At 43.6% G+C, this 115,343-nt stretch carries 112 protein-coding genes (1 of these 112 only partly in view); 91 read left to right on the top strand and 21 right to left on the bottom strand.

Translation table 11 applies throughout. The features are described from left to right. Nucleotides 1-66: 66 nt before the first annotated feature. Nucleotides 67-945 carry an AraC family transcriptional regulator gene (locus AB4Z50_RS21515; protein WP_441881947.1) on the top strand — a complete coding sequence of 293 codons (879 nt, stop codon included), beginning with the start codon at nucleotides 67-69 and terminating at the stop codon, nucleotides 943-945. 105 nt (nucleotides 946-1,050) lie between these two features. Next, a complete protein-coding gene (locus AB4Z50_RS21520; protein WP_441881950.1) occupies nucleotides 1,051-1,359 on the top strand; it encodes a hypothetical protein in 309 nt (102 codons plus the stop codon). A 102-nt stretch (nucleotides 1,360-1,461) separates the two neighbouring features. On the opposite strand, the gene AB4Z50_RS21525 is transcribed toward AB4Z50_RS21520, so the two are convergent. After that, complete coding sequence (locus tag AB4Z50_RS21525; RefSeq protein ID WP_441881952.1) at nucleotides 1,462-4,500, bottom strand: family 43 glycosylhydrolase; 3,039 nt, start codon at nucleotides 4,498-4,500, stop codon at nucleotides 1,462-1,464. Nucleotides 4,501-4,731: 231 nt separating this feature from the next. Between AB4Z50_RS21525 and AB4Z50_RS21530 the strand changes: the two genes are divergently transcribed. Continuing rightward, nucleotides 4,732-5,100 (top strand): DUF4180 domain-containing protein, encoded by a 369-nt coding sequence (locus tag AB4Z50_RS21530; protein WP_441881955.1) that lies wholly within the window; start codon nucleotides 4,732-4,734, stop codon nucleotides 5,098-5,100. A gap of 44 nt (nucleotides 5,101-5,144) precedes the next feature. Here the strand turns inward: AB4Z50_RS21530 and AB4Z50_RS21535 are convergent, their stop codons facing one another. Next, on the bottom strand, nucleotides 5,145-6,023 hold the full coding sequence (locus AB4Z50_RS21535) for a DMT family transporter (protein WP_441881958.1): 879 nt from the start codon (nucleotides 6,021-6,023) through the stop codon (nucleotides 5,145-5,147). A gap of 148 nt (nucleotides 6,024-6,171) precedes the next feature. On the opposite strand from AB4Z50_RS21535, the gene AB4Z50_RS21540 reads away from it, so the two are divergent. The 4 genes from AB4Z50_RS21540 (at nucleotide 6,172) to AB4Z50_RS21555 (ending at nucleotide 8,849) form a co-directional block, all read left to right on the top strand. Continuing rightward, entirely contained in the window at nucleotides 6,172-7,050 is an 879-nt protein-coding gene (locus AB4Z50_RS21540) for a LysR family transcriptional regulator (RefSeq protein ID WP_339208447.1), read from the top strand. A 101-nt stretch (nucleotides 7,051-7,151) separates the two neighbouring features. Further along, nucleotides 7,152-7,679: a GNAT family N-acetyltransferase gene (locus AB4Z50_RS21545; protein ID WP_441881961.1), complete on the top strand. Its 528-nt coding sequence runs from the start codon at nucleotides 7,152-7,154 to the stop codon at nucleotides 7,677-7,679. A 35-nt stretch (nucleotides 7,680-7,714) separates the two neighbouring features. After that, nucleotides 7,715-8,098, top strand: a complete 384-nt coding sequence (locus AB4Z50_RS21550) for a nuclear transport factor 2 family protein (protein ID WP_441881964.1) — start codon at nucleotides 7,715-7,717, stop codon at nucleotides 8,096-8,098. 43 nt (nucleotides 8,099-8,141) lie between these two features. Then, nucleotides 8,142-8,849, top strand: coding sequence for an aspartate/glutamate racemase family protein (locus tag AB4Z50_RS21555; protein ID WP_441881967.1), 708 nt, complete (start codon nucleotides 8,142-8,144; stop codon nucleotides 8,847-8,849). 156 nt (nucleotides 8,850-9,005) lie between these two features. Here the strand turns inward: AB4Z50_RS21555 and AB4Z50_RS21560 are convergent, their stop codons facing one another. Then, the gene (locus tag AB4Z50_RS21560) at nucleotides 9,006-10,931 is read right to left on the bottom strand and encodes a glutaminase domain-containing protein (RefSeq protein ID WP_441881970.1); all 1,926 of its coding nucleotides are present in this window, start codon (nucleotides 10,929-10,931) and stop codon (nucleotides 9,006-9,008) included. 141 nt (nucleotides 10,932-11,072) lie between these two features. On the opposite strand from AB4Z50_RS21560, the gene AB4Z50_RS21565 reads away from it, so the two are divergent. From AB4Z50_RS21565 to AB4Z50_RS21575, 3 genes are read left to right on the top strand one after another with little or no spacing between them, the layout of a single operon-like run. Then, nucleotides 11,073-11,909 (top strand): AraC family transcriptional regulator, encoded by an 837-nt coding sequence (locus AB4Z50_RS21565; RefSeq protein WP_076270153.1) that lies wholly within the window; start codon nucleotides 11,073-11,075, stop codon nucleotides 11,907-11,909. Then, nucleotides 11,906-12,445: a histidine phosphatase family protein gene (locus AB4Z50_RS21570; RefSeq protein WP_441881973.1), complete on the top strand. Its 540-nt coding sequence runs from the start codon at nucleotides 11,906-11,908 to the stop codon at nucleotides 12,443-12,445. The genes AB4Z50_RS21565 and AB4Z50_RS21570 overlap by 4 nt, the downstream gene beginning before the upstream one ends. A 34-nt stretch (nucleotides 12,446-12,479) precedes the next feature. Continuing rightward, the gene (locus tag AB4Z50_RS21575; RefSeq protein ID WP_076270151.1) at nucleotides 12,480-12,680 is read left to right on the top strand and encodes a DUF4177 domain-containing protein; all 201 of its coding nucleotides are present in this window, start codon (nucleotides 12,480-12,482) and stop codon (nucleotides 12,678-12,680) included. A 50-nt stretch (nucleotides 12,681-12,730) separates the two neighbouring features. Here the strand turns inward: AB4Z50_RS21575 and msrA are convergent, their stop codons facing one another. Beyond that, nucleotides 12,731-13,246 (bottom strand): peptide-methionine (S)-S-oxide reductase MsrA, encoded by a 516-nt coding sequence (gene msrA / locus AB4Z50_RS21580; RefSeq protein WP_339209569.1) that lies wholly within the window; start codon nucleotides 13,244-13,246, stop codon nucleotides 12,731-12,733. Between the two features lie 213 nt (nucleotides 13,247-13,459). Between msrA and AB4Z50_RS21585 the strand changes: the two genes are divergently transcribed. Together AB4Z50_RS21585 and AB4Z50_RS21590 are read left to right on the top strand one after the other, a co-directional pair. Next, nucleotides 13,460-14,224, top strand: coding sequence for an HAD-IIB family hydrolase (locus AB4Z50_RS21585; RefSeq protein ID WP_441881976.1), 765 nt, complete (start codon nucleotides 13,460-13,462; stop codon nucleotides 14,222-14,224). 61 nt (nucleotides 14,225-14,285) lie between these two features. After that, nucleotides 14,286-14,831: a GrpB family protein gene (locus tag AB4Z50_RS21590; protein WP_441881979.1), complete on the top strand. Its 546-nt coding sequence runs from the start codon at nucleotides 14,286-14,288 to the stop codon at nucleotides 14,829-14,831. 81 nt (nucleotides 14,832-14,912) lie between these two features. Here AB4Z50_RS21590 and AB4Z50_RS21595 read toward each other — a convergent pair whose 3' ends face one another. Next, nucleotides 14,913-16,112 (bottom strand): serine hydrolase domain-containing protein, encoded by a 1,200-nt coding sequence (locus AB4Z50_RS21595; RefSeq protein ID WP_441881982.1) that lies wholly within the window; start codon nucleotides 16,110-16,112, stop codon nucleotides 14,913-14,915. 238 nt (nucleotides 16,113-16,350) lie between these two features. Here AB4Z50_RS21595 and AB4Z50_RS21600 point away from each other — a divergent pair, with 238 nt between their 5' ends. The 6 genes from AB4Z50_RS21600 (at nucleotide 16,351) to AB4Z50_RS21625 (ending at nucleotide 21,820) form a co-directional block, all read left to right on the top strand. Continuing rightward, nucleotides 16,351-16,689, top strand: coding sequence for a cupin domain-containing protein (locus AB4Z50_RS21600; RefSeq protein WP_441881985.1), 339 nt, complete (start codon nucleotides 16,351-16,353; stop codon nucleotides 16,687-16,689). A 243-nt stretch (nucleotides 16,690-16,932) separates the two neighbouring features. Beyond that, entirely contained in the window at nucleotides 16,933-17,505 is a 573-nt protein-coding gene (locus AB4Z50_RS21605) for a histidine phosphatase family protein (RefSeq protein WP_441881988.1), read from the top strand. Between the two features lie 226 nt (nucleotides 17,506-17,731). After that, nucleotides 17,732-18,829 (top strand): GerAB/ArcD/ProY family transporter, encoded by a 1,098-nt coding sequence (locus AB4Z50_RS21610; protein ID WP_076270145.1) that lies wholly within the window; start codon nucleotides 17,732-17,734, stop codon nucleotides 18,827-18,829. After that, nucleotides 18,826-20,298, top strand: a complete 1,473-nt coding sequence (locus tag AB4Z50_RS21615; protein WP_441881992.1) for a spore germination protein — start codon at nucleotides 18,826-18,828, stop codon at nucleotides 20,296-20,298. The genes AB4Z50_RS21610 and AB4Z50_RS21615 overlap by 4 nt, the downstream gene beginning before the upstream one ends. A 2-nt stretch (nucleotides 20,299-20,300) precedes the next feature. After that, nucleotides 20,301-21,446, top strand: a complete 1,146-nt coding sequence (locus AB4Z50_RS21620) for a Ger(x)C family spore germination protein (protein WP_441881995.1) — start codon at nucleotides 20,301-20,303, stop codon at nucleotides 21,444-21,446. 119 nt (nucleotides 21,447-21,565) lie between these two features. Beyond that, the gene (locus AB4Z50_RS21625; RefSeq protein ID WP_441881998.1) at nucleotides 21,566-21,820 is read left to right on the top strand and encodes a hypothetical protein; all 255 of its coding nucleotides are present in this window, start codon (nucleotides 21,566-21,568) and stop codon (nucleotides 21,818-21,820) included. An 82-nt stretch (nucleotides 21,821-21,902) separates the two neighbouring features. Here AB4Z50_RS21625 and AB4Z50_RS21630 read toward each other — a convergent pair whose 3' ends face one another. Further along, nucleotides 21,903-22,820, bottom strand: a complete 918-nt coding sequence (locus AB4Z50_RS21630; RefSeq protein ID WP_430061836.1) for an aldo/keto reductase — start codon at nucleotides 22,818-22,820, stop codon at nucleotides 21,903-21,905. 320 nt (nucleotides 22,821-23,140) lie between these two features. Here AB4Z50_RS21630 and csaA point away from each other — a divergent pair, with 320 nt between their 5' ends. Beyond that, the gene (gene csaA / locus AB4Z50_RS21635) at nucleotides 23,141-23,470 is read left to right on the top strand and encodes a chaperone CsaA (RefSeq protein WP_441882001.1); all 330 of its coding nucleotides are present in this window, start codon (nucleotides 23,141-23,143) and stop codon (nucleotides 23,468-23,470) included. 49 nt (nucleotides 23,471-23,519) lie between these two features. Here csaA and AB4Z50_RS21640 read toward each other — a convergent pair whose 3' ends face one another. After that, on the bottom strand, nucleotides 23,520-24,317 hold the full coding sequence (locus AB4Z50_RS21640; RefSeq protein WP_441882004.1) for a polysaccharide deacetylase family protein: 798 nt from the start codon (nucleotides 24,315-24,317) through the stop codon (nucleotides 23,520-23,522). A gap of 369 nt (nucleotides 24,318-24,686) precedes the next feature. Then, on the bottom strand, nucleotides 24,687-24,935 hold the full coding sequence (locus AB4Z50_RS21645) for a hypothetical protein (RefSeq protein ID WP_441882007.1): 249 nt from the start codon (nucleotides 24,933-24,935) through the stop codon (nucleotides 24,687-24,689). A gap of 366 nt (nucleotides 24,936-25,301) precedes the next feature. On the opposite strand from AB4Z50_RS21645, the gene AB4Z50_RS21650 reads away from it, so the two are divergent. The 7 genes from AB4Z50_RS21650 to AB4Z50_RS21680 all read left to right on the top strand — a co-directional run bounded on the left by AB4Z50_RS21650 (nucleotide 25,302) and on the right by AB4Z50_RS21680 (nucleotide 32,555). After that, nucleotides 25,302-26,207, top strand: a complete 906-nt coding sequence (locus AB4Z50_RS21650) for a cation diffusion facilitator family transporter (RefSeq protein WP_441882203.1) — start codon at nucleotides 25,302-25,304, stop codon at nucleotides 26,205-26,207. A 547-nt stretch (nucleotides 26,208-26,754) separates the two neighbouring features. After that, nucleotides 26,755-27,210 carry a GNAT family N-acetyltransferase gene (locus AB4Z50_RS21655; protein ID WP_339208471.1) on the top strand — a complete coding sequence of 152 codons (456 nt, stop codon included), beginning with the start codon at nucleotides 26,755-26,757 and terminating at the stop codon, nucleotides 27,208-27,210. Nucleotides 27,211-27,408: 198 nt separating this feature from the next. Then, nucleotides 27,409-28,107, top strand: a complete 699-nt coding sequence (locus AB4Z50_RS21660) for an NAD-dependent epimerase/dehydratase family protein (RefSeq protein ID WP_441882011.1) — start codon at nucleotides 27,409-27,411, stop codon at nucleotides 28,105-28,107. Between the two features lie 215 nt (nucleotides 28,108-28,322). Further along, nucleotides 28,323-29,993 (top strand): spore germination protein, encoded by a 1,671-nt coding sequence (locus AB4Z50_RS21665; RefSeq protein WP_441882014.1) that lies wholly within the window; start codon nucleotides 28,323-28,325, stop codon nucleotides 29,991-29,993. 2 nt (nucleotides 29,994-29,995) lie between these two features. After that, nucleotides 29,996-31,084, top strand: a complete 1,089-nt coding sequence (locus AB4Z50_RS21670; RefSeq protein WP_441882206.1) for a GerAB/ArcD/ProY family transporter — start codon at nucleotides 29,996-29,998, stop codon at nucleotides 31,082-31,084. Further along, the gene (locus AB4Z50_RS21675) at nucleotides 31,081-32,373 is read left to right on the top strand and encodes a Ger(x)C family spore germination protein (RefSeq protein ID WP_441882016.1); all 1,293 of its coding nucleotides are present in this window, start codon (nucleotides 31,081-31,083) and stop codon (nucleotides 32,371-32,373) included. The genes AB4Z50_RS21670 and AB4Z50_RS21675 overlap by 4 nt, the downstream gene beginning before the upstream one ends. Beyond that, on the top strand, nucleotides 32,370-32,555 hold the full coding sequence (locus AB4Z50_RS21680; RefSeq protein WP_441882019.1) for a hypothetical protein: 186 nt from the start codon (nucleotides 32,370-32,372) through the stop codon (nucleotides 32,553-32,555). The genes AB4Z50_RS21675 and AB4Z50_RS21680 overlap by 4 nt, the downstream gene beginning before the upstream one ends. Before the next feature lie 70 nt (nucleotides 32,556-32,625). Here the strand turns inward: AB4Z50_RS21680 and AB4Z50_RS21685 are convergent, their stop codons facing one another. Together AB4Z50_RS21685 and AB4Z50_RS21690 are read right to left on the bottom strand one after the other, a co-directional pair. Beyond that, nucleotides 32,626-32,814 carry a hypothetical protein gene (locus AB4Z50_RS21685; protein WP_339208474.1) on the bottom strand — a complete coding sequence of 63 codons (189 nt, stop codon included), beginning with the start codon at nucleotides 32,812-32,814 and terminating at the stop codon, nucleotides 32,626-32,628. A gap of 105 nt (nucleotides 32,815-32,919) precedes the next feature. Beyond that, entirely contained in the window at nucleotides 32,920-34,065 is a 1,146-nt protein-coding gene (locus tag AB4Z50_RS21690; RefSeq protein WP_441882022.1) for an MFS transporter, read from the bottom strand. A 118-nt stretch (nucleotides 34,066-34,183) separates the two neighbouring features. Here AB4Z50_RS21690 and AB4Z50_RS21695 point away from each other — a divergent pair, with 118 nt between their 5' ends. Both AB4Z50_RS21695 and AB4Z50_RS21700 read left to right on the top strand, forming a co-directional pair. Next, nucleotides 34,184-35,053, top strand: a complete 870-nt coding sequence (locus tag AB4Z50_RS21695) for a LysR substrate-binding domain-containing protein (RefSeq protein ID WP_441882025.1) — start codon at nucleotides 34,184-34,186, stop codon at nucleotides 35,051-35,053. Nucleotides 35,054-35,134: 81 nt separating this feature from the next. After that, the gene (locus AB4Z50_RS21700; protein WP_441882028.1) at nucleotides 35,135-35,653 is read left to right on the top strand and encodes a GyrI-like domain-containing protein; all 519 of its coding nucleotides are present in this window, start codon (nucleotides 35,135-35,137) and stop codon (nucleotides 35,651-35,653) included. An 11-nt stretch (nucleotides 35,654-35,664) separates the two neighbouring features. Here AB4Z50_RS21700 and AB4Z50_RS21705 read toward each other — a convergent pair whose 3' ends face one another. Genes AB4Z50_RS21705 through AB4Z50_RS21720 form a run of 4 tightly spaced genes read right to left on the bottom strand, consistent with a single transcriptional unit; the run spans nucleotide 35,665 to nucleotide 39,395 of the window. Further along, complete coding sequence (locus AB4Z50_RS21705) at nucleotides 35,665-36,717, bottom strand: Ger(x)C family spore germination protein (protein WP_441882031.1); 1,053 nt, start codon at nucleotides 36,715-36,717, stop codon at nucleotides 35,665-35,667. Continuing rightward, nucleotides 36,714-37,784 (bottom strand): GerAB/ArcD/ProY family transporter, encoded by a 1,071-nt coding sequence (locus AB4Z50_RS21710; protein WP_441882034.1) that lies wholly within the window; start codon nucleotides 37,782-37,784, stop codon nucleotides 36,714-36,716. The genes AB4Z50_RS21705 and AB4Z50_RS21710 overlap by 4 nt, the downstream gene beginning before the upstream one ends. Beyond that, nucleotides 37,777-39,123: a spore germination protein gene (locus AB4Z50_RS21715; protein ID WP_441882037.1), complete on the bottom strand. Its 1,347-nt coding sequence runs from the start codon at nucleotides 39,121-39,123 to the stop codon at nucleotides 37,777-37,779. Before AB4Z50_RS21715 ends, AB4Z50_RS21710 begins: the two co-directional genes overlap by 8 nt. A 56-nt stretch (nucleotides 39,124-39,179) precedes the next feature. Beyond that, a complete protein-coding gene (locus AB4Z50_RS21720) occupies nucleotides 39,180-39,395 on the bottom strand; it encodes an alpha/beta-type small acid-soluble spore protein (protein ID WP_339208485.1) in 216 nt (71 codons plus the stop codon). A 181-nt stretch (nucleotides 39,396-39,576) separates the two neighbouring features. Here AB4Z50_RS21720 and AB4Z50_RS21725 point away from each other — a divergent pair, with 181 nt between their 5' ends. From AB4Z50_RS21725 to AB4Z50_RS21770, 10 genes are all read left to right on the top strand, one after another. Beyond that, nucleotides 39,577-40,125 (top strand): GNAT family N-acetyltransferase, encoded by a 549-nt coding sequence (locus AB4Z50_RS21725; protein WP_441882040.1) that lies wholly within the window; start codon nucleotides 39,577-39,579, stop codon nucleotides 40,123-40,125. Nucleotides 40,126-40,272: 147 nt separating this feature from the next. Then, entirely contained in the window at nucleotides 40,273-40,992 is a 720-nt protein-coding gene (locus AB4Z50_RS21730; protein ID WP_441882043.1) for a hypothetical protein, read from the top strand. Nucleotides 40,993-41,172: 180 nt separating this feature from the next. Further along, entirely contained in the window at nucleotides 41,173-41,439 is a 267-nt protein-coding gene (locus tag AB4Z50_RS21735; RefSeq protein WP_441882046.1) for a hypothetical protein, read from the top strand. 190 nt (nucleotides 41,440-41,629) lie between these two features. Beyond that, a complete protein-coding gene (locus AB4Z50_RS21740) occupies nucleotides 41,630-42,247 on the top strand; it encodes a cyclase family protein (protein WP_441882049.1) in 618 nt (205 codons plus the stop codon). A 63-nt stretch (nucleotides 42,248-42,310) separates the two neighbouring features. Further along, nucleotides 42,311-43,000 carry a metal-dependent hydrolase gene (locus AB4Z50_RS21745; RefSeq protein ID WP_339208493.1) on the top strand — a complete coding sequence of 230 codons (690 nt, stop codon included), beginning with the start codon at nucleotides 42,311-42,313 and terminating at the stop codon, nucleotides 42,998-43,000. Nucleotides 43,001-43,044: 44 nt separating this feature from the next. After that, nucleotides 43,045-43,251 carry a hypothetical protein gene (locus AB4Z50_RS21750; RefSeq protein WP_441882052.1) on the top strand — a complete coding sequence of 69 codons (207 nt, stop codon included), beginning with the start codon at nucleotides 43,045-43,047 and terminating at the stop codon, nucleotides 43,249-43,251. Between the two features lie 221 nt (nucleotides 43,252-43,472). Beyond that, a complete protein-coding gene (locus AB4Z50_RS21755) occupies nucleotides 43,473-44,351 on the top strand; it encodes a TolB family protein (RefSeq protein ID WP_441882055.1) in 879 nt (292 codons plus the stop codon). A gap of 212 nt (nucleotides 44,352-44,563) precedes the next feature. Beyond that, complete coding sequence (locus AB4Z50_RS21760; protein ID WP_076270117.1) at nucleotides 44,564-44,824, top strand: hypothetical protein; 261 nt, start codon at nucleotides 44,564-44,566, stop codon at nucleotides 44,822-44,824. Between the two features lie 134 nt (nucleotides 44,825-44,958). Then, the gene (locus AB4Z50_RS21765) at nucleotides 44,959-45,159 is read left to right on the top strand and encodes a hypothetical protein (protein WP_441882058.1); all 201 of its coding nucleotides are present in this window, start codon (nucleotides 44,959-44,961) and stop codon (nucleotides 45,157-45,159) included. Between the two features lie 636 nt (nucleotides 45,160-45,795). Beyond that, nucleotides 45,796-46,215, top strand: a complete 420-nt coding sequence (locus AB4Z50_RS21770; RefSeq protein WP_076270114.1) for a GreA/GreB family elongation factor — start codon at nucleotides 45,796-45,798, stop codon at nucleotides 46,213-46,215. 71 nt (nucleotides 46,216-46,286) lie between these two features. On the opposite strand, the gene arfA is transcribed toward AB4Z50_RS21770, so the two are convergent. Continuing rightward, complete coding sequence (gene arfA, locus AB4Z50_RS21775) at nucleotides 46,287-47,798, bottom strand: arabinosylfuranosidase ArfA (protein WP_441882061.1); 1,512 nt, start codon at nucleotides 47,796-47,798, stop codon at nucleotides 46,287-46,289. A 159-nt stretch (nucleotides 47,799-47,957) separates the two neighbouring features. Here arfA and AB4Z50_RS21780 point away from each other — a divergent pair, with 159 nt between their 5' ends. The 7 genes from AB4Z50_RS21780 (at nucleotide 47,958) to AB4Z50_RS21810 (ending at nucleotide 58,697) form a co-directional block, all read left to right on the top strand. After that, nucleotides 47,958-48,860, top strand: coding sequence for an ArsR/SmtB family transcription factor (locus AB4Z50_RS21780; RefSeq protein WP_441882064.1), 903 nt, complete (start codon nucleotides 47,958-47,960; stop codon nucleotides 48,858-48,860). Between the two features lie 51 nt (nucleotides 48,861-48,911). Beyond that, the gene (locus tag AB4Z50_RS21785) at nucleotides 48,912-50,486 is read left to right on the top strand and encodes a response regulator transcription factor (protein ID WP_441882067.1); all 1,575 of its coding nucleotides are present in this window, start codon (nucleotides 48,912-48,914) and stop codon (nucleotides 50,484-50,486) included. A gap of 3 nt (nucleotides 50,487-50,489) precedes the next feature. Continuing rightward, nucleotides 50,490-52,265 carry a sensor histidine kinase gene (locus tag AB4Z50_RS21790; protein ID WP_441882070.1) on the top strand — a complete coding sequence of 592 codons (1,776 nt, stop codon included), beginning with the start codon at nucleotides 50,490-50,492 and terminating at the stop codon, nucleotides 52,263-52,265. A gap of 174 nt (nucleotides 52,266-52,439) precedes the next feature. Then, nucleotides 52,440-53,741: an ABC transporter substrate-binding protein gene (locus AB4Z50_RS21795; RefSeq protein WP_441882073.1), complete on the top strand. Its 1,302-nt coding sequence runs from the start codon at nucleotides 52,440-52,442 to the stop codon at nucleotides 53,739-53,741. A gap of 189 nt (nucleotides 53,742-53,930) precedes the next feature. Continuing rightward, nucleotides 53,931-54,770 carry a carbohydrate ABC transporter permease gene (locus AB4Z50_RS21800; protein ID WP_372239025.1) on the top strand — a complete coding sequence of 280 codons (840 nt, stop codon included), beginning with the start codon at nucleotides 53,931-53,933 and terminating at the stop codon, nucleotides 54,768-54,770. Next, the gene (locus tag AB4Z50_RS21805; protein WP_076270107.1) at nucleotides 54,763-55,587 is read left to right on the top strand and encodes a carbohydrate ABC transporter permease; all 825 of its coding nucleotides are present in this window, start codon (nucleotides 54,763-54,765) and stop codon (nucleotides 55,585-55,587) included. The genes AB4Z50_RS21800 and AB4Z50_RS21805 overlap by 8 nt, the downstream gene beginning before the upstream one ends. A 77-nt stretch (nucleotides 55,588-55,664) precedes the next feature. Then, nucleotides 55,665-58,697, top strand: a complete 3,033-nt coding sequence (locus tag AB4Z50_RS21810; RefSeq protein ID WP_441882076.1) for a glycoside hydrolase family 2 TIM barrel-domain containing protein — start codon at nucleotides 55,665-55,667, stop codon at nucleotides 58,695-58,697. An 82-nt stretch (nucleotides 58,698-58,779) separates the two neighbouring features. On the opposite strand, the gene AB4Z50_RS21815 is transcribed toward AB4Z50_RS21810, so the two are convergent. Beyond that, complete coding sequence (locus tag AB4Z50_RS21815) at nucleotides 58,780-59,649, bottom strand: helix-turn-helix domain-containing protein (RefSeq protein ID WP_441882079.1); 870 nt, start codon at nucleotides 59,647-59,649, stop codon at nucleotides 58,780-58,782. A 120-nt stretch (nucleotides 59,650-59,769) separates the two neighbouring features. Between AB4Z50_RS21815 and AB4Z50_RS21820 the strand changes: the two genes are divergently transcribed. The 8 genes from AB4Z50_RS21820 to AB4Z50_RS21855 all read left to right on the top strand — a co-directional run bounded on the left by AB4Z50_RS21820 (nucleotide 59,770) and on the right by AB4Z50_RS21855 (nucleotide 67,005). Then, nucleotides 59,770-60,873: a glycoside hydrolase family 172 protein gene (locus tag AB4Z50_RS21820; protein ID WP_441882082.1), complete on the top strand. Its 1,104-nt coding sequence runs from the start codon at nucleotides 59,770-59,772 to the stop codon at nucleotides 60,871-60,873. A 99-nt stretch (nucleotides 60,874-60,972) separates the two neighbouring features. Further along, on the top strand, nucleotides 60,973-61,290 hold the full coding sequence (locus AB4Z50_RS21825; protein WP_083682390.1) for a Dabb family protein: 318 nt from the start codon (nucleotides 60,973-60,975) through the stop codon (nucleotides 61,288-61,290). Nucleotides 61,291-61,321: 31 nt separating this feature from the next. Further along, entirely contained in the window at nucleotides 61,322-61,771 is a 450-nt protein-coding gene (gene nikR / locus AB4Z50_RS21830) for a nickel-responsive transcriptional regulator NikR (RefSeq protein WP_441882085.1), read from the top strand. Between the two features lie 254 nt (nucleotides 61,772-62,025). After that, complete coding sequence (locus AB4Z50_RS21835) at nucleotides 62,026-63,567, top strand: ABC transporter substrate-binding protein (RefSeq protein ID WP_441882209.1); 1,542 nt, start codon at nucleotides 62,026-62,028, stop codon at nucleotides 63,565-63,567. 21 nt (nucleotides 63,568-63,588) lie between these two features. Continuing rightward, on the top strand, nucleotides 63,589-64,584 hold the full coding sequence (locus AB4Z50_RS21840) for an ABC transporter permease (protein ID WP_441882088.1): 996 nt from the start codon (nucleotides 63,589-63,591) through the stop codon (nucleotides 64,582-64,584). Next, nucleotides 64,581-65,441: an ABC transporter permease gene (locus AB4Z50_RS21845; protein WP_441882091.1), complete on the top strand. Its 861-nt coding sequence runs from the start codon at nucleotides 64,581-64,583 to the stop codon at nucleotides 65,439-65,441. The genes AB4Z50_RS21840 and AB4Z50_RS21845 overlap by 4 nt, the downstream gene beginning before the upstream one ends. 45 nt (nucleotides 65,442-65,486) lie before the next feature. Further along, nucleotides 65,487-66,410 (top strand): oligopeptide/dipeptide ABC transporter ATP-binding protein, encoded by a 924-nt coding sequence (locus tag AB4Z50_RS21850; RefSeq protein ID WP_441882094.1) that lies wholly within the window; start codon nucleotides 65,487-65,489, stop codon nucleotides 66,408-66,410. Then, nucleotides 66,400-67,005, top strand: a complete 606-nt coding sequence (locus AB4Z50_RS21855; protein WP_441882097.1) for an ABC transporter ATP-binding protein — start codon at nucleotides 66,400-66,402, stop codon at nucleotides 67,003-67,005. Before AB4Z50_RS21850 ends, AB4Z50_RS21855 begins: the two co-directional genes overlap by 11 nt. Here AB4Z50_RS21855 and AB4Z50_RS21860 read toward each other — a convergent pair. Next, nucleotides 67,002-67,844: a helix-turn-helix transcriptional regulator gene (locus AB4Z50_RS21860; RefSeq protein WP_076270174.1), complete on the bottom strand. Its 843-nt coding sequence runs from the start codon at nucleotides 67,842-67,844 to the stop codon at nucleotides 67,002-67,004. The genes AB4Z50_RS21855 and AB4Z50_RS21860 overlap by 4 nt on opposite strands. 127 nt (nucleotides 67,845-67,971) lie before the next feature. Between AB4Z50_RS21860 and fabF the strand changes: the two genes are divergently transcribed. The 3 genes from fabF (at nucleotide 67,972) to AB4Z50_RS21875 (ending at nucleotide 71,448) form a co-directional block, all read left to right on the top strand. Continuing rightward, nucleotides 67,972-69,210, top strand: coding sequence for a beta-ketoacyl-ACP synthase II (gene fabF, locus AB4Z50_RS21865; protein ID WP_441882100.1), 1,239 nt, complete (start codon nucleotides 67,972-67,974; stop codon nucleotides 69,208-69,210). Between the two features lie 231 nt (nucleotides 69,211-69,441). After that, complete coding sequence (locus AB4Z50_RS21870; protein WP_441882103.1) at nucleotides 69,442-70,521, top strand: AI-2E family transporter; 1,080 nt, start codon at nucleotides 69,442-69,444, stop codon at nucleotides 70,519-70,521. A 96-nt stretch (nucleotides 70,522-70,617) separates the two neighbouring features. Beyond that, the gene (locus tag AB4Z50_RS21875; RefSeq protein ID WP_441882106.1) at nucleotides 70,618-71,448 is read left to right on the top strand and encodes a uroporphyrinogen-III synthase; all 831 of its coding nucleotides are present in this window, start codon (nucleotides 70,618-70,620) and stop codon (nucleotides 71,446-71,448) included. 55 nt (nucleotides 71,449-71,503) lie between these two features. On the opposite strand, the gene AB4Z50_RS21880 is transcribed toward AB4Z50_RS21875, so the two are convergent. Beyond that, the gene (locus AB4Z50_RS21880; protein WP_339208519.1) at nucleotides 71,504-72,394 is read right to left on the bottom strand and encodes an AraC family transcriptional regulator; all 891 of its coding nucleotides are present in this window, start codon (nucleotides 72,392-72,394) and stop codon (nucleotides 71,504-71,506) included. A gap of 162 nt (nucleotides 72,395-72,556) precedes the next feature. Here AB4Z50_RS21880 and AB4Z50_RS21885 point away from each other — a divergent pair, with 162 nt between their 5' ends. Then, complete coding sequence (locus tag AB4Z50_RS21885) at nucleotides 72,557-73,588, top strand: alcohol dehydrogenase catalytic domain-containing protein (RefSeq protein ID WP_441882109.1); 1,032 nt, start codon at nucleotides 72,557-72,559, stop codon at nucleotides 73,586-73,588. After that, on the top strand, nucleotides 73,585-74,568 hold the full coding sequence (locus tag AB4Z50_RS21890) for a Gfo/Idh/MocA family protein (protein WP_441882111.1): 984 nt from the start codon (nucleotides 73,585-73,587) through the stop codon (nucleotides 74,566-74,568). Before AB4Z50_RS21885 ends, AB4Z50_RS21890 begins: the two co-directional genes overlap by 4 nt. Before the next feature lie 102 nt (nucleotides 74,569-74,670). Here the strand turns inward: AB4Z50_RS21890 and AB4Z50_RS21895 are convergent, their stop codons facing one another. After that, the gene (locus AB4Z50_RS21895; RefSeq protein ID WP_430061766.1) at nucleotides 74,671-75,366 is read right to left on the bottom strand and encodes a GntR family transcriptional regulator; all 696 of its coding nucleotides are present in this window, start codon (nucleotides 75,364-75,366) and stop codon (nucleotides 74,671-74,673) included. 171 nt (nucleotides 75,367-75,537) lie between these two features. Here AB4Z50_RS21895 and AB4Z50_RS21900 point away from each other — a divergent pair, with 171 nt between their 5' ends. Further along, nucleotides 75,538-76,767, top strand: a complete 1,230-nt coding sequence (locus tag AB4Z50_RS21900; RefSeq protein ID WP_441882115.1) for an MFS transporter — start codon at nucleotides 75,538-75,540, stop codon at nucleotides 76,765-76,767. 265 nt (nucleotides 76,768-77,032) lie between these two features. On the opposite strand, the gene AB4Z50_RS21905 is transcribed toward AB4Z50_RS21900, so the two are convergent. Further along, nucleotides 77,033-77,914 carry a helix-turn-helix domain-containing protein gene (locus AB4Z50_RS21905; protein WP_441882118.1) on the bottom strand — a complete coding sequence of 294 codons (882 nt, stop codon included), beginning with the start codon at nucleotides 77,912-77,914 and terminating at the stop codon, nucleotides 77,033-77,035. Nucleotides 77,915-78,072: 158 nt separating this feature from the next. Here AB4Z50_RS21905 and AB4Z50_RS21910 point away from each other — a divergent pair, with 158 nt between their 5' ends. From AB4Z50_RS21910 to AB4Z50_RS22040, 27 genes are all read left to right on the top strand, one after another. Further along, nucleotides 78,073-79,152 (top strand): Gfo/Idh/MocA family protein, encoded by a 1,080-nt coding sequence (locus AB4Z50_RS21910; protein WP_441882121.1) that lies wholly within the window; start codon nucleotides 78,073-78,075, stop codon nucleotides 79,150-79,152. A 33-nt stretch (nucleotides 79,153-79,185) separates the two neighbouring features. Next, on the top strand, nucleotides 79,186-80,022 hold the full coding sequence (locus AB4Z50_RS21915; RefSeq protein WP_441882124.1) for a sugar phosphate isomerase/epimerase family protein: 837 nt from the start codon (nucleotides 79,186-79,188) through the stop codon (nucleotides 80,020-80,022). Nucleotides 80,023-80,246: 224 nt separating this feature from the next. Then, nucleotides 80,247-82,631: a glycoside hydrolase family 95 protein gene (locus AB4Z50_RS21920; protein WP_441882127.1), complete on the top strand. Its 2,385-nt coding sequence runs from the start codon at nucleotides 80,247-80,249 to the stop codon at nucleotides 82,629-82,631. A 5-nt stretch (nucleotides 82,632-82,636) separates the two neighbouring features. Further along, nucleotides 82,637-85,465, top strand: coding sequence for a glycoside hydrolase family 3 C-terminal domain-containing protein (locus tag AB4Z50_RS21925; protein WP_441882130.1), 2,829 nt, complete (start codon nucleotides 82,637-82,639; stop codon nucleotides 85,463-85,465). 142 nt (nucleotides 85,466-85,607) lie between these two features. Continuing rightward, entirely contained in the window at nucleotides 85,608-85,961 is a 354-nt protein-coding gene (locus AB4Z50_RS21930; RefSeq protein ID WP_441882133.1) for a hypothetical protein, read from the top strand. A 207-nt stretch (nucleotides 85,962-86,168) separates the two neighbouring features. After that, the gene (locus tag AB4Z50_RS21935; protein WP_441882136.1) at nucleotides 86,169-87,971 is read left to right on the top strand and encodes a cache domain-containing sensor histidine kinase; all 1,803 of its coding nucleotides are present in this window, start codon (nucleotides 86,169-86,171) and stop codon (nucleotides 87,969-87,971) included. Then, on the top strand, nucleotides 87,964-89,520 hold the full coding sequence (locus AB4Z50_RS21940) for a response regulator transcription factor (RefSeq protein WP_441882139.1): 1,557 nt from the start codon (nucleotides 87,964-87,966) through the stop codon (nucleotides 89,518-89,520). The genes AB4Z50_RS21935 and AB4Z50_RS21940 overlap by 8 nt, the downstream gene beginning before the upstream one ends. 285 nt (nucleotides 89,521-89,805) lie before the next feature. After that, a complete protein-coding gene (locus tag AB4Z50_RS21945) occupies nucleotides 89,806-90,765 on the top strand; it encodes an ABC transporter permease (protein ID WP_441882142.1) in 960 nt (319 codons plus the stop codon). Nucleotides 90,766-90,777: 12 nt separating this feature from the next. Then, entirely contained in the window at nucleotides 90,778-91,671 is an 894-nt protein-coding gene (locus AB4Z50_RS21950) for a carbohydrate ABC transporter permease (RefSeq protein ID WP_430061753.1), read from the top strand. 70 nt (nucleotides 91,672-91,741) lie between these two features. Next, nucleotides 91,742-93,466 (top strand): ABC transporter substrate-binding protein, encoded by a 1,725-nt coding sequence (locus tag AB4Z50_RS21955; protein ID WP_441882146.1) that lies wholly within the window; start codon nucleotides 91,742-91,744, stop codon nucleotides 93,464-93,466. Nucleotides 93,467-93,558: 92 nt separating this feature from the next. Further along, nucleotides 93,559-95,583, top strand: coding sequence for a beta-galactosidase (locus tag AB4Z50_RS21960; protein WP_441882149.1), 2,025 nt, complete (start codon nucleotides 93,559-93,561; stop codon nucleotides 95,581-95,583). Between the two features lie 67 nt (nucleotides 95,584-95,650). Further along, nucleotides 95,651-95,998, top strand: coding sequence for a hypothetical protein (locus AB4Z50_RS21965; protein ID WP_441882152.1), 348 nt, complete (start codon nucleotides 95,651-95,653; stop codon nucleotides 95,996-95,998). Between the two features lie 45 nt (nucleotides 95,999-96,043). Next, nucleotides 96,044-96,529, top strand: coding sequence for a stage V sporulation protein AC (spoVAC, locus tag AB4Z50_RS21970; protein WP_076270077.1), 486 nt, complete (start codon nucleotides 96,044-96,046; stop codon nucleotides 96,527-96,529). 1 nt (nucleotide 96,530) lies between these two features. After that, nucleotides 96,531-97,553: a stage V sporulation protein AD gene (spoVAD, locus tag AB4Z50_RS21975; protein ID WP_076270076.1), complete on the top strand. Its 1,023-nt coding sequence runs from the start codon at nucleotides 96,531-96,533 to the stop codon at nucleotides 97,551-97,553. Next, complete coding sequence (spoVAE, locus tag AB4Z50_RS21980) at nucleotides 97,550-97,900, top strand: stage V sporulation protein AE (protein WP_076270075.1); 351 nt, start codon at nucleotides 97,550-97,552, stop codon at nucleotides 97,898-97,900. Before spoVAD ends, spoVAE begins: the two co-directional genes overlap by 4 nt. 140 nt (nucleotides 97,901-98,040) lie before the next feature. Then, nucleotides 98,041-98,997 (top strand): AAA family ATPase, encoded by a 957-nt coding sequence (locus AB4Z50_RS21985; RefSeq protein ID WP_076270074.1) that lies wholly within the window; start codon nucleotides 98,041-98,043, stop codon nucleotides 98,995-98,997. A 4-nt stretch (nucleotides 98,998-99,001) separates the two neighbouring features. Next, nucleotides 99,002-100,249: a DUF58 domain-containing protein gene (locus tag AB4Z50_RS21990; RefSeq protein WP_339208542.1), complete on the top strand. Its 1,248-nt coding sequence runs from the start codon at nucleotides 99,002-99,004 to the stop codon at nucleotides 100,247-100,249. Further along, nucleotides 100,246-102,501 (top strand): DUF4129 domain-containing transglutaminase family protein, encoded by a 2,256-nt coding sequence (locus AB4Z50_RS21995; RefSeq protein ID WP_441882159.1) that lies wholly within the window; start codon nucleotides 100,246-100,248, stop codon nucleotides 102,499-102,501. The genes AB4Z50_RS21990 and AB4Z50_RS21995 overlap by 4 nt, the downstream gene beginning before the upstream one ends. 116 nt (nucleotides 102,502-102,617) lie before the next feature. Further along, nucleotides 102,618-103,142, top strand: a complete 525-nt coding sequence (locus AB4Z50_RS22000) for a YqeG family HAD IIIA-type phosphatase (RefSeq protein WP_076270071.1) — start codon at nucleotides 102,618-102,620, stop codon at nucleotides 103,140-103,142. Further along, nucleotides 103,142-104,266 carry a ribosome biogenesis GTPase YqeH gene (gene yqeH / locus AB4Z50_RS22005; RefSeq protein WP_076270070.1) on the top strand — a complete coding sequence of 375 codons (1,125 nt, stop codon included), beginning with the start codon at nucleotides 103,142-103,144 and terminating at the stop codon, nucleotides 104,264-104,266. The genes AB4Z50_RS22000 and yqeH overlap by 1 nt, the downstream gene beginning before the upstream one ends. Before the next feature lie 38 nt (nucleotides 104,267-104,304). Then, nucleotides 104,305-105,165, top strand: coding sequence for a shikimate dehydrogenase (gene aroE, locus AB4Z50_RS22010; protein WP_441882214.1), 861 nt, complete (start codon nucleotides 104,305-104,307; stop codon nucleotides 105,163-105,165). Between the two features lie 60 nt (nucleotides 105,166-105,225). Continuing rightward, entirely contained in the window at nucleotides 105,226-105,531 is a 306-nt protein-coding gene (gene yhbY / locus AB4Z50_RS22015) for a ribosome assembly RNA-binding protein YhbY (protein ID WP_076270069.1), read from the top strand. Between the two features lie 110 nt (nucleotides 105,532-105,641). Then, complete coding sequence (nadD, locus tag AB4Z50_RS22020) at nucleotides 105,642-106,232, top strand: nicotinate-nucleotide adenylyltransferase (protein WP_441882162.1); 591 nt, start codon at nucleotides 105,642-105,644, stop codon at nucleotides 106,230-106,232. Then, nucleotides 106,222-106,776, top strand: a complete 555-nt coding sequence (gene yqeK, locus AB4Z50_RS22025) for a bis(5'-nucleosyl)-tetraphosphatase (symmetrical) YqeK (protein WP_441882165.1) — start codon at nucleotides 106,222-106,224, stop codon at nucleotides 106,774-106,776. Before nadD ends, yqeK begins: the two co-directional genes overlap by 11 nt. 21 nt (nucleotides 106,777-106,797) lie before the next feature. After that, nucleotides 106,798-107,145, top strand: a complete 348-nt coding sequence (gene rsfS / locus AB4Z50_RS22030) for a ribosome silencing factor (protein WP_054027809.1) — start codon at nucleotides 106,798-106,800, stop codon at nucleotides 107,143-107,145. Beyond that, nucleotides 107,142-108,098 (top strand): CvfB family protein, encoded by a 957-nt coding sequence (locus AB4Z50_RS22035; protein WP_339208547.1) that lies wholly within the window; start codon nucleotides 107,142-107,144, stop codon nucleotides 108,096-108,098. The genes rsfS and AB4Z50_RS22035 overlap by 4 nt, the downstream gene beginning before the upstream one ends. Next, nucleotides 108,095-108,862 (top strand): class I SAM-dependent DNA methyltransferase, encoded by a 768-nt coding sequence (locus AB4Z50_RS22040; protein ID WP_076270065.1) that lies wholly within the window; start codon nucleotides 108,095-108,097, stop codon nucleotides 108,860-108,862. The genes AB4Z50_RS22035 and AB4Z50_RS22040 overlap by 4 nt, the downstream gene beginning before the upstream one ends. A 706-nt stretch (nucleotides 108,863-109,568) precedes the next feature. On the opposite strand, the gene AB4Z50_RS22045 is transcribed toward AB4Z50_RS22040, so the two are convergent. After that, nucleotides 109,569-109,802: a hypothetical protein gene (locus AB4Z50_RS22045; RefSeq protein ID WP_441882170.1), complete on the bottom strand. Its 234-nt coding sequence runs from the start codon at nucleotides 109,800-109,802 to the stop codon at nucleotides 109,569-109,571. 265 nt (nucleotides 109,803-110,067) lie between these two features. Between AB4Z50_RS22045 and nrdI the strand changes: the two genes are divergently transcribed. The 5 genes from nrdI to AB4Z50_RS22070 form a co-directional block, all read left to right on the top strand. Then, nucleotides 110,068-110,427, top strand: coding sequence for a class Ib ribonucleoside-diphosphate reductase assembly flavoprotein NrdI (nrdI, locus tag AB4Z50_RS22050; protein WP_076270063.1), 360 nt, complete (start codon nucleotides 110,068-110,070; stop codon nucleotides 110,425-110,427). Next, a complete protein-coding gene (gene nrdE, locus AB4Z50_RS22055) occupies nucleotides 110,414-112,498 on the top strand; it encodes a class 1b ribonucleoside-diphosphate reductase subunit alpha (RefSeq protein ID WP_441882173.1) in 2,085 nt (694 codons plus the stop codon). Before nrdI ends, nrdE begins: the two co-directional genes overlap by 14 nt. Before the next feature lie 142 nt (nucleotides 112,499-112,640). After that, nucleotides 112,641-113,597 carry a class 1b ribonucleoside-diphosphate reductase subunit beta gene (gene nrdF / locus AB4Z50_RS22060; RefSeq protein WP_076270061.1) on the top strand — a complete coding sequence of 319 codons (957 nt, stop codon included), beginning with the start codon at nucleotides 112,641-112,643 and terminating at the stop codon, nucleotides 113,595-113,597. Nucleotides 113,598-113,754: 157 nt separating this feature from the next. Continuing rightward, nucleotides 113,755-114,732, top strand: a complete 978-nt coding sequence (locus AB4Z50_RS22065; protein ID WP_441882176.1) for an ABC transporter ATP-binding protein — start codon at nucleotides 113,755-113,757, stop codon at nucleotides 114,730-114,732. Further along, nucleotides 114,732-115,343: the 5' portion of an ABC transporter permease gene (locus AB4Z50_RS22070; protein ID WP_339208552.1), read on the top strand. Its footprint extends 192 nt past the window's final position; the window shows 612 of its 804 coding nt (coding positions 1-612); its start codon is at nucleotides 114,732-114,734; its stop codon lies beyond the right edge, outside the window. Before AB4Z50_RS22065 ends, AB4Z50_RS22070 begins: the two co-directional genes overlap by 1 nt.

Genomic DNA, 115,343 nt, shown 5'->3' on the forward strand with positions numbered 1-115,343 from the left:
GCCGTTCGAATTCTTGGATGATCTACAAAAAAAGTAGGACGATCTGCTAAGGAGGATGGGCTTGAAATGTCTATTCTAAATGGAAATGCATTTTTCGAGGACAGAGAGTTTCCTTTTTTTATACAGCGCTATCAAATTAAAAAAGGTGAGGTCATTCCTGCGCATACACATGATTTTGTTGAGCTTGTGTATGTGGTTAAGGGCGGAGCGCTGCATGAAATGGCCGATCAACGATATCCGCTAGCAACCGGTGATGTATTCGTCATCGAGCCGCAAACCTATCATGGCTACTTTAATACCGATGGGGAAGAAACGATCGTATACAATCTGCTATTTGAGAAGCAACTGCTTCAGAAGGAATTGGGCGTCCTGCTGCAAATACCCGCCTTCATCAATTTCTTTTATCTCGCTCCTTTTCTAAGGAAAAACGCCTCTTTTGTACCGTATATTTCATTGAACGAGCATCAGCGGGGGCAATTGGAATTTCTTCTCCAAAAAATTCACAAGGAGTTTTATGAAAAGCCGGTAGGTTATCAGCTCGTCATAAAAACAAATTGGATCGAGTGTTTGGTATTGTTAAGTCGTTATCAGGATAACAACGAGAACAATACTAATAGTCCGCTGCCGAAAGAGGAATGGATGAGTTCTATTTTGCATTTCGTAGAACAAAATTATCGACAGCCGTTATCGTTGAATCAGCTATCCCAAACCTGCGGCATGAGCGTATCATCCTTCACCGCAAAATTTAAGAAAGCGACAGGCATGAGCCTCATGGACTACAAGCATTCCCTTCAAGTCAGGCATGCTTGCGAATTGTTGAAGGATCATCGCAACAAGGTTGTACATGTCGCATATAGTTCCGGATTTCAAGATGTCAGCTTCTTCAATCGGATTTTTCGCAAACACATGAGTATGACGCCAAGACAGTTCCGCAATGGATTGTAGCGTTATTATGGCGGAATTGGTTGAATATCTGGAAGCAAGAGTGTAAGGTTAATGTTGCTGGACTAACTGGCTGATCAGCATAAGAACAATAGTGGAGGTAACTTTATGAGTCAACGCTATAGAATTACAAGGACAATGCAAGAGCAGAACCATTTGGAGCAAAACATATCTTTGGAAGAGTGTAAAAGTTATTTTGCTGCCAAACCTGATTTTTCGTATACATCCGTTTTCACTGTAAAAGGGGAAACTACGATGTCTATTGATGGTGRTTTTTTTATGTGGAGCTATGGCGATATCACAATCCCGTTCAGGCATTATCAGGGAGATATATATGTGTCCGGAACGAATGAAGCCGTGATCCCTAAGATGATTGAGGTTGCGAGCGAATTGGGTGCGGACGTGGTGGAAGGGTAAGAAGCAATATTTTATGTAATATCGTGAAAAATAAAGCCTCCTATCCGTAAAGTGATTTTACTGGCAGGAGGCTTTTTTTAATTGATGATTGAATGGATAACTTTATTGTACAATCGTTTTTGCAATAAAGGCCAGATCAACAATATCGATAACGCCATCATGGTTGATATCTGCTTTTTTGATCGCATTCCAATCAGGGCTAGTTGAATTTTTGCCATAGCTGGCTGCTGCAATACCAAGATCACCAACGGTCACTTTTCCATCTGAATTCGTGTCTCCTGATGTTGGGACATGGACTGCGTTTTTAAATGCTTGGAGTGCTTGATTCAAGGCGGTAACCGCTTGATCAATTTCCGCTTGGTTTACAGCTTTATCGGCTGCTGCTTTGGCTGTATTAATCGCTGCTTGCAAAGCGGCTTTGGAACCAACAGGGTATTGTCCTGGCGAACTGCCTTCTACAGCTGCTTGAACGGCTGCCTCTGATTGTGTAATTAAGGCATTCAAAGCTTCTTTGTTCAGCTCATTCGTGCTCGTGACTTTAACATTATGCGTGACAGGAGCAAGTTTGGTCTCCACACCTGCTGAATTGGCAAGCTTCGCTTGCGAGAGTGTAATAGTCGTATTAGATGACTCTTTAATCGCTTTCCAGTTTAATTTAAGCAATTCTCCATCGGCGATGACAGCATGATCTGCACCTTGACTTGCAAGCAAAATCCGAATTTGTCCGGGAACGTCCGTTTTAGAATCAATAACGATAAGACCATTCTTTATGGACTCCGCCGAAACAAATGCGAGCTTGTCGGCATCATAATCAAATGTGAGATCCTGAGCATAAATGGCATCTTCCGATTTAGTTGACACATGCGTTAACCCGTAATTTACTTCGAAGCTTTTACCTAATGATATTTGAGAAGCACCTGTAAGTGTCCCCGTTAATTCGTCTTCAGCAGGGGGATTGAGGTTAGGAACATCGGCCTTATACATCGTCAAAAAGTCCAAATTCACATTGCCAATCGAACCATTATCAATACGATAGCTGATCACATTTTTGCCGGCCTTTAAGCGTAAACGCTCAGAAGCGGTAAACCATTCATCCCAGCTGATCGCCGTTTTATCTGGGCCAATTGTTTTTACCTGTATGCCATTTACATATACATTGATGTTTGCTCTTGCCGGCAACTGTTTCGTAGGATTATTTGTAGATTCACCATCGACCTGCACACCATAAGCGTATCTTACACCCACGATGTAATCACCATCTTCAGCCGCATTCACTACAAAACTGGCTTCTGCACCAGCTTTTTTGGGCAGGTTAATATAACCCGTTCCTTGATAATTTGCATGACTGATGTCTTTCGTAATATCACCATAAAGAATAGCATCTTCAGCTTGATACATATCTCCGAGTCCTAAATCACCAGAAGGCAAGTCCTGCCATTCATATGGCGATACAGGGATACCGAAATGAGGTGTTCCATCTGCATTCCAACCAAATTTTTGAATATTGACCTGCCGCCACCAGTTTCGCCCAGTATCTTGATATACGCGCGAATGATAAATCATCCAATCTTCCTTGCCATCTGCGGATTTGATAAAACCTGCCCTGGCAGGGCCGGAAACATCATCTGTAGCAACGAAAACATCATTTGTACGCGTCCAAGAATCCGGGTTCAAAAAATCGCCATCGGTATTCATAAAATAAGATAAACGATAGCCATTTGATGCATAATCACCTTCGGACATGGTAATAAATACTTTCCCATCCTTTTGCAATACACGAGGGCCTTCACCGCCGCCGCCTGGCAGGAAGGAGCGGTCTGCTGTAATTGTATAGGGGTTATCCATTGGCGCAATTGCCGGGCCAATAGGTTCGCCGGAGCCTAAAGTGCCCCAAACTGCATACAGTTGTCCTTTGTAGTCGAAGACCGTGAAATCATTGGCTTGTTTATAAACGCCGTTTTCACCTGCATAAATGGCACCTTTATCAACGTACGCTCCTTGCGGGTCGTCTGTCACAGATTCCAGAACCGTCGCCATATGCTTGTAATCAAACTCTTTTAAGTCAGCACAATAATAGATATACCATTTGCCATCAAAGAAGAAGAGTTCAGGTGCAAAAATCCGAGTTTGTGTTCCTTGGGAATCGAATACCATAATTTTTTCGCCTTGGTCTAACAGGGTACGAGACTTGGATACATAAACTTTATTGTTGGAGTCTAAATTGCTTGAAGAAACAAAGTAATAAAAACCATCTTTGTACGTGACAAAGGGGTCCTGTCCTTGATACAGAGGGTTGTTAAATTTATCAGATACGGAGGAGCTAGTAACTCCCATCTCTTTCATAAAGTCAGAACGGGCAATCGATACGCTCTTAATGGCATCATCAAGCAAACCAACCTTATCTAAATCACTAATTTCTTTGTCATCAATAGTGGCAAGCAGCTCTGCCGCAGTTATTTTTGCAGCGTTTAAGTTGTTTACTACGCTTTCTGCTACTTTGTCTGCAAAGTTTTCTGTTAAGTAATCTACCTTTTGAATTTCTGCGGTCAAATCAGCTTTCTTAGTCGTGAGTACACGATCTGTAGGCAAATAAAGTGCTGATTCAGGCACGACCTCTCTGCTTTGGCTAGCGCTTTCCCATTCCATCTTAAGCCAAGTGCCTCCCCAGCCTTGCAAGTATTCAACTTTAATATCGTAATGTTTGCCTGCTTCTAATGAAATGGAGGTGCTAACTTGTGGTTTATCCCATGCCTGCTGCCAGAAGTCAATGATCAATGCTCCATTAACCCATAGTCTGAAACCATCATCACCAACCATATGGAAGGTGTAGTCTTCTGAATATTTTGGAACAATTGTACCTGTAAAACGTGCTGTATTAAAATCGGGTGTTCCTGAGAGCTGATTGAATATGCTTGCAAAAGAATCACCGTTTAGATTGGAGACCGCTCTTTCTCCTCGAAAATCATTAAAATTAAAAATAGTAATATCTTCACGATTGTTAGGGTTCTTTTCACATTTAAAAAACTCGCCCAGCAATCCGTGACCGTCCACTACTGCATCAGCAGCACGAGCATTTGCGGGTATAACAATCGTGCCTGCAAACACAAACATGGCCAAAAGTATTCCTAGTACTCTTTTCATCGTTAAGCCTCCTGATTTCTCATTCTTATCATGCAAAGTAGGGAAGTATTGCTCCATAGCTGCTTCTCAAATTACCTCCTTTTCTCGTCCTATTGATTGCTTCAAACTTACCATTTTTTATCGATTATAGATTTGTAAAATACGGGCTTTTTTTGCGTTTTTCTGTCCTTTTATTTATCAGATGGAAGGTTTGTGTTAAAGTATGGAATATTAGCGAAAGGTGGAGTAATGATGGAAATAGAAATTGATCAGAAGGGGAATTCCAAAGTTGCGATTATAGAGAGCACAGAAATTGTAGTAAGCGATGTGCAAGGGGCACTGGACTTGATGGCAACGGTGAATTATACAGATGGCTGCCATAAACTATTGATCTATAAAGCGAATATAACAGAGGAATTTTTTGATTTAAAAACAAAGCTTGCCGGGGAGATTTTGCAAAAGTACACGAATTATCACGTTAAAATCGCAATCGTTGGAGATTTTGATGGTTATGAAAGCAAAAGCTTGAAGGATTTTATTTATGAATGCAATAAAGGCAAGCAGGTATTCTTTCTAAAAGATAAACAAGCTGCACTCGACGCACTGCACAATGTCAATTAATGCTATAAAGAAAAGGCAGCCAAGGGTAATTGGCTGCCTTTTTCTCATGAAACTGCTAACTGCTTCTGTTTCTTATTGCTACCGTGCCATCCGGATACGAGAACACCGAGTAATACAAGCGCTGCGCCGATATAACCTTTGAATGGCAAAATTTCATTGATGAACACAAACCCGAACAAAGCTGCAAACAGCGGTTCGAGCGAAAAAATAAGCCCGGTTCGGATAGGAGTCGTATATTTCTGAGCCAAAGGCTGAACCACATAGCCAAATGCACTGCACACGATACTTAATACGAGTACGGCTACCCATCCTTCTGATGTATGAGGAAGTTTGGGCGTTTCGAATAGAAAAGAGAAGAACAAACCATAAGCACCTGCGAATCCCAATTGTAAAATGCCTAAGTTCAACGTATTCGTTGTTTTCGCCGCAGAATCGGTAATCAGAATATGTATGGCATACAATAGGGCCCCCATCATACATAAGAAATCTCCCGGATATATTCTCAGCTCGCTGTTTAATGTAAGAAGTCCAATACCTATAATAGCAAGGCAAACCCCAATGACGAGGCTAAGCTTAAGTTTTTTCTTGAACACGGTGACATAAATTAAAGGGACAAATATAACGGTTAAGCTAATTAAAAATCCGGCGTTAGAAGTTGTGGTCGTTTTTAGACCAAACATAATGCCTGTAAATACACCAAATAATAATAATCCAAGCAATGCAGCATATTTTAACGTCTTCAGGTCGGTATGACGCAAGCTTTTGTGGAAGAGGGCGGCCGATAAAAGGAACGCAAACCCACAGCGGAGAGCAATCAAATTAAATTCTTCAATCGAATTCAGCCCCAGCTTCATAAAAATATAGGATGAACCCCAACATAATGTGATCATTAAAATAAGAAAATCGGCTTTCAGCGGCTTCAATCTGTACCATCCTTTGTTTAGCAAGTGTTAGTAATCGAACCGGGTGGATACCAAGTACTAACACAGTATACTAAGGAAGGATTAACAAGTATATTGAATGTTTGTTATGATATACATTAGTAAACCTCATGTTAAAGGCGGGCTATCGATGAGTATTAATAAATACGAAGTTTTCATGAAAGTAGTTGAACAAGGGAGTCTGACAAAAGCTGCTGATCTGCTAGGATTCACGCAATCGGGCGTAAGTCATATGATTAAAAGCTTGGAAATAGAATTGGGTTTTGCTCTCCTGCTCCGAGGACGGTCGGGGATAAAATTAACGGCAAATGGAGAGCAGATGCTAAAGCCAATTCGTGAAATATTAAACTGGAACGAACAATTGAAGCAGGTAGTGTCATCGATTCATGGTTTGGAGGCAGGTACAATCCGTATAGGCACCTTTACCAGCGTATCGGTTCATTGGCTTCCTGGCATGATTAAGCAGTTTCAGAAAGAGTATCCGACCATTGAGATTAAGCTGATGGAGGGCGACTATCAGGAAATAGAAAGCTGGATTGAAGAAGGTCAAATTGACTGTGGTTTCATATCTATTCCAACTCGCGGCACATTTGAGGTTATTCCTCTAAAGAAGGACCGAATGCTGGCTATTTTACCGCTGGATCATCCTCTAAGTGAGCTGTCCTATTTGCCATTAGCCAAACTCGAAAATGAACCGTTCATCATTTCGAGCGAAGGTTCTGATTATGATGTCAGGCGGGTTCTAGATCACGCATCGATTAAACCCAATATTAAGTTTTCGTTAGGGGATGATTTTGCGATTATTGCCATGGTGGAGAATGGGCTTGGCGTCAGTATCCTCCCTGAGCTTGTTCTTCAAGGGCGCGACCATAAGGTGTGCGTGATGGAACTAGAGGAGCGCAGCTACCGTTCACTCGGAATTGCCGTTCAATCCATGAAAAATGCATCACCTTCCGCAAGGCGATTCGTAAATTATGTCCAGCAATGGTTGGAGAATTGGGAGCAATAAGAATCAGGCTGATCGAACGAAAGAACAGGAAGATAGTAGAGTTTAAAGGAATTTCATAGTAAAATATACTAAAAATTAAATAACCGAGGGGGTTGCTGATTGTGATCATTGAGACGGAACGGTTAATTTTAAGAGATTTTGTGACCAATGATTTCGAAGATATACATGTGTATGCATCGAATCCGATCGTAGTGAAGTACATGTTATGGGGACCAAACTCGAAAGAGGATACACAAAGCTATATGAATATGATAGCCGATATGCAAAAGCAACTGCCTCGACTTGGTTATGAACTCGCAGTGGTCATGAAAGAGAACAATCAGTTGATCGGTGGTTGTGGAATCCACATCATCAAGCCTTCACAAGGAGAGCTTGGTTATTGCTTTAATCATAACTATTGGGGAAGTGGCTTCGCATCAGAGGCTGCGGCCGCCTTGCTTGAATTCGGATTCCGTGAGCTCAATCTTCATCGAATATATGCAACCTGTCGCCCGGATAACATTGGATCGGCTAAAGTGCTGCAAAAAATAGGGATGAAATATGAAGGACATATTAGGGAGCATATGCGCCATAACGAAAAATGGCATGATTCCTATCAATATTCCATTTTAGAAAATGAATATGTCTAGAAGAACCACTTTCAAAAGGTGAGGTGACAATGATCATGGTTAGTGAAGAGGATAAAGCAATCATTAATAATTATGTTGCTGCTTATAATTCATTAGATGTAGCGGGAATGGTTAAGTTTTTACATAACGATATTATGTTCAGGAATGTTTCCAATGGCGAAATTAACACAGAAACCAGAGGTATACAAGAATTTGTACAACTGGCGGAAAAATCCTCAAAGATGTTCTCTAGCCGCTGTCAGACAATCATGAGCTATCATGCTGTAGAGGACAAAGTAGAAGTGCAGATTGATTATGAAGGAACACTTGCTGTTGATTTGCCTAACGGATTAGGCGCAGGAGACAAAATACAGTTAAAAGGAAAATCAATATTTGGGCTGGTAGACGGAAAAATTTTTATGATAGAAGATTACAGTTGAAGATAATTGCTAACAGAATAACATTCATTGGAGGTGCTTCACCGTGAAGACAATGGGTCTGATAGGCGGGATGAGCTGGGAGTCATCTGTGCTCTATTACCAAACCATTAATCAAAAGGTAAAAGAAAAGTTAGGGAAACTTCATTCTGCAAAAAGTATCATGTATTCAGTAGATTTCGAAGAAATCAAGACTCTCCAGGAACAGGGGAAGTGGGACGAAGCAACTGCGATCATGATTGATTGTGCACAAAAACTAGAATTAGCCGGAGCAGAGTTCATTATTATATGTACGAATACGATGCACAAAATGGCCAAAGAAGTAGAGGATGCGGTATCCATCCCACTGCTTCATATCGCAGATGCAACAGCAAATGAAATAATTAAAGATGGAATAAAGAAGGTTGCTTTGCTTGGTACGGCTTTTACAATGGAACAGCAATTTTACAAGGGAAGACTAAGTGAAAAGTTTGGGCTTGATGTCATTATTCCTAATGAGTCAGAACGAAAGATTATACATGACATTGTCTATGAAGAGCTTTGCCTTGGAATTATAAACGAACAATCCAGACAATCATATTTAAAGATCATTAATCGTCTTAGTGAGCAGGGAGCAGAAGCTATTATTCTTGGGTGTACAGAAATAACACTCCTCGTATCGCAAGAAAATTGCAGTGTTCCTTTATATGATACAGCAAGAATTCATGCGGAGTGTGCAGTTGACTTTGCTTTAAGTGAGGAAGTTTCTCGCTAACGTTCAAAGTTGATATCATCAACTTATGACATTGGTATGGCTTTTTCACGACTATCTAGTGCATATGGAACATCATATAAACAAGCAGATATTAAATTAATGCAAATGGATGAAATGGGAAAGGCGACCGCTAAGGGTCGCCTTTAATTATACGATCTACTTGATTTTACAAATCTCTTTATCCATAAGCATTTTAATAAATAAGCCGCCTTGCACGGTACGGTTTTGGAAGCCTACCATCTTTGCAGTGCTTGTTGAATACCAATCGCTCATTGGAACGCGGCTCTCTGTTTTATCATATGCATGCCAGAGGCGGTCTACAATGGAATTGAAATCTTCCTTATTGTCACAGAGCGTCGCACTCCAAACGATCCAATCCGATTTGGTGTAAGTGTCACGATTATCAAGCATGAGGCCAAACTCACCTGAATGTTTCTCCAAATAGGCTTTAGTCTCAGCTTTAAATGTATCTTTAGGGAACAATTCGAGACCGAATAATTGATCCCATACCGCATTGTATTTCATGCTGAAGGAATCAGGACGGTCAAATGCTAAACGATAGGTTCCGTCTTCATTAGCAGCCATGACGAGCCAGTTATCAATCATTCCTTTTGCAACATTCATTAATTCCTCTGACTTTTTCTCGTCTCCAGCCATACGGTTTAGAATCGCAAAGCTTGCGATACCCATAATAGCCTTAATCGATAAGTTACAGTTATGCGCGAGATGCCCTGCAAAATCATCCGTACACAGCTGATTGTCAGGATCTACACCATTGTTGATTAAATAATTGCACCATTTCTCAAGATGGTCCCAGTTCTCTTTGGCAAAAGATACATCATTCTCCGTGACGGCAACAGCAGCTGTGCAAATCAGCATATTTCCACATTCTTCAACCGGCATTTGCCAAGTAGGGCATGTGCCGTGACTATAGACTTGGCCGTTAACGAGTGGATAGGTTCCCGCATCGTGTGGTGCAAAATCATAATACCAAATATCAGTAGCAGCATATTTAAAAATAGGGCGCAGCATCCCTTTAACGAGCTCTGGGTTGTAAATCAAAAATTGCGGTATGGATGGATACGTAACGTCTACCGTAGCAGCACAGCCATTGCTGAAATTTTCTTTGGATATAAAGAGAACGTTTCCATCGGTATCCGCACAAACCTTATGACCTGCAATTGCTTGTCTGTAGGCTAAGGATACTAGTTCCGCGTACTTCTCGTTGCCTGATTGTGCAGCTTCTGCAAATAGAGTGGATGAGAACTGTTCACACTTTTCAAATAGGTTGCCGTACTCAGATAGAGCCTGCTTCAAGGCATCTTCGATGGTTTCACCGTCTTTTTTCCAATAAGCATTAAGCGGCTCATTAAAATATTCAATCGCTTTGATATCATCATATGCAACAGCAAAAAGCGCATTTGCGTTTTCGCCTGTATTTACAGGGATAGACAGCTCAATGTTATGGCTTACCGTACCATATTCATGTGTATTGGCTACATCGATGACAGAAGCCTTTTCATGATTAGAAGCGAGGTATAAATAACCCCAGTTAATTCTAAGATCATCACCAGCTTTATTTAAAACATTTTGAAATTTGCTTCCAATCTTGCCGCATGTAAAACCTGGCTCGCTAATATCTTTGTAATCGACTGGGAATTCATATTTAAAGTTTTGACATAACTCATCATCGACATTTATTTTTACAGTCACATCATGTGCTTCGCCATTGTTAGATTCGGCTTGTACATGAATATAAGACACGGGTCTAGACATAAGCTTTAAATCATCCATTAAAAGAGGGGTAGTAAACGTAACGAGTAAATGGATTTCATCAGATGTAAAACGATATTTGCTGGATAATGCATTAATATCTACACCTGTTTGTTTCATTTTTATACCATTATCATTGCCGCCCATAAAACAATATTCTTTTCCGTTAACCACAGCGGTACCGACTAATTTATGAGGTTGGCCCGTCCAATGTTTGGTATCAGCTTCGTTCAGTTCGTTAGCCATAGACCAAACAGAAAAATAAGGATCTACAGTTATAAGTGGGACAGCTGGAGCTCGCATAATCATAGTAATTCCTCCTAAGTTAGATGAAAATGAATGAAATGCAAAACGATTGAATAATGTTATCTGTTGCTGTAATATACAATTTATCATACAAATTACGGTCTGATAATAGAAGTTATCACAATAGATGTGAGGAATATCACAATGAAAGAAACTGTTTATAGCTTTTGGCATCTGCTAGATCCTAAACTTCCATTGAACATCGTAATGGCAGGAATTTCTTATTGCGACAAGAATTATATCATCGAGAGAAAAGGTGAAAATTTATTTTCATTCGAGTATATTATGGATGGAAGCGGTGTGCTCGAGATAGAATCCCAAACGCTGTATCCCCAAAAAAATGATGTATATCTCTTAACTAAAAATAGTTATCATAAGTATTATTCCAGCGAAGAAAATCCGTGGGTTAAAATATGGGTCGTTTTTAATGGGGATTTTGCAGAAAGTTTATTTAAGCATTACTTGCCAGCAGACACCTATATTGTGAAAGATTGCAACATTCTTTCTTATATGAATGAAATTATTAATATTGCATCTGCCAAGCAAAAAAACTACTCTGATATTACAGATGAGATTTCAGTTATTGTGTTAAAAATCATATTGCATTTAAAAAACCATTTGGAAAATAAAGTGCTCTCTATTCCTGAGCGCATTAAACAATGTTTGGATTTAAACATCGAGAATGCTATCGATATTAACGATGTTTCATTGCAGCTTGGTTATTCGAAAAACTACATTATTAAATTATTCCGAGAATGTTATGGTATAACGCCGTATACATATTTTCGCAATCGCAAAATAGAGCTCGCCAAGCAATATTTGCTTAACACGAATCTAAACATCAACGAGATATCAACAAAGCTGAATTTTGCCGACCAGCATTATTTCTCTTCATCATTTAAAGCCATTGCAGGCATTACTCCTTCGGAATATAGAAAAAACAGAACTAATCAATTTATAGATGCGGAGGGGTACTCTTGAACATCTACGTAGTCAGACACTGCAAGGCAGAAGGGCAATCGCCAAGTGCTAAGCTTACTGAAGAAGGTTATCTGCAAGCTGAGCGGATAGCTGAATTTCTGCATGGCAAACATATCGAACATATCATTTCGAGTCCGTTCCTAAGGGCCATTCAATCTATTACTCCATTAGCTGAAAAAATTCAGGTAAACTGTCATGTGGATGACCGCTTGTCAGAACGGGTTTTATGTGGCGAAAGCAATGTTAACTGGCTTGAAATGCTTCGTCATACTTTTATAGATTTGGAGATGTGTTATGAAGGTGGCGAATCCAGTACTTCTGCGATGAATCGTGCCTTAGCGGTAATAACCGATGTGAGAAATAGTGGGTTTAGCAATGTGGTTATCGTTACCCACGGAAACTTGATGTCCTTGCTGCTTAAGCATTATGATACTAAATTCGGTTTTGAAGAATGGGCAGCCTTGTCTAATCCTGATGTCTATCATTTGCAGTTTGAAGGTGAATTACCGATGATACAGCGAATTTGGAATGGCTGAGCTAGATTATTAATAGTACAAGGAGGCGATAGGATTGTACGAATATATGTATGTTGAAACGTCATTGGGCGGGTTTTTCTCCGAGGCAAAACATCGGGAAACGATCGATGAATATGCAAAAGAAGGATGGAGATTAGTGCAGGTTTTACCGACACATTATAATGGTCATGGAAAACCAACGGCGTATGAAATTATTTTCGAACGTTTAATATCAAATAGGGACGCAAACACGTAAAAGTGTCGCGTCCCTATTTTTTTCTATCTTTTATTAAACAAAGTTATTTTCTACTTCCAGTATTTCTCGATAATAGCATCACGGCCAGAATATACTCTTGATTCCTTATAGAACTTTGGATTTTTACGGTGATAGTTCTGGTGATACTCTTCCGCTGGATAGAATACTTCCGCTTCTTGAATCTCTATTACAATCGGCTTGTCAAAACGGCCGCTCTTCCCAAGCTCTTCCTTGGATAATTGAGCAAGCTGGCGCTGTTCTTCTGTGTGATAAAAGATGGCAGCACGGTATTGGCTCTTGCGGTCATTGCCTTGTCCTACAGCATCTGTAGGGTCAATTTGCGGCCAATAAAGCTCAAGCAATTTTTCATATGGGAAGATGTCCGAATCATAAGTGATTTGTACGACTTCCAAATGACCGGTTTCACCAGTCAATACTTGCTCATAAGTAGGGTTCTCTAGCGTTCCGCCCATATAGCCGGACAGAATGCCATGTATGCCGGGCTGTTCTTCAAAAGGACTTACCATACACCAGAAACAGCCCCCGGCAAACGTTGCTTTTTGTATCATTTGCTCTCCCCATTTCCTTAACTAATTAATAAAGCGTTAGTATGAACACTTATTATAAGCTTGATCATTTAATCAGTCTATTGCTTTGGTGGCTTCATAAGAGACATTGTCTAGAAATTCCAAAGCTTTTGCAGTAAACTAATTGAATCTAATTATATCTATTTATAATCAAATAGTACATGACATTCATTTGGAAGTAGGGGATTACTTATGATTTTTGTTTTTGATTTAGATGGAACCATCTGCTTTAAAGGACAGCCTGTTTCAGAAAAGATTTTAAGTGGTTTGGAGGAATTAACTCAAGCAGGGCATGAAGTTATTTTTGCTTCCGCTCGTCCCATTCGAGATATGCTTCCTGTTCTTCATCAACGTTTTCACAACTTTTCTCTTATAGGAGGAAATGGTTCTCTTATTTCTAAGGATGGCAGCATGATCGCTATAGAAACTTTTAATGAAGATTTACGCCTTAACATGCTGAAGCATATTGAAGCGCATCAAGCGACATATTTGATTGATAGCCATTGGGATTATGCCTACACCGGTTCTTTAGAGCATCCGATATTAAAAAATGTTGATGCCTCCAAGCTTGCTAAGCTTGTTGCAGTAGAGTCGCTGGAGACCATCGTAAAAATACTAATCCTTACCGCGAATGATATGGAAGTTTTGGAGCAAAAGCTTGCAAGCCTAGAAGTTGTTATTCACAGGCATCGTAATGAAGGTGTCATTGATATTAGTCCAACTAATATTCATAAATGGAGTGCCCTGCAAAAATTAGGGGTAGAAGCCAAACAATTTATTGCATTTGGGAACGATGCCAACGACATTTCGATGTTTCAAAACGCGAAGTATGCGGTTATGATTGGCCATCATGATGAGCTGGCTCCTTATGCATCGGAAGTGATTCCGCTCGCGGGCAATTGCGAAGAACAGATCGAAGAGAAACTGAAGGAGCTTGCTGGCAAGCAAATCCATTGAATTCATAAATGCTTTTGAGTGATAAGTTTTTATTAGAGAAAAGCAACATAAGGAGCTCATTATGGAGGAACAATGGATAATTGCAAAACATGATCCAGAATGGAAAAATCGATTTAATGATATCGCTCTAAAAATAAGAAATGCTTTGGGAGATTTGGTCGTTCGTATTGACCATGTTGGCTCAACTTCGATTGCTGGTTTAGATGCGAAGCCAATTATTGATATTCAATTATCCGTTATTGATTTTGAAACGATCATAAACCATAAGAGTGAGATGGAGAAAATAGGCTTCATATATCGAGAAGAAAACGCAGATAAAACGAAAAAGTATTTTCGAGAAATACCGGGCAGTCGAAGAACGCATATTCATGTACGGCAGTCAGGTAGTTTTTCAGAACAATTAACTTTATTGTTTAGAGATTATTTGCGTGCGAACCCTGAGGACTGTTTAAGATATGCCCGGGAGAAACATCGATTGTTTGAGCTTTATAAGGATGAACGTTCCAAGTATGTAGAAGGCAAAGGGCCAATCGTGTGGGATATCATTCAGAAAGCACATATTTGGTCGCAAGAAGCGGGTTGGAAACCATCGGCTTCAGATATGTGAAGGAGTAACTTCTTATTAAGAAGGGAGGAGCAGCATGCATAGGCAGCTGCTCCTTTTCTACATTTATAGAATTTTATGTTGTTACATACCCGATTCTTTAACCAGGCGCTTGACCATGGAATGAAGATTCAGCGATTTTAAACTTAAGTTCAGCTCATGGTTAAAAAAGAGGATCAAACCCGATTTGTTGTCTGGATTAAACATCGTTATCGTGAGCACTCCGGGATCAGAGCCGTTGTGTCCGATAACCTTGCCCTTGCTGACACCTTTCAAGTAAAGACTATCCAGCGCTGAATAGCTCCATCCGAGTGCCTGATTGCCATTATCCGACTGCGGTTTGAACATCTCATCAAGTGTGGCCTGCGATAGGATGGTTCCGTTCTCGGCCTTCCCGCCGTTCATGATGGCAAGATAGAACTTAGCAAATTCGGTAGTCGTTGTCTTCAGCGTACCGTCTGGATAAGTCGGGAATGAATAGGGCATTAGCGGTTTATGTTTTGCATCATATTGCACGGCAAGTACGTCATTGCTTAATAAATCTTTATGCAGCCATTTGGTATGATTCATGCCCACCGGTTCAAAGATATGCTGCTGCGTATATTCCGGAAAAGGTGTTTTGGTAATCTCTTCGACTAAATAGCCGAGTAAACCATATCCGACATTGCTGTAGTTGAACGCCGAACCAGGCTTATTTTTCGTAAAGTTTTTTTCTTCGTCGTACCATTTTTCTCCCGGAACGAGAAAATCCTTCATGAACTGCGCGAGTGTAACCGTTGAGTCGCCACCACCGCTGTTCGAAGTGTAGAGGCTGTCGTACAGCTTCCAATTGTTATCGATTCCTGAAGTATGGTTTAACAGCATGCGGAATGTAATGGGAGTGTCTGGGAATTTAGGATGAACAATACTTATCGGCAAAAACGTATTTATGTCATCATCCAGCTGAATGGTTCCTTTCTCAACAAGCTGCATGATGGCCGTGGCAGTCACTGTTTTGGAAACGGAAGCAATCTGAAATACCGTGTCATTTGTGATCGGTATATCTTTTTCTTTATCGGCGTCTCCGTAATTAATAATGCGATCAATTTGATTGTCTTTGATTATTGCGATGGATACACCTGTCATGCCTGATTTCTTCATTTTGACCTGGACGAATTTCTCAAGATCCTTAGGGTTAGAGAAATCAACCTGAATGAAAGTAATCGTTGCGAAAGCAATTATAAGTGCTCCCAAAATAAGTCCAATGATTTTCCAAACCCGACCCTTCTTCCTTTTCTTCTCCATCATGACGCCACCTTCCGCCGTTTCTCAGGCCGACTATTTATAACATTTCTTAACTTTACCAGATATAGTAAAAAATCAATTCGCACCGCAGTCGAGTTTGTTGCCTCGACTTTAGACTAGTTCGTACTGGAGGTTTGAATTATTATTCTTTTGCTTGTATAATAATTCAACTTGAAATGATGGACACATTTCATGCCGCATTTTTCAACAAAAACATTAGTGGTTAGGAGCAATTGATATGAAAATAAGAAAACAATCGGCTGAACATTATATTTGGGGAGACAACTGTGATGGGTGGCATTTAGTTAAGAATCAGGAATTAAGTGTCATTCATGAGAAAATGCCTGCAAATACTGCGGAAGTAAAGCATTATCATCAAGATGCAAAACAATTTTTCTTTGTCTTATCAGGAACAGCTGCTATAGAAATAGGTGATCAAGAGGTTATTTTAAATCAACATGAAGGAATCGAGGTTCCACCTCATATCCCTCATCAAATGTTTAATAAATCCAATGAAGAAATTGAATTTTTGGTTATATCCCAACCGAATAGTAGAGGTGACAGGTACGTAATATGAAGTGACTATCTTGAAAGTAATCAACTAGAATCCCATGTAAGTAGAAAATAAAGTGTTAGACTGGAAAATAAAGTTGTAGACTAGAAAAATAGAGTATTAGACTGAGGATGGCCACTTAATTAACGGGCCGGATAGCTAAATGACTTCGCGAATGCTTTTTGAGACGGAATATTCACGAACTTTGAATATCACGTTATGTGAAATCACTGTAATATAATAGATTAATAATTCAAGGAGGATTATATGAACACCATCGTCTATATGGTTAGGCATGCTGAATCACCATACGATGAAGGAACTGAAAGAACAAGAGGACTCACCACAAAGGGCAAGAGCGATGTTGAAAAAGTTACAGAAATTCTTAAAGAAGAAGGAATAGATATTATTATATCTAGCCCATATAACCGAGCAATCTTGAGTATTGAGGGATTGGCACAAAACTTGGGATTGGAAATCGAAACATTTGAAGATCTCAGGGAAAGACATTTTGCTGGAGAAATTATTGAAAATTTAATGTCCGTTATTAGAGATAAATTTTATGATTTTGATTATTTTTTACCGGGTGGGGAGTCTAATTCTGATTGCCAGAATAGATCGATAGCAGTGATAAAAAACATATTAARAGAACACTCTGGGAAAAAAATAGCGATTGGAACACATGGTCTTGTAATGACTTTGATGATCAATTATTTTGATTCAAGTTATGGTTTGGATTTTTTAAATCAATTAAAGAAACCGGATATTTATAAATTAAGTTTTGAAAATTTAGAACTAAAAGAGGTAATAAGATTATGGAATGAGGATTTTTTTATTTAGCTAACGGATACGTTAGCAAGAAAATGTTTTTGTTTACCTATCCTTACATATGAATGGCAGCCTATGACGTGTTTTATCGTCCAAGGCTGCCATTTTTTATTAGGCTGATCCAAGACATGATTTGAATTGAATCTGTGCAACTTGCTTCTTTTGGAATATTAAATTGAAATTAGTACCAAAATAGAGTGAGGATTTACGGATTGTATAGATATGGATGTGATTTCATTTGAGCGGTTCGGGTAATAAAATCAGCTTTGTGCAAATATTTATGATGTTTTCATTAATGAATGGCCTTGCCAGCCACGTTATTGTAAATCCGATGATTTTGTCTGCGTCCAAACGTGATTCGTGGATTACTGTACTGATGACAGGTGTGTTTTTTCTTATTTGGATTTTGCTATTGGTCTGGATAATGAACCGATCAGGTCAGCAAGAGTGGAAAAAGTGGCTATCCCGCAGGAGTTCCCCTTTTGTTTCTTGGCTTCTTATCCTTCCCGTTTGCATTCAGATGTATCTCATTGGCGGTATGACCGTCATCCATACGGCTACATGGCATGTTACAAATTATTTGCCCTCTACTCCTAAGATGCTGCTCGTTGTCTCACTGGTATTATTTTGTACAGCCATGTCTATGTGGGGATTAAAGGTCATCGCGATCGTTGCAGGCGTGTTGCTTCCGCTTGTTGCTTTGTTAGGCATTTTTGTCGGTTCATTTAATTCTCCAATGAAAGATTTTTCGTTATTAAAGCCTGTACTTGAGCATGGATGGAGCCCGGTATGGAACGGGATGGTTTATTCCGGTGCAGGTTTTGTGGAGTTGATGGCGCTTATCGTGCTGCAGCATCATTTGAAGACGAAAGTTCGAGCTTGGCAGCTGCTTTTATATGGCGTATTTTCCATCGTCATTTCACTGGGACCTATCGTTGGTGCGATTACAGAGTTTGGTCCCATAGAAGCATCCCATCAAATGACTTCGCCTTACGAGCAGTGGAGGCTCGTGAAAATTGGGCAATTTGTTGAGCATCTAGACTTTTTATCCATCTTTCAATGGCTGTCTGGCGCGATTGTTCGCATAAGCTTATCGGTGTATTTATTCGTTGAATTGCTTTCTCTTCGTCAAGCACGCAGTAGACACTGGGCAATAGCTATCATTATGGTGAGTTATATCCTTCTGTCACTGTTTCGAGTAAACGAATATACCTTTTATTTATGGATGGATCGTTATTACATGCCAATCTCGCTGGCGGTATTGTTGTCCTTTTCATTTTTATGGATGATTGCCGCCCTGTTCTTAGGATCTGCCTCAAAGGAGGGAAAAACATGAATGGACAAGCACAGTCAAATTCAGAGATCTGGAATGAGGAAAGCTTAAGGGCTCTCTTTGAGGGTTCATCAGATGTCAAAATCCAAGCTTGCCACTTTGGAGAACAAGAAAGCGTTGAAGTCGTGATTGCTTTTGCAGAAGGACTGAGCCATTCAGCCGACATTGGTAAGTTTATTTTACCAGAGCTTAATCGACTCTTTAAAGAACAGGGCTCATTCAAGGATCCAATTGTGCGGTTGTCGAATGTGTTGTCGATTACGGAATTTACAGAAGCGACCGAGGACGCGCTATCGGAGGCTATATTTCAAGGGGATCTGCTGCTCATATTCACTGAAGATAATAAAGTGGCTTTTGTAAGCATAGCAGATAAGCCAACAAGACAGCCATACGAATCCAGTACAGAAATTTCGGTTAAGGGACCAAGGGATGGGTTCGTTGAAGATATTACTGTAAATATTGCCTTAATCCGTAAACGGCTTCGAAGCCCTTCTCTCCATGTAGATAATTTGACAATAGGACGAAGAACAAAGACGCGGATAGGGATTCTTTACTTTTTTGACATCATTAATCCTAAGATTTTGGAGGATTTACGCACGCGATTGGACAAGATTGATATTGACGGTTTAATCAGCATTAGCCAGCTAGAGGAATTGTTGTCTGATTTCAAATTCAAGCTATTGCCGATTATGGATTTTACCGGAAGACCCGATTATGCCGTCCAAAGCTTGCTTTCGGGCCGTGTAGTACTCATTATCGATGGGCTGCCGATGGTGTTAATTGCGCCAGCGGGTCTATCACTTATTTTAAAATCTCCAGAGGATGCCCATTTCAACTATGCGTATGTTTCATTCTCAAGAATAATAAGAGGAATCAGCTTATTCCTGTCTATCTTTTTGCCAGCCATTTGGGTTGCGTTAGTGTCGTTTCATCAAGACCAAATTCCATTTCAAATGATGGCTACCATTTCCGTGACTAGGCTGGGGCTGCCGCTTTCTTCGCATATGGAAATGTTTTTGCTGCTCATGCTGCTAGAAATATTTAGGGAAGCGGGAGTAAGGCTTCCTAACGCAATCGGTCAGACACTGACGTCAATTGGGGGGTTGATCATTGGAGATGCAGCCATTCGAGCGGGTTTGGTTTCGCCGTCAGTTGTTGTAGTTGGTGCGATTACCGCCGTTTCGGGGGTAACTCTAGTGAATCAGACGTTAAGCACGCAGGTTAGTATTTTGAGGCTGTTCTTTTTTACACTATCCGCAATTCTCGGCATGTATGGCGTGATCTTAGGTATGGTACTGCTCATTGGTTACATGGGTACTATAAAATCATTTGGCGTAAGCTATTTGGCGCCTTTATCTCCGCTATCCGTCAGGGAGCTGCTTATTTCTTTCTTGAGATTGCCGTGGGATAAAATCAACAAACGACCTACCGCGCTGCAAACGAAAGATCCCGATAAGAAGAAGGAGGATTAGACATGTATATTTTCCGGGCAATAAGCGTGCTTCTGTGCAGTATTATGATTCTAAGCGGTTGCACGAGTATGCCGGAAATTCAAAATATGGCATATGCGACGGCTATTGGCGTCGACTTTAAGGACGGGAAATGGATTGCCTACACACAAATACTCAATTTCTCAAATATCTCGCATAGTGAACAAGTTAGTCTTGGTAAAGCTGTCCCCGTATGGGTAGGCAAAGGGGAAGGGAAAACCATGGCATTAGCATTAACTGACATTAGCAGAACATCCCAGCTGCAGGTGTTTTGGGGTCATGTTAAAGCTGTTGTTATGACAGAAGCGGTGCTCAAGAAGGGTGTCACTGATGTGTTTAGCGCGATTAATCGTTACAGGGAAGTAAGGTACAATATTCTGATCTATGGAACAAAGAGGAGCTTGCCAGAAATATTTATTCAGAAATCGATTTTGAATTTATCCCCACTGGAAACGATCATGTTTACGGCTAGTCAAATGCATTCAATCGTTTCCGTAATCCTTCCTGTTACTGTAAATCGCGTTATTGYGGATTTAAATGAACCTGGAGAGCCGGCAATGATTCCATCACTTGACCTTGATTCTAAAGATTGGTCGGAAGACGAACAACCAAAGCCGATGTTCAGCCTATCAGGTGGTTATTTTTTCAAGAAAAACAAGATGATAGGATGGATGTCAGGACGGGATCTGCTAGGGATTAGATGGGCGGAAGAGGGACTGAAACGTATACCGCTTCAAGTTAATGCCCACGGCTCACCGGCTGCCGTTATTGAATTTTCATCTCCTAGAATGAAAATTAGACCCGAAACGGAAAAGGGAGAAACTCGCTATAATCTTGAAGTTGAGGCAAAGGGCATTGTCATTGAGCTAATGCAAGACGTAACCATTAACCATTTGAAGGAATGTGCTGCTGATGCCATCCGCAAGGAAATCATGAACACCTATAGTAAAGCGTTAAAGTCCCAAATCGATCCGTTTCATCTCAGACAATCGCTTTATCAGTCATCACCCGCGGAGTTTCGGCGCTTGTCCAGCACCGATGATTTTTTCTTGAAAAATGATTCTATCAAGAACATTCAAGTAAATGTCAATCTAATGAATACGGGGAAATATAAGGGGACAAAAAATTAATTGAAGCAGTCATTTGGACTCTAAGCAAGATTCCTCGCAACTCTTGTAACAAGAGCACAATCATGAAGCCTCTACTAATCATAGATTAAAAGGAGCATGATAGTGGGAGGTGAGCTTTAATGGAGGAAATGTATCGTTTCGGCAGAAATAATATGAACTGTAGAGTGCGTGTTCGGACTCGTGATGGCCGTTGCCACGAAGGCGTTATCGTAAATGTTGATAGAAATAATATATATTTACGGACATCGGACAAGGTAAGAACATCAGCATATTATGGTAATGGGTACGGTAATGGATATGGTTATGGTTATGGTTTTGGGGCAGGTCTACTGACTTTGTCATTGTTTACGCTTCTTGCTATAGCTTTGATTTAAATAAAGAAACCTCAAGTCCATAGCGGCTTGAGGTTTCCTTGTTTTATAGTAGCAAGACGGAATATCTCACCCTATGCTTCTGTTAAGGAAGAATGTTTCCGGCAGCACGATAAATGGCATACCATTCTTCGCGTGTCAAATGAACTTCGCTCGCATTGCAGCAATCGTTCAGGCGGTCAAGATTCATTGTACCGATAACCGGTTGCATATGCGCAGGGTGGCGCAAAAGCCATGCAATAGCAATTGTTGTATTGCTAACATTGTATTTTTCAGCAATTTCATCGATTTGTTTATTCAATTCCGGGAACTTATCGTTCCCAAGGAATACGCCTTCAAAAAATCCATATTGGAAGGGAGACCAAGGCTGAATCGTAATATCGTTCAGTCTGCAATAATCGAGGATACTGCCATCACGGTGCACAGCAGCATCATTTTCCATATTTACGTTAAATCCGCTCGAAATCATAGTCGCGTTCGTAATGCTTAGTTGCAACTGGTTAGCGACTAGAGGCTGCTTCACCGATTTCTTCAGAAGTTGAATTTGCATTGGTGTTTGATTGGATACGCCAAAATGGCGTACTTTACCAGAGCTTTCAAGGCGATCAAAAGCTTCAGCTACTTCTTCCGGCTCGACTAATGTATCTGGACGGTGCAAAAGCAGAATGTCCAAGTAATCCGTTCTCAGTCGCTTCAAAATTGCATCTACCGATTCTAAAATATGTTCTTTGGAGAAATCGAACATGCCAGGACGAATGCCGCATTTTGATTGTAAAATAATCTTCTCGCGAACTTCATCGTTCATATGAATAGCATCTGCGAATATTTCCTCACAAGTTCCACCGCCATAAATATCAGCATGGTCAAAGAAATTCGCACCTTTATCTAGCGCCGTCTGAACAAAACGTTCGGCACCGGTCTTGTCCAGCGAATTAATACGCATGCAACCGACTGCAATCACCGGCACCTCTAGTGTACTGCTTCCAAGCTTCATCGTCCTCATGATTTAAGTCCTCCTTCGAGATTGGTTAGCTTTGTTTAATGGATTCATCGCAACTAGAAGAGTGTTCTATTTGTTGCTGCACAAACTATGTAAACGCCTTCCTAAAACAATTGTGCCTTATGATTGTCTCACAAAAGGCCGCCGTATTTCAATGTTTACAAAAAGGATAAAATGATATATGTGTCCGCTGGTCGTGAGCACGGCATCTCTATCCATGCAGTCTGGTATTTACATACAAACGTGAATTCGGTATTCTGGAAAAATAGTTTCAACTTGGAAGGTATTTAATCACGACTTTTTATTAATTGGGGGCAGCAAATATGGTGACAATTGAGGATTTCATGAAATTAGATATTCGTATTGGTACGGTTATTCATGCAGAACCTTTTCCAGAAGCTCGAAAACCTGCAATAAAATTAGAAATCGACTTTGGGGATTTTGGTGTCAAACATTCATCGGCACAGATCACAGAACGGTATGAACCAGAACAGCTTATTGGCCGTCAAGTTGCCGCAGTAATGAATTTTCCTGTTAGACGTATTGCGGGCTTTAAATCCGAGGTGCTTGTCATTGGTGGAGTCCCATCGGAGGGTGATGTAGTTCTTTTAAAGCCTGATCAACCCGTTCCGAATGGGACGCCAATTGCGTGAGGAAGTTCATCAAAAAAAGAACAGGTTGCCGATATAATCGGCAACCTATTTAGCTTTCCACGTTCACACGTCGACAGCGATCGTAGCAATTAAAGTTATAGGGCTCCATGTCAGCTTCGATTTTTTTTGGTACATAACCATCGTTTGTTAAGCTGGTAAGAAGTTTAGTTAAATGCTTTGCTGTTTCTGGTAGGTCATGCATGAGCACGATAGGGGTCACATCATATTTCTCTAATTTTTGTATCTGAGAAATTGTCGTTTTAATATAATCTTTGCTTGAAATAGACCAGTCGCTGCTGTCCACGTTCCAATCCCACAATTTATACCCGTTGTCACTTAAAACCTTCCTGAATGAATCCGTTAAATAAGGTACACTGCCGTAAGGCGTACGAATTAGAACCGATGAGATGCCTGTAATTTTCTCAAGTGTTTTTTGAGCTTGATTCATTTCATCCAGCGCAGATTGTTCCGAACGGTAAAATCGATTTTTATTGTGTGTGACACCATGCAAAGCTACGGCATGTCCTTCTTCTACAATTCGTTTAACGATTTCTGGAGATTGTCGCATTTTTGGTTCCAACATAAAAAATGTCGCTTTCACGTGAAATAGCTTTAACGTGTCCAATATTTCATTGGTAGCTGAAGAGGGGCCATCATCAAAGGTTAAATATATCGTTTTATTATTTTTGTCATCATCGATTTCGGAAGGCTGCTTTACAGTAATTAAATTTGTTTCTAGTTGTTCATCTGTGTCATTTACAGTTGCTTGGATAGGATTTGGACTGCTGCTGCATGCTGATAATTGAGTAACAATGATTAAAATAATACAAAGGGCAAGTTTTCGCATGATCTAATTCCTCGTTTTGTGTAAGATGTTTTGATTACGATGGTTCTTTTGTCCTTTCTTTTTGTACTGTGGCATATAACTTTGGGATGTCTGTTTAGTCAGTATAAAAAATAAAAGTGTCAGCACTATGGCTAACTTGTTTCTATGTTGTAAAATCTCGCAAAAATCGACATCAGCTACTGATTATTGATTTGTTAATTGGTAACACTATGTAAGAAGAATGATGGACAGACTTTGGCCATCAGTGATGAAGCAGATGAATTTTTTAAGGGGACAGCGGCACTCTGAGACTATTTAATATAAGTCTCATCATCCGTTGTCCCCTTTATTGATTGACCTGCTTTGATAACCAAATGGCTGTTATTAAATCTATTTACGTTTCTTTTTTAGAAATTTTCTACTTAAATTAACTGATATTGATCTTAAATCAGAGGAATCGGTTGAATTCTGACCAGAATCGCTATTATCGCTGCCGCTGTCACTATCGCTGCTGCTAGAATCACTGCTGCTTCCTTTTCCGGCTATATTGGTTATATTGATGTTTATTCTGCCAACATTCCCAAAAATAATCGTGCCTTCGTTTCTTTCAATGATGACACGTCCCAATTCGCATCCCATAATAGCTCAGCATCCCTTTCTTTCATCACTATTTAAAGCAGCTTGACTGTAGAGGGTTCTTACTGACTATTCTATGAATGAACGAGTAGATAGGTATTGGCTATTTGTAGAGTTACAGGAGCCTTTTTTTAGTCTAAAATCTGTTTTTATTATGCGATGTGGTATAAAAGCTCTCATTCTATTGGATTTTTCTGGTTTTGCGCATGAGCAACAAAATTAGTTTATTCAAACTCTATTGGTGTCTGGGAAGATTTCTTACACGGGGCAAGACTGTTTCTCTAGACCCACATGAATTTCGTTTTGTATAATGACACGGTACCTTTAAGGCTATAGAAGATAGGAAGTGCTCAAGGATTGACTACTCAAATGGATGCAACAAACAAGCAATCAACTTTCGCGATTTGGAACAGCTTAATTAGCAACATTGTATTGACCGTCATGAAACTTACTGTTGGTTTGCTGTTTGGCAGCCAAGTGCTTATTGCAGATGGCGTTCATAACGCAGGAGATGTATTTGCAACTGCAGCAGCATTAGTCTCAATGATGATATCAAAGCGACCGCCGGATGAGGATCATCCGTATGGACACGGAAAAGCTGAGGTTATCGGAGCAGGGATTGTAGCGGTTGTACTTGTCCTTGCTGCGCTCTATATGGGCTATCACTCCGTAATGGCAATGATGGAACCGCCACATAAAGCAACACTGCTTGTCCTCATTGCAGCAGCCATTTCACTCGTATGGAAACAGTGGCTTTATGTTTACACTATGCGAATTGGCAAAAACACGAATAGCAGCGGCTTAATCGCCACTGCATATGACCATTTAGCGGATGTATACGCATCACTGGCAGCAGTTATTGGTATTGCTCTAGCCATGTTAGGTGAACATTACAATATTCATTTTCTAAAATATGGAGATCCCTTCGCAGGAATCATTGTTGCTTATTTTGTCCTAAAGCTGGCTATTCAAATGGGAAAAACCTCTGTTGACGTATTAATGGAGAAAAATATTGATGAAGTGAGCATGGAACAAATTTCAGAGCTCGTTAAGTCGATACCTGAAGTAAAGCGAATTGACCGAATACGGGGTAGAGAGCACGGACATTACATTATTGTAGATGTAAGAGTAGGCATTCCGGCTGAATTAAGCGTACAAGAAGGCCATGACATTAGTAGAGAAATTAAACGTGTGATTCAGTCGCAAAACCCGATGGTGGAAGAGGTTCTTGTTCATTTAAATCCATGGTATATGGAAAACACTCAGAAAGAGTAAAGGTAGTTAAGCCGATACAAATGCGGAAAAACGGGTGCTGTGGCATCCGTTTTTTGTTTGTTTTTCAACAGGTTAAGAATGATAGAAGAATGAATGGTTCCACTAAGCAGTATACCTAAACGCAACAAAGGCTCGCGATTAATCGTCTATCTTGTAATTGGAATATTTAGCATTCGGAGGGTATTTATGATGAAACAATTAAAAAGCAAAGCTATAGTGGTCGTTATATTAATTGCTTGTTGCATTCCCTTACTTTTATGTTGGGGGTTGTATATCATCCTAAGTTCTCCGACGATGCACTGATTGACTCGAGATCTGTCATGATAAATAAATGATATTTTTGAGTTCAGTAAACTTCAGTTATAGACATTCTTTATTACCCAAGCTGCGAATAAGTCGTTTATGATGTGTATTGTAGCTATCTTTATAGAAGGAGTGATGCGTTATGAGAAATAACCTGTTTCAAATCATCGATTTGTTCGAGAGGTCTATCACTTAGGGAAATCCGATAGATGGTTTTTCCTGAAATACAGGGAGGAATCCAGGAATGATTACATTAAAGGCATTAGACATTAGTAATTGGGAACAATGTGCACAGCTTAAACCAAAACCAGAGCAAGAAAAATATATCGCACCTAATATTTATTCGATCGCTGAAGTGCAATTTTTAAAAGGATTTGTAACGAGGGCGATTTACAATGATGAAGTAATGATTGGTTTTACAATGTTTGGGCTTGACCCAGACGATGGGAACTACTGGATTTATCGGTTTATGATTGATGGAGCATTTCAAGGACAAGGTCATGCTTCTAAAGCAATGCTTCTGGTTATCGATGAAATAAAAAATGCAAGTGACCGAACGGATGTTATTGTCCTTGGATATAAACCGGAAAATGAGCGAGCGAGGAAGCTTTACTCAAAAGCAGGTTTTAAAGAAGAAGGTTATGCTCCTTGGGGAGAAGTACTTGCGAAGTATAGCTTCAAGCAAGCTGTTCACAAATAACGAGAATAAAATTTCGTACAGCAAAGGCTGCCGACCTAAATGAGACGGCAGCCTTTGCTGAGTTCATATGAAAGAATGTTTAAGAATTATGATACCTAAATCATAATATCGATATGATTATTGCGGATGGATCGTTTAATATAAGCATAGGAGTGTCGAAGCTGTAACCAGCTCTGATTTTCAAGAGGAGGAATTGTGATGTCCATGCCGACTAGCGATACATTGGCGAGAAAGAAAGTTAGAGCCATTATTACTGGTTCTACTGGAATGGTGGGAGAGGGGGTGCTCCATGAATGCCTTAATCACTCTGAAGTGGAGCAGGTATTAGTCATAAATCGCAAGCCATGTGGCGTAACCCATCCAAAACTAAAAGAAATTATATTACCGGACCTCTTTGATTTATCTAGTATTGAATCCAGGTTAAGCGGCTACAATGCCTGTTTCTTTTGTCTAGGCGTATCGTCTGTAGGTATGAAAGAGGCTGAATACAGCAGAATTACATATGATTTAACCTTATATATAGCTAATCTGCTCTCCGAATTAAACAAGGATATGACCTTTTGTTATGTAACCGCGGGAGGAACAGACAACACGGAACAGGGCAAAAGCATGTGGGCACGGGTGAAAGGGAAAACGGAAAATGATCTTTTGAAACTGCCCTTCAAAGGAGCTTATATGTTTCGACCAGGCTACATACATCCGACAAAGGGATTAAAAAACGTCCATCGCTTTTATGGGTTGTTAACTTGGCTGTACCCTGTTTTGCGGCCTATTTTTCCGAAGCATGTCATTACGTTAAGAGAACTGGGCATAGCGATGATTCATATCGTTAACGAGGGTTATGAGACTTCCATATTAGAGAGTAAAGATATGGCGAAGGCGGCTAAATTGAAATAATGCTTTATGGATGTATAAACGAGAACGAAGCTGAATACATATTGGTAAACTTCCCTTCTGGCAGCATAGAGGGAAGTTTTTTTTTGAGCTTCTATCCTAAGAGGACCTTAGGTCAGAGCAGAATAACAATATCTGTAATTGTACATACTACGCTCATCTTAGACTGGGAAACTTAGGGGAACCACCTAAAGTCTTCCGTAAGGGAGTGGAATGAAATGAAAGCCAAAGGGAAATTAGGGAAATATTTTAGAGCTGATTTGTCTTTTGTCCAAAATGACTTTTCACTTGGAAACTGGGGTGGAGAAGCGGATCAAAATCTTGAGACCACGGAAGGCGCCACAATGCCTCAGATAAGTGATTACACTCAAGATTATGGACGTCTATCCCGAAGCCTCGCTGAAAATCTAGAATGGTTTAAGGCTCATTTCACCTATCCTCGCAATCGTGGTCTAATCGTTCGTGAAGTGACAGTAGGACAACATGGGCAAAAGGGTGCAGTTCTTTTCATGGATGGACAAGTAGATTGGAAGCATCTGGATCGTTGTGTCATGGTACCTATAATGAATATAGAGATGAAGCATGTTGAAGATCTGGATATAGATGTTCTGATGGCTGATACATTTAAAGATGGAAAAGTCACCTCAAAAGTGGATCTAGGAAGAATTACAGATAGTATATTGGCAGGCTCCGCTGCCATTTTATTTGATGACGTAGCTGAAGCGATACTCGTTGTGGTAAAAGGATGGGAAAAGAGAGCCATCGATACCCCGAGAACGGAGGTTGTCGTACGCGGTGCAAATGAAGGGTTTACGGAGGAACTAGAAACAAATTTATCGATGATTAGACGAAGACTGCGGACGCCAGACCTCATCGTGGAGACTGGTTTTGTAGGCACGCTCTCGCGGACAGAAATAGCGATTGTTTATATTAAAACGATTGCAAACGAAGAGCTTGTAGCCGAGGTTAGAAAACGTATTGCAAGCATTCGATATGATTACATCGGCGATAGCGGCACGATTGAACAATTAATTGAGGAGCATTCGAATTCGATTTACCCCAATATACTCAGCACCGAACGACCAGACTGGACCGCAGCACATCTTGCCAATGGTTATGTAAGTATTATGGTGAACAATTCACCATTCTCTCTTATCGTCCCAGCTCATTTTCCACTTTTCCTGCAAACGGTAGAGGATACTTATCTTCGTTGGCCATACAGCAGCTTTATCCGTACGATTCGCGTAATCGGTTTTTTTGTTGCACTCTATTTGCCAAGTATTTATGTGGCAGTCGCTAATTTCCATCAAGAAATGATACCGACGACACTTATGCTTGCTATTGCCGGTTCACGCGAGGTTGTCCCGATTCCGCTAGCTGCAGAAATATTTATGCTGGAATTGATGTTCGAAATCATTCGTGAAGCGGGCGTCCGGATTCCGAGCGTTATCGGTCCGACGATTGGTATCGTTGGGGCATTGATACTGGGGCAAGCCGCCGTACAAGCCAATATTGTAAGCCCGATCGTTGTCATTATTACGGCAACAACAGCGCTAGCTTCTTATACGATTCCGAACTATAACATGCAGTTCGCCACACGTATGCTTCGTTTCATTTATTTGCTTGCAGCTTCTTATCTCGGCTTGGTTGGCGTTGTTTTACTGTCATTATTGCTGTGGACTACGCGAGCAGCGGAAAATTCGTTCGGCGTTCCTGTACTAGCTCCTTTTACACCTCATAGACCTAGCAGCGATTCATTTTTGAGAAAAGCAATCGATAAGCAAATTTATCGTCCGTTTTCGATCCGTCCCAAAGATGCGAATAAAATTCCGAGCAGTAAAGCGGCAGAAAGTGATGAGACGAACAAACAAGGGGATGCGCAGAAGTGAGAATGCATCACATTGGATTAAGAGAGGCTACTGCAATCGGCATTATTTTTATCATCACAAAAATATTTTTGCCTTTCCAAAGGTCTTTGGCAGAAGAAGGGGGCACCGCAGCTTGGATTATTATTATTATTGCGATGCTGTTCTGTCCGCTTACTTGGTGGGCAATTAGAGGGGTGATAAACAATGGTCCAGAAAATAGTACATTAATTACGGCTACGGAAGACATATTAGGCCCGATTTTGGGAAGTGCAGTTAATCTGATGTACTGCACTTTTTTCTATATGATTACATTCATCGTGCTTCGTGAATTTTCAGAAATCATATCCTCTGAAATTTTGCCTAGAACACCTCTTATGGCTATTCTACTTGCGCTTTTATTACCGATTGCCTTTATCGCACATACAGGAATCGAAGCCATTGGCCGAATCAGCTCCATAACTGTATTCCTCATTGTAGGAAGCGTTTATCTATTGCTAATCGGTGGTTTAATGACACATATGGAGCCCAAAGCTTTATCACCCTTATGGGGTACTGGTCGTTCTCATGTGCTTTTTTTGGGTGTTATTAAGAGCTCTTTATTTTCCGAGCTGCTTGTACTCGGATTTCTTCTGCCAAGAATGCGACATCAGAAGGACTGGGGAAAAGTGGCTTGGTGGTGTATCATCGTTTCGTCTGTCCTGCTGCTCAGCACAACGATATGTTATTTATTTATCTTTCCCTATCCAACAGCTTCGAGAATTAACGTGCCATTAATGGAAATTAGCAAGCTAATTGTATATGGACGATGGCTGCAGCGCTTGGAAAGTTTGTTTCTCATCGTTTGGTTAATTAGCACAGTCGTTAAATTAGCGGTGGGCTTATATTGTACAGCTTCAGCGTTGTCTCAAATTTTTCACTTGCCAAGACATCGGCCGCTCGTTTTTCCGCTGACGATAACGATATTCAGCTTTGCCATGCTGCCAGACAGCGAGATGACGGCCATCGCTTGGGATCGGGACATTCTTAGAACCTATGGTTCAATCATTTCGATTGGTTTGCCTATGCTGACATGGCTGGTAGGCATCATCCGTAAAGGGAGGAGACCAGCGTGAGACGCTCATTTCGGATTGTAAACACCATAGTGGTTACAGTAACGAGCCTGATTTTTTTATCGGGCTGTTGGGATCGGCTGGACCCGGAAAATATGGCTTTTGTGATCGCAATCGGTGTGGATGAAGGCCCACAAAATGATTTCTTATTTAGTTTTGCTATTGCGGTACCAAAGCTCAGTGATATGGGTCAAAGCTCAGGCGGAGGGGGAAATAAAGTTGTCATTGTACATACCATTGAAGGCTCCAATATGGCTTCTGCACTCGCTCTTAGCCAAAGCTTTATTGCTCGCAGATTAACGCTTRTTCACTCTAAAGCGCTCATTATAGGCGAAGGGCTGGCTAGAAAGGGCGTCATGCCTCTATTAAGCGAAGCGGTTCGTAATCGGGAATTTCGGCGTACCGTTAATATGATTACGGTAAAAGGGAAAGCAAAGGACTACCTGCAATTTGTTCAACCAACGACTGAACAGGACGTTAGCTTCTGGTTTGAACTTGAATTAGATCCCAAAAATCAAGGCGGCACCATACCGAAGCAAGCGCGTTTTCATGAATTTATTATGGATGTCGAAAGCAAAGGCACAGGTGCTATTTCTATATTATCAGCTCCTAGGCCTGATGTTAAAAAAGGCAAAGCAAACATTTCTTCTGATGAGAAAGATCTGAATCCAGATGCCAAACAGCCTATTGTGAGTGATCAATATGCAGGGAAAATAAAACGTACAGGTGATGTTCCTGTAGAATTTTTTGGCAGCGCCATATACAAAAGCAGCTCTTTGGTTGGTTATTTGAATGGATCAGAGACACGAATACTAAATATGCTTCGCGGGGAATTGGAGGAAACGACTTGGGATTTCCATGACCCTTCTGATAAGAAGCTCAATTTAAGCATGACAATGAATGCCGATAGACAAGCAAAACTGAAAATAAAAAGAAAAGGTGATCAAGTTACCGCAATCTTCGATGTTAAATTGGAAGGAGAACTGATCAGCGTGCAAACCAAAGTGAATTATACCCAGCCGAATAATCGCGAAAAACTGGAGAAGTCCATTCAAAAACAATTGCATGAGGACGCCCTTAAATTGTTGAACAAGACCATTCATCAATGGAATGTCGATTGTTATCGGATCAACAATCGAGTGGTATCCACTTTTTCATCGGTGCAAGAGTGGGATGCTTTTAATTGGAGCAGTCATTTGAAGGAAATGAAGTATGAAGTTAACATTTCCTTTGTCATGCGGCGATATGGTGGTCAAGTAGGGCCTGCGATTGAAGGTGATCAGGTTTCATGAGCAAGCATGTTGTGTTGTTTACTATTTTAGGTTTATTCTCGATCTGGGGCTGCGTATATGTGGGAAGCCTTGCTCCTTCGCTTTGGAAGCAGAAAAATTTTAGAGGAGCGATTGGTGTAAGTATATTAGCGGGCATCACGTTAGTAGTTCCTGTTTTAGTCAGAATAATCGGAGAGGAATAAAAAAATAAGGCCTTTGCTAACTGCAGAGGCCTTATTTATATGGTTGCCGCAACATTAGTAAGCAATTTCTTTATCCAGTTACAGCATCTACTCGTGATTGATCAGCATTAATGCAGCGTTTGCATACCGTGATCGATGAGCCGTTTTTTGTCGCTCGCGGATAAAGCAATTTGATTCTAGTACGATTGCAAGTAGGGCAGGTGCCTCTGCCGCGAGATGGGAGGTTCCAAAGCGTCCGTCCTCTTTTTGATTTTGCCATCGATTATTCCTCCTTTCCGTTCAAGTAATGGTTAAAACAATTTGTTTCAATAACTGTATTTTAATTCCTGTTCAGGTAGGTTTGAAAGATAATAAATGACTATAATTAAACTGTTTCTTTTTTGTCGCCTATCTTCAAACTAGCAGCGAGCAAAATGAAGATGATGATCATTAGCATGGCTAGCGCTGGAGCAAAGTTATCAAATAGATCGGATGTGAAGCCGATAAATAGAGGGCCAATGCATCCTAATAAGTAACCGCCAAATTGCATGACAGCTGATAATGATGTGGCTTCTTCCGCACTTTTAGCCTCTTGAATTGGAATAAGGATTGCTAGTGGAAACAGACCGCCAGCACCAATACCTAGAAAAACAGCAGCAAACCATGGAGAAAAATGCAAAAGCAATAAAACAATTCCGATCAGTTCCGAAACACCGCATACGAGCAGCCAAGTTTTTCTACGGCCAGTTTTACTTACAAGCATTGGAATGAAGAAGCTAATAGGAATTTGAATAACAGTAAATAATGTAAGGACAAGACCGGATTGCGAATGGCTTAAACCTAACGATTGAGCAATAGGAGCGAGCCAAGCAGTTATCGAATAAAAAATAGCGGCCATACAACCAAAAAACAAGGTAAACAACTGTACACGTTTATTTTTGACGAACAAGGATGAGATCGGAATAACGGTACTATTTGTTCCTTTTTTCTTTAAAAGCGGGAGAAGCAATAGAGAAGCGGGCAGTGCTAGAATGCTCCAGAAGCTTAAAGAGTTCTGCCACGATTCATTTAGTTTATGGAATAACGGCACAGAGAAGCTGGACGCAATCGCAGCTCCAATGACCATAGCTACAGAGTATACGCCTGTTATACCCGGCTTATTTGGAAAGTGTTTTTTTATAAAGCCTGAGATTAATGGTCCTGCAATTCCAATTCCAATACCCGTGAATAGCGATGTCGTAATTAAGAAAAGACTGCTATTTGCGAATACACGAAGGGAAGTGGCTGTCAGGATCAAGAGCATAGCCACAAGCAATGACTTTTCTATTCCTAAATGGGAATTCAGCTTTATCGCCAAAACAGCAAATATTCCCATACAAAGAACGGGCAGTGTCGTCATCAAACTTACGGTGACCCCGCTCATTCCTAAATGGGATTGAATAATATCAAATAATGGACCGACCGAAGTAATTGATGGTCTTAAATTCAAGGATACAAGAAATATAACTAAAATAAGATACATATAACGCATAGGAAACATCCCCTTCTTGGTTGTTGCAATCATTATAGTTTTGTATTTATAATAGTTCAATACTATATATTCTATATAAACGATAGCATTTAACTATCATAAAAGAAGGGATGTTACTATGGAAATTAGACAATTACAATACTTTCTTATGTTGTGCAATGAATTGCATTTCTCTGAAGCGGCATACAAATTAGGGATTTCACAACCGACGTTAAGTCAACAAATACGGGTGATGGAAGATGAGCTAGGCGTTCCTTTATTCGATCGCATTGGTAAAAAAACGGTTAAAACCGAGGCGGGAGAACTTCTTGAAAGCTATGCTTTGAACATTGTTCAACAACTAGAAAACGCCAAAAAGGCAGTATCCGATCTTACCAATTTGGATGCTGGACAATTGCGAGTAGCCGTGCTGCCATCGGATCTCGATTATCGATTAACTTCCTTGCTCGTTGATTTCCACAGGGAACTGCCGAATACAAAAGTTCAAGTGATACCATCGATTGATATTTCAAATAAAGTGCTGAACAATGAGGTTGATATTGGTGTTGGTCTAGCGATTCAGTCAGATCCAAGGTTAACTCGTATTCCTTTCTATACCGAATCGTACAGCCTATACGTAAATAAAGAACATCATTTGGCAGCGCAGGATATTATTTTGCCAGAACAATTATTAGAGATCCCTTTTGTAATGTTCCCCAAAGGTTTTTATGGACGTGATTTAATTGACACATGGTGCAAAGAGCAAGAAATATCTATTCACACCATTATGGAGACAGGGTCTGTTACATCTTTGTTTCAGCTCGTAACAGAAGGAATTGGGGCTACCATACAACCAAGCCAATTGATTGAAAGCTTCCGTTCGATGAATATCTGTGCGATTCCGATTAAACATTCACCGACGCGAGAGTTAGAAATTTTTTATCGCAATGATCGATATTTGAGTCGTGCGGCTAAAGTTTTTATGAAGCGGTTGGAACTGTTTTTTTGAGGAAGTAGTTGCAATTACGTTTACTTTTATGTAAAAATTTAGATGGAATTATTGATTGATAGGCTGAGAGGAGAGGATCATTTGAAAGAGGAAACTGAAATAGAGATGGTCGAAGTAGCGCCATTTAAGGCGCTGGCAGTGCGGACAGGAATGACGCCAGACAAGAGTGGTACAAGGGTGGCTTGGAGCAAGCTGACTGAACATGTGCCGCTGGACGATGAACGGCTGACTTCAGTACAATCAGCGTTTGTATTCATCCCTCAGCAGCAATGGGATAAGGAAGTGGATACACTTTGGGTCGGTCTTAAGGTTAAAGAGTTTGGCATCGTGCCTGAAGGCGTTGAAGCGCTTGAAGTTAGCGGTGGACTGTGTGCTAGCTCTCGCGTGTATGGCGATGAGACGAGCATGTGGGGTGTATACGAGAAGATGTTCTCCTGGCTGGAGCAGTCACCGGATTACGAGCTAGATAAACGTGACGGTATACTCGGTATGGAGACGGTTCCGCTCAAGCCAATCAATGCGTTGACCATTCCTTATTCAGACATCAAGACCTTCGATTTCACGATGCTCTATCCGGTTCGGAAGAAGCTGATCAAGTAACAGCTATTGCTTTATTTGATATCACCGCTGTCTCTAATAATCACTTTAACGGTAAACTCTTGTTTTAACTTAGGAAACCATACTGTTTTCCAGTTTTCACTTTGATTCTCAGTCATCTTATTACGGTAATATTGTCCCAGCCCCAAAATATCTGATTTATGAGCTTGAAGTCTGCTGAGTAGATTAGAGTATCTCTTAAGCATTAAAGCTTCCAGCTCTTTTTCAACCTCTGCATTCGTAGGGTTTCCCTTCTCTTCTTCAATAACGCCTATTAATTTCATATGGCTCTTGATGTTTGGAGTGGAACCAGACCAACTCGCTTCATTGTGAACACGAGCGCTATCGATCATAACGGTTGCATTATTCATGAGTTCAACCGTTCCTCCTGAATATTGACCTTGGTAAAGGTTGTATATTAGAGTCTCTTCAATTGACATTTTCCCGACCATACGATCCCTGTTCATTATGGCAGAACCAAGGGACATAAAGGGCGTAGTAGCCCCTTTCGCAATAAGTGGGATTGCAGTATCCTCTGTTTGTACATACATTCCGCGGTAGGCTTCCCAAATGTGAATAATGGAAATATTCGGTGTCCAACCAGACTCCTTGCCAAAAAAATCATAAGCGGATAAACCGATATTCACCTTTTTCTTATCGTGCATTAGCTGTGAGAAATCTCCAGATACAATAGCGACTAAGGCTTTCGGTGAAATTTCTCTTGAACGGATAACAAACTCGATGGCGTCTTTAATGCTTTTTCTTGCCGTGGTTTCGCTTATGAGCAGCAGCTTTAAGTGCAATAAATCAACACTTTCCTCTGCATGGGTTCGGAGCATATCAACAGCCTTGTCAATCGATTTGGCTTCTGCTTGCAGCGTTCTTGTTGAGTTGTTTTGTTGGCTTGGAATGCGTAAAAAAACTTGAACATTGCCCTCCTTGCCTTCCGTTATTCCCATAATGACAGGCAGCATACGTTTATTAATGTCTTTATTATTCCAGCAGCCTCCTAATACGGCGAAGCTGCAGCATAATAATATGAACGCAATAAGAGGCTTATATCTCATGCCAGCTTCCTCCTTTTTACCATACCCATAATGAAAATAGCTAAAGGTATCGCGAAAATACAGTAAAAGCGGAACCATGTATCCATATTGATGAGAACTTGAACAGCATTCCAAGTGGGGAGAAACCCTGCAAGCGCAACGACTGAAATAGCGAGAATGATCACGATGACGGGTATAGAGGAAATGAGATAAAGCTTTTGAATTAATTGGATCATCATCCAAAGTAGAAGAGCAGCATAAACAAAAACAGAAATGAGCGTACATGTAATAAAAAATAATGTTAGTCTATCAAACATAATCCAACTGATATCGATGGAATCCATGGATATGATGGTTGGGAATTGAAAGCGAGACGAGGTTTCGCGGCCGAATATAAAAAGCGGAATATAAACGAGAGCAATATAAAAAAATAGCAAACTCACATAAGTTAAAAAAATGGATTTGCTTTTTTTTAATATTGGATATTTATAGAGAGGGATAAATCCTAAGAACAAAAATCCAGAGTGTGCAATAAAACTCGAGTAAAAATCAGCGCTGGTCATGAAAGAAAAGGTTTTATCAAACAGCGGATAACCATTCTTTAAATCAAAATTGCCAAATGAAGTGAAAAATGAAAAGAGTGTCACAGGCATACAAATGATAAAAAGAATAAGAGTTGCTCTTATGATCGTAAGAATTCCTTTCCAAGCCGCATATAGAGGCACGAGTACCAATAATGCAAGTGACCATAGCGGATATTCTGGAAGGAAGGTCACGGTCAGCATTTCGGAGTGAACCCGGAGAATGACACAAACATCGATAAAGAAGAACAGGAGCAACGGGGCAAGAATGAAGCGTGCAGCCCATTTTCCTGTTATTTCATTAAAAATATCGACAAGATCCATTTTTGGAAAACCAGCAAGACCTTTTAGATACAGCCACATTAAGATCCATTCCAACATAAATCCGATTAAAATAGGCTCCCAATGACCGCTTTTTGTAGACGCGATCGTTTTTTCAGGGAAAACTAAAAGAATGGTAGCAATATGAACTAAAAAAAATGTAGTTAATGGTGCGAATTTACTCATTAGAACCTCCAGATTTTATACTCGAGTTCACATACGGGTAGTGGAAAGTAGTCATACTTGATAAGTAAAAACAAATCCAGACGACCCCAACGAGCGTGCCTAGCAGGCCATAAACCGCGCTGATTAACAAAACAACGTATTTTAGGATTCGAATCATATATGCATTTTGGTAGCTGACTAACGTGAAATTGGCGATTGTTGTCGCAGCTAAAATAATGATTAATAAATTACTGACCAATTTTGCCTGAACAACGGCTTGGCCAAGTATAATTCCCCCTACCATCGTAGTGGTGGGTCCTATACTCTTTGGAAGTCTTATGCTCGCTTCGATAACCATCTCCAAAATGCCAAGCATGAACAAAGCTTCGACGAGTGCGGGATAAGGTACACCTTCTCTGCTTAGTGCCACAGATAAAGCCAGTTGAATACGAAGAACCTCTGGATTGACCGCAACCAAGGCAACATAAAGACCTGGTGCTAGAAGGCTTACGAACAATCCGAGAATCCGTACCATGCGTATGGTAATCATATAAACGAATGGATAGTTGCGATCCCCTTGCATACTCCAAAGATCGGTCACAAAACCAGGCATAGCCATTGCAAAGGGGTGATGATCCAAAAAAATGATGATGCGGCCTTCCATTAAATGCCGAACGGACTCTGAAGGAAGCTCAGTTGAAAGGAATGGAGGGACAAGGCTGTACTTTGGCAGTCCTAGCATTTTTGATAAATCTTGAATGCTTTCAATTTCAGTATCTTTATGTTTCTCTAAAAGGGAGTTGATATGGTTTACAAATTTTTTTTGAGACCTGCTTTTTATGTAAAACATGCTGATTTGGCGTGGATTAAACGAGCCTACTGAATAAGAACTGACGATTAAATGATTAGCTGTTATTTTGGATCGCAGCATGCCGATATTCGTATTGATATCTTCCGTAAACGCATCGAATGATGATAATAGTACACTTTCAGTTTGAGGGGGGCTGATTGCTCGGGAGATTTGCGGATGCAATAAATTAAGCATTAAAATGGTGGAACCGTCTTCAGAAAAGAGGCCAATTCTCCCTCGTAATAATGATTGTGCGATCTCATCTAGAGATTTCACATAAGCCCCTCCAAAAGTAGAAAAAATCTGATCGAAAACATCGATCGATTCATTGGAATAGAGCTCGAGCAGAAGTAAAGAATTTCTAGACTCATTAATGTTTACTAGAGATTCAAAATAGCAAAGTTGAATTTTTCTGTTATGAATGAGAAAATCCTCTTTGACGAAGTCTGAGCTTTCTTCGAAATATTGGTTTACTTGATCATATAAGTTCATGGATAATGGTTGATTCATGGTTTACCACCCCGTAGTTAAGGCCCTCCACAAAGCGGAGGGCCTTTGGCTGTTGTTTAGAAGTTGCGTTGACCTAATTGTTGTTCAGCAATTTGGACGAGCTTCTTCGTAATATATCCACCGATTGAGCCTGCATCACGAGTCGATAAATTACCGTTATAACCATCTTGCGAGAACTGTACACCTAATTGCTGTGCTGCCTCTGTTTTCATTTGAGAAATGGCTTGTCTTGCTTGCGGTACGACTAAAGTATTCGAACTTCTTCTGCTCATGTTTTATCACTCCTTCATGGGATGTAAGGTTATTATGGTTTGTAAATTGTAAATGTATGCAAGTTTAAAAACAGATTTTTCGAAAAAATTACAATGCTTATAAAGATGAGTATAATGAGTATTGCATTGTTGCGGAAAATGGCATTTCATACACAAATAAAAAGCTTAGGAGTGATGGTTTGTGAAAGGTGAGAAAATATATCTGTCTCCATTAGAAATAAAGGATACCGAAGAGCTGCTTGCAATTAGACGAAGGAATTTTCATTTTTTTCAGCCATTTGAGCCTATAAGGCCAGAGCATTATTTTACGGTCGAAGAACAGAAAAAAATGATTGAATCAAGCCTGCAAGCTGCGGCAAATGATCAAGGTTTTGTGTTTGGCGTGTTTCTTAACGAGTCGAATAAGCTTATAGGGAGAATCGAATTATCAGGCATCGCGCGAGGCCCTTTTCAAAATGCGTATCTGGGTTACTTCCTTGATCAAGAGCATAACGGCAAAGGTTATGCGACTGAAGCTGTATCATTATGTGTCCATTTTGCGTTTGATCAAATCGGCTTGCATCGTATTCAAGCTGGAGTCATGCCAAGAAACTTGCCATCGGTTCGAGTGCTTACGAAAGCTGGCTTTAGATACGAAGGACTATCCACCAAATATTTGAAAATTAATGGCGTTTGGGAAGACCATGCGATTTATGCGATTATAACTGAGGATAGGGATGCTGCTCAGTAGAAATCCATCAAATAAAATGGGATTAAAAAGAGAAAATGATCCGCTTAGCCGAACATCATTTTTGGGAAATGTTTCAAATTCGCATAGGGTGTGTATTAGCCTAATAGAATGAATTTAAACAAACAAAGAATGGGGTAGTGATGTTCAATGAAAAAAATGTGTTCACTTATGCTAAGTTTGTTTCTGGTAGTCGTTGTTTTTGCAGGAACAAGTGGAGGAACCACCGCAGAAGCCGCTGTCAAAAAAGAGTATCTTGAAATTTCAAAAAACGTCGTCTATTACGGACAATTGAAAAACGGCAAACCGCATGGAAAGGGAACAATGTCCTGGTACCAAACAAAAACGTATTCAGGTGATTGGGTGGACGGCAAACGAAGCGGGCTTGGTAAATTTGTGAGCAGATCTACAAGCGAAGGCACAGAAATTACATACGATGGCGCTTGGAAAAACGATATTAAATCAGGCAATGGTTCATTGAATACGAAGATTATCCGCTCGGATGGCAGTGTACAATCTCATAAGATCCAATTCGGTCAGTTTACGAATGACAAATTCACAGCAGGATATTCCGTATTGCATGTGAAAGATGAGCCAGCATATAGCTTTAACTACAAAGATGCAACGATGAATCTTCAAGTGATCGGTACGAATGTGAAGATGAAGGAAGCATGGAAAAATGGTACTTTCTCAACCATTCAGTTCATGAAGGGCAAAGTGATGAAGCATTACGCTGTCGCATTCAACGAAAACCCTTCTTTGGTAAAACAGAACAAAGCGACACTTAAATATTTACAAGGCATTCAATCACAAGTAAACACGCATTTGATTAAGTTTGAAAGCTTAGCTAAGCGGGTGCCTTTGGCTTAATGCATAATAGATTTTAAGCGGATGGCTCCTTATTTGAAGGGGCCATCCTTTTTTTAATCTTCCTTCACGTTTGTCAAGTACTACAGAAACATGGTACTAGGTGGATGGTGAGGTGTTGTGTATAGTTAATTTATCCATACAACGCGTGGAAAAGGTACTTCAGGAGGGTGAATAGTTGCTGTGAATACGACATTAATAAGAAATGGTGAGCTGCAATGGAAAGCATCCATCCTGAAGCAGCATGAAACATATGCCTATCAAGCGGCTTATTATTTGCTTGAAGATGAGTTCCTTGCAGCCAAAGCAGCGATGGATACACTTGCAGCATTGATTCGTGATGAAGCTTTTTTTGTTAAGGAAGCCGTGCTTCAGCAGAAGCAATTGAAACAATTGGTTATGAAAATATCGCTGGGCATTAAAGCTTCACACCTGCAAACTTCAATTTAACCAAATAACAATAAACCTCAAACTTATGCTTCACTCTCCTCGTTACTTAATCTAAATCAAATCAATTCTACGCCAAGTCCATTTTGGTTTTTTTCTCTCCCTGCCGTTAAAGCTCATTTTCGTAATCAACTCTGATATGATATAGTTTTTATGTAAGATAAAGACAATTCATGCAGGAGGATGTGGCAGTATGATCATAGACTTGACGCATATGATTCATGACGGAATGCCGGTATTTCCGGGGCACATAGAGACGACTCTGGTGCAAAGCAGTCATTTTCAAAGTGATGGGTACAATAACCACCAATTATCGATTAATATGCATGCAGGCACTCATATCGACGGCCCGATGCACTTATTGGACATTCAGAAATATATGACAGAAACCTCAGTCGAGCAATTTGTTGGAGATGGCGTGCTGCTGGATGTAACTGGAGCTGCAGTAGTCGATTACAAAGAAGAGTACGAAACACGTATTCATGAGGGACAGATCGTTATTTTACATACTGGGCACGGCGATTTTTATGGGAAACCTTATTATTTCAGCGATTATCCGGCTTTGACCGCCGATTTTGTTGATTTGCTTATTCGAAAAAAGGTGAAAATGATCGGTTTAGATACACCTTCGCCTGACCGCTATCCTTTTTCCATTCATAAAAGCTTGTTTGGCAGCAATATTTTTATTATAGAAAATTTAGCGAATGTGAAGCGGCTGATTGGCATTCAAGCCTTTGAAATTATAGCACTGCCGCTCCTTATTCAAGCGGACTCATCCATAGCACGAGTGATCGCACGCGTAAAAGAATAACGATATAACGAGACGTAAAGCAAGCCCAAGCTTTCAACTAAAACGAAGGAGGATGATGTTTTTATGGATATTATTTATCATGGACACTCTTGTATTCAATTGATCGCGGGGGATAAATCGCTTATTATCGATCCCTTTCTGAGAGGCAATCCGCTTGCCACTACGAAAGCGGAGGAGATAAAGACGGATGCCGTACTCCTCACTCATGCTCATATGGACCATATTTTAGATGCGGATCAGATTGCATTAAACAATGATGCTCCTGTTGTGGCGAACCCGGAGCTCGCGGCTTATATGTCATGGAAGGGTGTAAAAACGATCGGCATGAACATTGGCGGAACGTTAGATTTGGGATTTGCCAAAGCTAAAATGGTACAAGCGTTCCATTCCTCAGGGATCGTTGTCGAAGAGGACAAAACCATTTTGTACGGTGGCATGCCTGCCGGTTACATTGTAAATATGGAACAACTAAATGTTCTTCATACAGGTGATACCGCATTATTTGGCGATATGAAAATGATTGGTGACCGTCATTCGATCGATATCGCTTTTATTCCGATTGGCGATCATTATACGATGGGGATAGATGATGCGCTGCAAGCAGCAATATGGTATAACGCGAAGCTGGTTGTACCTGTTCATTACAATACTTTTCCTGTCATTCGCCAAGAGGCTGAAAGCTTCGTGCAGCAGCTGCAAGACAGAGGGATTAACGGAAAAGTTCTGAAACCAGGCGAGAAAATGACGGTATGACTAGGCATGTCATTTACATTGTCACATGTGTTCTTATAATCGTAATGTCAGTGTGTTTTCTTTGGTACGCGCTATGGGATGCGAGTCAGCCCAAAACCGGACCTGTTGGCAACGGCGTTCATATGCCTACTTTCCAAGACTTATGGCCGATATACAGTATGATGGCAATGGGTGTTTTGAATTTGCTTGTGGCCATTATGCGTTATTTGGAATATAAGAAGACACAAGTGAAAGATGATGTAATGAAATAAGGCGTTTGAGAGTAAAAAGGATTGACAGCGATTTCACGTTTTGTGTATGATGTACCTGTTAACGCGTGTTCATAATGTTCAAAATAACATAGAAATAAGTCCTATTTAAGAAATAGGATTTATTTTTTAATTTGTATAAACGCGTGTTCAAAAATGAGGTGCCGTGATACAAGTGAATGCAGATTTTAGAAATTATACTTATATAAGGCGGTAGATATGAGATGGAAGCTGCACAAGAATCCCGAAATAATGAAGAGCTCACATTAGTCAGCATGCTTGAAAAGATCGATGTGAAAACTGGCGAACGCATAGTTTTGGCTGAATTTAATCATTTAATTGAAGCGCCAAACTGGACCAAAGACGGCAACCATCTTATTTATAACAGCGGAGGTTTGCTCTTCACCTTTGAGCTAGCAACTGGGGAAAGCAAGCTGATCGAATCGGGGTATGCCAATCATTGCAACAATGATCATGTTTTGTCACCTGACAATACACAATTAGCGGTAAGCCATCACACGCAGGAAGATGGAAAATCACGAATTTATATATTTTCATTATCTGAAGGTTTGCCTGCCCTAATTACACCGTTAGCACCAAGCTATTTGCACGGCTGGTCTCCTGACGGCGCCTCGCTCGCTTACTGTGCAGAAAGGAATGGTCAGTACAACATTTATACGATACCGGCTCACGGCGGGATTGAAGCACAGCTGACCGATACGCCTGGTCTGGATGATGGACCGGAATATTCGCCGGACGGCCTACATGTTTGGTTCAATTCGACAAGAACTGGCTTGATGCAAGTATGGCGCATGAACGTTGATGGAAGCGAGCAGACTCAAATGACATTTGATGAGAGCAATAATTGGTTTCCACATGTGTCTCCCGATGGTGAATCCGTTGCTTATATTACTTACCGCAAGGGTGATGTTGAGCCGAACGATCATCCTGCCAATAAAGATGTTGAAATTCGTCTAATGCCAAGCAAAGGCGGACCACATGCTGTCATTGCTGAATTATTTGGCGGTCAGGGCACAATCAATGTGAACTCTTGGTCGCCGGATAGCCGCGAGCTCGCTTTTGTTAGCTATAAATTTATATAATTATTTTTGTTTGAAGGAGCGAATCCATACATCATTTAGAACGAATATATGCTTATAGTAGCATGACAATATTCCTGCTCTTCTCACTAACCGTGAAGGAGCGGGATTTTTGTTGTGAAATATTTTTTTTCGACTTCTTACTTCGACAACGTTTTATTATTCATGAAGCTATACTAAACAGGTGCTATTTTATTGACAGCGGAGGGTTGCTCATGACTAATTCGAATTTCAGAAAGCGGATAGTTTGGTTCATTAACAGTGAGAGCGAACGAGTGTTAAGTAATTTGAAGAGCGGGGCAGTTAATAAAGAGAATGCTTTAGGAAGCTTTAATACGCTGTATCAGATCGCTTCATCAACAAGAGATACGGATACGATGGTAAGCTTGTGCGAAATGATTGACAAGGTAAGAGAATCGAATCATCGATCTGGATTATTTCATTTTACTGAGATGCGCAAAGGATCATTTTATTGACTCTATATTGTTTTCATAGGCGATTTCAAAGAAAAGAGACCGATTACGGTCTTTTTTTGTTGATTCAATTATTTCCTGCGGGGTAAGTATTGTTTAAGAATAATCTTACAACGAAGCTGAAGGGAGCACTGAGCATGAATAAACCTACTAAAAAGCTTAATAAATTGCTTTTGATAACGATGATGAGTATAGTTGTTATTTTTACCGCTTCCGCTTGCAATAATGATAAGGATGTTAACAATAATGGCAACAGCAACGTGATTGAAGACGGCGCCAATAACACCCCTGATAAGACGGATGATGCCATAACAAACGATGATGTTACAACACCTTAAATACGCATTTCTAAGTTAAAGTGAACAAAGAGAGAGCCTCTGAAAGAAGGCTCTCTTTGTCTTTCAACTATTTTTTTGATTTTTTCTTTTTTGCTCTCGAAATATAGGATCTCTCGCTTTTATGGCGTTTATGCGAACGGTTTGATCTGTTTTCTTGTTCGCCACCTACTTGATTTTCATCAACATAGCAGTATTGATAAAGGTGTTTTTCACAAGGAACACAGTGATGACGTGTAACAACGTTTACTTGGTGAACTACCTCTACGATTTGTGGATGGAAAACATCTCTGGTAACCGTTACTGGAGGATCATATACCCGGACTGTCGGACAAAATGGTCTGCAAGACAATATTGTCAGCTCCTTTCCTAGTAGTCTTCTATACAATATGAAACTCCCTTATACAATGCGTGTGCTACTGCCTTGCGAGACAAATGAGGATAGAGAAGCGCTAGGTTAATTCAATGGTTCGATCAAAAAAAACTAGAGATTGGACTTCTGATTGAAGTCTGATAATATGGGAGCAAGGCCTCTACTCTTAGAGGCCTATATTTTTATAAGGAGGAAGCAGCAAATGATGCGAATCATCGTCCAAACCTTGCCGCTGCGCAATACGTCTTTAGGGGGTGAAGTATACTATGAACCATAGTCTTCCCTTAGATACCCTTAGAGATCAACTAAGGCTTCAGCTCGTAGTTTTGGGTGAAGAGAAGCAAGCTTTTCTTGATGCGCATGCGCCCAAACAGGAGTCAGAGCGTAAGCAAATCTATCAATTTATTACCGAATATGTACAGTTTGTCGAGAAAGAGCTGAAATCATCGGATGAGCGATTGCCATCAACCGTATTTATAGGCTGCGAGGTTACCATTTCTTATTTGGATGACGCTACCTCAGATACGTTCAAAATTGTTTATCCCCATGACGCAGATCCGGAGCAGAATAACATTTCGTTCCTCTCTCCTGTCGGAAGACAGCTGCTGATGAGCCGCATAGAAGATATTATATCGGTTGAGACGCCAGCTGGAGCTATGCGAATGCGAATGCTTCATATTCAATAGAACTAGAAAAAAACCGCTGAAGCTATAGCTTCAGCGGTTTTTTAGTATATTTTCTATTCTGAGAGGCTTAATTAACCTCTGTTAGTTTGAAGTCTGATCACGTTCCAAGATGCTTTACCGAGCATCGCTTTAACGTTTCCATGATCAGCTTTGGCAGTGCCGCGGTTATGAGGTACGACGTTGCTTGGGTTCGTTTTCGTATTATTTGCTTTCAAGTCATCATGCTCCAGAACGATATGCTCGATAATGCTTACATCGCCGAAGCTGCGCACATCTACATCAAGCTCAAGTCCTTCGGATAAATGACGATTGACGGCGAAAATAGTAATTTCACCTAGTTCCTCATTGAAAACGCTGATTGCTTCTAAATAAGGAACGTCAGTGAAATCCTTGGAATCGTATTTTGGTGATGAAATAATCGGATGAAGCACGGTTCCTCTTCCATAAACGGAAGCGTGAAGATAAGGATAATAGGTCGTTTGCAGCCATAATGGCCCGCCGGTCTCTGTCATTATTGGGGCGATGACATTAATCAACTGAGCGATACATGCCATTTTTACGCGGTCCGCGTGTTTGAGCAGCGTAATCAGGAAACAGCCTACAGCCAGTGCATCCTCAAGTGTATACACATCCTCGAATTCAGGTGGAGCTACTTGCCAAAGCTCTTCTGCTCGGCTTGAGCCTATCGAGTTCCATACATTCCACTCATCAAGCGAGAGCATCAGCTTTTTCTTGCTCCGTTTCTTTGCCTTCATATAATCGCAAATGGCTGTTACGCTGTAAATGAACTGATCCATATCAAGCGATTTTGCCAAGAAGTTGGAGGAATCGTTTTCGTTATTGTTGTAATACGTATGAAGCGATAGGAAGTCCACTTGATCATAGGTAAGGTCAAGCACGGTTGCTTCCCACTCCGCGAAAGTGCTCATGCCGCTAGATGAGCTGCCACAAGCAACAAGCTCGATGGATGGATCGACCCAGCGCATTGCTTTGGCCGTTTCATTCGCAAGTCTTCCATATTCCACAGCAGTTTTTGCCCCGATTTGCCAAGGTCCGTCCATCTCATTCCCTAAGCACCAGGTTTTAAATTTATGAGGCTCTTTATAGCCATGTGAAATGCGAAGATCGCTGTAGTAAGACCCTGATGGATGGTTACAATATTCAACAAGGTTTCTAGCCGCATCAATGCCGCGTGTTCCAAGATTTACAGCCATCATCACTTCTGAGCCGACAAGCTTCGCCCAATCTGCAAATTCGTTTGTTCCTACTTCATTCGTTTCTGTTGTCCACCATGCAAGATCAAGAAGACGTTTGCGCTCGGATTTAGGCCCGACGCCATCCTCCCAATTATAGCCGGATACAAAATTTCCTCCTGGATAACGTATAATTGGCACATTCAAAGAGCGAATGGCCTCCAATGCATCGCCGCGGAAGCCGTTTTCATCTGCGGTAGGATGGCCGGGCTCGTAAATTCCCCCATATACCGCTCTGCCTAAGTGCTCAATGAATGATCCATAGAGCCGTGGGTCGACTGCGGAAAGTGTGAAGTTTTTATCAATATGCATGGTAGATTTCATAGACATGAATAATTTTCCTCCCAGTTGAATTAATGTATTAACTAATTCATATTTGTTGATTTAATATCTAATATTTATCATAATAAATAAATACATTCAATACGATTGTTGTGAATTGCTTTAGGATTAACTAAATTACTAATTGTAAAAGCGGGTGAGTTTCACATGTATTTATCAACCGATGCAGCGTCGCTGCGTGTATACGAAGCGCTTGCGAGCGAAGTGCGCTTGCAAATTATTGATTTGCTGAACAACAAAGAGATGCATATAAAGGAGCTTGCTGCAGAGTTGTATTTGAGCAGCGCAATTGTAAGCACCCATGTCAACAAGCTGCAAAATGCCGGCCTAGTTAGTTATAGAATGCGCAGAATAAATGGAGGCACTTATAAATATTGCTCCTTGTCGGCAGAGTATCTCCAAGTTAAACTGTCTAAATATGCAGAGAGTTCTAGAAAATATAAGGAAGTGTCCATGCCGGTTGGACATTATACGGATATTGAAGCTGCTCCGACCTGCGGCATTGCATCGACGGAGAAGATGATCGGGCATTATGACATGCCCACTTATTTTATGGATCCTGAGCGTGTTCAAGCAGGGATTTTATGGTTCACTAGAGGTTTTGTTGAATACAAAATTCCTAATTATTTATTTAAGGATCAGGTCGTACAGGAAATTGAAATATCATTTGAAATTGGATCAGAGGCACCCTATGTCAATGAGAATTGGCCGTCAGATATTCAATTTACTCTGAATGAGCAAAAGCTTGGCATGTGGACGAGTCCTGGCGACTTCGGCCGGATGAGAGGCCGTTATTCACCAGATTGGTGGCATTCTGACGTTAACCAGTATGGCTTATTAAAGGTGCTTCGAATAAATAAAAAAGGTTCATTTATCGATGGTCAGCAAATTTCTGATATGACGATTGATGATGTATCATGGAATCGTTCGCAGTGGACATTCCGCATAAGGGCGGATGATACGTCGCATGGCCGCGGCGGTCTCACCCTTTATGGAAAAGGCTTCGGGAATTATGACCAAGATATTGTTATTCGCAGCTATTATGAATGATTGCCTTCTTATTTGACAGAAAAAAATGACGGGGATGGCGGAGGTTTACGAATGGAAATTTCATGTCGTGTTGTTATTGTAGATGACGAACTATTAGTCAGGCAGGGAATTAAGCATCTGTTGAATTGGGAGCAGGAGGGCTTCCAGATTGTAGGAGAGGCATCAAATGGAAAAGAGGCGCTTGAGCTGATCGAGCGCGTCGAGCCTCATATTGTGATCACTGATATCGTTATGCCTGTTATGGGCGGAGAAGAGTTAACTCGTGCAATAAAGGCAAGATATCCAGAGATTGAAGTCATCATATTGAGCAGTTATGGTGAGTTTGATTATGTGAGATCGACCTTTCAAAGCGGCGTAGTTGACTATATTTTAAAACCTAAGCTTGAAGCTATTCAGCTATTAGACACGGTGAAACGAACGGCGCAAAAAATTCCGTCTCTGAAGCTAGTGGAATCAACTAACGAGGCTTTATCCATTAAACATATTGTAGAGAAGCTAATCTCCGGTTACGAGATCGATGTGGATGACCACGTCCTTGCAGAAGCATTTCCTCATAACAGCTATCGGCTGATTGGAACAGATTTGAAGTCTCTGAACAGCATGAGCAGGGAAAGATATGATGATTCCTATTGGCTCGACAAAATGAAAGCGGTACTCAGCAGCGAATGTCCGCAGGCGGTTTATTTTGCACTGCCGGTAGAACCTAATATGGCAGCTCTACTCGTCAATATGGATCAAAGCGAGCAGCATAGCTTGGTAAGAGCAGGCAGGGAGCTTGCTGCTTGGTCGGGAGAGCGGCTGAATGAGATTGGATGGACGATCGGTGAGACATTTGATGATTTGAGGCAGCTTGGTTCGAACTACAAGAACAGTTTTCTGAAATTAAACTCCTACCGTTACTTTCTTCCGCCCTCCAATCGTTTGATCGTACATGGCGAACTTCCAAAAACCTCGGATGAAATTGATGTCTTCAACATGAATCAATTTACTGAGCATTTGAACAGACGGCAATTCGATGAAGCGTTTGGCGAGCTGCTCAATTATGTGAATAGCCGTTCAAGCCAATATAAAACCGATGTTTTCGAGTTTAAATCCTTTTTAGGCAATGTCATTTTCAATATAACGATTTTATTGGGGCGCTTAGACCCAGCGATGAAAAAGCTAGATGAAACGAAGTATGCCTATTTCAAATCCATTGGTGAATCTTCTCATGTTAACGAGGCAGCTGCGCTCTTACAAGCATTTATTAACGAAGTGAATGACGTGGTTCAGGTGAGAGGAACAGCAAGCAGCAACCCGAATATGACGCTGCTGCTGCAATTTATTCGGGAGAACTATGCTGAGCCGCTTAGTCTGACGGAGATCGCCAAACATTTTCATTTTAATCCATCGTATTTGTCTAGTTATTTCACAGCGCATAATAAAGAAGGCTTTAGTGAATATTTGAATAAAATCAGAGTGGAGAAAGCGGCTGAGCTGCTGCAGCAAGACGCAGCGTCCATTTCTGAGATTAGCGGCATGGTTGGTTACTCAGATCACAGTTATTTCACGAAAGTATTTAAGAAGCTGACAGGTCTGTCGCCTAGTCATTATAGAAAACAATACATGGGCAAGAAGAGGGATTAGGTTATGAGAGTTTTTTTGGACAAATTTAAATATCACGGCCTATTTATAAAAATGTTTACGGTTACGCTTGTCAGCATCATTGCCGTGTCGCTGCTTACCTCTACCGTCATGATACAAATGTCAGAGAAGCTGTTCATGAATACCTTCAGCATTACAAATTCCAAAATCATCAGTCAAATTAAAGCGAACTTTGAATCCTTCAACTATTCGATCGTCACCGCCTCCAATAATGTGCTGCAAAATGGTTCGATAAAAGGTTTCCTCACAAAGCCGGATAAAAACGCTATTTCGTCGGTTAGCAGTTATTATGAGGCCAGCATGCAAATGAAACGGATTCAGTCCAATGTCGCTGCATACCCCGTCACCATTACGATCACAGGGATTAATGGTAAAAACCATTCGACAGACAGCTATTATTGGCCGAGTTCCTTGGAGAAGCTAAGAAATAGCCGCTTAACCGAGAATACGCTAGTCGCGCCAAAGCGGTTAATCTATCAGTTGGATATTGAGAACATGGTTGATACGTCAGCAGAAGATCCGATTATCGTTGCATCCAGGGCACTTATGGAAAAGACGAGCGCGAAAAAATACGGCATTGTTTATTTTGCAATAAAGGAAAGTGAATTTAAACGGTTTTTTTCAAGCTTCACAAGCAGAGGCAATGATGTCGTTATTTTGGATCGATCTGGTTTGGTCGTTTCGAGCAATCGTCATGAGCTTATAGGAAAACAAGAAGATGCTCTGCTCGGTTACGCCAAAGAAATTGACGAGCAAAAATTAGATTTTAAAGATGTAAGCGTGATGGGGAAAAGCAACTTGGTGCTCTCTCAATATCTGCCCGTTTATGATTTTTATCTCGTTAATTTAATCGACAAGCAAGCAGTGCTCAGCGAGATGGTTGATTTTAAGACTGTCGCGCTTATTTGCATTGCCATTGTTTTCAGTGCACTTATTATCGTATTTCTTATATCAAGAAGATTGACGAAATCGTTGACGATGCTCGCTAGACAAATGTCGCGTATTACGGCCAATCACTTCGATAATTATATTAACGTCACAGGCAGCTATGAGATTAAGCAGCTCGGAAATGCTTACAACTATATGTTGGATGAACTAAATGATTATATAAAGCAGCTGATTCAGACGCAGAAGGACCAGCGCAATGCAGAGCTTTCAGCGCTGCAAATGCAAATTAATCCTCATTTTCTTTATAACACATTAGCATCCGTCAAAATATTAGTGCAGCAGGGCAACAAGGAAAAAGCAGCAGCCACGATCAATTCACTTATTTCATTATTGCAAAATACAGTAAGCAACATCAGCGAAACAATCAGCGTAGCGCAAGAGCTCGTCAATTTAAAACACTACGTTTTCATTAACCATGTTCGTTACGGCGAGCAAATTGTCGTCAATTATTTTGTTTCGAATGATTGTTATGGGTATCATTTACCGAAGCTCATCATCCAGCCATTTATTGAAAATGCCTTTTTTCACGCCTTCCAAGAGCGAAATGACGGACATATTTATGTGCTTTTCTCGCGCGAGGAAAATGCATTAGTGATTGAAGTCGTCGACAATGGGGTTGGCATGAAGGATTATGACCATGAAAATCAGGACAACAGCTCGAGCAGCGGCAGCCATTTTTTCTCTGGAATTGGCATTCGAAACGTTCAAGATCGGATCGTTTTGCTCTATGGAGAGGAATTTGGCGTTGAAATTGTGAGTGATATCGGTGAGGGAACACGGGTGAAAATTAGGATTCCGCTCAAATCCTCCTAAAAAAAATACCAATAAACAAAATAAATCACAATTACATAATAACGATTGGAAAGGTAACAATAGAATGACAAAAGCACACAAATATATTGCTAACGGGTCAATTTATCGAGTTGATATAATTAAAATCGTTAGCCGGCAAACGCTTTCAAATAAGTATCCAAGGGGTTGAATGAATTGAAAAAACTACTTGCAATTATGTTGGCCAGCTTCGTACTGCTGACCGCATGTTCTAGTAAAGAAAACAATGTTCCTAACAATGGCGGTACACCTGCTGAGGGGACGAAGGAAATTACAGTATGGGCGTGGGATAAAGCTTTTAACATCGGTGCTATGGAGCGCGCAAGCGAAGCCTACAAAGCAAAAAATCCGGATTCCACTCTAAAAGTTAACATCGTTGAAAATGCGCAAGCGGATATTATTCAAAAATTGAATGCTGGTTTGAACGCAGGTACAACAAAAAGCTTGCCAACAATCGTGTTGATTGAAGATTACCGTGCACAAAGCTTCTTGCAAGCTTACCCAGAAGCATTTTTCGAATTAACAGATTTCATTAAGCCAGGCGATTTTGCCGATTACAAAATCGGGCCAACTAGCCTAGATGGCAAGCAATACGGCGTACCATTTGATACGGGCGCTGCAGGCTTGTACGTAAGAAAAGACTACTTAGAAGAAGCAGGCTATAAGCTAGCTGACCTTCAAGATATTGACTGGAAGAAGTTTATCGAGATCGGTAAAGCTGTGAAAGCCAAAACAGGCAAAGCACTTCTTACACAAGATCCGAATGACCTTGGACTCATTCGCATGATGATCCAATCTGCTGGCTCATGGTATTTGAAGGAAGACGGTACTACACCTAACTTAGCAGGCAACGAAGCGCTTAAAGAAGCTTTTGAAACATACAAAGAAATTATGAACGCTGACATCGTGAAGGTTATTTCTGACTGGAGCCAATTTGTTGGTGGATTCAATAGCGGTGATGTAGCAACGATCCCTACCGGCAACTGGATTACAGCTTCCGTTAAGGCTGAAGCATCACAGTCCGGCAAATGGGCAGTCGTGCCATTCCCTAAACTAACGAACAACCCGAATTCCGTAAATGCTTCTAACCTTGGCGGCAGCTCATGGTATGTCATGAACGTTGACGGCAAAGAAGCAGCGGCAGAATTCTTGAAACAAACATTTGGTTCGGATGTAGATCTTTATCAGAAGCTTGTAACAGAGATTGGCGCAATCGGTACACTTAAAGCAGCAGCTGCTGGCGATGCGTACAAGCAATCGGATGAATTTTTCGGCGGACAAAAGGTCATTGAAGATTTCGCTAAATGGACAGAAAAAATTCCAAAAGTGAACTACGGCATGCACACGTACGCGATTGAAGATATTCTCGTTGTAGAAATGCAAAATTTCTTAGGCGGCAAAACAATCGATAAAGTGTTAAGCGATGCTCAAGCACAAGCAGAAACGCAAGTTAAATAAATCAGAGCATACGGCAAGTGAATAAAACCTGGGGCTTCTCCTACTCCTGATTCGCATGTTCGGCTTCCGGCAGCAGGAGCTGGAGGAGTCTAAAGGTTTTATTTTTTCCGTAAAGAAAGGGGTTAGGCTAACGTGAAAGCAGCGAGGCCTGGCGTGAGTATTCGCACGAGAGCCAACTTAACTGGATGGATGTTCGTTATACTAGCCGTCATTATGATTGCGGCATTCTATTTCTATCCGATGATTCAAGCGCTCATTTTATCGTTTAAATCCGGTAAAGGTATGAATTTATCTTTTACAGGATTTGATAACTACGTTCGGCTTTTCAGCGATAAAACGTTTTTGACTGCCGTTAAAAACACATTTATTTATTTGATTATCCAAGTACCCGTTATGATTGTTTTGGCTATGTTTATTTCTGTATTACTAAATGACAGCAAGCTGAAATTTAAAGGTTTTTTCCGTACGGCAATATTTTTACCGGCCGTTACCTCACTCGTTGCTTATTCCGTTATTTTTAAATACTTATTTGCTACAGACGGATTGGTCAATAAAATGCTGACTAATCTCCATTTGGTCTCGACACCGATTCAATGGATCACGGACCCTTTCTGGGCGAAAATAACAGTTATCATTGCAATCACATGGCGCTGGACTGGCTATAATATGATTTTCTACTTGTCCGCGCTTCAAAATATTGATCACTCGATTTATGAGGCAGCAAAAATTGATGGCGCCTCCTCTACGAGACAGTTTTTTGGCATTACGGTGCCATTGCTTAAACCGATCATATTGTTTACATCCATTACTTCAACGATCGGAACCTTGCAGTTGTTTGATGAAGTTGTCAATATTACGAAGGGTGGACCAGGCAATGCGTCGATGTCCATTTCGCAATATATTTACAATTTGTCATTCAAGTATTCGTCCGATTTCGGCTATGCTGCAACCGTGTCGTATTCCATCGTCATCATGATCATCATATTGGCATTTGTACAGTTTAAAGCGGCAGGTGATAAAAATGGATAAATTAAAACGCATCTTTGTTTATATTTTTCTAAGTGTCGCTGCGTTCGTGTCCATCTTTCCATTTCTTTGGATGATTATCAGCGCTACGAATAAGTCGGCTGACGTAACGAAGGGAAGATTGCTTCCCGGCAGCCAGCTGTTTGAAAATTTAAGTCAGTTATTTGAGACGGTAGATATTGTTCCTGCATTATTGAATTCGGCAAAAATATCGGTCACAACAACCATATTGGCCATGGTTATTGCCTCACTCGCTGGTTATGGCTTTGAGATTTATAAGAGCAAAGCAAAGGATGTTGTATTTAACATCCTGCTGTTATCCATGATGATTCCTTTTGCGGCTATCATGGTGCCGTTGTATCAAATGTTTGCAGGCATATCGCAAGCGGTTCCCTTTCTCGGCATAGACACGTTGTCTGGTGTAGTCCTTCCGACCTTTACCACAGCGTTTCTTATTTTCTTCTTCCGTCAGAACACGAAGATGTTTCCGCGGGAGCTGCTGGAGGCGGGCCGAATTGATGGGCTTAACGAAATCAGTCTTTTCTTCCGAATCTTCATGCCTACAATGAAAACGACCTATGCAGCGGCAGGAATCATTACGTTCATGTCGAGCTGGAACAACTACTTATGGCCGCTCATTGTATTGCAATCGCCGGAGAAGAAAACAATTCCGATGCTCATATCCAATCTAGGATCGAGCTATTCACCGGATTACGGCATTATTATGACAGCGATCGTTATATCTACGATTCCAACTGCGCTGGTGTTCTTCCTAATGCAGAAGCATTTCGTAGCAGGGATGACGGGTTCAGTAAAATAAGCATAATCAGAGTCAGGCGGGCTGCTTGTTTCACCGCAGCCCGCCTGACTTTTAAATCCATTTAAGGGGAAAATAAAATGAATGAAATGAAACCGACGATAAATTGGCTTACCGATTTAAGCGTATTTGCTGTGAACCGGCTGCCAGCACATTCTGATCATCGCTATTACGAAACAATAGAGGAAGCAGCCGCTGATGACCAAATGGCACTTCGCTATGATCTAAACGGAAGCTGGAAATTCAGCTATGCCGTGAAACCGGAGGATCGTCCAGAGCGATTCTACCAATTGGATTATGTTTGCGATAGCTGGGGAGATATTAACGTGCCGGGACATATCCAAATGCAGGGTTACGGCAAACCTCAATATGTAAACACGATGTATCCTTGGGACGGTCATCATGATATTCGTCCGCCAGCTATTCCGGAGGATCATAACCCTGTCGGCAGCTATGTTAAATATTTTAAGGTACCAGCTAATATGCAGCAAAAACCAGTCTACATTTCGTTTCAAGGTGTGGAGTCAGCGTTTTATGTATGGTTGAACGGTGAATTTGTTGGATACAGCGAGGACAGCTTTACGCCAGCGGAGTTTGATCTATCGCCTTATTTGGTGGATGGCGAAAACAAGCTTGCGGTTGAAGTTTATCAGCGCAGTACGGGCAGCTGGCTGGAAGATCAGGACTTCTGGCGTTTCTCAGGCATTTTCCGTGATGTTTATTTGTATTCCGTTCCAAGTATCCACGTCCGTGACCTATTTGTACATGCAGATTTAAATGATGACTATACTACTGGCAGTATTCAAGCAGATATGAAACTCGAAGGGCAGCAGCCATCGAGAATAAGGATGGAACTAAAGGATGCAGACGGTTTAACTGTTGCGACGGTTTCATCTGATTCGGTCGAAGGTACATCCTTATCCCTTTCATTTGATGCAGGTGTAGTGATCCCTTGGAGTGCAGAAAAGCCTTATTTGTATATGCTTTATATTACGGCTTATGATCAAGCAGGTCATCTCATTGAAGCGATTCCTCAAAGGGTTGGCTTCCRCAAATTTGAAATGATCAATAAAATCATGCATCTAAATGGCAAGCGTATCGTATTTAAGGGCGTTAACCGCCATGAATTCAATAGCCGCAAAGGAAGAGCGATTTCGAAGGATGATATGCTTTGGGATATTGCAACGCTCAAGCGCAACAATCTGAATGCGGTGAGAACCTCTCATTATCCGAATCAATCGTTATGGTATGAGCTATGTGATATTTATGGCGTATATGTCATCGATGAGATGAATTTGGAGACGCATGGCTCGTGGCAAAAAATGGGCGCAGTTGAGCCTTCGTGGAACATCCCGGAAAACAAGCCGGAATGGCAGCCTATCGTTATGGACCGTGCGATTTCCATGGTTGAACGCGATAAGAACCATCCATCTATTCTCATTTGGTCAGTAGGCAATGAAGCCTATGCAGGCGAGGTGCTCTTGAACGTATCGAATTATTTCCGCGAGACGGACCCTAGCCGTTTAGTTCATTATGAAGGTGTATTCCATAACCGCAAATATAACGACACAAGCGACATGGAGAGCCGGATGTATGCTAAGCCCGCTGATATCGAAGAGTATTTGAACGATGACCCGCAAAAGCCATATATTAGCTGTGAATATATGCATGCCATGGGCAACTCAGTAGGTGGAATGCATAAATACACGGAGCTTGAACAAAAGTATCCGATGTATAAAGGCGGCTTCATTTGGGACTATATTGACCAGGTAATCGTGAAGAAGGACCGCTATGGTAAAGAGTTTCTTGCTTACGGCGGTGACTTCGATGATCGCGCGACGGATTATAACTTCTGTACGAATGGTATTGTTTATGCAGATCGCAAGGAATCACCGAAAATGCAGGAAGTAAAATTTCTTTATCAGAACTTGAAGCTTATTCCTGATCGCCATGGCGTGACGATTAAAAATGAGAATTTGTTCGAGGGTACGGATGCATATGATTTAGTTGTTTGCCTCCATCTTGAAGGAAAAGAAATATTCCGCAGTACATTATTAGTTGATGTGGCAGCACAAAGTGAATCATATGTGAAGCTTGAGCTTCCTGAGGCAGCGGAGCAAGGGGAATATGTACTGCATGCATCGCTCACATTGAAAGAAGATCATTTATGGGCACAAGCGGGCTATGAGATTTCCTTCGGACAATTTGTGTTTTTAGTGGATAATCGTGTGGAGGCCGTGAATCCGGAAGGTTCGCCTCGAGTTGTCGAAGGTGATGTTAACATTGGCATGCATGGTCGCGATTTCAGCATCATGTTCTCGAAGCAGGCAGGCACGCTCACATCGGTCAATTATGCGGGAAGAGAGATGATTGCTATCCCGCCGGCGCCTTTATTCTGGCGTGCAACAACGGATAACGATAAAGGCTTCTCGCTTGGCTTCGATTCCGGTGTATGGTTTGCGGCAAGCCTGACACATAAATGTACTCAAGTTGAATTTACCGAGCAGTCTGGAAGTGCAACCGTTACCTTCCAGTACAAGTTGAGCATTAGTTCGGAAGTGCTTGTCACCGTAGCGTATACCGTGTTCGCAGACGGCAGCTTGAACGTCAAATCCCGCTACAAAGGAGCGGAAGGGCTGCCGAAGCTGCCAATATTCGCATTATCATTCAAGGTTCCCGCAGATTATAGCCATTTGGATTGGTATGCCATGGGGCCGGAAGAGAACTACATTGACCGGGCATTTGGCGCAAAGCTTTGTGAGTTCAGCAACAATGCCGCAGACAATGTATCCGGCTATGTCGTGCCGCAAGAATCAGGTAATCGCACGGGCGTTCGCCGTGTAAATATTACGAATGATTATGGTCGCGGCATTCGAATTACAGCGCCTGCAGCGCAGCCGGTAGAATGCAATATTTCGCCTTATACAGCATTTGAGCTTGAAAGTGCCAGCCATCATTACGAGCTGCCGAACGTGCATTATACGGTAGTTACTGTAGCCGGCAGACAAATGGGTGTTGGCGGTGACGACAGCTGGGGTGCGCCAGTCCATGACGAATATCTCATTCCAGCAAATCAAGAGCTGGCGTTTGAATTCAATATTCACCGCGTATAAGTTATGTTTATGAACAAGATTATGTAAAATGAAGTGAGGCTGTCCCCAATGTAGATCATTCTACTTCAGGGGCAGCCTCTATTTATTTTTCCTGCCGGTACTTGGAAGGACTGCAGCCTTCACTCCCTTTGAATGCACGGCTGAAAGCATGAATGTTCGAATAGCCGAGCTGCTCAGCGATATCCTGCATCGGCAAATAAGTAAACTGAATCATCATTTTAGCTTTTTCAATACGGATCTGCTGATGATATTGAATCGGTGTTTGCTGAAACAGGTTTTTGAACAAATGGATCAAATGGAATTTGCTTATATGGAATCGCTCAGACAGCTCATCCAGCTTGATGCAGCGGTGCACGTTATGCTCGATGTATGAACGAACATCCGTAAGCAGCCCCAGCTGTCCATCACTTTTCGTTTTGCTGCCCCAATATTGCTCTCTCATGATGAGGGACAGAATCGCCAGCAAACAGCCTTTGATACGGATCTCATAAAAGGGAGGTTTCGTTTCGAATTCGCGAATCAATTCGAAGAGCGATTGTTCCAAAGGAAATGGGTCTCCAAGGCGAAAATGAGTAGGCATAAGAAACGGTGATGCGGATAGCTCATTATCACGAAACCAGCCCTTCTCCTTCGTATTCATCTGATGGAGCGGTTTAAAGGAAACGCCAACATCTTGGCTGTCAGGCTGAACATACAGATCAAAATGAACATGGGGCTGGCGGACTCTCGTTCCGCCAATATTTTGAATAGCGTGTCTTTGCCCGGGCTTAAAGAAGAAGCAGTCTCCAGCCTTTCCGTGATAGACAACATCCTCCACGGTTACGAGCATTTGACCCTCCATGAGGTATAGCAGTTCATAATCCCAAATAACCCGCTCATCCATCTTCCACGTAGGCTCCAGCACACTGTCCATAGCCACCCGAATATAGGGGGACAGTTTATCGACCTGCATATCGATCACCTCAGCAATTTATGATAAACAACTTAACAATAAAAGGTAAGGGATAATCATATCTATCATTATATAATAGGCTCGATAATAAACAATAATTGATACATGAGGTGATGGACTATGCTGCAGCAGCACGGACTAGGATTTGGTTTATCCTCCGCTCCGCTCGTCACGAATGCGCGTACCCGATCCATTTCAGCAGAAAATGTGAATGGTGAGAAGGGGCAAGGCGGTAAAGAAGCGAGCAACTTGGGCATTGGAAGAAAAGGCAGGCCTGCCATAACACTGGGTCAAGGTGAAGAAGTGACGCTTGCCCATATTCAAGGGACGGGAGTAATTCAACATTTCTGGATTACTGTCGCGGACAAAACAGGCAGAGGGCATGCGGCACAATACGTGCTTCGTGATCTTATTCTGCGCATGTACTGGGATGATGAGACGAGCCCATCGGTGGACGTTCCGCTCGGTGATTTTTTCTGCAATGGCTTCGGTGTGCGAACCAACGTTCATTCCCTTCCAATTGCTGTCGTTCCGACGGGCGGCATGAACTGTTATATTCCAATGCCGTTCCGGAAATCGGCGAAAATCACGATTGTAAATCAGCATGCTGCTAACATAGATGGTTTTTTCTATACGTTTAATTATTCGCTCGTTGATGAGCTGCCAGAGAATGCAGCGTATTTTCACGCGCAGTGGCGCCGTGAGAAAGTGACGGAAATAGGCAAAGACTATACGATTCTGGATAATGTCAAAGGTGCAGGACAATATATCGGCACATACCTTGCATGGGCCGCACTCGAGCGGAACTGGTGGGGAGAAGGCGAGATCAAATTTTATATGGATGGCGATCAAGATTGGCCTACGATTTGTGGAACGGGCACGGAGGATTATGTGGGAGGCGCATGGTGCTTCAGCAATACACGGACAAATGAACCCGAATCGTATTCCACGGCGTATTTGGGCTATAAGTTTTACAAGGAAACGACGGAGGTCGACCCTTGGTATGGTCATAATGTATCCATGCACGGCATGTACCGCTGGCATCTGCCCGATCCGATTCGATTTGAAAATGATCTGCGTGTGACGATTCAGCAAATCGGTCACGACCATACGAAGCTGTTCGAACGCTCCGACGACATTTCATCCGTAGCCTATTGGTATCAGATGGAGCCGCATGCCCCATTTCCTCAGCTGCCCCCGGCTAATGAGCGATGGCCGAGGTAAGCATAAGGCAGTGAATACATTCGTGATAACAATAGAATAGAAGTCCATGATATGATAGGGAGAACGTCGTATTTTACAAAAGAAAGGAGTTATTCGAATATGTACGAGCATCTCGTATCATTTAAGTTTAAAGAGAAGCTTTCTAGCACCAAAGAACAAGAGCTGCTGAGCGCTCTTTATTCCTTGCAAACAGAAGTTCCAGGCATCATTGAATTGACTGCAGGCTGTAATGCAACGACAGAAACGGATAATATTCAAGGTTACACACTGGGCTTGCGAGTTACCTTTAAGGATCAGCAGTCTTTGCTCGACTACGGTCCACATCCTGCACATCAGCATTTTGTAGGTTTGCTGGACGGGCTGCTTGATAACGTAATCGTTGTTGATTATCCTATCTTGAATAAACCGATCAACTAGATGTCGAATCTGAAGCAGGCAGGGTGAGCATATGGCTGAAAAGGAAGAGCTGGTTCGGTTTGGCGTGTCCTTTCCGGCACCGCTGATTGATCAATTTGATCGATATACAGACGAACTTGGCTATCATAATCGATCGGAAGCCATTCGTGATTTGGTTAGGCGAGCCTTGCTTGAGCCAACCCGAATGAACGGTCAGGAGCAGGTTGCAGGTACAATTGTTCTCGTATATGATCACCATGTCAGTGATTTACCCGTTGTTCTGATGGAGGTGCAGCATCGCTTTCATCACGATATTATTTCCAACATGCATGTCCACTTAAACCATGATCAATGCTTGGAGGTCATCGTCGTGAGAGGACAGCTGTCGCGCCTGCGGTCGCTGCATCAGCAGATTCAAGCACAGAAGGGCGTCATTTATGCCGAGCTCTCCGTTACTTATGCGGATAAACATGATTCTGCCAAAGAGCATACTCATACTTGAGATCGGAAGCTGTTATATTTGAATCTATTAATAGGATTGTACAATTAAGAGGATTTCTAACATGTCGACGCTGTCGATGTTAGGTCCTCTTTTTTTTCTGGCGTTTTTTGAGCGAATTTTGAAGAAAAAGGATGAAACTCTATCAAAGTCGTGTTACACTATCACATAATCGTGTTACTTAATGTAACGCCACAGGAGGGGTTGGGTTGAAAACTATCGTTTCAGCTATCACTTATGCAATCATTGTTGTATTCATCATCACAGGATGCAGCGGCGTGAAGCCGGCAGACACTACTGCCAAAACAGATGAGCTAATTGTTGCGGTAGGATCAGAGCCGGACACCGGTTTTGATCCGATTAAGGGCTGGGGACGGTACGGCTCTCCGCTGTTCCAAAGTACACTGCTTAAACGAGATGATGATTTGAATATTGTGAAGGATTTGGCTGCTGACTATCACGTAAGCGAGGATGGCAAGTCGTGGACGGTCAAGCTGCGGGAGGATGTCGTATTCTCCGACGGAAAGCCGTTAACCTCAGAGGATGTGAAGTTTACATTCGATACAGCTGCCAGCAATGGAGCTGCGATTGATCTCACTAATTTAGCAAACGTAGAAGCAGGAAATAACGAAGTTGTGTTTCATTTAAAGAAACCGCAATCGACATTTGTTTATTATCTTATAACGACAGGTATTGTACCTAAACATGCTTATTCGAGCAGTTATGCGGAAAACCCGATCGGCTCAGGTCCGTTTACATTCGTACAATGGGATCGCGGACAGCAGCTAATCGTAAAGGCAAACGCAAACTATTACGGAGACAAGCCGTATTTTCAGAAGCTGACTTTCTTATTTTTAAATGAAGACGGCGCATTCGCGGCGGCAAAGGCTGGAAGCGTTGATCTTGCTTATATACCGTCCACGTTTAGCAAACAAAAGGTTGCTGGCATGCGGATTGAAGCAGTAAAAACAGTAGATAACCGCGGAATAGCATTCCCCTATGTCAAAGCTGGCGGCAAAACGGAAGAAGGTTATCCCATTGGAAATGATGTAACCGCAGATAAAGCAATACGCCTGGCTATCAATACAGTAATTGATCGTCAGCAGCTGGTCGATGGCATTTTGGACGGACATGGCTCACCTGCCTATACAGCGAATGATGGTCTTCCATGGTGGAATGATGAGACGAAGGTCAAGGATAATGATGCTGCTGCAGCCGCAAAAATATTAGCGGATGGAGGCTGGGTGGACAGCGATGGTGATGGTATCGTCGAAAAAGGGATGTTAAAAGCACAGTTTACACTTCTGTATCCTTCAGGTGACGTTACACGGCAATCGTTAGCGCTGGCTGCGGCGGAAATGGTGAAAGCTGCCGGCATTCACATTTTAGTTGAAGGTAAAAGCTGGGACGAGCTTGAGAAGCTGATGCATTCGAATGCTATGCTGCTAGGCTGGGGAAGTCATGACCCGCTCGAAATGTACAATCTATACAGCAGCACATTTGGTGGCGTTGACTATTACAATACGGGTTATTACAGCAACCAGACCGTGGATCAGCTGTTTGAACAAGCATTGGACGCACGTACGGAGGAAGAAGCACAGGCCTATTGGAAAAAAGCGCAATGGGATGGACAAACGGGACTGAGTGCAAAAGGCGATGCTCCATGGGCATGGCTCGTAAATATTGATCATTTGTTTCTCGTGAAGGACAAGCTTAATATCGGAAAGCAGCGTATTCAGCCGCATGGTCACGGATGGCCTGTAACGGACAATATTGAGAGCTGGCGCTGGGAAGAGTAACGGGCGGGAGAGGTTGTCAGCATGCTACAGGGGGTTATTGTTTTTGTAGGGAAAAAGTTTATCCGATTAATTGCGCTGCTTGCATCGGTCAGCATCATTACTTTTGCGCTTGTTGCTTTATCGCCGATTGATCCCGTGCAATCGTATATTGGAGCAGATGTCATGCGTGTCGGTGCAGAGCAAAGGGAGCAGATTGCTGCTTATTGGGGACTTGATCGACCATTCGCTGAACGATTTATAAAATGGGCGTCTGCTCTGCTGCAAGGAGATATGGGCACCTCAATGATATACAGAGAGGCTGTAACGAAGGTGATTGCGGATCGTTTCTTGCACTCGGTACTGCTCATGGCATTCGCATGGACGCTGTCAGGCATTATTGGGTTTGCCGCTGGCGTGGCCGCAGCTATAAAGAAGGATTCATGGTTGGATCGGTTGATCAAAAGCTATTGTTATACGCTGGCTTCGACGCCTGCCTTTTGGATCGGCCTGCTGCTTATGATGGTATTTGCTGTATGGCTCGGCTGGCTGCCAGTAGGGCTTGGTGTTCCTGCTGGGGTATTGGCAGGGAGCGTAACGGCTGCCGATTATATTCGTCATATGATTTTGCCAGGTATTACTCTGAGTGTCGTGGGCATCGCACCGATTGCACTCCATACACGCCAGAAGCTGATTGATGTGATGGAAAGCGATTATTATTTGTTTGCCAGAGCACGAGGTGAATATGGTGTGAGTTTGTTTCTTAGACATGGTCTTCGCAACATTGCATTGCCTGCGATTACGCTGCAGTTTGCTTCATTTGGCGAATTGTTCGGTGGAGCTGTTCTTGCAGAGCAGGTGTTTTCTTATCCGGGACTCGGTCAAGCGACGGTAGAAGCGGGTCTTCGCGGTGATGTGCCGCTGCTTATGGGGCTTGTCTTATGCAGTACGATCTTTGTATTCACTGGCAATGCGATAGCTGATTATTTTTACCGTATGGTTGATCCAAGGCTGAGGTACGGGAAGGAGGCGCAAGGATGAATCAGCTTACGATTTTACAGAAACCAGCTGCTCGGAAGCGTTCAAACGAACGGCGACGAATGCTTATATCGGCAATAGGTGCAGCGCTTCTGCTTGTAAGCATCGGCATAGGTAGCTGGCTTCTTGATTCATCGGGACTTTCAGTTCAGCTGAATAATCGGAACTTGCCTCCCTCGCTAACTCATTTGTTCGGAACCGATTGGCTGGGGAGGGATATGCTTTCCCGCACCGTAAAGGGACTGGCACTTAGCATTCAAGTTGGGCTGCTCGGTTCGATTTCCAGTGTATTTATTGCAGCGATGATGGGATTGATGGCGGCAACGCTTGGGAAGACAGCTGATCGCATTATTTCCTGGCTTATTGATGTTTTTCTAAGCGTACCTCATCTCGTATTGCTTATATTGATAGCTTTTGTTTGCGGGGGCGGCCTTAAAGGGGTAGCCATCGGCATCATGTTGACGCATTGGCCAAGCCTTGCTCGAGTGATTCGCGCGGAGGCGATGCAGCTCATGTCAGCGGAATATGTGCTAGTTGCGAGGAAGCTCGGAAGATCACGTTTGTCTGTTGCTGCGAGGCACTTATCACCGCATTTATTTCCGCAGTTGTTGGTTGGTTTTCTGCTGTTGTTCCCACATGCTGTGCTGCATGAAGCGGCGATAACCTTCCTTGGCCTTGGCATGTCACCGCATCAGCCCGCAATAGGAATTATCCTTTCTGAATCCATGCGTTACTTATCGACGGGAATGTGGTGGCTTGCGTTATTTCCGGGACTCGGATTGCTGCTGACTGTACGCGCGTTTGATAAGCTAGGCAACCATTTGCGGCTGCTCATTGACCCGCGGAATGCTCAGCTATGACGCTAAAGGAAGGCAATATTGATCAATATGGAGGGAGGTGCCCATATGCCGCTGCTGGAGGTGAATAAACTATCCATTTCCTTTATGCACTATGTGAAAGGCAGCTCGCAGGAACAGGTTTCGATTATTGATGAGCTGGATTTCGCGATAAATGAAGGTGAAATCGTAGCCGTCGTTGGAGCGAGCGGATCGGGAAAAAGCCTGCTCGCTCATGCGATTATGGGCATTTTGCCTAAAAATGTTGTGATGACCGGAAGCATCTCATACGGCGGAGAAGTGCTGAATGAAGCTAAGCTTAAGCGCTACCGCGGTAAGGAAATTGCCTTAGTACCGCAATCGGTAAGCTTCCTTAATCCGTTAATGCGAGTAGGCAAGCAGCTGCGCACGCGCGAAGATGGCGCTGAGCAGCTTCAGGAACGGAGAGGGTTATTTGCGCGGCTTCAGCTTGGAGCACATGTGGAAAGGCTGTTTCCATTTCAGCTCTCAGGAGGCATGGCTCGTAAAGTGCTTGTCTCTACGGCAGCGCTGGAAAGAACAAGGCTGATCATCGCAGATGAGCCTACGCCAGGCATGCATCCGGATGATGTTGCAGAGGCGCTCGGTCACTTCAAGCAGCTCGCTGAAGGCGGCTGTGCCGTGTTGTTTATTACACATGACATTGAAGCAGCTCTACGAATTGCAGATAAGGTCGCTATATTTTATGCGGGAACCGCTGTTGAGGTCGCTTCGGCCAAAGATTTCCAAGGAAATGGTGAGCAGCTTAGGCATCCATACAGCCGCGCCTTGTGGCGTGCGCTTCCTCAAAATGGTTTCGAACCGCTGGCCGGGACGCAGCCTGCAAGGAGTTCTACGATTTCAGGCTGTCTCTTTGCTGAACGCTGCAGCTTGGCTACAGAACGATGTGTTGACATCAGGCCGGCGGCTCGCAGCCTTCGAAGTGGAATGGTGAGGTGTGTTCATGCGACTTGATGGAAGGAATCTCGGCTGGCGTTATGCGGACGGTCCTTGGTTGTTTAAAGATTTTAACATTTCGATACAGTCAGGAGAGGTCGTCGGCCTGATTGGACCTAGCGGCAGCGGAAAAACGTCGTTAGGCCGGTTATTGGCTGGTTATTTGAACCCTATTGCAGGAGAAGTGTCGGTTGATGGGCGGAGCAAGAGTAATAAAGGCTCTGATCCTGTCCAAATGATTTTTCAGCATCCAGAGCGCGCGGTTAATCCAAGATGGCGGATGGCAAAAACAATGACTGAAGGTTGGTCCCCAGATGCTGCGCTGCTTGAAGCGTTAGGCATTAAGGAGCAGTGGTTGCGTCGTTATCCAAATGAGCTGTCAGGCGGAGAGCTCCAGCGCTGCTGTATTGCGAGAGCTCTCGGACCAGATACCAAATTTCTCATCGCAGATGAAATGACGACGATGCTTGATGCGATTACGCAGGCGCAAATATGGCATAAGATGCTTGAAATTGTCCGTGCTCGTCAAATGGGCTTGCTCATCATTAGTCATGATCATGCGCTTGTAAATAAAATTTGCAATCGAACCATTTCATTCAAGGGCCAGTGCTAATCTTGTCCGCCCATTAGTCTGCGCAGCTTAGCTTCGGTTGATGTTTCAGGTGCGGGCGTATAGACGCTGCACCGAAGATCGGTATTTCCCTTTACTTGAAATGAGGTCAGATGATACAACATCTTTCCGACTCGTGCATGTCGAAATTCCAGCAATACATCTGGAGCAGAGCTGACCTGGCTTTGCTCCCAAAGATATTGAAACTCCGGATGGCTTCGCTTCATTTCATCAATAAACCGCTCATACCAATCATCCTGCACATATTGACCGTAATAGGCGCGAAAGATAGCTAGAAATCCTCCTACAAAATGCTCCCAATTTCCCGCTAGCCTGCGGAATTCTTTCCTTGTGAACAATAACTCAATCATATTTCGCTGTTCAGCTGGAATTTGGTCAAAGTCCATAAACACATGCGAGGCGGCCTCGTTCCAACCGACGATTTGGCAGCGCCGATCCGATATAATAGTTGGACAGAAGCGGAGCTCCTTTAAAATTCTTTTTAAAGAGGGCGTAATTTCTGTCTGCTCCTCATTAATAGGCAGCGCGCTATAACCGGAACCGAGGGCGAGGGCGTACAAGTATTCCCGTTCATCGTCATTTAACTGCAGAGCCGCCGCAACACAATCCAGAACAGACGCCGATACTTGAATATCTCTGCCTTGTTCTAGCCAGGTATACCAAGTTGTGCTGACGCCAGCAAGCTGAGCGACCTCCTCACGTCGTAAACCAGGTGTTCTCCGCCGTGTTCCAATAGGGAAACCAACGTCCTCCGGCATGATTTTGGCACGCTTTGATTTTAGAAAGGATGATAATGCTTGTAGTCTCGTCTCTCGATTAATCATGGTTTCCATCTCCGTACTCTGTTTATAGTAGTACTCATTATACTATAATAAACAACAACTTGTAATAGGATAAAGAGTATGACAAACTACTACCCATAAAGGATTTTGTGAAGGAGGAAATAAGATGGAACGTGTCGTCATTACGGGGATGGGTGTCATCTCGCCGCTAGGGAACAGCGTGGAGCATTTTTGGGATGGATTGGTGCATGGACAATCTGGTATTTCCACGATTGATACATTTGATGTAAGCAAACATAAATCGAAAATTGCAGGTGTCGTAAGAGATTTTGATGGAGAAGCTTTATTTGGGAAAAAAGAAGTCCGTCGAATGGATCGGTTTAGCCAGTTTGCGATAGCAGCTGCTGAACAAGCGCTGGAGGATGCAGCACTCAAGGTTGAAGAGACAGATCGGGAACGTGTTGGCGTTTATGTAGGCTCTGGCATCGGCGGCATACAGACACTGCTTGACCAAGCTGAGGTGCTGCATGATCGAGGGCCAGATCGTGTTAGTCCAACGCTTGTTCCGATGATGATTGCGAATATGGCAGCGGCGATGATCAGTATTCGGTTCGGCACGCAGGGGCCGTCGATGGCGCCCGTTACCGCATGCTCGATCGGGAATACGGCAATTGGTGAGGCTTGGCGGCTTATTCGATCAGGCAGCGCAGATGTCGTTATTGCAGGAGGAACGGAAGCGGCAGTTACGGATATTTCACTCGCGAGCTTCGGCAATGCAACATCGGTATCAACGCGGAACGAAGCGCCAGCTTCGGCAAGCAGACCCTTTGATGCAGGGCGCGACGGCTTTGTTATGGCCGAAGGAGCTGGCATTCTCATACTCGAATCATTGTCACATGCGCAGCGCAGAGGAGCCCGCATTCATGCGGAGGTTATCGGCTATGGCGCCAGCTCGGATGCGTATCATATGGTCGCGACTCATCCCGAGGGTATTGGTGCTTATCAGGCGATGAAGCATGCGCTGCGAGAAGCTGACTTGGAGCCTAATCAGATTGATTTAATAAGCGCACATGCCACCAGTACGGAAATCGGCGACCGTTCCGAAACGGCAGCCATTAAGAAGCTGTTTGGTGACCTCGCGTATCAAATTCCGGTGACAGCTAACAAATCGATGACAGGTCATATGCTTGGTGCAGCTGGCGGAGTAGAGGCTATCGCACTCGTGAAGAGCATGCAGGAGGGGATAATTCCGCCAACGATCAATCAAGAACAACCAGATCCAATTTGTGATCTCGATTATGTGCCGAACATTGCGCGCGAAGCTGAGATTAATATAGCGATGTCCAATTCCTTCGGCTTCGGCGGTCATAATGCCGTAATTATTTTGAAGAAATTTCAGGCTTAAACATGATGTAATGAAGTGAATTTTCTTAATTCCAAGAATGAAGCAAGAAGCTGGGTCGGCGGATTACTGCCGTTGACCCAGCTTTTTTTATTTTGTTATAAATCCGAGCATTTTTGCGGGCAGAAGGGAGAAATGACCAGTACTCCAAACGATTCAATTCATGAGAGGAAGGGTAAAGGTTATGTAACCTATGGATGACAAGATCAGTTAAAAAGAGAAGAAGGTGCGGGTATGGCCAGACATAATCGATTTTTTAGATGGTGTTTCACGATTATTTTGGTATTAATTATTATTTATTTGGGGTCGCGCGTTTCATTTATATTTAAACCTGTGCTTTCCTTATTCAGTATGATTATCGTTCCGCTCATGCTGGCAGGCTTTTTCTATTATTTGCTGCGCCCGCTCGTCAATGTGATGGAGCGGCATAAGGTTAATCGTACGCTCGCAATTTTGCTTATTTATTTGATTTTCGCCATTATGATGGTTGGCTTCAGCATCTTGGTATGGCCTTCCTTGCGTACACAGCTCAATAATTTGGTTGAAAATGCACCCGCTTTGTTTACTACTTTAAGCGAGCAAGTAGCAGAGCTTGAGCATAATGGGTTTTTATCGTCCTTTTTGCCGCAGGATTCGAATCTGTTATCTAAGCTTACGGAGTATTTGAACAAAGGCTTTACAGTATTTACAGAATATTTGACCGGGCTCTTTTCTTTTTTCTCAAATTTCGCGATTGTGCTCATAACGTTCCCGATTCTACTGTTCTATATGCTGAAGGAAGGCGGGAAGTTTGGTAAACAAATTGTAAGCTTTATACCCAAAAGGTTCCGTATCCACGGTAAAGAAGTCATGGACGATATCGATCATATGCTCAGCAGCTTTATCGTTGGCAGAGTTATCGTGAATGTAGCACTCGGCGTTCTCATGTATGTAGGTTTTTTAATTATTGATTTGCCTTATGCGATGCTGCTGACCGTAGTGGCCGTTATCTTAAACTTTATTCCGTTTATCGGGTCCTTTTTATCTTCCATCCCGATTGTCATCATTGGCTTCATTGAAGCGCCGTCAATCGCGATCTGGTCTATTGTCATTATTACAGTAGCGCAGCAAATTCAGGATAATCTTATATCGCCCTATGTTTTTGGGAAGCAGCTTGATATTCATCCAATGACGACGATCATCTTGGTGCTCATGGGCGGAGATATTGCAGGAATTTTAGGCATACTACTTATTATTCCGGTGTATATGATTTTGAAAATCGTTTATAGCAAAGTTTACGAGCTGTTCTTCAAGCAGAAATGGGAAAATGCTTAACTGAGATTGTCACATAATGGGTGCGTATTTTGGCATCTTCTGTTATAATGACGTCGGCTAAGGCAAATTTACCGAAAGTACGGTGGCTTGATAACGATGGGAATAAACGCATTGCAAGGGAAACAAATCGTAATTGCTGGATCTCGGAAAACGGATGAGATGTGCATGGTTATTGAAAAACAAGGCGGCATTCCAATTGTTCGTTCGCTTCAAGGCTTGACGATGTTTGATGAAGCGCTGTTGGAAGAGCCATTGCGAAACTTCGCTGAGCAGGGCGCGGATTGGGTTATTTTGACCACAGGCATGGGATCGGATCAGATCGTCAACACAGCCGACAGCATCGGCATTAAACAAGCGGTGCTTGGTAGACTGGCAGAGGCGAAAATCGCGACAAGAGGCTACAAAACGTCCGCATTTCTTAAACGTTCAGACCTGAAAGCGATCGTTAGCACGGATGATGGAACGATGGATGGACTCATAGAAAACCTCGAAGCCTTTGATTTTGAAGGGCAAAGGGTGTGGATACAGCTTCATGGTGAGCCAGCTCCAAAACTAGTACGTTTTCTCGAAAATAAGGGTGCTTCGCAAGTAGAAGCGGTGCTGCCCTATAAGCATGTTCCACCGGATGCTGCTACAGTCGAGCTGCTGCTTAGCGAGCTTTCTGCCAGCACAGTCGATACGGTCTGCTTTACGACTGCGGTGCAGGTGCACTATTTGTTCAAGCATGCAATCGAATCGGACCGCAAGGAGCTTTTGTTGAACATCTTTAATCAGCACATCGTGGCTGCCGCAGTCGGTAAAGTAACGGCTGCAGCATTGAAGGAGTACGGCGTGGAAAGAATCATCGTTCCTGAGCTGGAGCGAATGGGCGCATTAGTCATCGAAATTGGACGTTATTATGAGCGTACTGAAGGCAAGGAAGTATAAATATATTGAAGAGGCAGTCTCAAACACGTAAATGGTGTTTTAGACTGCCTTTATTTTATGAAAAGGATTTTTCTTGTGCATTTCTGAAATGCCTTGGTGATAGGCCATAACTTTTCTTGAACGCTTTCGAGAAATGCGAGGCGTTGGCGAATCCGCAATACTCCGCAATTAAATCGAGCTTAAGTCCGGTTGTGGCTAACAGCTCGCTTGCTTTCTCCAAACGTAAATGAACGAGAAACTGATGGGGCGTTGCTCCAAAATAGTGATGAAAAATAACATTGAAATGGGATTCGGAATATCCCGCATGCTTCGCCATCGACTCCACCGTGATTGTTCCAGATAGGTGAAAGGAAATAAAGGCTTTCATCTTCGTTACGAACTGCTGATCCTCGAATGCCAATGAGCCTGTCGTCTCAAAGTCGCCGATTAATAGAAGGAGGAGCTCCATTGCCAGCTTTTGAGCATGAAGCACGTTTTGGATGTCGTTGTGGCTAAAATGCTCAATCATTTGGTTCAGCAGCTTTTTGAACGATTCCGGATGTCGCGGCTTCAGCTTGACGGGCAGCTGCAGGTTTGGAAATTCGTTTAATTGCGGCTGCTTCAAATCCGAATACGGCTCCAAGTTCGTCTGACCGGGCGTCGTTACAAAGCTCCTTTCTCGGTTCGGATTATAAAAAAAATCAAGATGAGTGTTTGGTACTACGCAGCTCCCATATCCTCTCGTTGTGAAGAGCATTCCAGGCTGAATAAGTGCAAAGTCGCCAGGTAGCAGCTCATATTCAACCCCCTCAACCGTAAGCAAATAACGGCCTTCTTCCATATATAAAAACAAATAATCGAGCAGACGCCGTTCACCTTGAAAAAATGACGTTTCTTTAAAGCGATAGCAAAGCCGTATAAACGGCAGCACGGGATGGTCATTCCAGTTATGCAGCTGCGTATTCATTCCTAATTGCCTCCAATTCATACGATTAGTGAGATCATTATCATTGTTTTTGACAAGTTATTTCGATGTTTTTTACATGATTACCTTTATTATTAGCTTTATTATAGAGGTAAGCAATAGAAACTATCGAGGATAATGACATGAAAATGGAGGGGTATACGAATGAGCTTAATGATACCTGACGTGATGAGTGCACCAAGATTTTTGGGAAACGGGAAAATTGACTATATCGAGAAACCGGTGCCTGCCCCTGGACCAGGCCAGCTGCTGCTCCAGGTCAAAGCAAACGCTTTATGCGGTTCAGAGCGTGGACAGTTCTACAGCGGTTCTGAAGCGACGCCTGGTCATGAGGCAGCAGGCATCGTTGTCGCAGCAGGCACAAATACCAAAACGGATCTAGGTACACATGGCGTTGTTTTCTTAATGGATTTTTGCGGGCAATGCCGCAGCTGCAAGCGAGGGTACACGAACCAATGCTTAAGCAAGCGTGCAGATTATGGCTTCTCTCATGATGGCGGTTACGGGCCTTATATGGTCGTGAACGAAAATGTGTTTTTTGCTGTGGATGCTGCCATTCCGTTGGCAGAAGCAACGATATTGCTTGATATCATGGGGACAGGCGGTCATGCGATTCGCAGAGCGCAGCTTGTGCATGGTGATATCGAATCCATCCTTATTGCCGGAGCAGGTCCGATTGGTCTAGCGGTGCTGGCGATGGCGAAGCTGCTGCTGGGCAAAGAGCTGCCTGTATTCATTATGGATTTTACACCGTATCGTTTAGAACTCGCAGAGAGAATGGGTGCTATTCCGATCCATTTGGGGGAAACAACACTTGAAGCGGGATTGGCAGCCGCAGGCTTGGGCCGTATAGATGCAGCATTCGATACGAGCGGTAGAACAACAGCTCGCGAAGCAGCTTTGCATGCACTGAATCATCGCGGTGTACTCGTATGCATTGGTCATGGCGAGCAGCTAAATTTGCAAGTATCCTCCGATTTGATAGCAACAGAGAGAGCCGTGCTTGGCAGTGAGTATTTTCCGTTTAGCGAGCTAGAGGCTAATCATCGTTTGATGGGTGAACACCTGCCATACTTAAGTCAAATCATCACGCACCGTTTTGGACCACAATCGATGCAAGAAGCATTTGAGTTGTTTTTCAAAGGGGATACGGGAAAGGTGGTCATTGAGCAATGAGCAGTGAGGGGCGAGTGAAGGTTGCCTTAATCGGGGCTGGTGGCTGGGGATACCACCATGCTCGTATTTTTAATGCGCGTAAGGATGTTGATTTTTGTGCCGTTGTTGGACGAGATGCTGACCGAACCAGGGCAAGAGCAGATGAGTTTGGGACAAATGCCTATACGAGCATCGCGGAGATGCTGGAGACGGAACGGCCTGACCTCGTCAGCTTATGCTTGCCGAATCAAGGACATTTTGATGCGACCTTGCAGGTTATTCAAGCAGGTGTTCCATTATTGGTGGAAAAGCCGCTCGTATTTGATCTAGGGGAAGCTGATTTATTGCTTGCGGAAGCAGCGAAGCGGGAGCTGTTTTTTGCGATTAATTTTAATCACCGCTATGCGACAGCTGTTCAGAAGGCTAAAGAAGCGATGGATACGGGACAGTTAGGAGAGCTTATATTCGCTTCTTGGCGATTTGGCGGTGAAGGAACAAGTGATCATCCGCACGGCAACTTAATCGAAACCCAGTGTCACGGATTTGATATGCTTGAGCATTTATGCGGCCCGATTGCATCGGTGATGGCACAAATGACAGATAAAACCGGAAACGGTTTCTCTACCATGGCATTAGCACTGCAATTTCAATCCGGCGCAGTAGGAACACTGCTCGGATCTTATGACTCCTCGTATGCATACGCACAGACTCATGCGATGGAGCTTAATGGCTTAAAGGGCAGAGTGACCATTGAAGATACAGTGAAGAAATTTACGTTTCAACGCTCGGGCAGCGAAACAGCCGAAGTATGGCAAGCGGGTTACTTCAATGATAAGGAGCGAGAATTCCATCTTACGTTCGACAAACATTTTGAACATTTGCTCGGTGCATTTCGTGCGGGTGAAGCACCGCCAATTCACGCTGCGGCGGGGCGCAGAGCGCTTCAGCTAGCCCATGCAGCGATTGAATCATTCCAGACGGGGCAACGGATTCAGACGTAGAGCATGCTATGGAAGGATCGGTTTAACTAAAAAAAGTGATTAAGCGACTTACTGGTCGGCTTAATCACTTTTTTGGTTATCATCAGATGTGGTACGGATCGCTCAAAGAATTTTGTCCAGATGCTCAAGAGGCCTATTTAAATTAAGCTTCATCAAACGTGAGGCTTCTTCACCATTACGTGCTTCAAGCGCTTGGATGATGTACTCATGATCCGCTGCAGCCGTATGGGTCTCCCAGCTCGGACGTTTGAAGAAAATATATTTGTATCTTCTTATATGTAATTGAAGCGAGGAGCAGAAGGTGAGTATATGCTGATTATTGGCAATTTGCAGTATCGTTTCATGAAACTCTTCATCATATTCCATCGCTTCATAGAGCTGCTCTTCACTAACTTTTTCATTAAAGCTGGCATTAATAGCACGCAGCTGTTCAATATGCTCTGGTTGAATATTGTCGGCAGCAAGCTCAGCTGCTAATGCTTGAAGGGCTGTAAGGGGCGCATACAGCTTAAGGATATCTTCCTTGGCTAGCGTCGTGACTCGCGTCTCTTTTCCAGGAAACATTTGAATGAGTCCTTGAACCTCAAGCAATTGAAAGGCTTCCCTAATCGGTGTGCGGCTGACGCCAAGTGCCTCGGCAAGCTCTGAATCGTTAAGCTTCTCACCGGGCTGAAGCGTGCCGTCGATAATCCATTTTTGCAGCTGGCTTAAGGTACGCTCCTTGGCGGATAGTCTAACGGGTGTTGAATAATCAGTTGGAATAGGCAGAGGGGATCCTCCTTTATTTTTTGGTTTCATTATGAAAGTGATAGGATAACAGTTTCGACAATATATAATATATCGCAGGATCATTCATTGAAGCAAATGCCAAAAATTTTAAAAAGGAATTTATTGCTTTTATTTGCTTAAGGAAATATAATATGCGATATATTACATATTACATTCTATTTGGAGTAAGGAGAAAACTGTATGTCTAGTACTCAAGCTTCAATCGCAACATCACCGTCCGCTTTAAAAACGATATACCCACTGTTGTTTGCCATTAGCTTCGTGCATTTGATTAATGACACGATTCAATCGGTCGTACCGGCATTATTTCCTATTTTGAAGGACTCGCTTTCACTGAGCTTTGCTCAAATTGGATTGATCTCTTTGATGATTAATTTAACTGCAGCGCTGCTGCAGCCTGTTGTCGGCATTTTATCTGATTCGCATCCGAAGCCGATGCTGCTGCCTATTGGCATGCTGTTCACAATGGGGGGCGTTGCTGCTCTTTCGTATGCTTCGCAGTTCTGGATGGTCATGGTCGCTGTTATGTTAATTGGAATTGGTTCAGCCGTTTTCCATCCAGCTTCTGCGCGGGTTTCCTATTTGGCGGCTGGGACGAAAAAAGGTACAGGGCAGTCGATCTTTCAATTTGGCGGAAATATTGGACAATCGCTTGCACCAATCATGACTGCTGTTCTGTTCGTGCACACAGGTCAGCGCGGTGTGATCTGGTTTGCTCTGGTCGTTACGATTGGAATTGTCATTCAATTTAATGTAGCCAAATGGTACGGCAAGCAGCTCGCTCTTGAGCCAAGAAAGAGTACGAAGCAAGCGGCAAAGCCGGTTTCCAAACTTAATGTGTCCTCCGGTAAAGTTGTATTTGCCATAACGATTTTAATGATTCTTGTATTTTCCAAAAACGTCTATATTTCTGCGATCAGCAGCTATTACTCGTTTTATGCCATCGAGCATTTTGGACTCTCTGTCAGTCATGCTCAAATCGTATTGTTTGTCTTTCTTGCAGCGAATGTTATTGGCTTGCTTCTCGGCGGGGTGCTCGCAGATAAGTTCAGCCGTCGCAGCTTGATCTGGTTCTCGATCCTAGGAACTGCACCATTTGCGCTGCTGCTTCCTTATGCTAATTTAACATTTTCCGTTATTTTAATCTTTTTTGCCGGTTTAATCTTGGCCTCGGCGTTTTCCGTTATTTTAGTTTATGCGAACGAATTGCTGCCTGGGCGGGTTGGCCTCGTATCAGGTGTATTTTTCGGAATGGCGTTTGGTCTCGGGGGCATTGGTTCGGCGGTGCTCGGCAATTTGGCAGATTCCATGGGTATTGAGTTTGTCATTCGCTGCACGTCCTATTTGCCTTTGCTCGGCATGTTGACGATTTTGCTGCCATCGGATCGCAAAGCAAAAGCAGCCGTATAATCCGATTGGACGATTTTCTCATTAGGACAATTTCCGCGCATTCCCCGCCCACATACAATGTTGGTGTATAGCCTAATTGGTGCTGGGAGGGGAGTAACGCTGTGAATAAGCGGACTTTAATGATCGTTTCGCTTGTCATTTATGTCATGCTAGCTATCTTATTCCTCATTTTGTCTATTTTTCATTAAACACATAACAGAGCAAGGGCTGTCCTAGAAGTAGATTAATCTACTCTAGGCAGCCCTTGTTTGTTTATTAGCCTCGGCTACTTGCCTGGCTGCTCCTGACCAAGCTTCATTTTACGGTAATCCTTCGGAACGACGCCCTTGGTTTCACGGAAAATACGGGAGAAGGTTTTGTATGAGCCATAACCAACCTCCAGCGCAATTTCAGCGACGCTCATATCGGTAGAAACAAGCAGGCTGCAGGCATGCCGCAAGCGCAAATCATGCAGGAAATGTACGAATGTTTGTCCAGTCGTTTGTTTAATTACTTCACTTATGCGAGACATGCTCAGTGAAAAGCGGCTTGCAAGGTCAGACAGCGCAAGCTCGTCTTGATAATGTTGATGAATATAATGAATGATTGGCCAAACCGAGGCACTCGATTTGGAAGTAAGCCTTGAGGCTGGAGCAGACGGCGCAATATTGCGGCGATAACGATCAAAGAAAGCTAATATTTCCTTCAACCGCACTTGCAGCATCGTTCGGCGCCAAGGCTCCTGCCCCGAGTACTCACGAAACATATCTTCTATTAAATGCTTCATTCGTTCATTATCAGCACCCCTAAGTTGAACAGATGGCGGCAGAGTATTCTGATCGATGAGGTCCATAAGGCCTTCCTCTTGTCCAGGCTCCATCAGCAAGTCCATGCTAAACATACAATTATAAAGAACAAGTGTACTCCCGGGCTCGGTAAATAGTTCATGCACCTGATAAGGAAGCACAAACGTAAAAGTGCCGGGCAGCATTTGATGTTTTGCATCGTTGATCGATTCAGAGCCTCTTCCGTCTATAACATAAGAGAACTCCAAAAAGTCATGGCGATGCGGCCTAAAGCCATGGTAAAGACGGTTTAGGCTAATATGGAGGGGAGAAGAGGTATTCATATTTGGATACGTTTTCAAATAGTCAGGTATGTAGGTCATGAATGAATGCATTCCTCCGAAAATCTGAGACTTTTATCGAAAAACAAGCACGATTTCTCATCCCGTTTATTCTAACATAAATGAAGAGATCAAGCGTTACGAAAAACGAGTGCTTATTGCTGAGCAAGGGTTCATTCAAAATTATAGGAGGAATTTCATTGACTACAGAAAATAAGATTAGAATAGGTATTATCGGTGCAGGAAATATTGGCAACGTCCATGCAGGAGAATTTTCTAAGCTTGGCGAAGAGTGTATCATTACGGCGATTACTGATCTGGATTTGAATCGGGCAGAGAAAGCAGCCAAGCAATATGGTATTGAGCATGTTGCGGCTTCCAATGAAGAGTTGATTCAGCGAGCTGACATCGATGCGGTCATCATCGGTGTTCCTAACCAATTCCATGCTCCGCTTGCCGTTCAAGCTCTTGAAGCGGGCAAGCATGTGTTGATAGAGAAGCCGATGGGCATTAACAGCGATGCTGCTCGTCAAATATTGAGAGCAAGCGAAGCAGCAGACCGTGTCGTCATGGTCGCTCATCAAATGCGCTGGGAATCTGTTGCGATGCAAATTAAAGAGCAAATCGACCGTGGTGAGCTTGGCAAAATTTATACAGCCAAAACGGGCTGGTTTCGCCGCAAGGGCATTCCGGGCTGGGGCACATGGTTTACACAAATGGATCAATCGGGCGGCGGCCCGCTTATCGATATCGGCGTTCACATGCTTGACCTTGCGCTGTATTTGATGGGCAATCCAAAGCCGGTTTCCGTATATGGATCAACCTATGCAGAGTTTGGCCCAAACCGTAAAGGGATTGGCACATGGGGTACACCGGATTGGGACGGAACGTATGATGTTGAGGACTTGGCTACGGCGCTAATCAAAATGGAAGACGGCAGTACACTCTCGCTTGAAGTGAGCTGGGCTGTTCATATGGATACGGACAATTCACCGTTTATCCATGTAATGGGCTCAGAAGGCGGCGCAAGCTATCGCGGTGCTGAAGGCAAGCTGCTTACAGAAAAATTTGATCGCCCGATTGAAAGTGTTTTGAGCAAAGCAGACAATGATGAAGGTGAGCGCGCTCGTCTTAGCCGTCACTTCCTTGCATGTATTCGTGAAGATAAACAGCCAATTACTTCCGTATTGACTGGTTTGACGAACAATCTTGTGCTTGATGCAATTTATGAATCATCGCGCACAGGCAATGAAGTGAAGCTGGACTGGAATCTAAATTAATTATAATTGATTGTAGAATGAGGAGGAATTTGTATGTTGAGAGGTTTAACTGGAGCGGGTCTTGGTCGAATCGAAAGTGATGAGCATCTAATTAAGCTCGCTGGCGCGTATGGATTTCAAGCTGTAGATTTGGATGCGGCGTCGCTAATTAATCGTTATGGTGTAGAGCAAGCGCGTGAGCTTCTTGCAAGCAATGGCGTAGTAATTGGCTCCATTGGTCTTCCAGTAGAATGGAGAACAACGGAAGAAGCTTTTCTTGAAGGATTGGAGAAGCTGGCTTCCTCAGCGGCTGCGGCTGCGGCTCTAGGCTGTACAAGCTGCTGCACCTATATTTTGCCTTCAACAGATTTGAAAGCAGCTCGCTTCATGGCACTTGCAACTCGCAGATTGCGTACTTGCGCTCAAATTCTAGGCGCTTATGGCATTCGCCTTGGCCTTGAATTTGTTGGCCCGCATCATTTGCGGACGCGTTGGGAAAATCCATTTATTTGGACGCTCGAGGAAACATTGGAGTGGATCGACGCAATCGGTGAGAGCAATGTAGGATTGTTGTTTGATGCCTATCACTGGTATACGAACAGCCTGACTGTTGCTGATATTGAAGCGCTTCGTCCAGAGCAAATCGTCCATGTTCATATCAATGACGCGCCGGACGTACCGGTTGAGGAAGCACTCGACAACGGCCGCGTATATCCTGGTGAAGGTGTAATTGATTTAGTCGGATTCCTGCAAGCACTTAATCGTATTGGCTATAAAGGTGCTGTGTCACAGGAGATCTTATCATCAGAAGCGGAATTGCAAACGCCGGAAGAGCTGGCGCAGCGCTCCAAAGCAGGCTTTGATAAAGTATTTGGCGCAGCTGGTCTGTAAGAAATACGCCTTCAATAATATGACTGTGAATTACATCGCTGCAAGCACACATCATCGTGCTTGCAGCGATTTTTTATTATTTAGCGAGAATTCGAAAAACGCTAATTTTGACATGATTTTTCATGAAATGTATTGGGTACTGTTGAGCAGGGCTATTCCGTTATGATGAATAATAACTGTTTTTTTAAACGCTGTGAACAGAGCGATAATAGGAGACCAAAAACATGGGATATAAAGCAGAGCAGCTTCATCCGTTAAACCTTTGGTATAAGCAGGCGGCTTCACGATGGGAGGAAGCACTGCCCATTGGGAATGGCCGGTTAGGCGGTATGGTATTTGGCGGCGTGGAACAAGAACGCATTCAATTAAATGAAGATACATTGTGGTCAGGCTTTCCGCGGGATACGAACAATTACGAAGCGCTGCGCTATTTAAAGCGAGCCCGGGACTTCATAGCAGATAAAAGATTTGTTGAGGCGGAGCAGTTAATCGAGGCGAAGATGCTCGGAACAAACACAGAGTCCTATCAACCGATGGGCGACTTGTTTATAGAGCAGCATTTTGAACACGCCCTTGATCAGGCTCCAGATTACATTCGCAAGCTTGATATCGATGCAGGCATCGCTGCTGCACGGTTTCAAGTGGGTAAAACGGTTTACTCGCGCGAGATGTTCGTTAGCGCGGTGGATCAAGTATTATGCGTTAGATACGAGTCAGAAGGAGAAGATCTGCTAGAGCTTACAGCAACGATGACCTCCTCCGTACAGTATGGAATCGAGATAGCAGGCAGCGACGCTATCGTACTTCACGGTCGTTGTCCAAGTCATGTAGCAGACAATTATTTGGGCGATCATCCGCTGGCTGTACAGTATGAGAATGATCGCGGCATTACGTTTCAAGGAAAACTGATGGTCAAGATAGAAGGCGGCAAACTATCGATAAACAGCGATAAGCAAATAAATATTCAAGGGGCAAGCTCGGCTATATTTCTATTAAGCGCAGCAACAAGCTTTGTGAATTTTGATGTTCAGCCAGACAAAACTGCTGCTGAACTGGCCGAGCAAAACGATCGCCTACTGGAGAAAGCATTAACTTTTAGCTATGAACAGCTTCGAGAGCGCCATGTAGAGGATCATCGAAGCTTGTTTCAACGCGTGCAGCTCGATTTGGGGCGGACGGCACAAGCTCAATTGCCGACAGATGAGCGGCTGGAAAACTATAAGCAGGGCAAACAAGATCCTGCATTGGAAGCGCTATATTTCCAATACGGCCGATATTTGCTTATGGCAAGTTCGCGGCCAGGCACGCAGCCGGCTAATCTGCAAGGCATATGGAATGACCGGGTTCAGCCGCCTTGGAACAGCGACTATACGACGAATATTAATACGCAAATGAATTATTGGCCGGCGGAAATAGGGAATTTGAGCGAATGCCATGAGCCTTTGTTTCGCTTGATTGAGGAACTCAGCATCACGGGAGCCCGTACCGCGGCTATTCATTACAACAGTGCAGGCTGGGTAGCGCATCATAATGTGGATTTATGGCGGACATCAACGCCGACAGCCGGCCATCCAAGCTGGGCTTTCTGGCCGCTTGGCGGCGTTTGGCTGACGCAGCATTTATGGGAGCATTATTTATATCATCCGAGTGAAGCCTTTTTGAGAGAAAAAGCTTATCCCTTAATGAAGGGCGCAGCTTTATTTTGTTTGGATTGGCTTCAGGAGAACAGCAAAGGGCAGCTGATGACTTCGCCATCCACGTCGCCAGAGAATAAATTTCTGACCGCACAAGGCGAGGTTAGCAGTGTTGCTGAGTCATCTGCTATGGACATTACTTTAATTGGCGAGCTGTTTGATCATTGCGCAGCAGCTGCGAGCTTGCTCGGAATCGATGCATCTTTCAAGCAGCAGCTAGAAGCAGCGAGGAGCAAGCTTCCTCCGCTGCAAATTGCGCCTAATGGACAATTGCAGGAATGGCATGATTATTTTGAGGAGCATGAGCTTGGGCATCGTCACGTATCTCATCTATATGGCTTATATCCAGGTACGTCCATCAATCAAGAAACAACTTCGGAGCTTGTGGAAGCGGGCCGCCTTTCACTTGAGAGCCGCATAAACCACGGAGGCGGCCATACAGGCTGGAGCTGTGCGTGGTTAATTAACTTATTTGTGAGGCTGAAGGATTCGAAGTCTTCTTATCATTTTATCCATACTTTGCTTGCACGCTCTACGCATCCGAATTTGTTCGATGATCATCCACCGTTTCAAATCGATGGAAACTTTGGCGGTACGGCGGGCATTGCAGAGCTTCTGCTGCAAAGCCATTTGGGTTATATCGAGCTTCTGCCAGCGCTTCCGGGTGCATGGCCGGCAGGTTGCGTGAAAGGTCTTAAAGCGCGTGGAGGGTTTGTTGTCGATATGGAATGGACAGATGGCAAGCTGACGGCTGGGCGCATGCAATCCACACACGGATCGATTTGCAGCTTGCGATCGAAGGAATCCATTACCGTTGTTGCTTCTGACGGTACAGCTATCGATGCGTCAAAGCCATTTTCAACAAACAAAAATGAATGGTATAGCATATTAACATCCACGATAGAGGGGGAGTAAGCGTTATGACGACCAGTATACGTTTTCCATTTGAAAATTTAGAGCTTCCGCTTGAAGAACGGGTAACCGATCTTGTTTCACGTTTTACGCTAGCTGAGAAAATTGAATCGATGGTTCAATACCAGCCTGAAATAAAGCGATTAGGCGTAAAGCCGTACAAACATGGGACGGAAGCGGCGCACGGAATGGCGTGGTTAGGCGAAGCGACCACGTTCCCTCAGCCCATCGGGCTTGGCTGCACTTGGAATCCCGAGCTGCTGAAGGAAGTAGGCTCTGCAATCGGTGACGAAGCACGCGTTTACTTTCAGCGAAACCCAGCCATCAACGGCTTGACGCTGTGGGCGCCAACGGTGGATATGGAGCGAGATCCGCGCTGGGGAAGAACAGAAGAGGCTTATGGAGAAGATCCTAAGCTGACAGGTGAGCTAACAGCCTCGCTGGTACAGGGTATTCAAGGCGATCACCCGCTTTACTTTAAAGCGGTAGCGACCTTGAAGCATTTTATCGGCAATAACAATGAAATCAATCGCGGCAGTTGTTCGGCGAGCATTGATCCGCGCAATATGAAGGAATATTATCAAGCAGCGTTCAAGCCTGCTTTCGTCAAGGGCGGCGCTCATTCGATGATGACCTCGTACAACTCGGTTAATGGCACGCCTACTATTTTGCATGAGGACGTAAACAAAGTAGTGAAAGAGGAATGGGGCATGAACGGCTTCATCGTCAGCGATGCGGGAGATTTGCTTGGTATCGTCAACGATCATCATTATTATGATTCCTATAAAGAGGCAGTAGCTCATTCCATCAAAGCAGGCATCGACAGCATAACGGATGATAAAGAAAAATCATGTGCGGCTATTCGTGAAGCTTTGTCAGAAGGGCTGCTGTCAGAGCAGGATTTGGATAAAGCACTCATTAACACCTTCCGTGTACGTTTCCGCTTAGGAGAGTTCGATCCCGCTGAAGGGAATCCATACGTGGATATGCCGGAATCGAAACTATGTGCGCCGGAGCATGGACAATTATCGCTGCGAGCTGCAAAAGAGTCGATTGTTTTGCTCAAAAATGAGAACAAAACGTTGCCGTTGAATAAAGAAAAGTTAAGCCGTGTAGCAGTGATCGGGCCGCTTGCCGACGTTGTATACCGAGACTGGTACTCTGGATCACTGCCGTACAAAGTAACACCACTTGAAGGCATCAAGAGCAAGCTTGCCGGCAAAGAAGTAACATTCAGCAGCGGCAATGATCGCGTTCGATTGAAATCAGTTGCGAATGGAAAAGTATTGCGCACATCCACAGACCATGCAAACCGCCTGCAAGCGACTGATTTGGATGAGGAAGGCGATACATTTGAGGTGACGGATTGGGGCTGGGGCAGTTATACGCTAGAGAGCATGGATTCCGGCAAGCTGCTTACAAGCGCAGATGATGTCAATATTGCAGCTGCTGCAAGCGAAGCTTTTGGCTGGTTTGTGAAGGAAGTGTTCAAGCTTGATGAGCAATCCGAAGAGAATTTTGCGATACGAACTTGGAACGGCAAGCTGGTCACTGCCCCTAATGGCGGCGCAGATTCCCTTCAAGTTACGGAATTAGCGGATATTGGAGCAAGCGAGCTGTTCTCTAAAGATGTTATCGCGAACGGAATTGCAGAAGCGGCAGCTGCAGCCAAAGCAGCAGAAACGGCAATTGTTTTCGTAGGCAATAATCCGCTTATTAACGGGAAAGAAGAAATCGATCGTCCAAGCCTTGACCTTGCCGCTTCGCAAAATGAATTAATTAGCGCGGTATTCGCTGCTAATCCGAACACGGTCGTCGTAGTTATTGGAAGTTATCCATTTGCACTTAACAAGGTAAACGAGCAAGTTCCCGCGATTGTTTACTTATCACATGCAGGTCAAGAGCTGGGCAATGCCATTGCTGACGTTTTATTCGGTGATTACTCGCCGGCTGGACGCTTGAATATGACTTGGTACAAATCAGAAGAGCAGTTAACCGATCTAATGGATTATGATATTTTGAAAGGAAAACGAACATATCTTTATTTCGATGGCGAACCGTTGTATCCATTTGGTTATGGTCTTAGCTACGGTTCATTCCGATACGGTCCGCTTGAGATTACGAATAACGCTGCGAGTATGAACGGCAGTGTAACAGTGGAACTGCAGGTTACGAATGAGAGCGACATCGCAGCGGATGAGGTTGTCCAATTATATGTTCGAGTAGAGGGCTCAAGGGTACAGCGTCCGCTTAAGAAGCTGGTTGGCTTCACGCGGATTTCATTCCAGYCTAGAGAGACGAAGCAAGTAGAACTTGTAGTTCCAGCAGAAGAGCTTGCTATTTGGGATGTAACACGGGACCGTTTCTGCCTTGAAACGGCGGCTTATACGTTTGCAGCTGGTGCCTCCTCTGCACATCTCCTTGCCGAGAGTACAATAACAATCGAAGGCGAGACCATTCCACCACGTCGGTTATCCTTGCAGACGCGCGCGGAAAACTATGATGATTATGCGCATGTTTATTTGGATGAGAGCAAGGAAGGCGGAACGGCAGTCCGTTTATCGCAAGCAGAGGGCTGGATCAAATTTAATGATGTTGATTGGTCAAACGGCCCAAGTGTATTTGAAGCTCGCGTTAGCGGCGGCGCTCAAGGCGGAGAGTTGTCTATTCAGATGATCAGCCCGGCCGCTGTTTTTAGAGGCTCATGCTCGGTTGAGTCAAGCGGTGAGCAAGAATGGCAAACGATTCGTATTGATCTGCCAAGCTGCAAGCTGAGAGGCGATCTGGTAATTGGTTTGACGGAAAGTGTGAAGCTGAGCTTCTTCCGCTTTCAATAATATGAGCAATTTCATACGGAGCTGTCTTCAGGTGCTGTATAGCGCTTGTTGCAGCTCCGTTTTTGCGGTTATGGTTGCTTTTTATGTAATGCAGCTTTATTCTTTAAATGAACAATGAGCATCGACAGAGGAGCTAGTCCATATGGCAAACGACATTGAAATCAACTTGTATAAAGATTGGATAAATACGGTGAAAGAAATCTTCCGGGGGTCAGGACATCCTTTGCCTGAATCCATTAGCGATCGGGAGGCAGCAGTTGCTTACTTCTCGCAGACCGCACAATCGAAAGAGGAAGCAGAGCAGCAGGCGGATGCCAATGAAGAACGCCTTGCCTCGCTGCAGCAGACGATCATCGATCATTTTGAAACGGTTATTGTGCCGGATATTCGCAGCAGAACAAATTATGCAGGCGATCGTTTTGCTTTCAAATGGTTGTACAACAAAGGCGAGCATATCGTTGAAGAGCACTCATCCTACCGAATTCCGCTCTCTTAAGAGCGGGATTTTTGCATCGTATAGGCAGCGCTTCCATTTTGTCTAATTTTCATATGATAAAATATTGAATTAGTGATGTAGGCACGGCAGATTACCAGCATTATAATGTAGATGCCTTAAAATTTTACGCGAAAAAGTAAACGCTTACCTCAGCCGATACTAACGAATGAAGTTTGCTGCGCAAAGCTTTAAGGAGGAACCGTTTGTATGAAGAAGAGCATTCGAACAATGGGGCAAAGAATGAACAATATTCGAATCAAAAAGAAACTTATTATTTCTTTTATTCTCGTTGTTTTTGTACCGGTTCTTATCGTAGGCATTTTTCTTACCGTCGCTTTTAGGCAAAATGTACTTGATCAAGCGACCCAGCAAATTACGAATAACGTCGAGCGAATTAAGAAGCAGACCTTGGATATTATACGCATGCCAATCGAAATTTCCGACAAGCTGCTGGTCGATAGCAGGTTAACGAACGTCGTCAACACGCAATACAGCTCCACGTTTGATGTCGTTAAGGCGTTTTGGGATTACCGTGATTTTAAAGATTACATTAAACTATACAGTGAAGTCTACAACATACGCTTTTATACGACGAATATGACGATACTCGACAATTGGGAGTTTCTGAAAGTTACCGATCCCATTGCGGAAACAGACTGGTATAAGTCAGCAATGAAGCGCGACGGCATTCACTGGGAATACATTAAGGATGAAACCAAAAATAACCGCCGTTATTTGAGTCTGATTCGGAAGATCACGTTCCCAACATATCGGACAAGCGGCGTACTAGTGATAGGCGTGAATCAGGATGAGCTTAATGCGATGATTAGCCAAGAGCCGTTTGATACGATGATTATTGATGACAATGGTTATATGATTGCAGCGAAAAACCCCGAATGGGTAGGTAAAAATATTTCTGAATTAGACTTTGCCAGTAAACTGACGAATAAAGCAGCAGGCACCTATGAATTCAAATACGAAGGAAAACCTTCGAAAATTGTTATCGAGGATCTTCAGCCTGAATCAAGCTTTAATCGGTTGAAAATCGTATCTGTATTTACAATTGATAGTATTGTAAGTGGAGCTAATCGCATAAGCTTGCTTGGGCTAGGCATTATTTTGCTAAGCTTAGTTATAGCCTTCGTTATGATTTATATTTTTTCTGCGATTATATCGAAGCGGATGCTGGTCCTGAATAAAGATTTGAACAAAGTAGCGATGGGAGATTTGAACGTGATTTCGCATGTGACAGGCAATGACGAGATTGGCATCCTGTCCAAGCAATTCAACAACATGGTCGTAAGTATTCGCGGCTTAATGGACGAGGTAGCGGAATCGCATAAACAACAGGCCCAGCTGCAGCTTAGACAAAAGGAAATTAAGCTGAAAATGATGGCCAGCCAAATCAATCCTCATTTTTTGTTTAACGCGCTTGAATCGATTCGAATGAAGGCTCATATCAAGGGCGAGACAGAGATTTCTTCAATCGTTCGTATGCTTGGTAAAATGATTCGTCGAAATTTAGAAATAGGCGCGCGCAAAATTGCATTAAAGGATGAACTCGAAATGGTGCGCTGCTATTTGGAAATTCAAAAATTCAGATACGGTAACGATCGATTGACGTTTCGCCTGGATATCGATGCTAACGGTCAGGATATCGAAATTCCGCCGCTTATTATTCAGCCTCTCATCGAGAATGCTGTTGTGCATGGTCTTGAAAATGTTGCTGAGGGCGGATTCGTATGGTTAAAGACAGAGGTCAGTGATCATATGCTTCGGGTTGAGGTATCCGACAATGGCGTAGGAATCAGCGATGAAAAGATTAATGAAATCAATGAATCGCTGCATGATATGGAAGAAGAGGAAGAATACCGAATCGGGCTGCGCAATGTCCATCAGCGGCTGGTCATGATCTATGGGGACGGATATGGCTTGACGCTGAAGAGCGAGCTTGGAGCGGGTACACGCATTACTTTTGAAATTCCAATAGGGGGTCATTCGCTTGCATAAAGTACTCATTGTAGACGATGAACCGATGATTCGAGAAGGACTGCAAACATTAGTTGATTGGAGCAAATACGGATTTGCCGTCGCAGGGACAGCATCCAATGGACGCGAGGCAGTCGAGAAGCACGGCGTGCTGAGTCCTGATTTGATTCTGATTGATATCCGCATGCCTGGCATGGATGGACTACAAGCGATTGAGGAAATAAGGAAAACAGACAATAGCTGTCATTTTTTAATTTTGAGCGGCTATGCGGAGTTCAATTATGCTAAGCAAGCGATCGCGCATAATGTGGATGGTTATATTTTAAAGCCGATCGATGAAGATGAGCTGGAGAGCTATGTCGAACGTGTCTCTGCTCAGCTCCAAAGTCAGTCGGAGCAGCGCCAAAACACAGAGCAATCGGTTGCTTTACTGCGTGAGGAGATGCTGTATCAGCTCTCAAGCGGGAAGCTGGATGCAAATACGGCTAACAGTCACGAGCTGAAAACATTATTGGGTGAGCCTGCGAAATATTACCAGCTGATGTTGATCGAGCTCTACAGCAGGGAACATTCCCTTACACTGAATGCAACGCTCAAGAAGAAGCTGACAGACATTGTTGAAGAGAAGCAAATCGGCTGGGTTTTTTCTGCCGAGCCTTATATTGGGATATTGCTTAAAGATTATATGCTCCAAAATGGCTCGCGCGAGCAAATGAAGCTGTGGATCGAGGAATGCTGCGGAACGAAGGTGAAATTTGCAGCTGCGGCAAGCGAACCCGTTCGCGAACCCGCGGAGCTGCAAAAATGGTCCATGCCCATTCACGACTTATTGAAGCAGCGGTTCATGCTGCAAGGACAGTTCATCCATATGGCGTCTTTAGCCGAGGAAAGACAGCAGGCGGAGGCTAAGCTTAGCAATCAATTATCAATCGAAAGCCTTGCTCAAAAGATTTATTATATGCTGGATATCGGGAGCAAAGAGGGAATGGACAACGCGATGCAGGAGGCGTCCAATCAAATTATCGCTTATGATTGTTCCGAGCCGTTCGTCAAATCGAGCTGGGCGCAGCTTCTCACGATCGTACTAAATAAAGCGGCCTTGTCTAATCCGCAGCTATCACTTCATGAGGATCTGTCGATGATTACCGCCCTGTACCTTGCCCATCATTATGAGGAAATGATTGTGCAGCTGCAAACCCGTCTGTCGGAGCTGGCGATGAAAACTTCGAAATCAGACAGCTTGTCGGTCATGAAACAAATGACTGACTTTATTGAACGTCATTATAGCGAAAATATTAAGCTGGAAACGCTGGCTGATCTTTTTAATTACAATAGCGGCTATTTAGGCAAAATGTTCAAAAACTATACGGGTGAGCATTTCAACACGTATTTGGATCAAGTGCGAATACAGCATGCCATTGGGCTGCTGCAGGAGGGGCTCAAGGTTCATCAGGTGTCGGAACGGGTCGGATATGCGAATGTTGATTATTTCCATAGTAAATTTAAAAAGTATAAAGGGGTATCGCCCTCATCCTTTAAAAGTATTTCTGGTAGAACGGCTTTGGAATAGGAAGCTGTTGTTCCTATAATCTTATTATTACAAACATCTATTTCACAGGACTGATAGAGTCGCTGACGAGCTAGATGTTTTTTTTATTTTTTTTATATAACCAACGGTTATGAAAGCGCTTGAAAGAACGTATTTTCATATGATTTTAGGTCTAATTATATGGGTGCCGGAGGATAGGTTCTATCGTTTATGATAAGTACAGATAAGAGAGGGTAAGCTACTCACCACATAAGGTAGCTTGCGAAGACGTTTTTGCACGAAGCAGAAACAGTAGGAGGAGCAGCTATGAAACCGCTAACAGATAGTCCTAAGCAGTTAAGGGCGACAAACAAAAGGAATCGATTTTGGTTCAAAGCCATTCAGCAGCGTTACTTGTACATGATGTCGCTGCCATTCGTCATCTGGATCTTCCTATTCAGCTATGTGCCGGTATGGGGCTGGTTGACCGCATTTCAGAATTATAAGCCGAAAAACGGGATATTGAATCAAAAATGGGTAGGCTTTGACAATTTCGTAGAGCTGTTTCAAGACGAAAGATTTTATATCGTTTTGCGAAACACGCTGGCAATGAGTACGATGGGGCTTATCGTAGGGTTTACGATTCCAGTTATTTTTGCTCTATTGCTGAATGAAATAAGAGGGCAGTTTTTTAAGCGCTCAGTACAAACCATTTCATATTTGCCGCACTTTGTATCTTGGGTTGTTGTTGCGGGGCTTGTAACGAAGATGCTGTCAACAGACGGCGGTGCGATTAATCAATTATTGATGTATCTTAACATCATTGATACGCCGATTCAGTTTATGGCCAAGGGCGAATGGTTCTGGAGCGTCGTAACCTTATCGGATTTGTGGAAGGAAATGGGCTGGAATTCCATTATCTTTTTAGCTGCGATGGCGGGAATAGATCCTGAGCTTTATGAAGCATCGACTGTCGATGGGGCAGGCCGATTCCGCAAAATGTGGCATATTACATTACCGGGAATTAGAACAACCTTTATGGTGCTATTCATATTATCGATCGGTCATTTAATCAGCATTGGCTTTGAGAAACAGTTTTTGTTAGGAAATCCTCTTGTATCCGATTTTTCAGAAGTGCTCGATCTTTATGCGCTGAAGTACGGTATTCAAATGAGCCGATATTCGTATGGTACGGCAATCGGTATCTTTAACTCCGTCGTCAGCATCCTATTAGTGTTTATCGCGAACGGAATTTACAAACGAGTCACCAAAGAATCAATCATATAGGAGGTGCGGTACATGCAAGGAGCTATGAGAAGAAGTACAGGCGATAAAGTTTTTGACACATGCATTTATGTATTCATGATCATCGTTGCTATCGTAACGTTGTATCCGTTCCTGAATGTACTAGCGATATCATTTAATGATTCGGTAGATACGGTAAGAGGCGGTTTAACTATATACCCTCGCGAATTTACACTCAAAAATTACGAGACGATTTTCGGCTTTGAGGGACTGCTTGTAGGCTTCAAAAACTCGGTTATTCGTACCGTTTTGGGAACGCTCATTGGGGTGTTGTCGGCATCCATGATGGCTTACACCTTAAGTCGTCCAGACTTCCAAGCAAGAAGATGGATGTCCGTCGTATTCGCACTCACGATGTATTTCTCAGGCGGTCTCATTCCAGGGTTTCTGCTTATGAAAAACTTAGGTTTGATTGGTACGTTTTCGGTTTACATCATTCCTGCTATTTTGAGCGTTTGGAACGTGTTCATCGTCCGCTCTTATATTGACGGGCTTCCGTATGCACTCCAAGAATCAGCCAAAATTGATGGGGCAAATGATTGGACTATATTTTGGAAGGTTATCCTTCCGCTTTGTCAGCCTGTACTCGCTACAATTGCTTTGTATATTGCTGTTGGACACTGGAACGCTTGGTTTGATACTTACTTGTTCAATAATAGGAGTCCAGAGAATACGACACTGCAGTATGAGCTGATGAAGGTGCTGCTATCCACGCAAACGGGCAGTAATTACCGTGACCCTAATGCGCAGCAAACGCTGGCGTCGGTTTCACCGGAGTCTATCAAGATGGCGATTACGATCGTCGTTACGGTACCGATTTTGCTAGTTTATCCTTTCCTTCAGAAGTATTTTGTCAAAGGCATGACGCTTGGCGCAGTAAAAAGTTAATATTGGTAATAGCAGGTTTCCTGTTATATACACAAGCATGATGAACGAGAAAAAGGGAGGCTTTCAAGCAATGAAAAGAAAAATGCAAATGGCTTTAAGCTTGGTATTGGCACTTGTATTCGTATTTGTCACGGCATGCGGCAATTCGAATAATGAAGGCGGCAAAAATAAAGAAACGAACGCACCAGGCAATTCCACGAATTCACCAACAAATGCAGTAGAGCCGGAGAAGGGTGATCCGATTACGATTCGTATCGCTTCTGGCGACGCGAACCCGAGCTGGGATGATATGAAGTCAGATGTAGGGCAATTTATTGTAGATAAAACAGGAATTACGATTAAACAAGAATTCCCTGTCGGCGGCAGTGACACAGATATGTTTGCCCTTATGGTAGCAAGCGACGAGTTTCCAGATATGGTTATGCCAAAAGGCAGTGCAGGCAAATTGGTTGATGCTGGCGCACTGATCGATCTTCGACCTTTGATTGAGGAGCACGCACCAAACTTGAAAAAGATTTACGGCGAATACTTTAACCGTCTTCGTTGGAGTAAAGATGACGACGCGATTTATGTGCTTCCCCAAGACGGCGTAGGGCAAACCTACTTCGAAGCTGGCGGCGGTTTCCAATTGCAGCACCAAGTGCTTGAAGCTGCAGGTTATCCGGAAATCAAAACGGTACAAGACTATGAAGCTGCAATTAAAGCTTATATTGAGAAGAACCCTAAAACAGCTGATGGCCAGCCGACAATCGGCATGTCGCTTAACGGCGGTGAATGGCAAATTCTAATTTCAGTTACAAACCCGGCTTTCTATGCAACAGGCGCTCCAGATGATGGCGAGTTTTTCGTTAATCAAGACACACATGAAGCGATCATGCATTACCAGCGTCCTGAGGAAAGAGAGTATTTCCGTTGGTTGAACCATATGAACGATATCGGTTTGCTTGATAAAGAAAGCTTCGTTCAAAAATATGATCAATATAAATCAAAAATTGCTTCCGGCCGTGTGCTTGGACTTATTGACCAAAACTGGGATTATGGCGAAGCAGAAAACGCTTTGAAAGCAGCTGGCAATTTTAAATCAACTTACGCTCGTTTTCCTGTAACGCTGAATGATACATTCCAAGATCACTCTTTCCAAGGCACAGGTTATCTATCTGGTTATGGAATTGGAATTACAAAGGATGCAAAAGATCCAGTACGCTTAATCAAATTCCTTGATTACCTTGCATCTGATGAAGGTCAAGTAATAGTTAACTGGGGTATTGAAGGCAAGCATTACAATGTAGAAGGCGGAAAACGTGTTATTCCTGCAGATGTTCAAGCTCAAAAATCAAATGATGGCAATACATTTAAGAAAACAACAGGTATTGGCAACTACTTGATTTCTGCTCGCTACGGCGATGGCGTGAAGGATCCTTCTGGAAACTACTATACGACGACATTCCCAGAGCAAATTCAAACGGCTTATTCTGAAGAAGACAAGAAGACGCTAGCGAAATACAATGCGAAAACGTACAGAGACCTATGGCCTGCTGACGATGCATTCCCAGTTCGCAAATACGGCGCAGCTTGGACACTTCCGTTCGAGACGGGCTCGCAAGCAAACGTTATTTTCCAAAAAACACAAGATATTATGAAAAAACGTATCCCTGAAGCGATTCTTGCTAAACCAGCAGACTTCGATAAAATCTATGATGCATTTCTGAAAGATCTTGATGATGCAGGTGTAGCAAAATTGAATGCTGAATTTACAAAAATGGTGCAGGATCGTGTGGAGCTTTGGTCGAAATAAGAGTCAAAGTGAATTGGCAGGGAGAGGGCTCATCTAATGAGCTCTCTCCCTTGCTGTTAATTAACATAAACTGAAGGGAGATTGAAATAAAAATGATAAACGAGAAACTTCCGAAAATATGGTACGGCGGAGATTACAATCCGGAGCAGTGGGATGATGAGACGATGACAGAGGATCTTCGCATGTTCAAGCTTGCGAACATTGATGTTGCAACGGTTAACGTTTTTTCTTGGGCGCGGATTCAACCAAGTGAAGAAACCTATGATTTCACTGAGCTGGATAACATAATTGACAGACTTCATGGCGACCAAATTGCTGTTTGCCTTGCTACAAGTACGGGGGCTCATCCGGCATGGATGGCGAAGAGAGATCCGGATGTCACTCGTGTCGATTATGAGGGCCGCAAACGTAAATTTGGAGGACGCCACAATTCCTGTCCGAGCAGCCAAACCTACCGGCAGCATTCGGGACGCATCGCTGGGAAGCTGGCTGAGCGTTATAAGGATCACCCTGCGATTGTCGCTTGGCATATTTCGAATGAATATGGCGGCTACTGTTATTGCGATAACTGCGCCGACGCTTTCCGAATATGGCTGCAAAAGCGTTATCACACGATTGAACAATTGAATAAGGTTTGGTATACAAATTTCTGGGGCCATACTTTTTATGACTGGGATGAAATTGAACCGCCTAATGCGCTTAGCGAGGAATGGGGCGGCAATCGAACCAACTTCCAAAGCATATCGCTTGATTATCGCAGATTTCAATCGGATGCTCTACTTGATTGTTATTTAATTGAACACGAAGAAATTCGCAAGCACTCGCCCAACATTCAAATTACGACAAATATGATGGGTACTTACCCTGAGCTTGATTATTTCAAGTGGGCAAAACATTTGGATGTCATCTCGTGGGACAATTACCCGTCGATCGACACTCCCGTAAGCTATACAGCAATGACGCACTCGCTTATGCGCGGTTTGAAAAGTGGACAGCCCTTTATGCTGATGGAGCAAACGCCGAGCCAGCAGAACTGGCAAGCCTACAACGCTTTGAAGCGCCCTGGCGTCATGCGGCTTTGGAGCTATCAGGCAGTAGCGCATGGCGCGGATACCGTCATGTTCTTCCAGCTGCGCCGCTCGATCGGAGCATGCGAGAAATATCATGGCGCTGTCATTGAGCATGTGGGCCATGAGCATACGCGCGTGTTTCGTGAGTGCGCGGAGCTTGGTCATGAACTGACGAAGCTTTCAGATAAGCTGCTTGATTCGCGAATTGATGCAAAGGCAGCCATCGTATTTGACTGGGAAAACCGCTGGGCAGTTGAGCTATCCAGCGGTCCAAGCGTAGCTTTAAAATACGTGGACGAGGTTCATAAGTATTACGATGCCTTGTTTGAATTGAATGTTCAAACCGATATGATCAGCATTGAAGAAAATTTCGAGCAATATGATCTCGTCATTGCACCGGTTATGTATATGATTAAACCGGGTTTTGCGGAGAAGGTTGAAGCGTTCGTGGAGCGCGGGGGCACCTTCATTACGACTTTTTTCAGCGGCATCGTTAATGAGAATGATCTCGTAACTACGGGCGGCTATCCAGGCAAGCTGCGCAAGGTTCTTGGCATTTGGGCGGAGGAGATCGACGCGCTGCTGCCAGGCCAACACAACCAAATGGTGATGAAAAAAGTTGATGGGGCTCTCAGCGGCACCTATACATGCAGTCTGCTATGTGATTTGATCCATTCTGAAGGTGCTGAGGTTATTGCTGAGTACGGCTCAGATTTCTATAAAGGCATGCCAGCGGTTACCGTTAATAAATTTGGCAGCGGGGAAGCTTGGTATATAGCTTCCAGTCCTGATAAAGAGTTTCTGCAGTCGCTGCTCACGAACCTATGCAAGGACAAAGGGATTGAGCCAATCTTGTCCGTACATACAGGGGTCGAAGTAACACGCAGAAATAAAGATGGGAAATCCTTTACTTTTATTTTGAACCATAACTCTGAGCCTTCTGAGCTTCAGCTTGGCGCTCAGCAGCGAACAGAGCTTCTCACGGGTGAGATTGTCAGCGGCACTTACAGCTTATCTGCTAAAGGCGTTATGATTATTGAACAATAAAACATTTGCCTATTGAAATCGTTATTGAAATCGCCCTGGATAAGCTCCGCAGCTGGGTGTTTGGCATATGCTGTTGATAAAAGCCCGGTGTGAGGGGAGCTGCACTTTTGTCTACGAAGCGGCAACGTCATTTATTGAGCTTGCTCGTGCTCATAATGTATGTTTTACTCGTTCTTTTGTTATTAGCCATATTTCTTTAAATAAAGGGTTGCCTGCGACTAAATCATTAGTCGGGGGCAATCCTTTTTTTAATGTAAGAAAGAATATTATTTGCTCCAGATTATCTTGTATATCTCCGTCAAAGCTGATGCAGCATCCAGAGGACATTGATGGCGTTTTTGTTTGTGTTGGAATATTGCAACCTGCTATTACAAATAATGAACCAGAAGAAAGCAAAGCGGTTACGGAACTTTAGCTTCAGGCATAGAGAAAAACCGTAGCGGAAAAGGAGGATTGTTTTGTGGCGACCAAAAGCAAAAGTCATTACAAAAAAATGTCCATGTCACCAAAAGAATATCAATCGTTCGCAAAAACGATGGAGCCGCCTCGATCTGTACTTGGGAATTGTTTGAAAGCATTCGTTTTCGGCGGGGCAGTATGTGTATTTGGACAGGTTATACAGGAGCTTTATGTCCATTTGATGGGAATGAGCGAAGAAGCGGCAAGCAATCCAACCGTTGCAACGCTTATTTTGATATCCGTTATTTTAACGAGCCTAGGCGTGTACGATAAAATTGCGCAATGGGCTGGTGCTGGCTCAGCAGTGCCTGTAACCGGATTTGCCAATTCCATGTGTTCGGCTGCTTTGGAGCATCGGAGCGAGGGTCTTGTGCTTGGTGTTGGCGGCAATATGTTTAAGCTGGCTGGTTCAGTGATTGTTTTCGGTACAGTCGCAGCTTTCTTCGTAGGTATCGCTCATCTTATTCTCGGAACTGGGGGTCAGTAATATGCTGCGAGGGAAACAATCATGGTGGTTTGAGAAACGCCCGGTAATAATCGGCGAAGCGACCGTGGTCGGTCCTGATGAGGGAGATGGTCCGCTTGCAGCCGATTTTGATCTCGTCCATCCTGAGCTAGACATGCAGCAAAAAAGCTGGGAGAAGGCAGAGCGGCTGCTGCTGGAGCAAGCCTCGGAGTTTGCAATTCAAAATGCCGGCATCGAACGCGACCAGCTTCAGTTTTTTGTCGGCGGAGATCTCATGAATCAAATTATTAGCAATAGCTTTGCTGCTCGATCACTAGGAGTACCGTACATTGGCGTATTTGGCGCATGCTCCACCTCGATGGAATCATTGGCGCTTGCATCGCTCTTCGTGAATTCAGGCTCAGCCACTCATGTGCTGGCAGGCACTTGCAGTCACAATTGCACAGCTGAGAAGCAATTTCGTTATCCAACGGAATATGGCTCACAGAAGCCGCCTACCGCTCAATTTACGGTTACGGGTTCTGGCGCAGCTGTTGTCGCTGCAGAAGGTGACGGCCCAGTCGTGGAATGTGCAACCATCGGGAAAGTCATAGATCTCGGCATCACAGATCCATTTAATATGGGAGCTGCAATGGCGCCCGCAGCTGTAGATACGATACAAGCCCATTTTAACGATACAGGCCGATCTCCTCGTGATTATGATTTAATTGTAACGGGTGATTTGGCTGGAGTAGGGCATCCCATTGCAAAGGAATTGCTTATGAAAAACGGCGTTCCGATGAACGAAACAGTGTTTGGCGATTGCGGCCTTATGGTATATGACGTTCAGAAGCAGAAGGTACAGGCAGGGGGCAGTGGATGTGGTTGTTCAGCCGTCGTTACTTACGGACATCTGCTCAAACGAATCAAGAAAGGCGAATTAAACCGAATTTTAGTCGTGGCGACGGGTGCATTATTATCGCCGCTCTCGTTCCAGCAAGGCGAGAGTATTCCATGTATAGCACATGCTGTTGCCATTAGCGCAGGAGGGAGCAAGCATATATGATCTTTTTGTGGGCTTTTTTAGTTGGTGGAGGAATTTGTGTGATCGGTCAGCTGATGTTTGATGTTCTTAAGCTGACTCCTGCCCATACGATGTCGACCTTAGTGGTCATTGGCGCTATCGTTGATGGTTTTGACTTATATGAACCGCTCGTCAAGTTTGCTGGAGCGGGAGCTACGGTTCCGATAACAAGCTTTGGTAATGCCCTCGTACACGGCGCATTAACCGAATTGCATACGCAAGGCTGGATTGGCGTTATATCGGGTATCTTTAAAGTAACTAGTGCCGGCATTTCGGCAGCGATTATATTTTCCTTCTTGGCAGCACTTGTCGTCAGGCCAAAAGGATAACCATTTATACACTTAAGTTGGAGGGTCCTGTGGGATCTTCCAATTTTTTTTGTAGCGAAAAAATTTGTGTACTGTAAAGGAAGTACTGTAAAATAGTAGTATTGAATACTAACTCATGCGTTATTTCGGGAGGTTATGAAATGGATATTCGTCCTGCAGACATGCAATTATGTTCTACTATTCTCCGAAACTTAGAATCTTGTATCCTCGGCAAACAGGAAGAGATCCAAAGATTGTTAATTGCCGTCGTTGCAGGTGGACATGTTCTGCTTGAAGACGTGCCAGGCACGGGCAAAACACAATTAGTGAAAGCGTTGGCAAAGTCAATAGGCGGCCAGTTCCGCCGGATACAATGCAATCCCGACTTGCTGCCAACTGACATAACAGGCGTTTCCATTTACCATCCCAAACAAGAAACCTTTTTATTTCGTCCGGGTCCAATTATGGCCAATATATTGCTAGCCGATGAAATCAATCGCGCAACAACGAAGACACAATCTGCATTGCTTGAGGCGATGGAAGAAGGACATGTAACGGTTGATGGCGATACATATGAGCTGCCTCGTCCGTTCGTTTTGCTCGCTACCCAAAATCCAATTGAATTTGAAGGCACTTATACGCTTCCGGAGGCGCAGCTGGACCGGTTCATGATGAAGCTGTCGCTCGGGTATCCAAGTGAAACAGATGAGCAGCAAATGGTGCTCTCTAATGAAGGAATACATCCATCTGATCGCATTCAGCAAATGATTAATATATCCGATATGATCCAAATTCAGGACCAAGCGCTTAAGGTGCATATTGATGACGCCGTAGGCAAATATTTAGTTTCATTAATAAGAGGAACGAGAGAAAACGCGAATGTAATGCTCGGTGCAAGTCCTCGTGCAGCGCTAGCGCTGGCAAGAGCGGCTAAAGCGAGCGCTTATATTCAGCAGAGACAGTTTGTAACGCCTGATGATGTGAAGGAACTTGCTCCATACGTGCTTTCGCACAGACTTCTTCTGAGAATGGAAGCTAGAATGAACGGTCTTAAAGCGGAGGATATCATCGAGCAGGTGATTCAGTCCACGAAAGTACCGGTTCGGCTAGAGCGTTAGTCGTATGACAGCGGCCAAATCTTCGAAGCTGCGGATGCAGCTTGTCGCAGTCATTTATTTGACCAGTCTGTTCTACTTTTTATTTCAAGGCGGCAAAACCGCGATGATGCTCTTCATGATTTTGAATTTATTAATTATTTATTTAGTGCTTGGCAGGTGGAGCGGAATTAACAAGGTGACGGGCAGCAGAGTGTATGCGATGCCTGGAGCAACAACAATCGATCAATCTTTATCAGCAGGCAGCACGCTAGAAGTAAGCCTTTCCATGAAAATACCTGGCTATTATCCGCTTCCATACGTCATTGTTAGAGATCAGCTGCATCGTCATAATGGACAAAGGCTGGCATTCGAGACTTCCTTCGTGCCGAATTGGAAGCGTGCGGGCCATGTCGTGTATCAAACGCCTCCGCTGCAGCGCGGCGAGTACCGATTTACTCATACAGAGTGCTTGTCTTATGATGTTTTCGGTTTGTTCGAGCATTCAGGGAAATTCGGATCAGAGACGGTGCTTAATGTGCTGCCTCAGACAGTTCCGCTTAGGCAGTGGAATGGCATTCAGCGCGGGATTCGCGGTCCTTACTCTCATGCCATCGCGTCACGCTCAGCGAAGGAAACGACACAAATTAACGGCGTTCGTGAATATTTATACGGAGACCGTTTGTCACGTGTCCATTGGAATGCGACGGCGAAGACGGGCGAGTGGAAATCGAAAGCTTTCGAGCGTGAGTCATTGCCGCGTACGCTAGTCATCCTTGATCGACATTCAAGCAGCTACAAAGGTGAACTCGCGACTCGCTTCGAATTAGCCGTATCCGTTGCAGCTTCATTGCTCGAGAACGGTCTCAAAAGTGATACGGCAATGGGGCTGCTCTCCATTGGAGACTCCATGACATTCGTTACACCTAAATCAGGCATTGATCAACGAAATATGGTGATGAGGCATTTAACCTTTGTAGATGCAAATGCAGCGCGGCCTTTGTATCCGTCGCTTCAGCAAGCTGATTCTACGATTGAAGCCGGAAGTTTTGCAGTCCTCATTACTCCTGAGACTGGCGCGGATGTCATTCGAAGCATGGAGTGGCTCTCACGCAAAGGAATTACCCCTTGCTTGATTCATATCTCCTCGTCGGTTGATTTATTAAGCCATAATACTTCTTGGAAACGTGTATTGCGCGAACGCGGCTGGCCTGTATTTGAAGTTCGTCAGCTGCAAGAGCTCCCAACAGTTTTAGAAGGGAGTGGAATTGCATGAAACAGCTGATGCGATCAATTGGTGTCTATTTAACAACGGACTGGTTTGAGAAGCTTAGATTCATATTTATTGCAATTATTCTAGCCAATGCAATTACTATATTTGAAGGTTATTGGTGGGACGAAACGTACGCCATTGCCTACTACACTTTATTTGCGGCGGCGGCAATTGATCTATTGCTTCCTATGCGCAGGAAATATCTGAAGCTTCTTCTTCAAGTAATAGCAGCTATTTTCATTACATCGCAATGGGCAAGAATGGAATGGATCGTTGCAAGTCCGCAGCGCTGGCAAGAGTGGCTCTGGTGGCTGCAAGTACATCTTGTTCAGCTCAATCCATTTATATGGATAAGTGGAGCGATGCTTATGCTCTACGTACTTTTTGGAATATGGACGATTACAAGAGTTCGAATGTTCGGATTTGTAGGCGTAAGCATTTTGGTTTTAACTATCGCAGATTCCTTTACGCCGATCTGGCTGTGGGATGAAGTGGGGATGGTCGTCTTTATCGGGCTGCTCTGGCTCGTCGCTGGCCATTTGTCGAGGCTGAAGCGAGAGCATCCGAACAGTTGGAAAGAGCTAATCGAGTATCCGCTGCGATTAATGGTGCCGATTGCACTCGTTTTATCTATTCTCATGATTGTAGGATTGAATATGCCTTCAATTGCTCCTATTCTTCAGGATCCATATACGATCTGGAAGGAAGCTAAAGGGGAGAGGGTTCAGGTGTTTTTAGGCGATAAGGGCACAGATGTCATATCGCCGAACCGATCAGGCAATGCGAGCTCCGGATATAGTCGAAGCGACGATAAGCTTGGCGGTGGATTTGAATTTGATTATTCACCGATGATGACCGTCACGACCTCGCATCGCAGCTACTGGCGCGGGGAGTCCAAAGCTTTTTACACGGGTGACGGATGGATTGATGTAAGTCCCAGGCTTGCTGGCGAAGAAAATATTTCAGTTGTAAAGGGAGAAGTATTCCCTTCATTAGATGATCCGCCAAAATCTGGGGTTAAGCAAGTCAATCAGATTGTTACAATGATTCGAAAGGATGTTTATCCGGTTCTTTTTGCAGCTGCACCACTTTCGAAGATCAACTGGATTGAAAATGAAGAGGCAGCTATTCCAACTAGCTTGAGATGGGAGCCTAGCTCAGGCGAGCTGCGGCTGCTGAACTGGTCCATGCAAAACCGCAAATACCCGCAATCGTATTCGGTTACGTCGTCAGTACCTGTTTTAGATGAAGCGCTGCTGAGGACATCCAAAGCTGGCTGGTCAGATAAGGAAGAGGCTTCACGCAATTCATTTTACTTGCAATTGCCTGAATCATTGCCTGATCGAGTCAAACAGCTTGCAGAGCAGGTCACCGCTGGAGCAGCTAATGATTATGATAAAGCTAGATTGTTGGAGTCGTATTTAAGGCTCAATTACAACTATAATAATTTGCCCGATGAATCAAAGCTCACAGGATCTACCAGCGATTTCGTTGATCAATTTCTGTTTGAGCTAAAAGAAGGCTATTGCGATTATTTTTCCACTTCAATGGCCGTTATGGCGCGTAGCTTAGGCCTTCCGACGAGATGGGTTAAAGGATTTGCTCCCGGTGCGCTTCCAGCTAGTGACTTCGGCCCTCCAGGCGGTTATAGGGAGGAAGAAGTAAATCCAAGCGGAGCAGGCACCTACACGGTTCGAAATTCAGATGCTCATTCTTGGGTGGAAATTTATTTTGAAGGTACAGGCTGGATACCGTTCGAAGCAACAGCGGGTTTCTCATTCCCGTATACGCTGCCTGAAGAAGAGGTTGCTGCTTTGCCAGATCTGGAACTAAGCGATAACGATGCTGCAGCAGCTGGAGATACAGAAGGCTCATCAAGCTCGCAGGTTTGGTTATGGAGCTCCATATCACTACTCATCGTTGCTGCAATTGCATGGCTCATTATTCGTCGTGACAAGCTTATCTTTTCTTGGAGAAAGCTCCGCCATGGATCATACACAACAAATGATCGAATCGTACTTGAGACGCAAAAGCTGCTGCGCATTTGCAAAAAGCGTGGAATGGAGCGCGAAGACCATGAGACGCTGCGCGAGGCCGTATTGCGCTGGTCGCAAAATCAGAAGCGGCTGCGAGAAGATTTTAAAATTGTGCTGAATGGGTTTGAGCAAGCGAAATACAGCCCCGTTATGGCGTCATCTGAAGAAGCGGATCGTTTCGTCGTTAAAGTACGCTCACTCATTGATCAATTAAGATAACATACGAACAAATACCGCTCGCCAGAGAAATTGGTAGCGGTATTTTTTTGCAACAAATTTAGTTTGTATGGTATAGTTTCGTAAGATAGCAAGCAGAAAGCAGAGGGATATCCATTATGTTTGAACGGCTGTTGCCGCATATGCGCGTCAATACAGTATATGAAATTAACTTAGATGAGCTGCATGCAAGAGGCGTTCGCGGCATCATTACGGATTTGGATAATACGCTTGTCGGTGCCAAGGAGGCGTTAGCTACGCCTGAGCTTGTGCAGTGGCTTGATTACGTACGTTCTCGGGGCTTTCAGGTTGTTATCGTATCCAATAACAACGAGACACGCGTCGGGAAGTTTGCTGCGCCGCTGAATATTCCATATATTCATGCTGCTCGCAAGCCAGCTGGCAAATCGTTCAAGAGAGCGCTTAGTGTACTCCGCCTTGCACCTGAGGAAACCGTCGTAATCGGAGATCAGATGCTGACGGATGTGCTTGGGGGTAACCGTATGGGGTTATACACCATCCTTGTCACGCCAATCGCTCCTGCTGATGAAGGTATAATGACACGAGTGAATCGTCGTATTGAACGAATAGCGTTAGTGCGTTTAAGGAAAAAAGGGTTATGGTATGAGGGGGAAACAAAGTGATGGAACAACAACTTAGTCAGGCATATGGATCATGTGCGGGCTGTGGAGTGGCGCTTCAGATTAAAAGTTCTGATTTGCCAGGTTATTTGCCGGAGGCGGCTGTCGGTCGCGAACCGGTTATTTGCCAGCGATGCTTCCGAATTCGCAATTATAATGAAGCTTCATCCGTAGCGGTTGATCAGGATGACTTCTTAAAGCTGCTTGGCAGCATCGGAAATACGGATAGCCTCGTTGTGCATATTGTCGATCTGTACGATTTTGAAGGAAGTTTGATTTCGGGCTTGCAGCGTTTTGTCGGAAACAATCCAGTGCTGCTTGTCGTGAACAAAATTGATTTGCTGCCGAAAGCGATGAACGTCAATCGACTTCGGAATTGGGTTCAGAAGCAAGCAAAAGAAGAGGGACTGCGCACAGTCGATGTGGTCCTATGTAGCGCGAAGCGGAATATGGGCTTCGAGCGGGTTATTGAAGCGCTTGAGCAGTACCGGAATGGCCGAGATGTCTATGTGGTTGGCGCGACGAATGTCGGCAAATCAACCTTGATTAATCGTCTAATTCGAGATTACAGTGACATGGAACGTGAGCTGACTACTTCTCGTTATCCGGGAACAACGCTTGATGCCGTTCATATTCCGCTTGAGGATGGGAAAGCGATTATTGATACCCCAGGTATCGTCTATACGACACGTATGACAGAGGTTGTACCGCGGAGCTTCCTAGGCTCACTATTGCCGGACAAGCCAATTAAACCGCTCGTCTATCAATTGAACTCGGGTCAATCGCTGTTTATTGGCAGCCTTGTTCGATTCGATTTTGTTGAGGGTGATCGCCAATCCTTTACGTTCTATGTTTCAAATGCGCTCAACATGCATCGTACGAAGCTGGAGCGGGCGGATGAGTTGTATGCAGATCACCGTGGGCAATTGCTCGGAGGACCATCGCTTGAAGAACTAGAAACGATTCCGGCTTGGACAAGGCATTCACTGCGCGTTAAGCGCGGCTTGAATAAGGACGTATTTATATCCGGTCTTGGCTGGATACAAGTGAACGGTACTGGTGGAGCTGTGATTGACATTTATGCGCCGAAGGGCGTTAAGGTCATGCTTCGCGACTCGATGATCTAAACACATGTCACTTGGAAGGGGAATTCACTGTGACGACTATGGGCGCAGGAAACCAGATTGACAGCAATACGCTTTTGTTCGGCGTCATCGGCGATCCGATAAGGCATTCGAAATCACCTATTATGATGAACCGTGCCTTCTGGGAAACGGGAATTAACGGTGTATACACTGCTTTTCATGTTACGAGCGATCGTATCGGAGATTTTGCCGCTGGTGTTCGTGCAATGGGCATTCGCGGTGTCAATGTTACGATCCCCCATAAGCTGGACATTATGTCCGTGCTTGATGAGATCGATACAAGCGCGCAGGCGATTGGCGCGGTTAACACGATTGTCAACGACGCTGGCCGTCTAATCGGATATAACACCGATGGCATTGGTTATGTGCGTTCGTTGAAGGAAGAAGCGGAGCGTGAGCTTGCCGGCAAACGAATCGTCGTTATCGGCGCGGGCGGCGCAGCCCGCGGCATCATTTATGCTCTAGCAAGCGAGAATCCTGCGCGAATTACGGTGGCCAACCGTTCCGTAGACCGGGCAAAAGAGCTTGCAGATTCATTGCAAAATAAAGTAGATATTGAAGCGATTTCGAATGATGAGCTGCAAACCGCATGCGAGCAAGCCGATATCGTGATTAACACGACATCAGTAGGCATGTTCCCTCATACGGAGGAGACGCCAGTTGATGCAAGCTGGCTGAAGCTGGGCGCGGTTRCAAGTGATTTAATATACAATCCTTTGAAAACGAAATTTTTGCAGCAGGCAGAGCTGCGCGGCTGCCGTATTCATGGCGGGCTTGGCATGTTTATTTATCAAGGAGCATATGCCTTTGAATATTGGACAGGCCAGCCAGCACCCGTCACAGCGATGCGCGAAACGGTACTTGCTTCATTGCAAGGCTAAACTTATTTATTGAAGCAATCAAACAGACGAATTATTGAGATGAAAGAAGGAACACTTATTATGCTTACAGGTAAACAAAAACGATATTTAAGAGCACTAGCTCATCATTTGACACCGATTTTCCAAGTCGGAAAGGGCGGCACTAACGATCACCTCGTTCGTCATATCGAGGAGGCGATTGAGTCGCGCGAGCTTATCAAAGTTTCTGTTCTTAACAACTGTCTAGACGATCCTAAGGAAATCGGCGTTGAAGTTGCTAAATCAGCGGGCGCGGAACTTGTACAAGTGATCGGCAAAACGATCGTTCTATACAAAGAATCCAAGGACAACAAACAAATCGAGCTTCCTACAGCTGCTCGCAAATAATATGGACCGAGACTTGCGCGGCGAATGCAGCTTTTTGTCATAAAGGGCATACTAGAAGACACGATAGCTGTTAACGCTTCGACTTTGCTTGATAGGGAGGCGTTCAACAAGTGAGTAAGATAGGAATTATGGGCGGCACCTTCGATCCCATCCATATCGGTCATTTGATTGCTGCAGAAACCGCACGAGAGCAGAGCGGCTTGGACGAGGTGTGGTTTATCCCGTCATACGGACCACCGCTCAAGGCGAATGAGCCAGGCGTTAGCGGAGAGCGGCGCTACGAAATGGTATGCGATGCTATCGAGAGCAACAAGGCCTTTCGAGCGCTTGATATTGAATTGCAGCGTGGTGGTGTGAGCTATTCCTACGATACGATCGTAGAGCTGCAGGGACGTTATCCGAACCATTCTTTTTCCTATATTATCGGTTCAGATCGCATCAACGACCTGCCGAAGTGGCATGAAATCGAGCAGCTAGCTGCTCGAATATCATTTATTGGATTAGAGCGTCCAGGCAATCCGGTCGATATTTCCGCACTGCCGTTTTTTTTGCAGGAGCAGGTCAGCTTGGTTCAAATGCCTGCCATTGCGATTTCTTCAACAGCGATTAGGAGCAAGGTGAAAGCTGGGCAGTCTGTTCAATACTTAGTGCCTGATTCGGTGAATAGCTACATGAGGAGGTACAACCTGTATGAATCGTGAGCAAATGATCGAAAAAGTAAGAGCGGAAATGCCTGAGCGAAGATGGCTGCATACACAGGGAGTCATGGAGACCGCAGTCATATTAGCTGGCAGGTTTGGCGAAGATGCTGTAAGAGCTGAGCTTGCTGCCATTTTGCATGATGTTTCTAAGTACTGGAATGTCGATCGTATGCAGAAGGTCATTCGCGATCAAGCATTGCCAGCAGAGCTTTTACTTTATGATAAAGAATTATGGCATGCACCCGTTGGGGCGTGGGTAGCCGAACATGAATTTGGTGTGGCGGACACCGAAGTGCTGGACGCTATTCGCTACCATACATCAGGTCGCCGCGGTATGTCGAAACTTGAGAAAATTGTTTGCCTTGCCGATTATATGGAACCAGGGCGAGAGTTTCCAGGAGTAGACAAAATTCGCGAGCTTAGCGAGCATTCATTGGATCAAGCATTGCTTGCTGGCTTTAACTCTACAATTTCCTTCTTATTAGAAAAAGGAAAACGAATATTTCCGCTAACAATAGAAGCAAGAAATAGTTTATTAGAATAATATTTAACAGGAGGCTGAGCTATGGCGTTACATTCGGATCAATTGCTTCAAATCACAGTCGCAGCAGCAGAAGACAAAAAAGCGGTGCGCGTTGTTGCTTTGAACTTAAAAGAAATTTCCTTGGTGGCGGATTACTTCGTCATTTGCAGCGGTAACTCGGATACACAAGTACAAGCTATCGCAACCGAAATTCGGAAACAAGCTGAGAAAAATGGCAATCGCGTGCGCGGAATCGAAGGTATGGATTCGGCAAGATGGGTGCTGATTGACCTCGGCGACGTTATCGTTCACGTATTCCATCGCGATGAGCGTGAATATTACAACATTGAGCGGCTATGGTCCGATGCGAAGGTTGTGGAGTTTGCATGAGTTTTGTAGCCGGAACAACTTTGACTTTAAGGGTGGCACGCGAGGTGTCGCCCTACGGCTATTTTTTGAGCGATGAAGAATCGGATGTGCTCATGCATTATACCGAGCTTGTAGGCTCTAAGCCAAAAATCGGCGATGCAGTGGAAGTATTCATTTTTTACGATTCCGAGGATCGATTGGCTGCTACGATGAAGAAGCCGCTTCTCCAGCTAGGTGAGCTTGCTCGCCTGAAAGTAGCGGACGTTCATCCAAGGCTTGGCTGCTTCCTAGAAATGGGGCTTGGCAGACAACTGCTGCTTCCGCTTTCGGAGCTGCCGGAGAGCATTGAGTACAGGCCTCTTCCTGGCGATGAAGTATTTGTTGTGATGAAGCATGACAAAATAGGAAGACTCGTAGCGAAAATTGCTTTTGAAGAGGAACTCTCGGAGCTTGTCTTCCATGCACCTGAGAGCTGGAATAATCAATGGGTTGAAGGCTGGGTAACAAAAACGCTGCAGCTCGGCTCGTTCGTCATGATTGATGGCGGCGTTGTAGGGTTTGGCGTTTATGGGCTTATTCCAAGCGCAGAACGAATCCGTCCGCTTAGACTTGGTGAGCGTGTAAGCGCTCGTGTTACTTTCATTCGTGAGGATGGCAGAGCTAACCTCTCCATGGCGCAGCGTAAGGAAGTAGGACGTTTGGAGGATGCTGATCGACTGCTTGCCTTCATTAAAGAACGACCAGGCGGTGGAATGCCTTACTCTGATCAGACGGATGCCGACATTATTAAACAAAAATTCGGGATTAGCAAAGGTGCCTTCAAACGCGCTTTAGGCAAGCTGATGAGAGAAAGGCTTGTCACTCAGAAAGGCAGCTGGACTTATTTGGCTGAACCGTCTGATGCGACGACGGAGCAAGCAGGAGAGCAAGCGAACGCTTCAGGCTCCTCAGCTGAAGGAGCTGACGGGCAATGACACGCTCTTATGGACAGTTCGCTACTGTCTATGATCAGCTGATGGAGGATATGCCCTATGCAGAATGGCTGGGCTTCGCAAGGGCCGGCTGGTCGCGCTATGGCATGCCTGCTACTGTCGTAGATCTTGGTTGCGGTACAGGGAGCATCTCGATTCCGTTAGCACGCTCGGGTTTCCATGTGTATGGAATTGATTTGTCATCGGACATGCTTACCGTTGCGCGCAGCAAGTGGGATGAGACGCCTCAGGCTGTTACGAGACCGCGCTCCGGTTCGATTCGGTGGCTGCAACAGGACATGCGTGAATGGGAGCTGCAAGAGCCCGTTGATGCGGTCATTTCGTTTTGTGATTGCTTGAACTACTTGACGGAGGAAGAGGATATTGAGGCGGCTTTCCGCGCTACCTATGCTGGCCTTCGCAGCGGCGGTTCCTTTTTATTCGATATGCATCCGCCAAAGCAGCTCATTCGTTATGCGGAAGAACAGCCCTTTGTGCTTGATGAGCGTGATGTAGCCTATATATGGACATGCGACTTTGAAGAGGAGCGCTGCGAGATTGAGCATAACCTAACGATATTCTCGCGTGACCGCGATTCAAAGTTTTATCGGTTTGAAGAATCACATGTGCAGCGCGCTTACGATCCAGACTGGATCGAGTCAGCTCTGTACCGTGCGGGCTTTAAAACGGTTGACCGTTACGCAGATTTTGAGCTGAAGCCAGCTGACAGCGAGTCAGAGCGTTTGTTCTTCGCAGCAATCAAATAATATGATCCACTAGAGATGGGTGTCTCATAGAGTCTAACTAGACTTTATGGGAAACCCTTTTTTGATTTGTCCGGCTATTCGCAGAAAACGTCGCTATATAAGAGACGACAATAGGAGACTGTGGTGCGTTAGTACCTATACGTGCTTATAGAGTGGAATCGTCATGAGAGTACGCTCGAAAGTTCGCTGTAAGAACACATATGCGCTTATAGAGGAAAAGCAAMCCTGGTTTGTGGTGGTTAAGCACACATATGTGCTTAATGAGTGGAATCGTCGTGAGATCACGCTCGAAAGTTCGCTGTAAGAACAAATATGCGCTTATAGGGGAAAAGTAACTCTGGTTTGTGGTCTGTAAGAACACATACGTGCTTACAGAGTGGGATCGTGGTGAGAGTATGCTCGAAAGTTCGCTGTAAGAACACATATGCGCTTATAGAGGAAAAGCAAMCCTGGTTTGTGGTGGTTAAGCACACATATGTGCTTAAAGAGTAGGATCGAAGTATGAGTTGGTCTGTATAGATGTCGATTGCAATGTCGAAGTAGAAACATTGCAATCGACATCTATATCTAGTGTGAGTGTCGAAGTTTGATGAAAAGTGTTCTGATTGTAAAATTTTATCAACAGCGTTTTGGTGAACGAGAAGTGCTATCGATTTCTTGAATTATTCGCTTGTATATATCTAGATCTTGTGACTCGTATATCCGATTATTCCCGAAGCGCATCTTTTAATCGGCTGTTCATGCCTGTGGAAGCAGATGCTTTTCGTATCGATTCAAGCTTCATTTTCTTGATTGTTTCGGCCATTAGATCTTGATCTTTTTCAAGTTTTTCGATGTATTCAAGCAGCTCCGGCACTGTATATCCGGCATCTTTGAACAGTTTTTCTAGCAATGCTCTTATTTGTTCTGCAGTTGTGTTTACGATTTTCAGGACCCCCAAAATAGCAATAAAATGTCACTATCACATCATATCCTCATCTGTTAAAATAGTCGAGTGCGCCAAAAAAATAGATTAATATTTTCTCCATAATTTTCATTGACTACTCCTATATATTGATGTAGAATCAAAAACATCAACTACATATTGATGTGGATTGGTGCCTTCAACGATTACCAGCGGTATATCTTGAACAAGCGCAGCTGACGGAATTGCTAGTCAGAAGCGCTTTTTAATTGCTTGATTACAGTAAGGGAGCGAACGTGTTATGCTAGTCGTCTATGATTCCAAAACAGGCAACGTCAAGCGTTTCATCAAAAAATTGAATATGCGGGCGGTGCCGATTGATGAGAGGGAAGAAGTTGACGAGCCGTTCGTGCTAGTAACATACACAACAGGGTTCGGCCAAGTTCCAGAGAAGGTAACTTCGTTTCTAGAAAGCAACTCTGGCATGCTCCGCGGCGTTTCTGCGAGCGGCAACCGCAACTGGGGAACCGGGTTCGCAAAAAGCGCGGATACGATCTCACAAATGTACGATGTTCCAGTGATTTTGAAGTTTGAATTGTCAGGTACGAATCAAGATACGCAACATTTTGTCGAAAGGGTGCGAACCATTGAAGCATATTGAATTGAATAACGAATTGATGCAGCGCGGTGCAGACGGATTTTACCAGCTTGATAAAGATAAAGAGGCTGTCGCTGCATTTATGGAAGAAGTGGCTGAGAAGAGCGTGAAGTTCGACTCCCTCAAACATAAGCTAGAATACTTAATCGAAAACGATTATTACGATAATGTATACGAAAAGTATACATATGAGCAGGTTGAAGCTGTATTTACACTAACGGCAAACAGCGGCTTTGTATTCCAATCCTACATGGCAGCATCGAAGTTCTATAAGGACTACGCGATGAAGACCAACAACAAATCGCAATACTTGGAACAATATTCCGATCGTGTAGCTATCGTTGCCTTGCATTTGGGCGAAGGCGATGCAGCTAGAGCACTTCGAATTGCGGAAGCGATGATTGACCAACGTTTGCAGCCAGCTACCCCTACCTTCCTCAACGCAGGCAAGAGCCGCCGCGGAGAAATGGTTTCCTGCTTCCTGCTAGAAATGGACGACTCTCTTAACTCCATCAACTATGTACTCGGCACATGTATGCAGCTCTCCAAAATCGGTGGTGGCGTAGCCGTCAACCTATCGAAGCTTCGTGGACGCGGTGAGCCTATTAAAGGCGTAGAGGGCGCAGCAAAAGGCATTATGCCGGTGCTGAAGCTTATGGAGGATGCTTTCTCCTACGCAGACCAAATGGGACAACGCAAAGGTTCTGGTGCAGGCTACTACAATATTTTCGGCTGGGATATTATCGAATTCCTTGATTGCAAAAAAATTAACGCAGACGAAAAAGCACGTATTAAAACTCTTTCGATCGGCCTAATTATTCCGAATAAATTTTATGAGCTAGCTGCTCAAAACAAACCGCTATTCGTGTTCGGTCCACATTCCGTTCAGAAGGCATACGGCAAGCATCTCGACGATATGGATATGGACGAGATGTACGAAGAGCTGCTGGCTAATGAGCTGGTAACGAAGAAAAAAGTAATGAACGCACGCGACATGTTGACAAAAATCGCTTCGATTCAACTAGAATCTGGCTACCCATATATTATGAACAAATCGAATGCTAACAGCGTTCACGCTTTGAAGGATATCGGCTCTATCAAAATGTCCAACCTGTGCACAGAAATATTCCAGCTTCAGGAGACATCGGAAATTAAGGATTACGGCTACGAGGATGTCATTAACCGTGATATTAGCTGCAACCTTGCTTCCCTTAATATTGTTAACGTAATGGAGCACAAAAAGGTGAAGGAATCGGTACATGTTGGTATCGAAGCTTTGACGACGGTTAGTGATTTGTCTAATATCGACAATGCACCAGGCGTTCGCAAAGCGAATGAGGAGCTTCACTCCGTAGGACTTGGCGCAATGAATCTGAATGGATACCTTGCCAAAAACAAAATCGCTTACGAAAGTGAAGAAGCGAAAGATTTTGCCGGCGTATTCTTTATGATGATGAACTACTACTCCATTGAGCAAAGCATGGAAATCGCCAAAGAGCGCGGAATTACTTTCAAAGACTTCGACCGTTCGGAGTATGCGAAGGGCACATACTTCACTCGTTATGTGGAAAATGATTACCGTCCAAAAACAGACCGCGTGAAGGAATTGTTCGACGGTATGGAAATTCCATCACCTGAGGACTGGGCTGCACTTAAAGTAAAAGTCCAAGAACACGGCTTGTACCATGCTTATCGTCTGGCGATTGCGCCTACACAAAGCATTTCGTATATCCAAAATGCGACTTCAAGCGTAATGCCGATTGTTGAGCATATCGAAACACGTACGTATGCAAACTCAACTACTTATTATCCAATGCCTTATTTGGCGCAGGAAAATTACTTCTACTACAAATCGGCTTACAACATTGATCAGTTCAAGCTGATTGATCTTATTGCAGAGATCGGACAGCATATTGACCAAGGTATTTCGACTGTACTGCATGTTAACAGTAATGTGACGACTCGTGAGCTGGCGCGCTTCTATGTTTATGCTGCTCAAAAAGGTCTTAAATCGCTTTATTACACAAGAACGAAGCGGCTTTCCGTTGAGGAATGCACGAGCTGCGCAGTTTAAAATATAAGAAAGTATATGTTTTTCATATACTTTTCTTATATTTCTCCGCGAAACGAAAGCTATGCCTCTAAAAGACGGCATAGCCGTTTACGCTTGAGTACTATTTAAATGACGCTTACGTAGCAAAGAAGGAGCTCACCAAATGAAAGCAGTAAACTGGAACCGCCCAGATGACGATTTCACGTTAACATTCTGGCAGCAAAATGTAATGCAATTTTGGACGGATGAAGAAATTCCGTTATCAGATGATAAAATGGACTGGATGGAAATGACGGACGCGGAGCGCACGCTGTACAAAAATGTGCTCGGCGGTCTGACTTTGCTTGATACGATTCAAGGCGGCGTCGGCATGCCGAAGATTTTGGAGCATGTTGATGGCTTGCAGCGCAAAGCAGTATTGTCATTTATGTCGATGATGGAGCAAATCCATGCCAAATCGTACAGCAGCATCTTCACTACACTTGCTTCTGGCGAAGAGATCGACGAAATTTTCCTGTGGGTAGAGCAGAACGAACAGCTTCAGAAGAAAGCAAACTTGATTTCTTCTTGGTATTCGAACATCACTGGCCCGAAAGAGCTTTACAAAGCGATGGCTGCTTCTGTATTCCTGGAGAGCTACTTGTTCTATAGCGGATTCTTCTATCCGCTTTACTTGGCTGGACAAGGTAAAATGACGAGCAGCGGCGAAATTATCGATTTGATTTTGCGTGACGAGAGCATCCATGGCTTGTACGTTGGCGTTCTAGCACAAGAGCTGTTCCAAACGTTTAGCCCTGAGGAGCAAGCACAGCTGGAAATCGAAATTTATGCATTGCTTAACGAGCTGTACGAGAATGAGATTGTGTATACAGAGCATCTTTATGCGCCGCTTGGCCTTGCTGAGGAAGTAAATGTATACGTCCGCTACAATGCGAACAAAGCGCTTATGAATCTTGGTATGGAGCCGCATTTCCCTGAGGAAGCGGTAAACCCAATCGTGTTCAATGGTATCAGTACGCATACGAAGCAGCATGATTTCTTCTCCAAAAAAGGTAATGGCTACGTACGTACAATTCACGTTGAGCCGCTTAATGATGACGATTTTGTTTTCAACTTCTAATAAAACTTAATTTAAATTCAACATACGAGTCGCTCTTTATTCAGCCTTTTAGGCAGAAAAAGAGCGATTTTTGATTTTTTTATTGAGGAAACAATTGACACATTATTCTTTCGATGTTAGTATTTCCCTCTCAAAACTTGCGCGGAGGTAAAAAATAGTGATTACAGTTCATGGGATAAGTAAATCGTATCAGGTTGCTAAACGCTCTTCAGGCGTTAAGCAAGCAGTAAAGGCATTATTCAAAAGGGAATACAAAGTTGTGGAAGCGCTTAACGATATTTCTTTCACGATTGAGCCGGGTGAAATTGTAGGGTACATCGGACCTAACGGGGCGGGCAAGTCAACGACCATTAAAGTGATGAGCGGCATTCTTGTGCCAGACAGCGGTACATGTACGGTCATGGGTTATACGCCGTGGAAGGATCGGGTCGCGTATGTGAAGCATATTGGTGTTGTTTTCGGTCAGCGTTCTCAGTTGTGGTGGGACGTGCCAGTCATCGATTCCTTCGATCTGCTGCGGGATATTTATAAGGTGCCAGAGCAGGAGTATCAAAGCACATTAGCATTGCTTACAGAAACACTTGAGCTGCAGGAAATTATTCAGATGCCAGTAAGACAGCTTAGTCTTGGACAAAGGATGCGCTGCGAAATTGCGGCTTCCCTGCTGCACAGCCCAAGTGTACTATTTCTGGATGAGCCCACAATTGGCCTCGATGCCGTATCCAAAATCGCTGTGCGCCGCTTCATTAAGACGATAAATGAAGAGAAGGGCGTTACGATCATTTTGACCACGCATGACATGAATGATATTGAAGCGCTGGCGAACCGGATTATTCTTATTGGCAAAGGAAAGCTGCTTTATGATGGCAGCCTAAGTGCGATACGCAGCCAGTTCGGAACACAAAAAACGATAACCGTCGTATACAGCCACCGGGCTGAGCCGCTTGAGATTGCTGGTGCTGTCGTTGAAGAATGGTCACCTGAGCGAGCTGTGCTAAGCGTCAATACAGCTCAGGTTGTCATAAGCGATGTGCTCATCCGTCTGTCTGAGCAGGTGGAGCTTCTCGATGTCACGATTGATACCTTGCCTATTGAAGATATGATCGTTCAGCTGTATAAGGAGCATCAAATATAATGAAAGCGTATATTTCGGTATTTAAGCTGCGTCTCACATACGGATTGCAATACCGTACCGCAGCGCTGGCGGGAGTTGCGACTCAATTTTTTTGGGGTTTCATTATCATTATGGTGTTTGAGGCGTTTTATAGCGGGACAACGACTCCGCCTCCAATTTCATTGAAGCAGCTTATCACATATGTATGGCTGCAGCAGGCTTTTCTTTCGTTCGTTATGTTGTGGTTCCGTGACAATGAGTTATTCGGACTTATAACGACAGGCAATATTGCTTATGAGCTTTGCAGACCTAGCGGCATATACGGATTATGGTATGCCAAGCTTATTGCACAGCGGCTCTCGAGTGCCATTCTAAAAAGTATCCCTGTTTTGATAGTAGCTTTTTTTCTGCCAGAGCCTTACCGGATGCCGCTGCCAGAAGATCCAGCAGCCTTTGTTTTGTTTATCGTTGCATTATTGCTTGGACTGCTTATGATTGTTGCCCTTTCTATGTTGATGTACATATCCGTGTTCGTTACGCTTTCACCGGCTGGCTCGCTGCTTATGTTTGGTGTGATCGGCGAATTTCTGGCGGGAATGGTTATACCCGTGCCTCTTATGCCCTCATGGCTG

This window comes from Paenibacillus sp. 2TAB26 (genome assembly GCF_052115145.1).
GTDB lineage: Bacteria > Bacillota > Bacilli > Paenibacillales > Paenibacillaceae > Pristimantibacillus.

Excerpts from the sequence above, each read along its gene's own strand:
- AB4Z50_RS21855 (WP_441882097.1), top strand. The coding sequence starts at position 66,400 with ATGCGACTTGATGGAAGGAATCTCGGCTGGCGTTATGCGGACGGTCCT.
- fabF (WP_441882100.1), top strand. The coding sequence starts at position 67,972 with ATGGAACGTGTCGTCATTACGGGGATGGGTGTCATCTCGCCGCTAGGG.
- AB4Z50_RS21755 (WP_441882055.1), top strand. The coding sequence starts at position 43,473 with ATGGAAGCTGCACAAGAATCCCGAAATAATGAAGAGCTCACATTAGTC.
- AB4Z50_RS21985 (WP_076270074.1), top strand. The coding sequence starts at position 98,041 with ATGGATATTCGTCCTGCAGACATGCAATTATGTTCTACTATTCTCCGA.
- AB4Z50_RS21670 (WP_441882206.1), top strand. The coding sequence starts at position 29,996 with ATGCATCACATTGGATTAAGAGAGGCTACTGCAATCGGCATTATTTTT.
- yhbY (WP_076270069.1), top strand. The coding sequence starts at position 105,226 with ATGCTTACAGGTAAACAAAAACGATATTTAAGAGCACTAGCTCATCAT.
- AB4Z50_RS21995 (WP_441882159.1), top strand. The coding sequence starts at position 100,246 with ATGAAACAGCTGATGCGATCAATTGGTGTCTATTTAACAACGGACTGG.
- AB4Z50_RS21660 (WP_441882011.1), top strand. The coding sequence starts at position 27,409 with ATGTCCATGCCGACTAGCGATACATTGGCGAGAAAGAAAGTTAGAGCC.
- AB4Z50_RS21905 (WP_441882118.1), bottom strand. The coding sequence starts at position 77,914 with ATGACCTACATACCTGACTATTTGAAAACGTATCCAAATATGAATACC.
- AB4Z50_RS21540 (WP_339208447.1), top strand. The coding sequence starts at position 6,172 with ATGAGTATTAATAAATACGAAGTTTTCATGAAAGTAGTTGAACAAGGG.
- AB4Z50_RS21845 (WP_441882091.1), top strand. The coding sequence starts at position 64,581 with ATGAATCAGCTTACGATTTTACAGAAACCAGCTGCTCGGAAGCGTTCA.
- AB4Z50_RS21895 (WP_430061766.1), bottom strand. The coding sequence starts at position 75,366 with ATGAAACCAAAAAATAAAGGAGGATCCCCTCTGCCTATTCCAACTGAT.
- AB4Z50_RS21815 (WP_441882079.1), bottom strand. The coding sequence starts at position 59,649 with ATGCAGGTCGATAAACTGTCCCCCTATATTCGGGTGGCTATGGACAGT.
- AB4Z50_RS21800 (WP_372239025.1), top strand. The coding sequence starts at position 53,931 with ATGTTCGTTATACTAGCCGTCATTATGATTGCGGCATTCTATTTCTAT.
- AB4Z50_RS21630 (WP_430061836.1), bottom strand. The coding sequence starts at position 22,820 with ATGAGGACGATGAAGCTTGGAAGCAGTACACTAGAGGTGCCGGTGATT.
- nrdI (WP_076270063.1), top strand. The coding sequence starts at position 110,068 with ATGCTAGTCGTCTATGATTCCAAAACAGGCAACGTCAAGCGTTTCATC.
- AB4Z50_RS21880 (WP_339208519.1), bottom strand. The coding sequence starts at position 72,394 with ATGAATACGCAGCTGCATAACTGGAATGACCATCCCGTGCTGCCGTTT.
- AB4Z50_RS21655 (WP_339208471.1), top strand. The coding sequence starts at position 26,755 with ATGATTACATTAAAGGCATTAGACATTAGTAATTGGGAACAATGTGCA.
- AB4Z50_RS21990 (WP_339208542.1), top strand. The coding sequence starts at position 99,002 with ATGACAGCGGCCAAATCTTCGAAGCTGCGGATGCAGCTTGTCGCAGTC.
- AB4Z50_RS21615 (WP_441881992.1), top strand. The coding sequence starts at position 18,826 with ATGAATGGACAAGCACAGTCAAATTCAGAGATCTGGAATGAGGAAAGC.
- AB4Z50_RS21930 (WP_441882133.1), top strand. The coding sequence starts at position 85,608 with ATGGCAAACGACATTGAAATCAACTTGTATAAAGATTGGATAAATACG.
- AB4Z50_RS21870 (WP_441882103.1), top strand. The coding sequence starts at position 69,442 with ATGGCCAGACATAATCGATTTTTTAGATGGTGTTTCACGATTATTTTG.
- AB4Z50_RS21950 (WP_430061753.1), top strand. The coding sequence starts at position 90,778 with ATGCAAGGAGCTATGAGAAGAAGTACAGGCGATAAAGTTTTTGACACA.
- csaA (WP_441882001.1), top strand. The coding sequence starts at position 23,141 with ATGGTGACAATTGAGGATTTCATGAAATTAGATATTCGTATTGGTACG.
- AB4Z50_RS21680 (WP_441882019.1), top strand. The coding sequence starts at position 32,370 with ATGAGCAAGCATGTTGTGTTGTTTACTATTTTAGGTTTATTCTCGATC.
- AB4Z50_RS21760 (WP_076270117.1), top strand. The coding sequence starts at position 44,564 with ATGACTAATTCGAATTTCAGAAAGCGGATAGTTTGGTTCATTAACAGT.
- AB4Z50_RS21875 (WP_441882106.1), top strand. The coding sequence starts at position 70,618 with ATGGGAATAAACGCATTGCAAGGGAAACAAATCGTAATTGCTGGATCT.
- AB4Z50_RS21850 (WP_441882094.1), top strand. The coding sequence starts at position 65,487 with ATGCCGCTGCTGGAGGTGAATAAACTATCCATTTCCTTTATGCACTAT.
- AB4Z50_RS21690 (WP_441882022.1), bottom strand. The coding sequence starts at position 34,065 with ATGCGTTATATGTATCTTATTTTAGTTATATTTCTTGTATCCTTGAAT.
- AB4Z50_RS21730 (WP_441882043.1), top strand. The coding sequence starts at position 40,273 with ATGAAAAAAATGTGTTCACTTATGCTAAGTTTGTTTCTGGTAGTCGTT.
- AB4Z50_RS21640 (WP_441882004.1), bottom strand. The coding sequence starts at position 24,317 with ATGCGAAAACTTGCCCTTTGTATTATTTTAATCATTGTTACTCAATTA.
- spoVAD (WP_076270076.1), top strand. The coding sequence starts at position 96,531 with ATGCTGCGAGGGAAACAATCATGGTGGTTTGAGAAACGCCCGGTAATA.
- spoVAE (WP_076270075.1), top strand. The coding sequence starts at position 97,550 with ATGATCTTTTTGTGGGCTTTTTTAGTTGGTGGAGGAATTTGTGTGATC.
- AB4Z50_RS21745 (WP_339208493.1), top strand. The coding sequence starts at position 42,311 with ATGGATATTATTTATCATGGACACTCTTGTATTCAATTGATCGCGGGG.
- AB4Z50_RS21790 (WP_441882070.1), top strand. The coding sequence starts at position 50,490 with ATGAGAGTTTTTTTGGACAAATTTAAATATCACGGCCTATTTATAAAA.
- AB4Z50_RS21595 (WP_441881982.1), bottom strand. The coding sequence starts at position 16,112 with ATGGAGAAGAAAAGGAAGAAGGGTCGGGTTTGGAAAATCATTGGACTT.
- AB4Z50_RS21705 (WP_441882031.1), bottom strand. The coding sequence starts at position 36,717 with ATGAGATATAAGCCTCTTATTGCGTTCATATTATTATGCTGCAGCTTC.
- AB4Z50_RS21685 (WP_339208474.1), bottom strand. The coding sequence starts at position 32,814 with ATGGCAAAATCAAAAAGAGGACGGACGCTTTGGAACCTCCCATCTCGC.
- AB4Z50_RS21820 (WP_441882082.1), top strand. The coding sequence starts at position 59,770 with ATGCTGCAGCAGCACGGACTAGGATTTGGTTTATCCTCCGCTCCGCTC.
- AB4Z50_RS21650 (WP_441882203.1), top strand. The coding sequence starts at position 25,302 with ATGGATGCAACAAACAAGCAATCAACTTTCGCGATTTGGAACAGCTTA.
- nikR (WP_441882085.1), top strand. The coding sequence starts at position 61,322 with ATGGCTGAAAAGGAAGAGCTGGTTCGGTTTGGCGTGTCCTTTCCGGCA.
- AB4Z50_RS21805 (WP_076270107.1), top strand. The coding sequence starts at position 54,763 with ATGGATAAATTAAAACGCATCTTTGTTTATATTTTTCTAAGTGTCGCT.
- AB4Z50_RS21715 (WP_441882037.1), bottom strand. The coding sequence starts at position 39,123 with ATGAATCAACCATTATCCATGAACTTATATGATCAAGTAAACCAATAT.
- AB4Z50_RS21600 (WP_441881985.1), top strand. The coding sequence starts at position 16,351 with ATGAAAATAAGAAAACAATCGGCTGAACATTATATTTGGGGAGACAAC.
- AB4Z50_RS21900 (WP_441882115.1), top strand. The coding sequence starts at position 75,538 with ATGTCTAGTACTCAAGCTTCAATCGCAACATCACCGTCCGCTTTAAAA.
- AB4Z50_RS21720 (WP_339208485.1), bottom strand. The coding sequence starts at position 39,395 with ATGAGCAGAAGAAGTTCGAATACTTTAGTCGTACCGCAAGCAAGACAA.
- AB4Z50_RS22040 (WP_076270065.1), top strand. The coding sequence starts at position 108,095 with ATGACACGCTCTTATGGACAGTTCGCTACTGTCTATGATCAGCTGATG.
- AB4Z50_RS21765 (WP_441882058.1), top strand. The coding sequence starts at position 44,959 with ATGAATAAACCTACTAAAAAGCTTAATAAATTGCTTTTGATAACGATG.
- AB4Z50_RS21695 (WP_441882025.1), top strand. The coding sequence starts at position 34,184 with ATGGAAATTAGACAATTACAATACTTTCTTATGTTGTGCAATGAATTG.
- AB4Z50_RS21785 (WP_441882067.1), top strand. The coding sequence starts at position 48,912 with ATGGAAATTTCATGTCGTGTTGTTATTGTAGATGACGAACTATTAGTC.
- AB4Z50_RS21740 (WP_441882049.1), top strand. The coding sequence starts at position 41,630 with ATGATCATAGACTTGACGCATATGATTCATGACGGAATGCCGGTATTT.
- AB4Z50_RS21645 (WP_441882007.1), bottom strand. The coding sequence starts at position 24,935 with ATGGGATGCGAATTGGGACGTGTCATCATTGAAAGAAACGAAGGCACG.
- AB4Z50_RS21625 (WP_441881998.1), top strand. The coding sequence starts at position 21,566 with ATGGAGGAAATGTATCGTTTCGGCAGAAATAATATGAACTGTAGAGTG.
- AB4Z50_RS21530 (WP_441881955.1), top strand. The coding sequence starts at position 4,732 with ATGGAAATAGAAATTGATCAGAAGGGGAATTCCAAAGTTGCGATTATA.
- AB4Z50_RS21565 (WP_076270153.1), top strand. The coding sequence starts at position 11,073 with ATGAAAGAAACTGTTTATAGCTTTTGGCATCTGCTAGATCCTAAACTT.
- AB4Z50_RS21550 (WP_441881964.1), top strand. The coding sequence starts at position 7,715 with ATGGTTAGTGAAGAGGATAAAGCAATCATTAATAATTATGTTGCTGCT.
- nrdF (WP_076270061.1), top strand. The coding sequence starts at position 112,641 with ATGAAAGCAGTAAACTGGAACCGCCCAGATGACGATTTCACGTTAACA.
- AB4Z50_RS21585 (WP_441881976.1), top strand. The coding sequence starts at position 13,460 with ATGATTTTTGTTTTTGATTTAGATGGAACCATCTGCTTTAAAGGACAG.
- AB4Z50_RS21515 (WP_441881947.1), top strand. The coding sequence starts at position 67 with ATGTCTATTCTAAATGGAAATGCATTTTTCGAGGACAGAGAGTTTCCT.
- AB4Z50_RS21560 (WP_441881970.1), bottom strand. The coding sequence starts at position 10,931 with ATGATTATGCGAGCTCCAGCTGTCCCACTTATAACTGTAGATCCTTAT.
- arfA (WP_441882061.1), bottom strand. The coding sequence starts at position 47,798 with ATGTCTATGAAATCTACCATGCATATTGATAAAAACTTCACACTTTCC.
- AB4Z50_RS21885 (WP_441882109.1), top strand. The coding sequence starts at position 72,557 with ATGAGCTTAATGATACCTGACGTGATGAGTGCACCAAGATTTTTGGGA.
- AB4Z50_RS21665 (WP_441882014.1), top strand. The coding sequence starts at position 28,323 with ATGAAAGCCAAAGGGAAATTAGGGAAATATTTTAGAGCTGATTTGTCT.
- AB4Z50_RS21920 (WP_441882127.1), top strand. The coding sequence starts at position 80,247 with ATGGGATATAAAGCAGAGCAGCTTCATCCGTTAAACCTTTGGTATAAG.
- AB4Z50_RS21915 (WP_441882124.1), top strand. The coding sequence starts at position 79,186 with ATGTTGAGAGGTTTAACTGGAGCGGGTCTTGGTCGAATCGAAAGTGAT.
- AB4Z50_RS21750 (WP_441882052.1), top strand. The coding sequence starts at position 43,045 with ATGTCAGTGTGTTTTCTTTGGTACGCGCTATGGGATGCGAGTCAGCCC.
- AB4Z50_RS21525 (WP_441881952.1), bottom strand. The coding sequence starts at position 4,500 with ATGAAAAGAGTACTAGGAATACTTTTGGCCATGTTTGTGTTTGCAGGC.
- AB4Z50_RS21770 (WP_076270114.1), top strand. The coding sequence starts at position 45,796 with ATGAACCATAGTCTTCCCTTAGATACCCTTAGAGATCAACTAAGGCTT.
- AB4Z50_RS22000 (WP_076270071.1), top strand. The coding sequence starts at position 102,618 with ATGTTTGAACGGCTGTTGCCGCATATGCGCGTCAATACAGTATATGAA.
- AB4Z50_RS21840 (WP_441882088.1), top strand. The coding sequence starts at position 63,589 with ATGCTACAGGGGGTTATTGTTTTTGTAGGGAAAAAGTTTATCCGATTA.
- AB4Z50_RS21955 (WP_441882146.1), top strand. The coding sequence starts at position 91,742 with ATGAAAAGAAAAATGCAAATGGCTTTAAGCTTGGTATTGGCACTTGTA.
- AB4Z50_RS21890 (WP_441882111.1), top strand. The coding sequence starts at position 73,585 with ATGAGCAGTGAGGGGCGAGTGAAGGTTGCCTTAATCGGGGCTGGTGGC.
- AB4Z50_RS21780 (WP_441882064.1), top strand. The coding sequence starts at position 47,958 with ATGTATTTATCAACCGATGCAGCGTCGCTGCGTGTATACGAAGCGCTT.
- yqeK (WP_441882165.1), top strand. The coding sequence starts at position 106,222 with ATGAATCGTGAGCAAATGATCGAAAAAGTAAGAGCGGAAATGCCTGAG.
- AB4Z50_RS21935 (WP_441882136.1), top strand. The coding sequence starts at position 86,169 with ATGAAGAAGAGCATTCGAACAATGGGGCAAAGAATGAACAATATTCGA.
- AB4Z50_RS21960 (WP_441882149.1), top strand. The coding sequence starts at position 93,559 with ATGATAAACGAGAAACTTCCGAAAATATGGTACGGCGGAGATTACAAT.
- rsfS (WP_054027809.1), top strand. The coding sequence starts at position 106,798 with ATGGCGTTACATTCGGATCAATTGCTTCAAATCACAGTCGCAGCAGCA.
- AB4Z50_RS21945 (WP_441882142.1), top strand. The coding sequence starts at position 89,806 with ATGAAACCGCTAACAGATAGTCCTAAGCAGTTAAGGGCGACAAACAAA.
- AB4Z50_RS22035 (WP_339208547.1), top strand. The coding sequence starts at position 107,142 with ATGAGTTTTGTAGCCGGAACAACTTTGACTTTAAGGGTGGCACGCGAG.
- AB4Z50_RS21590 (WP_441881979.1), top strand. The coding sequence starts at position 14,286 with ATGGAGGAACAATGGATAATTGCAAAACATGATCCAGAATGGAAAAAT.
- yqeH (WP_076270070.1), top strand. The coding sequence starts at position 103,142 with ATGGAACAACAACTTAGTCAGGCATATGGATCATGTGCGGGCTGTGGA.
- AB4Z50_RS21965 (WP_441882152.1), top strand. The coding sequence starts at position 95,651 with ATGCTGTTGATAAAAGCCCGGTGTGAGGGGAGCTGCACTTTTGTCTAC.
- AB4Z50_RS21825 (WP_083682390.1), top strand. The coding sequence starts at position 60,973 with ATGTACGAGCATCTCGTATCATTTAAGTTTAAAGAGAAGCTTTCTAGC.
- AB4Z50_RS21710 (WP_441882034.1), bottom strand. The coding sequence starts at position 37,784 with ATGAGTAAATTCGCACCATTAACTACATTTTTTTTAGTTCATATTGCT.